Genomic DNA, 91,910 nt, shown 5'->3' on the forward strand with positions numbered 1-91,910 from the left:
CCGGTGTCCGGGACGAAGAGGCCGGCCCCGGACCGTCGTACCGCCTCGCCCCCCTCCACCTCGTCGACGCGAGCACCCGGGGCGCCCGGACCCTCGCCGCCCGGTGCGCCGATGTGGCCCTGGTCCGCGCCGCGACCCCGGCGGGGGCCGCCGCCGTACGCGAGGAACTGCGGGTCCGGGCGGCGAAGTCGGGGCGGGAGCCCGGCGCGCTGCGGGTCCTGGCGAGCCTGCGGATCGACCTCGGCGGCGGGGAGTGCGCGGCCGAGCCCGGCCATGGCGGGGGCGGCCCCCGGCCCACCGAGCAGGGCCCGCTGTACCGGGGCGGCCCGGTCGATCTCGCGGAACTGCTCGCCGCCTGGCACGCCGAGGGCGCCGCCGACGGCTTCCACCTGGTCCCCGTCGAACCCCGCCGCGACCTGGAACGGCTGGTCAACGGCACGGTGGCGTTACTCCAGCACCGCGGCCTGTTCCGCACCTTCTATCCGGGCGGCACCCTGCGCGAGCACCTGGGCCTGGCCCGCCCCGCTCCGCACCCGCCGAGGCCGAAGAAGACACCGCAGACAAAGACGCAGACAACGAAGACGCAGACAAAGACGCAGACAAAGAGATGGAACAGCATGGCAATCGACGCGTTCGACGCATGGAAGCAGTGGCGGGAGAAGCGGGAGGAGTCGGTCACCGCGCCCTATGGACCGCTCGCGCTGACCGGCACCCACTGGATCGAGGACCGGCCGGAGGGGCGACTTCCGGACATTCCAGGGATTTGGCTGACGGATGGTGAAGGCATTGTGCTGACGGCCGCCGAGGGCGACGGACTCCAGGTGGACCGCCGACCCTTCGCCGGGGAGATCCGGCTGACCACCGACACCGGTCCGGAGGCCGCCGCCCGTGTCTCGCTCGGCGAGAAACGACTGGTCGTCCTGGTGCGTGAGGGCAGCTGGGGAGTGCGGGTCTACGACCCCGGCGCCGAGGCCCGCCGGGCCTTCCGGGGCATCGCGGCCACCGAGTACGACCCCGGCTGGTCGGTGCCGGGCCGCTTCACACCGTACGACGCCCGGCGCGTCCTGCGGCTCGGCAACGCGGACGGCAGGACCCGCGGGTTCGCCCTCGCCGGTGAAGTCGCCTTCACCCTGGCCGGCCGGGAGCGGACGCTGGCCGTGGCGCGGCAGGGCGAGGGCCCGCTGTGGGCGGTGTTCGCCGACGCCACCAGCGGCGACACCAGTTTCCGGTTCCGCTTCCTCTATCCGGAGGCGCCGGACGCGCAGGGCCGTACGACCGTCGACTTCAACCGCGCCCAGCTGCCGCCCTGCGCCTTCGCCGATCACTTCCTCTGCCCCTTCCCGCCGCCCGGGAACACGCTGGACACGGCGGTGGAGGCGGGGGAGCGGGCGCTGAGCTGACACCAACGGGAGTTAAAGCGACGGCCGTTGGGCAAAGGAGGGCTAAAGTCCGACGGCCGAAAGGCACCCTTGTGCGTACCGGGCGGTCGGCCGAATACTCCCCTCAGCGCTTGTCAGGGACATGCATAACCGCAATCCGGTCCTGACCCTGACTGCGCCTCACCGGGCCCCGACCCCACGCGGGCCCCCGACTCCCCTTGGAGGGAACGAAAAGTGAGGATCAAGCGCACCACTGCCCCGACCGGCCCGGCGAGACGGACCCGGCTGATCGCCGTGGCCGCGGGCTTCCTGGCCGCCGCGGCGTTCGCCGCCCCCACGGCGAACGCCAGCGACGCCCACACCTTCAGCGCCGCACAGCTCACCCAGGCGAGCGACTCGGTGATGAAGGCGGACATCCCCGGCACCGCCTGGGCCGTCGACGCCAAGAACAACCATGTCGTCGTCACCGTAGACGACACGGTCTCCCCGGCGGAGATCGCCAAGATCAGGAAGCAGGCCGGCGCCGACGCGGGCGCGCTGACCATCAAGCACACGGCCGGCACGTTCAGCAAGCTGATCAGTGGTGGCGACGCCATCTACGGCGGCCAGTACCGGTGTTCGCTCGGCTTCAACGTGCACAGCGGCAGCACGTACTACTTCCTGACCGCCGGGCACTGCGGCCAGGTCGCCTCCACCTGGTACAGCAACTCCGGGCACACCACCACGCTGGGCACCAATGTGGGCTACAGCTTCCCGGGCAATGACTTCGCCCTGGTCAAGTACACCAACTCCGCGATCGCGCACCCGAGCGCGGTCGGCAGCCAGACCATCTCCAGCGCGGCCACCCCGAGCGTGGGCGCGACCGTCTACCGGCGCGGCTCCACCACCGGTACGCACAGCGGCAAGGTCACCGCGCTCAACGCCACCGTCAACTACGGCAGCGACGGCATCGTCTCCGGCCTGATCCAGACCACGGTCTGCGCCGAGGGCGGCGACAGCGGCGGCCCGCTGTACAACGGGTCCGTCGCCTACGGTCTGACCTCCGGCGGCAGCGGCGACTGCACCTCCGGCGGTACGACCTTCTTCCAGCCGGTGACCGAGGCGCTGAGCTACTACGGCGTCACGCTCCCCTGACCGGCCCCGGCTTCGGCCCGAGCTGATGTGAGCCCCCGCACATATGCGCCTGTGCGGGGGCTTCCTCATGTCCGGCTTGTGAAGGAAGGGCGACGACGGCGAAGGAAACAAGCCATGCGTCGTCGTCACGTTCCGATGAGGGCCACTCGCCCGTCGTGTTTGCGCCCCGAAATTTCCTCGGTGGTGACGGTGGGTCATCTGTGAACGGGCGTACGAGGTCCGTTCCTCGGTGCGTCCGGAACTCGGCCTTGTGGGTTCCCTGTGGGTTTCGGAAGAGTGGGCGCCCGTCAACCAGCCTTCCGGTCGTCGGGTCCCCACAACCCGGCGGTCGTCCCCCCACAGGAGGACATGAGTTGAAGCACCGACGCATACCCAGGCGCCGGCTCGTGATGGCCGGCGCGGGTGTCGCCGCGCTGGCCGCAGCGGGTGTCACCTTGCAGAATGCGAACGCCAGTGAGCCCGCGAAGCCCGCGGTCCAGACCCGGCCGCTGTCCGCTCCGGCGGCCGCGACGCTGGCCTCCGACCTGACCGCGCACCTCGGTTCGAGCACGGCGGGCAGCTACTACGACGCCAAGGCCAGGAGCCTCGTCGTGAACGTGCTCGACAAGGCCGCCGCGAAGGCGGTCGAGGCCAAGGGCGCCAAGGCCAGAATCGTCACCCGCACCCTCGCCCAACTCGACGGCGCCCGTACGACGCTGAAGAAGGACGCGACCATCCCGGGCACGTCCTGGTCCATCGACCCGGTGTCGAACAAGGTCGTCGTCACGGCCGACAAGTCCGTCACCGGCGCCCGGTGGGACAAGCTGAGCAAGGTGGTCGACGGGCTCGGCGGCACGGCCGAACTCAAGCGTTTCCAGGGCGAGTACAAGCCCTTCATCGCCGGCGGCGACGCCATCAACGGCTCCGGCGGCCGCTGCTCGCTCGGCTTCAACGTGGTCAAGGACGGGCAGCCGTACTTCCTGACCGCCGGGCACTGCACCGCGGACATCTCCAGCTGGTCGGACGCGGACGGCCAGGAGATCGGGCAGAACGCGGAGTCCCACTTCCCGGGCACCGACTTCGGCCTGGTCAAGTACACCTCGGACGCCGCCCATCCGAGCGAGGTCGACCTCTACGACGGCTCGACCCAGAAGATCACCGGCGCCGCCGAGGCCACGGTGGGCATGAAGGTCACGCGCAGCGGGTCCACCACCCATGTGCACGACGGCACGGTCACCGGTCTGAACGCCACCGTGAACTACCAGGAGGGCTCGGTCAGCGGGCTGATCCAGACCGATGTCTGCGCCGAGCCCGGCGACAGCGGCGGCTCGCTGTTCTCCGGTGACAAGGCGATCGGCCTGACCTCCGGCGGCAGCGGCGACTGCACCTCCGGCGGGGAGACCTTCTTCCAGCCGGTCACCGCGGCCCTCTCCGCCACGGGCACCACCATCGGCTGACCGAAGCACCGCATGACGTCCCGCCCCGGATCCCCGGGGCGGGACGTCATGTTTTAGGCCACCACTCACTCCCGCCCGCCCTCGGGTGAAGAATCACTCATCTGTTCGAACAGGCTCGCCGACCAGCGCCGACGAAGCTAGAGTATTCGAAGTATTCGAACGAGCGTACGATGAACGTATCGGGCGTATGGCTGAAAAGGGGTGGAGTGAGGGAGGTGCGGCATGGCGGGCTTCGCCCATCTGCATGTCGCGTCCGGCTACTCCGCCCGCTATGGCGCCGCGCACCCGGAACAGCTGGCGCGCCGCGCGGCCGAGCGGGGCATGGCGGCGCTCGCGCTGACCGACCGGGACACGGTCACCGGCGCTGTTCGATTCGCACAGGCGTGTGCGAAGGAGGGGGTGTGGCCGGTCTTCGGCGTCGATCTCGCGGTGCAGGCCCTCGCCCCGCCGCCCCCCGCCCTGCGTCGCCGCACCCCGGCGCGCGGCGGCGCCCATGTGATCGAGCCGCCGCTGCGGGTCGTCCTGCTCGCCCGGAACCGGGAGGGCTGGGCGCGGCTGTGCCGGATCACCTCGGCCGCCCACGCGGACGCGCTCGGCGGCCGGGCGCCGGTGGTGCCGTGGTCGGCGCTGCGGGAGCACGGCGGCCCCGGGCTGCTGGCCCTGCTCGGCCCCCTCTCGGAGCCGGCGCGGGCGCTGTCGGTGGGCCGGGAGGATGTCGCGGTACGGCTGCTGGCGCCGTGGCGGGAGGTCTTCGGGCGGGAGGTCCGGCTGGAGGCCGTCGCGCAGAAACGTTCCGGCACGGGTCCCGGCTCCCTTCGCCTCGCCGCTCGCACCCTGGCGCTGGCCGACCGCACCGGTACGACCGCCGTCCTCACCAACGCCGTCCGCTACGCCGACCCCGCCCAGCACCGCCTCGCCGATGTCCTGGACGCCGCCCGGCTGCTGCGGCCGATCGACCGGCGCCGCCTGGACAGCGGGCAGCGCTGGCTCAAGGACGAGCGGGCGATGACGGTCCTCGCGCGCATGATCGCCGAGTGCGCCGGAGCCGATGAGCGGCGGGCCCGCCGACTGCTCGCGGACACCGCGGCCACGGCCGCCGAATGCGCCCTCGACCCCCGCGCCGACCTGGGCCTTGGCACCCCGCACTTCCCCGAGCCCGCGCTCTTCGGCGCCGACCCCGGGGCGGACGGCGCCGCCCGGCTGCTGCGCCGCCGCTGCGCGGAGGGCCTGGCCCGCCGGGGCCTCGACCGCGACCCGGTGGCCCTCGCCCGGCTCGACGAGGAACTCGCCGTGATCTCCCGGCTGCGCTACGACTCGTACTTCCTCGCCGTCGGCCAGGTCGTCGCCGACATCCGGGCCAAGGGCATCCGGGTCGCGGCCCGCGGCTCCGGCGCCGGCTCGCTGGTCTGCCACGCGCTGGGCATCGCCACCGCCAACCCGCTCGAACACCGACTGCTGTTCGAACGGTTCCTCAGCGCCCGCCGTGCCTCGCTGCCCGACATCGACATCGACGTGGAGTCCGCGCGGCGCCTGGAGTGCTACGACACAATCTTCGAGCGGTTCGGCAAGGAACGGGTCGCGGTCACCGCGATGCCCGAGACCTACCGGGCGCGCCGGGCCCTGCGCGACACCGGCCTCGCCCTCGGCATCGCGCCCGCGGAGGTCGACCGGATCGCCAAGAGCTTCCCGCACCTGCGCGCCTCGGACATCACCGGCGCCCTCGCGGAACTTCCCGAGCTGCGTCAACTGGCCGCCGAGGCCGGCCGGTTCGGGCCGCTGTGGGAGCTGGCCGAGGGGCTCGACTCGCTGGTCCACGGCATGGCCATGCACCCCTGCGGCGTGGTCATCAGCGACGCGACCCTGCTGGACCGGCTGCCGGTGCAGCCCACCCCGCAGGGCGACTACCCGATGGCCATGGCCGCGAAGGAGGAGATCGAGGCGCTCGGCAACATCAAACTCGACGTCCTGGGCGTGCGGATGCAGTCCGCGATGGCCCATGCCGTCGCGGAGCTCGAACGGACCACCGGCGACCGCATCGACCTGGACGACCCCGAACAGGTGCCGCTGGACGACGTGTTCGCGTTCAAGCTCCTCCAGGAGAGCCAGACCCTCGGCCTGTTCCAGCTGGAGTCGCCCGGCCAGCAGGACCTGCTGTCCCGGCTCCAGCCGCGCAACCAGCAGGACGTCATCGCCGACATCAGCCTCTTCCGCCCAGGGCCGGTCGCGGGCGGCATGCCCGAGCGGTACATCGCCGCCCGCCACGGCGGCACCCCGCGGTACGCCCACCCGGACCTGGAGCCGGTGCTCGCCGACACCTACGGCGTGACCATCTGGCACGAGCAGATCATCGAGACGCTGGTGGTGCTGACCGGCTGCGACCCGGCCTTCGCGGAGATCACCCGGCGGGCGCTCGGCGACAAGGAGCGGCTGCCCGAGATCAGGGACTGGTTCCAGGGGCGGGCCCGTGCGCGCGGCTACGGCACGGCGGTACGGGAGGAGGTCTGGCGGACGATCGAGGCCTTCGGGGCGTACGGCTTCTGCCGGGCGCACGCGGTCGCCTTCGCCGTACCGGCCCTACAGAGCGCCTGGCTCAAGGCGCACCATCCGGCCTTCCTGCTGGCCGGGCTGCTCGAACACGACCCCGGGATGTGGCCCAAGCGGGTGCTGGTCGCCGACGCGCGCCGGCGCGGGGTGCCGGTGCTGCCCGTCGACGTCAACCGGTCCGCGACCCGGCACACCGTGGAGAAGACCGACGGGGACCGATGGGGGGTGCGCCTCGCGCTGTCCGCCGTGCACGGCATCGGCGCGCAGGAGTGCGCGCGGATCGAGGCGGGGCAGCCCTACGGATCGCTGTCCGACTTCTGGCAGCGGGCCCGGCCCAGCCGCCCGGTCGCCGAACGCCTCGCGGAGATCGGGGCGTTGGGCGCCCTGCACGACGGCCGGCTCACCCGGCGCGATCTGCTGCTCCAGCTGGCCGAACTGCACCGGGCCGCCCGCAACCGGTCCGCGGGCACCGGTCAACTGCCCCTGATCGCGGGGGTCGTCGGCGGGTCCGAGCCGAGCGGGCTGCCGGAGATGACCGGACGCGAGGCGCTCGGCGCCGAGTTGAACACCCTCGGCATCGATGTCTCCAAGCACCTGATGGAGCACCACCACCGGCTGCTGCGCGAGATCGGCGCGACCGACGCGGCCCGGCTGGCCGGGCTGCGCGCCGGGCAGCAGGTCCTCGTCGCCGGTGTACGAGCCTCCACCCAGACCCCGCCGATCGCGAGCGGCAAGCGGATCATCTTCGTCACCCTGGAGGACGGCTCCGGCCTGGTCGACCTGGCCTTCTTCGAGGACTCCCACCCGGCCTGCGCCTACACCGTCTTCCATAGCGGGCTGCTGCTGGTGCGCGGCACGGTGCAGGTGCGCGGCACCCGTCGTACCGTCGTCGGCTCGATGGCCTGGGACCTGGACGAGATCGCCGCGGCCCGCCGGGACAACGGTCCCGAGGCCGCGCTCGCCCTGCTCGGCCGGAGCCGTCCGCATCCGACCCCCGCCCAGCCGCGGCGCACCCTGGCCAACGGCACCACCGGTGCCCGGCTGCACCCGTACGCCGACCTGCTGCCCGCGGGCAGCCGCTCGGCCGACCTCAAGAAATTCGGTTACACCAGTCCGGGGAGCGCGGGATGAGCATCCGTCAGCGGCACATCGCCCAGCTGTATCTGCACGGCTCGCTGAACGAGGAGCAGTACGGTCATGTAATCGAACTGGTGTCCGGTATCACGCCTCATGTGCAGGAGATGCCGCCCGACGCCGTGCAACTGGACCTGACCTCGGCGCTGCGGTACTTCGGCCTGTCCCCCTATGACGTGGTCCAGATGACGATGATGCGCCTGAAGGCCCTCTACGGCATCGACGGCAGCGCCGGGCTCGCGGGCAACCGGATGCTCGCGGCGATGGCGGCCGACGTGTCCGCGCCGGGGGAGACCACCTGGGTGCCCGCCGAGCGGGCCGCCGAGTGGCTGCGCCCCCGGCCGGTCACCGCGCTGCCGGGGATCGGCCGCGGCACGGCGGCGACGCTCGGCCGGTACGGACTGCACCACATCGGCCAGCTCGCCGACCTCTCCCCGGCCACCCTGCAACGCCTGCTCGGCACGGGCACCGCCCGGCTGCTGGCCGAACGCGCCCGCGGCCACGACCCGCGCCCGGTCCTGCCCCGGGAGGCGGCGGACCGGCTGACCGCCGACCTGGTGCTGGAGCGGGACTGCCTCGATCCGGCGGAGCAGCACCGGGCCGTCCTCGGGCTCGCCGACCGGATCGGCCGACTCCTGCGCGCGGAGCGGCGGGTGGCGGGCCGGGCGACCCTCACCGTGCGCTACGCCGACCGCAGCTCCAGCACCCGGGCGCGCACCCTGCCGGAGGCCACCGACCACTCGCCCGCCCTCGCCGCGGCGGCCCTCGGCCTGCTGTCCTCCCTCGGTCTGCAACGGGCCCGGGTGCGCGCCTTCACGCTCCGCGCCGACCGTCTCCGCCCGGCCGCCGACGCCTTCCACCAGCTCTCCCTGGACCCCGCCGACACCCGGGCCCGCGCCGCCGAGGCCGCCGCCGACCGTGCCCGCCGGCGCTTCGGACCGGACGCGGTACGGCCCGCGGCGACGGCGCGTACCCCTCGTAACCCCCACAGCGGTGGGGTCAGTTGGCCCATGGCGGGGTGAGCAGGCTGCCGTCCGCCAGCTTGGCCGTGAGCCCGACGGAGGTGGTGACCCAGGAGATCGCCGTGTGCCCGGTCGGGTTCTCCACGCCCAGGGTGGACCCGGCGTTGACGATCACCGTGTCGCCCGCGCCCACCCGCTCGGTGCGGCCGTCGAGGGTGATCAGCAGTTCCCCGACGAGCAGATGGAAGATCTCCTCGCGGCTGACGGTGTGCGCCGGGGCCCGGGTGCCGGCCGGGATCTCCCCGCGCCAGGCGCACAGCTCCTCGCTGCCGGTGAGCGGGGCGGCGTACGAGATGAAGCGGGCACCGTGGATCTCGTGGGTCACGGCCTCGGACGAGCGGACGACGGGCATGGCTGGGTTCTCCGTTCGGAACAGGGGCAACTGGTCAAGCAGATTGACTATATGGTCAGGCTGCTTGACCAATGCGTCAAGGGTGTTTCAATGCCCCCGTGCAGAACTCCGAAGCCATGGCCCTGTCCGCCACCCTGCTCGCCGCGGCGGGCGATCTCACCCAGCGCATCCATGAGGGGGTCGTGGCGCGCGGCTTCGCCGATCTGCGGCCCGCGCACGGATTCGCCTTCGCGCGGCTCGCGCCGGACGGTGCCACCGTCACCGAACTCGCCGCGCACCTCGGGGTGACCAAGCAGGCGGCGAGCCAGCTGGTGGACGAGGTGGTGCGCAGGGGGTACGCCGAGCGGCGGCCGCATCCGGGGGACGCGCGGGCGCGGTTGATCGTGCTGACCGAGCGCGGACGGGCCTGCACCCGGGCCGCGGAGGCGGCGGCGGCCGAGGTGGTCGGCGGCTGGCGCGAACTGCTGGGCGAGGCGGAAGTGCGGGCCCTGTGGGGGAGTCTGGCGAAGATCGCGCCCCATGGGCCGGTGCGGCCCGTGTGGTGACGGTACGTCAGGCGGATGGTTGAGACGGGAAGTTTTACTTGCGCGTAACTTCCCCCGGAGGCTACCCGCCCGTAACTTGACGAATGAACAGCATCCCGTGATCCGGATCACAGGGCCAGTCCGCCGTATCCCCCTTGAGCCGCGAGGAGATCACCCGATGCTGCCCTGGAAGCGAGTGCTCAGACCCCTCACCGCGCTGCTGCTGTCCGCCGCCGCGGTCGCCCTGCCCGCCACGGCCGCGCACGCCGACACCGCCACCCACAGCGGCTGGAACGACTACTCCTGCAAGCCGTCCGCCGCGCACCCCCGCCCCGTCGTGCTGGTCCACGGCACCCTCGGCAACTCGGTCGACAACTGGCTCGGCCTCGCCCCCTATCTGGAGGCCCGCGGGTACTGCGTCTTCTCCCTGGACTACGGCCAGCTCCCCGGCGTCCCCGTCTTCTACGGGCTCGGCCCCATCGACCAGTCGGCCGCGCAGCTCGCCTCCTTCGTGGACCAGGTGCGCTCCGCCACCGGCGCCGCCAAGGTCGACCTGGTCGGGCACTCCCAGGGCGGCATGATGCCCCGCTACTACCTGAAGTTCCTCGGCGGCGCGGCCAAGGTCAACGCGCTCGTCGGCATCGCCCCCGACAACCACGGCGCCACCATCAGCGGCCTGACCAACCTGCTGCCGTACTTCCCCGGCGCCACCGACCTGGTCAAGGCCACCACCCCCGGCCTCGCCGACCAGATACCCGGCTCCGCCTTCCTCACCAAGCTCAACGCGGGCGGCGACACCGTGCCCGGGGTGCACTACACGGTCATCGCGACCCAGTACGACGAGGTGGCCACCCCCTGGCGCAGCCAGTACCTCAGCGGCTCCGACGTGCACAACGTCCTGCTCCAGGACCTGTGCCCGCTGGACCTCTCCGAGCATGTGCTGGCCGGCCTGAGCGACCGCATCGTCTTCCACGAGGTCGCCAACTCCCTCGACCCGGCGCACGCCAGCACCACCACCTGCGCCTCCGTCCTCAGCTGACGGCCGGGCGCGGGGTCAGCCCTCGGGCCACCAGGTGCGCGCGATGTCCTCGCGCACCTCGGGGCGTCCCGCCGGACGTTCCTCCGCCTTCTCGCGGATCCGGCGGACGTCCGTCCTCTTCAGCGGCTTCCGCACGGTCGTACGGCGCATGGCTGCCTCCTTCGGTGCCCACCGGGCTCCGCGCGGGGCGGAGGCGGGCGCTTGAGGGGAGAGTTCCCTATTCGTTCGGGGCTGTCAGTGGCGTGTGTCACTCTCCGGTCATGACCGATGAGTGTGAGCACAGCGATACGACCGCCCAGCCGCCGGACTGGGACGCGCAGGCCGCCGGCTTCGACGATGTGCCGGACCACGGCCTGCGCGACCCCGCCGTGCGGGCCGCCTGGGCGGCCAGACTCCGTTCCTGGCTGCCCGGGCAACCCGCCGATGTCCTCGACCTCGGCTGCGGCACCGGCAGCCTGTCGCTGCTCGCCGTCGAGCAGGGGCACCGGGTGACGGCCGTCGATCTGTCCCCGGCCATGACCGAGCGGGCCCGCGCCAAGCTCGCCGGGCACCCGGCCGAGGTGCTGTGCGGACCGGCCGAGACCCCGCCGGTGGGGGAGCGCCGCTTCGACGTGGTCCTCGTACGCCATGTGCTGTGGATGCTGCCGGACCAGGACCGGGTGCTGCGGCACTGGCGGGATCTGCTGCGCCCCGGCGGCCGGTTCGTGCTCGTCGAGGGAGTCTGGGGCGAGCTGCACCCGGTCGGCATAGCCGCGGACCGGCTCACCGCGCTGCTGGAGCCGCTGACGGCCGGGGCGCGTGTGGAGCGGCTGTCCGGTGACGCCGTGCTGTGGGGGAAGGAGGTGAGGGACGAGCGGTACGCGGTGGTGGCGGGCGTCTGAGCGCGGCTCAGGCCAGCAGGTCGCCGAAGCCGTCCGCGCGGGCGAGCCGTTCCAGCTCGTCGAGGGCGGCCACGGCGGCCGCGGCCGCCCCCGGGTCCCGCTCGGCCAGGCCGCTCGCGGCGAACTCGTCCTCGTCCAGCCGGCGTACGTCCCCGCCGTCGGCCGAGCGCCACAGGTCCAGGTCGAGGTCCTCCACCACCAGTTCCGCGCCGGTGCGGACCGCGGGCCGGGTGATGTCGCAGTACCAGCCCTTGACGCGGCCGTCCGCGGCGCGGACCTCCTTCACCGCGTACCACCGGTCGCGCCAGTAGTACTCGGTGAACACATCGCCCGGCTCGAAGCGCACGAACCCGAAGTCACGGGTGCCGTCGCCCGCCCAGGGCGCCCGGACCACGACCCGGGTGCCGTCGTCCCCGAGCAGCCCGGCCGGGTAACGGATCTTCGTACGGCCGCCCTTGACCAGGCTGACGGTCAGATCGGCCGTCGGCTCAGCCGAGTTCGCGGACATGGCGGACCTCCGTCGCACAGATCTCGTAGCCGAGCCACTTGTTGATCGCGATCATCGGATCATTGCCCGCGTCATTGCCCGTGAACGCGTCGGTGACGCCGGCGGCGCGGGCCCGGTGCAGGGAGTGCAGCTTGGCGAGCTTGGCCAGACCGCGGCCGCGGTGGACGCGGACGGTGCCGGTCATCGCGGTGGAGTACCGGCCGTCGGCGTCGGTGTAGGCGACGGTGAAGGCGACCGGGCGGCCGTCGACGCACGCGGCCATGATCAGCTCGCGGTTCAGCAGCGGGTGGTTCCAGGTGCTGGACAGCCAGTCGTCGTAGCCGCGGGACTCGACGTCGAGGTCGCCCGGCTCGTCCTGAAGGGTCTCCGCGTCCAGCTCGAACAGCGGGCGCGGGTCGTCGGCGAACTCGGCGGCCGCGCGCAGCTCGACGCCCGCCGGGGTGGGCGGGAGCGGCGGCAGTTCGCCGCCGGCCAGGTCAAGGCGGAGGAAGTGCGCGGACCGGCCGGCCCGGTAGCCGTGCCGCTCGGCGAAGGCGCGGTTGGCCGGTTCGTCCAGGATCCAGCTGAACACCTTGGTCGCGTCCAGCGAGGCGAGGTACTCCTCGGCCGTGCGCAGCAGCAGCGTGCCCGCGCCGCGGCCCGCCCGGTCCGGCCGGACGTAGATGTTCAGCAGGCCCTGGCCCGGCTCGGTGCTGTCGTACGCCAGCAGGACCTGGGCGGTGCCGACGATCTCGCCGTCCTCCTCCGCGACGAGCGGGCGGTAGCGGGCGTCGGGATGGGTGTGCAGCGTGTTGTGCCGGACCGAGTCCGAGGTGAACAGGATGTACGGCAGGGCGAGCCGGCGCACCCGGGCGAAGCCCTCGGTGTCGGCCGGAACGCCGGGGCGCACATCGCGGACGATCAAAGTCATGTGGAGGGACCGTACGGGGAGTTGTCCGGGGGGTGCCTCTCATTTTCCCGCGGGTGCGTCAGAATCGGGCTGTGAGCCTGAAGATCCGCATCGATGACAGCGCGCCCCCCTACGAGCAGGTGCGGGCGCAGATTTCCGAGCAGGCACGGTCCGGGGTGCTGCCCGTGGGGTACCGGCTGCCGACCGTGCGGGGGCTGGCCGAGTCCCTGGGGCTCGCGGTGAACACGGTGGCCAAGGCGTACCGGGCGCTGGAGGGCGACGGGGTGATCGAGACGCGTGGGCGCCTCGGCACGTATGTGGCCGCCGCCGGCTCGGCCGCGCAGCGCGAGGCGTCCCTGGCCGCGCAGGCGTACGCCGACCGGGCGCGGCGGCTGGGGCTGGGGGAGGAGGAGGCGCTGTCCGCGGTGCGGGACGCCCTGCGGGCGGCTTACGGGGGGTAGACGGCGGGTGGACGGGGGGTGGACGGGGGCGCGTCAGTGCCGTCCCGCCGGTTGCGGGAACCTCGTCACCGTAAGGCCCGCCCTCCTCGCCGCCCTCCCGAAGGTCACCGCGTCCGTCACCGCCGCGCCGCCCGGGTCGTTGTTGAAGTAGGCGTGGACGGTCTCGCCGTCGGGGAAGGCCGTGGCGACGCGGTCCACCCAGGTCTCCAGGGCGCGCCGGCCGTAGTGCGGCCAGGGCTGGGCGCGGCCCTGGTGGAAGCGGACATAGCCCCAGTCGGTGGTGCGCCACAGCGGGGTGACCGGGCGGGACAGGACGTCGGCCCAGCACAGGGCCGCGCCGCGGGAGACGAGGACCTCGCGCACCTCGGGCGTCCACCAGGAGTCGTGCCGGGGCTCCACCGCGACCCTCGTACCGGCCCGGAAGCAGGCCAGGCAGGCGTCCAGCAGGGCCGGGTCGGCGCGCAGCGTGGGCGGGAGCTGGAGCAGCACCGGTCCGAGCCGGTCGCGCAGGCCCGCCGCGTGGGCCAGCAGCCGGTGCACCGGCTCGGCGGGGTCCTTCAGCCGCCTGATGTGGGTCAGATAGCGGCTGGCCTTGACCGCGACCACGAAATCCGGCGGCACCCGGGAGCGCCAGGCGGCGAAATTGTCGTACGACGGCAGCCGGTAGAACGCGTTGTTGATCTCCACCGTGGCGAACAGCCGGGTGTACTCCTCCAGCCACAGCCGCGCCGGGACCCCGGCCGGATAGACGCGGTCCCGCCAGTCCTTGTACTGCCACCCGGAGGTGCCGACCAACAGGGTCACGTCTTCATGAAAGCACTACAGGTACAGCCCCGCGTCCGCGCCGTTGCGCGCCCCCGGTACCGAGGTCGGCGTGGTGCCCCGGCGCAGCGCGTACAGCTCGGCCAGGGTGGCGCCCTCGCGGCCGACGCCCTCCTCCGTGCCGAGCCAGTGCACCGACTCCTCGTGGGTGAGCGGGCCCACCTCGATACGGGCCAGACAGCGGCCGGGGCGGACCACGGCGGGGTGCAGGCGCTCCAGGTCCTCGTTCGTGGTGACGCCCACCAGGACATTGCGGCCCTGGCCGAGCAGTCCGTCGGTGAGGTTCAGCAGCCGGGACAGCGCCTGGCCCGCGGTGTGCCGGGCCTCGCCGCGGATCAGCTCGTCGCAGTCCTCCAGGAGCAGCAGCCGCCAGCGGCCCTTGCCCGCGCCGTCCTCCTCGCCGATCGCGATGTCCATCAGATAGCCGACGTCGGAGAAGAGCCGCTCGGGATCGAGGACGCAGTCCACCTGGCACCAGTCCCGCCAGGAACGGGCCAGGGTGCGCAGCGCCGAGGTCTTGCCGGTGCCCGGCGGGCCGTGCAGCAGCAGGAGGCGGCCCGCGATGTCCTCCGGGGTGGTCTTCATCAGCCGGTCCATCGCCTCGGCGACCGGCGCGGTGTAGTTGGCGCGCACCTCCGACCAGGTGCCGGCCGAGATCTGCCGGGTGGTGCGGTGCGGGCCGCGGCGCGGGGACACGTACCAGAACCCCATCGTCACGTTCTCCGGCTGGGGTTCGGGCTCGTCGGCCGCGCCGTCCGTCGCCTTGTCGAGGATCTCCTGGGCCAGTTCGGCGCTGGTCGCGGTCACGGTGACATCCGCGCCCCGGCTCCAGCGGGAGACCAGCAGGGTCCAGCCGTCGCCCTCGGCGAGGGTGGCGCTGCGGTCGTCGTCCCGGGCGACCCGGAGCACCCGGGCGCCCTCGGGCAGCAGGGTCGCGCCGGAGCGCACGCGGTCGATGTTCACCGCGTGCGAGTACGGCTGCTCGCCCGTCGCGAAACGGCCGAGGAACAGCGCGTCGACGACGTCGGACGGCGAGTCGGAATCGTCGACGTGGAGCCGGATCGGCAGAGCGTCGTGCGGGTTCGCAGGCATGCCGCCATGATCCGCCACCGATGCCCTCCGTGCACGACATTTCCACCGCTTGTCCCGGGTGTCCCGGGGTTGTTCGAGATCTGCCCAAGCCCCGGACCGCGCCGATACTGTTGCCCTCGATGGCACGTCATGGGTGGGTATCGGTTGACCGGCGATGGCGGCTCGGCGCCCTGCTCGGGGGGATCGCGGCGGCGCTCGCCCTGCTGGTGAGCCTGACCGGCGGACTGCCCGGGGGACTGACCGGCGGGCTGCCCGGCACCTCGGCCGCGCCGCGCGGCACCGCGAAGCCGTACGTCGGCTGGGGCTTCACCCACACCCAGTTCAGCGCTGACGAGGGCGCGCCCGCCGCCACCGCCCGGGTGCGGGGGCTCCTCAAGGCGGACGGCGGGGTGGCGCAGGACCAGGCGATCATGGGCTGGGGCGCGGACAATCCCGAACCGTCCCCGGGGCATTACGACTTCACCGCCCTGGACCGCCGGATCGCCTTCGTCCGCGCCTCCGGCGGCACCCCGGTGATCACCCTGTGCTGCGCCCCCGACTGGATGAAGGGCGGCAAGTCCGGGGCGAACCACACCGATTGGAGCCGGTCGGCGCTGGAGACCGCGCCCACCCCCGCCCACTACCAGGACTTCGCCGACCTCGCCGCGACCGTGGCCCGGCGCTATCCGGACGTGCGGCACTTCGTCGTCTGGAACGAGTTCAAGGGCTTCTGGGACGAGGCCGCGGGCCGCTGGGACTACGAGGGGTACACCGATCTGTACAACCGTGTGTACCGCGCCCTGAAGAAGACCGGCGAGGACGTCATGGTCGGCGGGCCCTATCTGCCGATGGACAGCGTCGCCCCGACCGACCCCGAGGCCTCCCCCCAACTGCGGGGCGAGTGGGGCGCGATGGACCAGCGGGTGCTCGACGCCTTCACCTACTGGAACGCGCACAAGACGGGTGCCGACTTCACCGTCGTCGACGGCGCCAGTTACCCCAACGGCGGCGATCCGCGGCCCGACGAGTTCACCGCCACGGAGAAACTGACCGCCGTCAGCGCCTGGGTACGGCGGCAGACCCATGACCTTCCCCTGTGGTGGGCCGAGTACTACGTGGAGCCCGGCGACGGCGACGCCGGCTGGTCCGAGCCGCACCGGGTCGCCGTCCAGGCCACCGGCATGATCGCCCTGGTCAGGGGCGGCGCCGATTCCGGCTTCTACTGGAACCCGGAGAAGCGCACCGGCACCGCCTGCCCCGGCTGCCTGTGGACCCCCACCGACCGCGCCGACGGAGGGCGGCCGCTGCCCATGTACGGCCTGCTGTCCCGGTTCGCCGCCGCCTTCCCGCCGGGCACCCGTCGGCGCACGGTTTCCGTCGACCCGGCCACCGCGCCCGACCTGCGCGTCCTCGCGAGCGACCGCACCGTCCTCGTCGTCAACACCCGCGACCACGCGATCGGTACGCGGGTGGACGGCGACCGGCTCACGCTGCGGCCGTACGAGGTGAAGTGGCTCGGCCGCTGACCCTCACTTCAGGGTCAGGAACCGCTGCACCAGCACCGCCAGCACCACCGCCAGCAGCGGCAGGGAGAACCAGAGACTGCCCTGGAGCCACCGCACTCGGCGCACCCCCGGCCGCACCGCCACCCGCACCACCTCGCGCGCCGCCAGCAGCAGCATCAGGACGACGGCGGCCAGCGCCCCGACCACCGACCAGGGCGTCCAGGTCACCCGGGGCCCGATCGGCCCGGGGCGCGGCTCGGGCACGGCGCCCGGGGGCCGCGCGCGCAGGGCGTACACCGAGACATCGTCATTGACCAGGACCTTCGTCAGCTCCGGCCGGGCGTCCAGGCTCCGGGTGAGCCGGGAACCCCAGGCCGCCGGATAGCCCGAGTCCAGCCGCAAATATGTCACCTGGCTCTCGTTCACCATGAGATACGACTGCGGCCCCGCGTCCTTGAGCGCCTCGACCAGCCCGGACACCCGGGCGGGGTCGGTCGGCGCGAGCGTCGGGACGTAGTCGACCCGCTCCATGTCCTTGGCGCCCCACGGCAGCGACGGCGTCACATCGTTCACCGGGTCATCGCTCAGCCACAACAGCCGTACGGTCGGCCGGTCATGGGCGTACACCCAGTTCATCGCCGCGACCTCGCCGGGCCGGGTGCGCTCGAAGGGCTCGTTGCCCCACCGGGCCACCAGGAAGCCGCCCATCAGCAGCAGCCCGGCGAGCAGCGCGGCCCCGAGGGCGAGGACCGGCCGCCGCGAACCCGTGGGACGGGGAAAGAGGGCGAGGGCGCCGAGCAGGGCCGCGCCCGGCACCGCGAACATGAAGACGCGCAGCGCCATCTCACCGCCGTACGACTGCATGCCGAAGCCCAGGAACGGCACGAAGGCGAGGACCGGCAGGGACCGTTCGCGGTACCGGTGCAGACGCCGGCGCCACCATCCCCCGCACGCCAGGGCCAGTACGGCGGCGGCCAGCAGTACCCGGGTGTACAGGACCAGCTTGTGGGTCGGATCGCCGCCCTGGATACGGCCGGAGACGGAGGTGGAGACATTGCCGCCGATCCCGCCGATGCCGCCGAAGAGATCGTCGAAGTGCCCGGACCAGTACGGCTCCGCCATGAAGCCGAGCCAGCAGGCGACGAGCACCGCGCACAGCAGGGGCAGTCCGCGCAGCTCGCAGCGGCGCAGCAGGACGAGGGCCGTAAGGACGCCCAGCATCACGAACGGGGTCAGCTGGTGCGCGGGCACGGTCGCGGCGTACAGGCCCAGCAACAGCAGCAGGAGCACGGTCCGCCCGCGCCGGTCGAGCGGCGGAGGTTCCGCCTCGCCCGGGCGCAGCCGTGCCGTCAGCGCCCGGGGCGGGCGGAACCAGACCAGCAGGATCGCTGTGAAGAGCAGATACAGCAGGAAGGTGAAGCCCTGCGGGGAGAAGTAGTCCTGGCCGACCCAGCCGCACAGCACGAACAGCCAGACGCCGGTCCACTTCGCCCGCCAGTCCGCGCGCATCGACCGGACCAGCAGCAACATCGGTGCCAGATAGGCGAGTTGGATCGCCGTCGGCCACCAGCGGATGACCTCGGTGAAGTCGGTGACCCCGCAGGCCCGGCCGGCGAACGCGGCCACCGCGAAGAAACCGGGCCAGCTCCAGCGGGCGTCCAGGTCCGGGACGGCGGAGCCGGTGCGGTCGATGTAGTCCAGGAAGCCCAGATGCTGCCAGGCCGTCGCGAACCGCGGCTCGGTCTCGATCACGGCCGGCAGCGCGTGCAGCGACACGACCGTGACGAGCAGCGTCACCAGCAACAGGGCCCGGTGCTCCCGGCGTTGCCACAGCAGCCCGGCGAACACCACGACCAGCAGCGCCGCGCCGAGGAGCGTGGGCCACGGCAGCACCGAGACCAGGCCCAGGCCGCCCATCCGGTCCAGATCACCCTCCCCGAGACGCAGGGCGGGGAGCCAGTAGAGGAGGAGGGCGGCGACCAGGAGGGGGACGAGGAGGAGAGGGGAGCGCAGGTGGCGGGCGGGGGGAGCGGGGTCCGGTGAGGAGCCCGGCGCGGGCCCCGGCTCCGGCTCCGGCTCCGGCTCCGCAGGGGGTACGGCCTCCTCGGCGGCCCGCGCGCGTGCCCACGCCGGCACCCGGCGTCGTACCGGCTCCTCCTCCCGCAGCCCCAGATCGGCCAGATCCCCGTCCGGCGCCACCGCGTCCGGCACGCCCCCGGCCCCCCGCGCGGACCCGGACACCGGTCCCGCCCGCACCGTCCGCCACAACCGCGGCGCGGCGATCGAGACGATCACGGTCAGGCTGGAGATCTCGGCGACCCCCGCGCCCGTGAGCCCCATCCGGGGCAGGAGCAGCAGGGTGAGCCCGAGGACCAGGACGCACAACAGGCCCTGCAGCCAGGCGAGTCCGGCGGTGCGGCTCTGGGCGCGCAGGACGGCGAAGTAGGTCTCCATGACGACCCGGAGCAGGGTGCCGACGGCGAACAGGCGCAGCAGCCCGGTCGCCGCGTCCGCGTAGCCCGCGCCGAAGACGCCGAGGATCCAGGGCGCGCCGAGGAACAACGCGGCGCTGATCGGCAGCATGATCCGGGCCATGCGCCACAGCGCCGCGCGGGCGTTGGCGGCCAGCCGCTCCGGGTCGTGCGAGCCCTCGACGGTGAGGGACGCGCCCATGTTGACGGCGAGCAGATTGCAGGTGCCGCCGATGGTGGTGGTGATGTAGAAGTACGCGTTCTCCGCGGAGCTGACCTGCGCGGCGATGATCACCGGCACCAGATAGACCACGGCGAGCGAGAACAGGGAGCCGGTGTAGTCCCCGGCCAGGAACCGCCCGACCTCCCGCGCGGCCGGCGGCCCCGGCCGCCCGGCGGTCGCCGCGACATGGCGGGGCACCAGACGCCGGAACACCAGCCAGCCCAGCGGCACCACGGAGGTGGCGATCGCGGCCACCCAGGACACGAAGACACCGGTGGCAGGCACGGCCACGGCGAACGCGGCGAGCAGCACCAGCTTCACCGCCGAGAACACCGTGTTGCCCACCGGCACCCAGGGCGCGCTGCGCAGCCCGGTCAGCACCCCGTCCTGGAGGGTGAGCAGGTTCCAGGCGACCACGGCCGTAACGAAGCCGAGGCCGGGGAGCAGACCGTGCAGAAAGCGGTACGACGGCCCCCAGGCGTCCAGCGTGCCCAGGAAGACCCCGGCGGCCAGCGCGACGATCAGTGAACTGCCCGCGTACGTACGGAAGATGAAGCGTCCGGTGCGCTTCCCGGACACCGGGATGAACCGGGCCAGCGCGCCGGTCAGGGTCACCGCGGTGAGCCCGGCGAGCAGCTTCATCGCGGCGATGGCGGCCGAGCCCCGGCCGACCGCGGCATCGGAGTAGTAGTGCGCCGCGGCCAGCCAGAAGCCGAGGCCCAGCACGGCGGAGATCCCGGTGTTGAGCATCAGCGCGTACGCGTTGCGCAGCAGCGGACCCCCGCCCGGGGCGCGGGCGGCGCCGGGCGCCTTCGCCGCCTTTGGGCCGGGCGCGGTGGTCGTGTCAGTCACCGGCCCGACCGGCCTTCCGGAGCGCCGGGCCGATCCGCCGCGCCCCGCGCACCAGCGCGTACCCCCGGGTGAGGGCCCGGTCCCGGGCGAACGCACGGCCGATGCCCTGGCCCCGCAGCAGCCGCGTGAACTCCTCGGCGTCCGTACGGCGGCGCACCGTGACCCGGCGCAGCGCGTACGGCCCCTGGGCGCGGCGGGCGAGCCCGTTGCCGACGGCGAGGGCCTGCGCGTACCCGGCCGCGCGCACCGCCCGGCGCACCCGGCGGCTGGAGTAGCCGTAGGGATACGCGAACGACAGTGGCCGCGCCCCGAGTTCACCGGTGAGGATCTCCGTGCACCGGACCAGCTCCGCTTCCAGCGCCGTCTCGTCCAGCTGGTCCAGCTGCGGATGGGTGTGGCTGTGCCCGCCGATCTCCACGCCGGAGGCGGCGAGCCGGCGCACCTGGTGCCAGTCGAGCATGGTGTCGAGGCCGCCCCCGGTGTCGTACGCGCCCCGCAGCCAGCCGGTGGAGACGAACAGGGTGGCCGGGAAGCCGTGCCGGGCGAGCAGCGGCAGGGCGTGCCGGTGCACGCCCTCGTAGCCGTCGTCGAAGGTGATCAGGACCGGGCGCGCGGGCAGCGGCCGGCCGCCGCGCCAGTGCGCCGCCAGCTCGGCGGCGGTGACGGGTGTGCTGCCCGACTCCCCGATGAGGGACAGCTGTTCGGCGAAGGCGTCCGGTGTGACGGACAGGGTCCGGGTGGCGGCGCTGGGCGCGGTGGCGACCGAGTGGTACATGAGGACGGGCACCGGCTGGTCACTCATGCGGGCCCCCGGTCCGTTCGCCGGTCCCGGCGGTGGCGTACGACCCCCGCCGCGCCCGCAGGCTCCCCACCGCGAACCCGCCCGCGGCCGTGAGCACCCCGGCGACGATGGCACCCGCGCGGCCCGCCCCGCCCGGCCGGCCGAGCAGGGCGTCACGCAGTCCCCGGGCGACCCCGGCGGGCAACACCCGCGTGGTGTAACGGCGTTCGGACTCCAGCCCCTTGGCCGCGCCGACGCTGCGGGCCACCAGCGCCTTGGACAGGCCCTCGGCGTAGGCGCGGGTGCGGAAGTAGGCGAAGTTCTCCCGGGCCCGTGGCACCCGGTGGTGGATCACCGCACGGTCGTCGATGAGCAGCACACCGTCGGGGCGGGCGCGGGTGAGGCGGATGCACAGCTCCGTCTCCTCGCAGCCGAGCGGGCGGTGGCCGCCGTCGCGCCCGATGCCGGTGGCGAAGCCGCCCGCCGCCTCGAAGGCCGTACGCCGGAACGAGGCGTTGCCGCCCAGCACATTGCGCACCCGCACCCGGCCCGGCGGCAGGCCCCGGTAGGTGCAGCCCACCACCCAGTCGAACTCCTCCGGGAACCAGGCGGGCCGCCTCCCGGACGCCCACACCGGCTCGGTGCGCCCGCCGACCGCCAGCACCCGGGGGTCGGCGTACGCCTCGGCGAAGCGGCGCAGCCAGTCCCGTTCGGCCAGTGCGTCGTCGTCCAGGAAGGCGATCACCTCGCCGCGGGCGGCGGCGATGCCGGTGTTGCGGCCCGAGGACAGGCCCCGCGGGCCGGAGTTGGGCAGCACCCGCACGTCCTCGGCCGTCCGGTACGCGTGCTCCAGCCGCTGACCGAGGGCCGGGTTGTGGTCCACGACCAGGAGGGTCTCCAGGGCCGGGTACGACTGCGCGCGCACCGAGGAGACCGCCGCGCGGATGTCCTCCCAGCGGTCCTCGGTGTAGGCGCAGATCACGACGGAGATGCCGGGATCGCTCAAGACGCCTCTCCCCGCCGGGCCTTGAGCAGCGGGGACTGCCGCACCCGGCGGCGCAGCGCCCGCCGGTTGGAGCGCTCGCGCAGGATCACCCGCAGCACCCGCAGCCCGTCGCGCACCGCCCGCAGATTGCTGGTGCCGTGGATGCGCAGATACTCGTGGCTCGGGATCTCCTGCACTCTCAGGCCCGCCTTGACCACTCTGATGTTCATCAGCGTCTCGACCTCGAAGCCGGTGCAGTCGAGGTCGATCTTGTCGAGGCAGTGCCGCCAGAACGCGTTGTAGCCGTAGCACAGATCGGTGTAGCGGGCGCCGAACTTGCGGTTGACGACGGTGCACAGCGCCCAGTTGCCGAGCTTGCGCACGAAGGTCATGTCGTCGGTGCCGCCGCCGTTGGCGAAGCGGGAGCCCTTGGCGAAGTCGGCGCCGGAGACCAGCGCGGAGACGTAGGCGATGATCTCCCCGCCGTCCGCCGAGCCGTCCGCGTCGACCATCACGATGATGTCGCCGGTGCACGCCTCGAACCCGGTGATCAGGGCGTCGCCCTTGCCCCGGCCGCGCTGCGGGACAACCTTGAGGCGCGGCCACAGGGACCGGGCCACCTCGACGGTGCCGTCGGTGGAGTTGCCGTCCACGAGGACGACCTCGTGGACCCAGTCGGGAAGGCTCTTGAAGACGTAGGGCAGGTTCTTCGCCTCGTTCATGGCGGGGATCACGACGCTCACCGGTGGAGTGATCGCCAGGTGCGAGGAGATGGGCCGGTAGTGCGTGACGAGCAGCGGTTCGCGGCCCGGACTCGGCGGGCGCAGCGCTGAACTCATGGTTGGTTCCCTCTCGTCCGGTGGGCCGCCCGCCCCTGGGCGGCCCGGCTTAGGGTCCGGTTCGAAAGGGGGGTTCTCCTCCAGGGCACGGCGAGCGGAACTCCGTACCCGTGGACGAGCTTGGCAAAGCTGTCCGGGCCGCCGGACGGGCATGGCGGCCGGTCGCGCGGCCCGGCCCGGTCACCGCTCGCGGTCACCGAGCACGGCACCCCCCTACCGCGCTCCGCACCGGCCCCCATGGCGCCCGGCCCTCCCCAGGGACCGTGCACCGGCGAACCGCTGCGGTTGAGCTGTATGACGGTATTGACGGTTGAGCCCGAAAGGCAAGACCTGGACGGTGCCTCACCTTTCCCATGATTGGTCCGTTGCGTAACAGTGACTCACCTTGCTCAGTCTTGTGTGCTTTTACCGTGAATTCGATCCCGGAGGAGCACAAGGAGCAGCAGGGCCGGGCTCAGTACGGCGACGGCGGCCACCCCGCCCCGGACGGACCAGTGGTGCGCCGCGAGCATCACCTGGGCCACCAGCATGTCGACGACCACCGCACCCGCGAGTGCGCACAGGGCGCGGGCGAAGGGGTCGAGACCGCGCAGGGCGGCGGCGAGCGAGGCGGCCGGCGCGAGCAACAGGAAGAGCAGGGTGCACGGGCCGCGCAGCGCGGAGTTCGAACCGCTGAGGGCGAGCAGCGCGCCGGCCGTCGAGACGGCGGTCGCGGCGCCCGCGAGCAACGGCGACAGGTCCCTGTTGATCCGTAAGGTGCGCATTGGCGACTTTGCCCCCCGGAGCGCCGGATGCCGGGCTTTAATGTCGCGCAGGCCCGAGGGGGGCGTCAAGGGCGCCCTCCCCCCGAAAAACCCACTGGAGCAGGCATCTGAGGCCCGGTCAACATAGTTGACATGTACGCGCAATACATAAGCAGTAAATATTTGAAGACGGTCTTATTGAGAGTCAAAAATTCTTGGCATGAACACTTCCGGTCAACGCGCGTAGTTGCTACTTAAGTTGCCGCAGACTTCCTGCTCACCTGGGAGATACACCATGAGACGTTCCCGGCTTGTCGGATTCGTTGCTCCACTCCTCCTTGCTCTCGGCCTCGGCTTCACGCAGGCGGCGTCGGCGCAGGCGGCATCCAACAGCGGTGGCTATGTGGCGCTGGGCGACTCCTACGCCTCCGGCGTCGGCGCCGGCAGCTACATCAGCTCCAGCGGCGACTGCGACCGCAGCACCAACTCCGCGGCCTACCTGTGGAACGCCGCGCACAAGCCGGCCTCCTTCGCCTTCAACGCCTGCTCGGGCGCCACGACGGACGATGTGATGGCCAACCAGCTCGGCTCGCTCAACTCCTCCACCTCGCTGGTGTCCATCAGCATCGGCGGCAACGACGCCGGGTTCGCGGACGTCATGCAGACGTGCGTGCTGAACTCCGACAGCACCTGTCTGTCCGCCATCGCCAGCGCGAAGTCCTACATCACCAACACGCTGCCCGGAAAGCTCGACACCGTCTACAACGCGATCCACTCCAAGGCGCCCAACGCCCGTGTGGTCGTGGTCGGTTACCCGCGCTTCTACCTGCTCGGCCAGGTCTGCCTGGGGCTGTCCGACACGAAGCGGTCGGCCATAAACGGTGCCGCCGACACCCTGGACAGCACCATCCAGTCCCGTGTCTCCGCCCACGGCTTCGCCTTCGGTGACGTCCGCAGCGCCTTCTCCAGCCACGAGATCTGCTCCAGCAGCTCCTGGCTCCACAGCCTCAATGTGCTGGACCTCACCGAGTCGTACCACCCCACCGCCGACGGTCAGTCCGGCGGCTACCTGCCGGCCCTCACCAACGCGGCCGGCTGACCCGAACGGGTGAGCATTCCACGGCGCACCACTGGGCCCGCCCGTCAGGGTGAACTCACCGACCGGCCCGCGGCGTCGACGTAACACCTGGTACCTCCCGGGTGAGCCCGCCGTGTGCACCCGGCGGGATCGCCCACCGCGGCGGCGGGGACTCTGGCCGATGGGGCCTCCGCCGACCGGACGGCCGGGCGCGTGAGATGGACCACGTTCCCGGCCGCCTCCGCATCGCCTCCTCCGCCCGCGCCGCGACCGGTGCGGGCGGTCGCGGTCGCGGCGCCGGAGCGACCGTCGCCGGGCCGCCGCCGGGACCCGTCGTCACCCTGGGGCTCCGCGGGGGCGGCGCGCCCTTGATCACGAGGGGGCCGGCGCCCGATGGGCGTCACGCGCCGTGACGGCCGCCCCGGACCGGCGCACCGGCACGAGCCGTCGGCCAGCCCATTGTCCAACTCGCCCTGAAACCGGTCGGATTCGGAGAGTAGTCGGCTTGGGATGGTCAACCGCCTTACGGGGAAGGTGAATCCTGAAGGCGCGATACACGAGTGCCCCGGTGGGGAGATAGGGTTACTCTGCCCGGGGCCGGGTGGACTCGTACGGGTGGGGAGTGACATGGAACAGATAACAGTGCGCAGCAGGGCCAGGGTCCCTGCGATCACCTGCGGGAGCAGCGCGACCAGCTCGCGCCTCGACCGGCATCTGGCGGTGCTGGGCGGTCCCGCCATACCGCAGCAGAAGACCATCGAGGCGACCTCGCTGATGCGGGAGCTGACGGCCCGGGACACCCGGCGCACGCACAGCGACCGGGGCGCGCGGGTCCGCCGGGTCTCCCTCTTCGCGCCCCTGCGCCGACTGCGTCGTTCGCTGTTCGGCGGCCACTAGTCCGGTCCTCGACCGGCCACTGATCCGGCCCCGATCCGGCCACTGATCCCCTTGAGCGCCCCTCCGGCGCTCACTGGGCGAACTACGGTCCTGGACCCGTCCAGGGCCCGCGCTCAGGCCGCCACACCGTCCCGGCGCAGCGCTGCGATCTCGTCGTCCGTCATTCCCACGGCACGCAGCAGCGCCCCGGTGTGCTGTCCGAGCGCGGGCACATCGCCCATCCGCGCCTCGCCCCCGCCCGGCAGCGTGAGCGGCGGCAGCAGTGCCCGCAACGGCCCCACCGGCGAACCCACCTGACGCCATCGGTCCCGGGCCGCCAGTTGCGGATGCTCCGCCAGCTCGCGCGGATCCCGCAGCCGGGCGCAGGCGAGCCCCGCCCGCTCCAGCCGCGCCAGCGCCTCGTCGGTCTCCAGCGCGCCGAGCGCCCCGGCCACCGCCGCGTCCGTCTCCGCCCGGTGCGCGACCCGCGCCGCGTTCGTCGCGAACACCGGGTCCGTCCCCAACTCCGGTCGTTCCAGGATCTGTTCGGCAAGGCGCCGCCACTCCCGGTCGTTCTGCACCGACAGAAGCACCTGGCCGCCGTCCGCCGTCGGATAGGCGTCGTAGGGCGCGATGACGGGATGCGCGAGGCCGGTGCGCGCCGGGGGCTCGCCGTCGTGCATCGTGTGGTGCAGCGGATGCCCCATCCACTCCGCGAGCGAGTCCAGCAGCGACACCTCCACCGGGCCGCCGCGCCCGGTGACGCCCCGGCGCACCAGCGCCGCCAGCACCCCCGAGAAGGCGTACATGGCCGCCGCGATGTCCGCCGCCGGGATCCCCGCCTTCACCGGCCGCTCCGGCGTCCCGGTGACCGACACCAGTCCCGTCTCGCACTGCACCAGCATGTCGTAGGCCCGCTTGCCCGCGTACGGGCCATGGGGGCCGTACCCCGAGATGTCCACCGCGATCAGCCGCGGATGGGCCGCGCACAGGGTGGCCGCGTCCAGGCCGAGCCGGGCCGCGGCCCCGTGCGCCAGGTTCTGCACGAACACGTCCGCGTCCGCGACCAGCCGCCGTACGACCTCCCGGCCGCGCGGGTCCTTCAGGTCCAGGGCGAGGGACTCCTTGCCGCGGTTGCACCACACGAAGTGCGAGGCGAGCCCGCCCGCCGCGGTGTCGTAGCCCCGCGCGAAGTCACCCCCGTCCACCCGCTCCACCTTGATGACCCGGGCCCCCAGATCGGCGAGCTGTCGGGTCGCGAAGGGCGCCGCCACGGCCTGTTCGACGGCGACGACGGTGACGCCCTCCAGGGGGAGCGGTTGGGGTGCCGAGTGATGTGCCGGGGGATGATCCGCGAGGTGCTCCATGGGGTGGATGATCTCCCCCTCGGGCGGGTCTGTCAGTACCGCGTATGTCACTCGCCGCGGCGGTACCGGCGCACCGCGAGCGGCAGGAACACCGCGATCAGGGCGAGGCTCCAGGCGAGCGACCCGGCGACCGGATGGGCCACCGGCCAGGCGGCGCCGCGCGGCACGGGCGCGTTGCCGAACAGCTCCCGCAGGGCGGTGGTCACCGCGCTGATCGGGTTCCACTCGGCGATCGTCCGCAGCCAGCCGGGCAGATTGCCGGTCGGGATGTAGGCGTTCGACAGCAGCGGCAGCACGAAGGAGGAGGCGCCGAGCTGCCCGGCCGCGTCCTCGCTGCGGGTGAGCAGGCCCAGCTGGATGCCGACGCAGGTGCAGGCGAACCGGAAGAGCAGCAACAGCCCCACCGCGCCCATGACGTCGGGCACCGACCCCTCGATCCGCCAGCCCACCGCGAGCCCCACCAGCAGCAGCGGCACCGTGCCGACGGCGGTGACCACGAGGTCCGCGACGGCCTGTCCCAGGGGTACGGCGGCCCGGCTCACCGGCAGCGCCCGGAACCGGTCCATGACGCCCCGGTGGGTGTCCGCGGCGGCCTGGAACATCCCGGTCATCAGCCCGCCCGCCGCGGTCGCGACCAGCAGCCCCGGCACCAGGAAGGCGCGGTACTCCCGGCCGGGCATCGCCAGCGCGCTGCCGAAGACATAGCCGAAGAACAGGAGCATGTTGACCGGCATCAGCTGGGTCAGGACCGCCAGGCCCGGACTGTTGCGCACCCGGCGCAACTGCCGCCCCGTCATGGCGAGTCCGTCGTACGCCAGCGCGCTCATGCGGCCTGCTCCTTCATGGGGTCGGCGAGGGGGCCGGCTTCGGTCCGGGACGTGGCCGCGGTTCCGGTGAGCCGCAGGAAGACGTCGTCCAGGGTCGGCGGGCGCAGGCTCGCGTCCAGCAACGGGACGCCCGCCGCGTCGAGTTCGCGCACCAGGCGGGGCAGGGTCAGCGTCGGGTCGGTGGTGAGGACGCCGACGGCGGCGCGCTCGCGGTCGAGGACCGGTGCGCGGCCGGTGAGCCGGTCGAGCACGGCGGCCGCCGCGCCGAGCGCGTCCGGGTGGGTGACCACGGCCTCGGCGTACGACCCGATGAGCGCCTTGAGTTCGGCGGGTGAGCCGCTGTGGGCGATCCGGCCCCGGTCCATCAGGGCGATGTCGTCGGCGAGTTGGTCGGCCTCCTCCAGATACTGCGTGGTCAGCAGTACGGTCGTACCGTCCGCGGTGAGATCCTGTACCGCCTGCCAGATGCAGCCGCGGGCCGCCGGGTCGAGGCCGGTGGTCGGCTCGTCCAGGAACAGCACCTCCGGGCGGCGCACGAGGCTCGCGGCGAGGTCGAGGCGGCGCCGCATGCCGCCCGAGTAGGTGGCGGCCCTGCGGCCTGCGGCCTCCGTGAGACCGAAGCGCTCCAGCAGTTCGTCGGCGCGCGCGGCCGGGTTCTGGACCCGGTGCAGCCGGGCGAACAGCCGCAGGTTCTCGCGGCCGGTCAGATCGCCGTCGACGGAGGCGTACTGCCCGGTGACCGAGATCAGGTTCCGGACGGCGGCGGCCTCCCGGACCAGATCGTGCCCGGCGATCCGCGCGGAGCCGGCGTCCGGCCGCAGCAGCGTGGTCAACAGGCGTACGGCGGTGGTCTTTCCGGCGCCGTTGGGTCCCAGCAGTCCGCAGACCGTGCCCCGGGCCACCGCCAGATCGAGCCCGCGCAGGGCGGGGACCGCGCCGAAGCGCTTCTCCAGACCTTCACTAAGTACAGCGTACGTAGTTGGCATGGGTCGACCATAGCGCACTACGTACGGCGTACGTAACTAGGATGGTGGGCGAGGTGATGACATGGCAGTCCGAGGGGCCGTACCCGAGGTGATCTGGGCGCGCCCCGAGCGCACCGGACGGGGGCCGAGACCGGCGTACACCCGTGACGACATCGCGGCCGCCGCCGTGCGGATCGCCGACGCGCGCGGGCTCGACGCGGTGTCGATGCGGCAGGTCGCGGCGGAGCTGGGGTGCGGGACGATGTCGCTGTACAACTACGTGCCGCGCAAGGAGGACCTGTACGAGCTGATGATGGACGCGGTCGGCGCGGAGCACGCGCTGTGGCCGCCGAGCGGCAACTGGCGGGCGGATCTGACGCGGGTGGCGCACGAGTCGCGCGCGCTGATGCACCGGCATCCGTGGATGCCGCGCCTCATGTCACCGGCCTACGGATTCAGCCCGCACACCCTGCGCTATCTGGAGCACTGCCTGGCCTGCCTGGACCCGCTGGCGGCCCGCTACGGCGAGAAGCTCGAACTCATCGCCATGCTCAACGGCGTGGTGACGACGTACGTGCGCAATGAGCTGGACACCGCCGAGCGGGTACGGGCGCTGCCGTGGTCGCAGGACGAGGAGAACGCGGTGCGCGGCGCGTATCTGGCACGGCAGGTGGCGTCCGGGGAGTACCCGAGGATGGCGGCGGCGTTCGCGGAGGACCCGGGTCCGATCGACCTGGAGGCCGTCTTCGAGCGGGCGCTGCGGAGGATCCTCGACGCGTACGCCTGACCCCGTCCGTCACAGCAGCGCGAACTGGCCCTCCGGGCCCTCCTCGGGGTGGTCCAGGACGGAGGCGGGGAGGCGGGCGGAGTGCGGGGGCGGGAGGACGGCGGAGTGGCGCAGGTCCGTCGCCGTGATCGTCGAGGGGATCGTCAAGTCGGCCTTCAGCGCGCGCACTTCGGCCAGGAGCGCCAGCACCGTGATCAGCTCCAGCAGTTCCGAGGTCCAGGTCTGGAGCCAGGTGGTGGGGCGGATCGCCTCCAGCGTGCCGGGGGCGCCGGGTGCCGTGCGGGAGGCGAACCAGGACTCCAGGACCCGGACCCCGTTCAGCTCGTACTCCCAGGCCGCGGCGGGGACGGGGGAGACCCGGCCCTCGTCCAGGTGCAGTGCCTCCTCCTCGGCGTCGTACCGGAGGACGGCCGGGCGGGGCGGCAGCGGGGCGCGGACGTAGGGGCGGCGGCCACCGGGGAGCTTGGGGCGGTCGCCGTCGCGGCGCAGCAGCCAGAGCAGCCGGCGGCCCGACGCCACGCCGGACGACCAGAGTTCCGCGTCGTCGGTCAGCGGGACCGTGCGGTCGGGGCGGGCCGCGGCCAGGAACCAGGCCGCCAGATCGAGCGGGGTGACCTCGACGCCCAGACGGGCCGTGAGATGGTCCAGGAGACCGGGCGCCAGATTGGGGTCCGCGGCGGCCGGGCGGCGGTACAGGGGCCGGATCCGTCCGCTGCGCAGGGTCGGCAGCAGCCCTGTGGCCAGCAGCGGGTGGTGCTCGTCGGGCGTCTCCACCAGGAAGACCTGCCGTTCGTCCGCCACCCGCCACAGCTCCGGGCGGGCCGCGTCGAGCAGCCGGTGGTCCGGGATCAGCCACTGCTCGTCGAAGGGCGCCGCCAGCACCCGTACCGGCTCCGCGCACGGCCCCTCGGCGCGCGCCAGGCGCTCGGTGCCGCACCTCCGGCCCGGCAGCTGGCCCACGGCCGAGTGCAGGGTGCGGGCCCTGCTCGGCTCGAACAGGGCCTCGCGGTCCGGGAGTTCCGCCTTCAGCAGGGCGTCCCAGCGGGCTCTCAGACAGGCCGGATCGGGGGCCGTCGGCCAGGCGCGGCCCGGCCGCGGCGGTGCGACGGACCACGGCATGAGGTCCGCCAGCAGCGGAGCGTCGTCGTCGTACGGCACGCTGGGCATCGTACGGGCCGAGGGCGCCCGGCGGGTCAGGTGGCGTCCAAGGTCACCGTGAAGGAGAAGCGGTCGCCCCGGTAGTGGATCACCGCCACGTCCAGCACCCGGCCCTCGGTGTCATAGGTGATGCCGGTGTAGTGCAGGATCGGGCTGAGCAGCGGGACCTGGAGGAGGCGGGCGGTCTCCGGGTCGGCGAGCCGGGCCTCCACCGTGTCCGTGATCCGGCTGATGTCCGCCTTGACGACGTCCCGCAGCACCTTCGTCATCGGCCAGCGGACCAGATCGTCCACATCGATCCGCTCGGCCAGTTCGGGGCGTACGTGGTTGACGGCGTGGTTGGTCGGCTCGCCGGTCTTCTCGTCGAAGCGCAGCCTGTGGTACGTCGCCACCTCGGTCAGCCCCGGGAAGCAGTCCGTCAGCCCGCCCGGCACCGGCGCGGGCCCGTGCGCCAGCAACTCCGTGCGCATCCCGGACTGCTGGGCCACGATCGCGTCCACCGAGCCCAGCAGCCGCACCGGGGCGCCGCGCCGCGCATCGGGCTCGATGAACGTGCCGCGCCGCCGGTGCCGGCTGATCAGCCCCTCGTCCTCCAGTTCCTTCAGCGCCTGCCGCATGGTCAGCACGCTCACCCCGTAGTGCTCCGCCAGGCGCTCCTCGGTGGGCAGGCGCAGTGGGTCCGCGGGCGAGCGGCCCAGTATCGAGGCGCGCAGCGACTGCGACACCTGGTACCAGAGCGGCAGCTTGCGGTTCAGGACGATCGAGTCAGGGGCGAATGAGGTCACGCTGATATCCGTACCGGTCGGGAACAACGGGCGCAACAGAGGTGTCAGATACGGAAGTTGCGCGTCAGGCCCTGCCAGACGTCGTCGTACGCCCGCTGGAGATGGCCGGCGTCGGCCGCGTCCGGGGTGAGCGTCAGCGGCCAGCGGGTCTCGAACATGAAGGCGAGGCCGTCGTCGATCTTCTGCGGCTTCAGCTCGGCCGCGCTCGCCCTGTCGAACGTCTCCCGGTCCGGGCCGTGCGCCGACATCATGTTGTGCAGCGAGCCGCCGCCCGGCACGAAGCCCTCCGCCTTCGCGTCGTAGGCGCCCTCGATCAGGCCCATGTACTCGCTCATCACGTTCCGGTGGAAGTACGGCGGCCGGAAGGTGTCCTCGCCCACCAGCCAGCGCGGCGCGAAGACCACGAAGTCGACACCGGCCAGGCCCGGGGTGTCCGAGGGCGAGGTCAGGACGGTGAAGATGGAGGGGTCGGGGTGGTCGTAGGAGATCGAGCCGAGCACATTGAAGCGGCGCAGGTCGTAGACGTACGGCACATGGTTGCCGTGCCAGGCGACCACGTCGAGCGGCGAGTGGTCGTACACGGCGGTCCAGAGGTTGCCGCAGAACTTGTTGACCACCTCCACCGGGCCCTCGGTGTCCTCGTACGCGGCGACCGGCGCACGGAAGTCCCGTGCGTTGGCGAGGCCGTTGGCGCCGATCGGGCCGAGGTCGGGCAGCCGGAACGGCGCCCCGTAGTTCTCGCACACATAGCCGCGGGCCGACGCGTCGAGCAGCTCCACCCGGAACCGCACCCCGCGCGGGATCAGCGCCATGTGCGCGGGCTCCACATGCAGCCGCCCGAACTCGGTGTGCAGCAGCAGCCCGCCGCGCTCCGGGACGATCAGCAGCTCGCCGTCCGCGTCCGAGAAGACGCGCTCCATCGAGGCGTTGGCGTGGTACAGGTGTACGGCCATGCCCGCCCGCTGGGTCGCGTCGCCGTTGCCGCCGAGCGTCCACAGGCCCGCGAGGAAGTCGGTGCCCGCGGCCGGTTCGGGCAGCGGGTTCCAGCGCAGCCGGTTCGGGTCGGGCACGGCCTCGGTGAAGGGTGCCGTACGGATCGAGCCGTTGGCCGTCCGGGTGAACCGCGGATGCGCGGCCGACGGACGGATCCGGTACAGCCACGAGCGGCGGTTGTGCGCCCGCGGCTCGGTGAAGGCCGCGCCGCTGAGCTGCTCCGCGTAGAGGCCGAGCGGCGCGCGCTGCGGCGCGTTGCGGCCCTCGGGCAGGGCGCCCGGCACCGCCTCCGAGGCATGCTCATTGCCGAACCCGGTCAGATACGACAGTCCCTCGGCCCTCTTGCGCGCGTCCCCGCTCATGGTCGCCCCCACGCTCCTCTGCGCTTGTCGACTGCGTCCATTCATTCCTATGGGACACCGTAGGAATCAGCGGGGCTCGGCGCAAGAGGGCGGGGCCTCCTCCCTCCGGGGTAGGTCAGGAACCCGACTTCAGGCGGATTCCCGCGCCCGCCCCCGTGTTCTACGCTCCCGGGCATGTCGTGGACGAAGTCGTGGACGAGGTCGTGGACGAAGGAGACCCGGGGACGCCTGGCCGTGCTCGCGGTGTGCCTTCTGCTGCCCCTCGGCGCGGCCGGCTGCGGCACCGCGCACGGCGGCACGGGCACCGCTCCGGGCGGGGCCCCGGGCACGGGCACGGCCGGCGCGGACTCGCCCTCGCCCGTCGGCAAGGTCCTCGACGACACCGACGACAGCGGCCGCCATCTGCGCGAGGTCGGCGGCAAGGACGCCCCCGCGGTCGGCGTCGAGATCACCCCGGACTCCGCCGACGGCTGGGACGTGCGGCTGACCTTCCGCCACTTCCGGGTCTCCACGCCCGGCGCGCGCCCGACCGCGGTCACCGGACGCGGGCCCGCCTGCCTCTTCGTGGACGGCCGCCGCATCGCCCGGCTGTACGCGCCCCGGTACCGGCTGCCCGGCCGGCTCCTCCCGCACGGCACCCACCATGTCACCGCCCGCCTGTACGCCGACGACGGCACGGTGTGGGCCGTACACGGCAAGCCGGTGCAGAGCACCGCCGACATAACGGTGTCGGACACCCGGCCGCCGGGGCCCACGCCCGCGAGCGCCGACCACCCGGCAAACGGCTGAGGGGTTCGCGCACGCGTCTTTCGTACCCTGGGACCAGGTTCACCGGACCCCGGCGGAAAGGCATCATGAAGCCCGTGCCCCACGCGACCTCGCTCCGCCGCGCCCCCGTCCAGCGGCGCAGCGCCGAACGGCTGACCAGGATCCTCGACGCCTGCGCCGAACTCCTCGACGAGGTGGGCTACGACGAACTGAGCACCCGGGCCGTCGCGGTGCGCGCCGGTGTGCCCATCGGCTCGGTCTACCGCTTCTTCGGCAACAAACGGCAGATGGCCGACGCCCTCGCGCAGCGCAACCTGGAGCTGTACATCGAGCATGTCATCGGGCGTCTGGAGCGGGCGGCGGAAGGGGACTGGCGGGCCGCGATGGACGCCGTCCTGGACGAGTACCTGGCGATGAAGCGCACCGCGCCCGGCTTCTCCCTGGTCGACTTCGGCAACCAGATCCCGGTCGGCGCCCGCCAGGCGGAGCCCAACAGCCGGGTCGCCGACCGGCTCTCCGAACTGCTCGCCGGCTATATCGGCCGCACCCCCGACGAGGAGCTGCGGCGGGCCTTCCTGGTCGCCGTGGAGAGCGCGGACACCCTGGTCCAACTGGCCTTCCGGCTCGATCCGGAGGGCGACGAGGCGATCATCCGCGAGACCCGGGAACTGCTGCGTGCCTACCTGGGACGCCTCCTGGACTGACCGGCCGGCCACGGGGGCTGCCCGACATGCCAACCGGTCGGTAGGCTCCCGGTGTGCCCGCGCTCCCGCGCCGCCGACCCCTCCGGGAGGACCCGTGCCCCGCACCGCCCCGCGTGTCTGCCCGCTGTGCGAGGCCACCTGCGGACTGACCCTCACCATCGAGGGCACCCGGGTCACCGGCGCCCGCGGCGATGCCGAGGACGTCTTCAGCAAGGGCTTCCTCTGCCCCAAGGGCGCCGCCTTCGGAGCCCTCGACGCCGACCCCGACCGGCTGCGCACCCCGCTGGTGCGGGACAACGGGCGGCTGCGCGAGGCGAGTTGGGAGGAGGCGTTCGACGCGGTCGCGGCCGGGCTGCGCCCCGTGGTGGAGCGGTACGGCCCGGACGCCGTCGGTGTGGTCCTCGGCAACCCCAACGCGCACACCATGGCCGGGGCCCTCTACCCGCCGCTGCTGCTCGGCGCCCTGCGCACCCGGAGCCTGTTCACCGCGTCCACGGTCGACCAGATGCCCAAGCACGTCGCCGCCGGACTGCTGTTCGGCGACGCCCACGCCATCGCCGTACCGGATCTGGACCGCACCGACCATCTGCTGCTCATCGGCGCCAACCCCCTTGATTCGAACGGCAGTCTGTGCACCGCCCCCGACTTCCCGGGCCGCCTCAAGGCGCTCAAGGCGCGCGGCGGACGGCTGACCGTGGTCGACCCGCGCCGCACCCGCACCGCCCGGCTCGCCGACCGGCATGTGGCGATACGGCCCGGCGCCGACGCCCTGCTGCTCGCCGCGATGGCCCGGACGCTGTTCGCGGAGGACCTGGTCGACCTCGCCGGCCTCGCCCCGCATGTCGAGGGCGTCGCCGAACTCCGCGCGGCGCTCGCCGACTTCACCCCCGAGTCCGTCGCCCCCGCCTGCGATGTCGAGGCGGACGTCATCCGCGCCCTCGCCCGGGAACTCGCCGCCGCCCCGACCGCCGCCGTCTACGCCCGCATCGGCAGCTGCACCGTCCCGCACGGCACCCTCGCCAGCTGGCTGGTCGACGTCCTGAACATCCTCACCGGCAATCTGGACCGCCCCGGCGGCGCCCTGTTCCCGCTGGCCGCCACCGCCAGGGCCCCCCGCCCGGCGGGCCCCGGCCACGGCTTCGAGCTGGGCCGCTGGCACTCGCGGGTACGGCGACTCCCGGAAACCAAGGGCGAGTTGCCGCTCGCCGCGCTCGCCGAGGAGATCGACACCGCGACCGAGGAGGGCGAGCCGATCCGGGCACTGATCGTCGTGGCCGCCAACCCGGTGCTCTCCGCGCCCGACGGCGACCGCCTGGACAAGGCCCTCGGCTCCCTCGACTTCATGGTGAGCGTCGACCCGTACCTCAACGAGACCTCGCGCCACGCCCAGGTCGTGCTGCCCCCGCCGCCGCCCTCCCAGAGCCCGCACCACGACTTCGTGTTCAACACCTTCGCCGTGCGCAACCAGGTCCGCTACCACCGCCCCGCGCTCTTGCTGGAGCCCGGCCGGATGGCCGAGAGCGAGATCCTCGCCCGGCTCACCCTCGCGGCCACCGGCAGGCACGGCGCCGACCCCGGCGCCGTGGACGCCCTGGCCGTCGAGCAGGCCCTGGCCAGGGCCGTACGGGACCCCGACTCGGCGGTGCACGGCCGCGATCCGGGCGAACTGGCCGGACAGCTCACCGGCGAGTCCGGCCCCGAGCGCCGGCTCGACCTGATGCTGCGCCTCGGCCCCTACGGCGACGGCTTCGGCGCCAGGGCGGACGGCCTGACCCTGGCCGCGCTGCTCGCCCACCCGCACGGCATCGACCTCGGCCCGCTGCGCTCGCGCCTGCCCGGCCCCCTCAAGACCCGCAGCGGCAAAGTGGAGTTGCTGCCGCCGCCGCTCGCCGCCGATCTGCCCCGGCTGCGCGCCGCCCGCGACGAACGCCCCGCCGGGCTCGTCCTCGTCGGCCGCCGCCATCTGCGCTCCAACAACAGCTGGCTGCACAACCTGCCCGCCCTCACCGGCGGCTCCAACCGCTGCACCCTGCAACTGCACCCGAAGGACGCGGACCGGCTCGGTGTCCTGGACGGTGCGCGGGTGCGGGTCAAGGGCGCCGGGGGAGAGGTGGTGGCCCCGGCCGAGGTCACCGACGCGGTACGCCCCGGCGTGGTCAGCCTGCCGCACGGCTGGGGCCACGGCCGCCCCGGCACCCGGCTCGGCCACGCCGCCACCACGCCGGGCGTCAACGTCAACCAACTCCTCGACGGGAGCCTGCTCGACCCGCTGTCGGGCAACGCGGTCCTCAACGGCATTCCCGTGGAGCTGGCCGCGGTGCTCCCTAGTGAGCCGAGTTAGTCATATTGTCATATTGCTCCGCCAGGGGGATATCTGACGGCGCGCCGGGCCGCGATGCCGCCGGGTGTCGTGCGCATTGGGCAGAGTCCAGACGAGATCGATTTGTATGAAAATCGTCTGACTCGGAGGAAATGCGCATGCCCACCCGGACATTCCCACGCACCGCCGGTACCCGCGCCGGCGCCACCGTCGTCCTGACCGCTCTCGCCGCGGCGGGTGCGTCGTGGGTGGCGGCACCGACCGCCATGGCCCAAGGGGAGAACGGCGACATCAGAGTCCACCGGGTCGGCACGCCCTTCGGCGTCTCGAAGGACGACCCCACGGTCTGCCGGTTCTACCTGGACGCCGTCAACTTCGACATCCTGCCCGTCATCGCCTACACCATCACCCCGCAGCCCCCGCTGCCCACCTCCGCCACCGTCACCGGCACCATCCAGCTCGCCGGGGGCGCCGGGCACACCGACCCGCTGGGGCTCGCGGACGGCCAGTACCGGGTCACCTGGACCGTGGCCGGGGCCCTCAAGGAGAAGGTCTTCCGGGTCAACTGCCGGGAGAACGGCAACCAGGGCGCGCCCGGCCAGATCGACGACCACCAGCAGGAGCACAACGACACCAGCTGGGGCCAGAGCGGCGACCACAGCGGCCCGCAGGGCGGGGTGCACGCCGGTGGCGGCGGCCTCGTCGACACCGCGGCCGCGTACTCCCCGGTGGGCGCCGCCGCGGCGGTGGGCCTGATCGCGGTCGGCGGGGCCGCGTACGTCCGGCGCAACCGCCGTCGCCCCCATGGCGCCGCGTAGGCGCCGACGCAGGCCCTGGTACCGGACCCGCGCCTTTCGCCTCGCCAGGACGGCCGCCCTCACGGCCGTCCTGGTGACGCTCGTCAACCGGTGCGGGGACGACGGCCCGCCGGACCACACGGAGACCGTCGCCGCCGGGGCGGGCGCGGGCTCGGTCCGCCCGCTGCCCCGGTCCCGGCCCACCTCCCTGCGCATCCCCTCCCTCGGCATCGACGCCCGGATCGTCGGCGTACGGCTCGGCAGGGACCGGCAGCTGGAGACGCCACCGTTCGACCGGCCCAAGGCCGCCGGCTGGTACGAGGGCGGCGCCACCCCCGGCGAGGCGGGCACCGCGATCGCCGTCGGCCACCGCGACACCCCCTCCGGGCCCGCGGTGTTCGCCGCGCTCCCGATGGTCAAGCCCGGCAAGGCGATCGAGGCGCGGCGCGCGGACGGCCGTACCGCCGTCTACACCGTGGACCGGGTGCAGGTCTTCGACAAGTCCGGCTTCCCCGACAAGGAGGTGTACGGCCGCGCCCGCCGCCCGGAGCTGCGCGTGCTCACCTGCGGGGGCCTGTACAGCAGGCGCACCGGGTACAGCAGCAATGTGGTGGTCTTCGCCCATCTCACCGCGACCAGGTGAGTCAGCTCGGCGAGAGCGTCTGGCGCCGGAAAACTATCGCCGCTAGTTTGTGGGGCGGACGACGCGCATCCGCCGGGAGGAAGCAGCATGAAGGCACACGACGGTCTGTACATCGACGGCGGCTGGCGCCCCGCCGCTCGCCCGGACGATGTGATCGAGGTCGTGAACCCGGCCGACGAGCAGGTCATCGCCCGGGTCCCGGCCGCCGGCCCGGACGACGTGGACGCCGCCGTGCGCGCGGCCCGCGCCGCCCTGCCCGGCTGGGCGGCCACCCCGCCCGCCGAGCGCGCGGCCCGGCTGACCGCGCTGCGGGACGCGCTGGCGGCCCGCAAGGACGAGATCGCCGAGACGGTCACCGCCGAACTCGGCTCCCCGCCCGCCTTCTCGGAGGCCGTGCACGCGGGCCTGCCCATCGCGGTCGCCGGCAGCTACGCCGAACTCGCCGCGAGCCGCCCCTTCGAGGAGAAGGTCGGCAACTCCACCGTCCTGCACGAGCCGGTCGGCGTGGTCGGCGCGATCACCCCCTGGAACTACCCGCTGCACCAGATCGTCGCCAAGGCCGCCCCGGCGCTCGCCGCCGGCTGCACGGTCGTCCTCAAGCCCGCCGAGGACACCCCGCTCACCGCCCAGCTGTTCGCCGAGGCGGTGCACGAGGCGGGCGTCCCGGCGGGCGTGTTCAACCTCGTCACCGGGCTCGGACCGGTCGCCGGGCAGGCGCTGGCCGAGCACCCGGACGTGGACCTCGTCTCCTTCACCGGCTCCACCGCGGTCGGCCGCCGCATCGGCGCGCTGGCCGGCGGGGCCGTGAAGCGGGTCGCCCTCGAACTCGGCGGCAAGTCCGCCAATGTGATCCTGCCGAGCGCCGACCTCGCCAAGGCGGTCCATGTCGGCGTCGCCAATGTGATGTCCAACTCCGGGCAGACGTGCAGCGCCTGGACCCGGATGCTGGTCCACCGCGACCGGTACGAGGAGGCCGTCGAACTGGCCGCGGCCGCCGCCGCCAAGTACGGCGACCGCATCGGGCCACTGGTCAACGCCAAGCAGCAGGCTCGGGTGCGCGGTTACATCGAGAAGGGTGTCGCGGAGGGCGCCCGCCTGGTCGCGGGCGGCCCCGAAGCGCCGCGCGAGCAGGGCTACTTCGTCAGCCCGACCGTCTTCGCCGATGTCACACCGGGGATGACCATCGCCCAGGAGGAGATCTTCGGCCCGGTCCTGTCGATCCTCGCCTACGACGACGAGGACGACGCCCTGCGCATCGCCAACGGCACGGTGTACGGCCTGGCCGGCGCGGTCTGGGCCGGCGACGAGGAGGAGGCGGTGGCCTTCGCCCGGCGCATGGACACCGGGCAGGTCGACATCAACGGCGGCCGCTTCAACCCGCGCGCGCCGTTCGGCGGCTACAAGCAGTCCGGGGTCGGCCGGGAACTCGGCGGCCACGGCCTCGACGAGTACCTCCAGACCAAGTCCTTCCAGTTCTAGAGGGAGTCCGCCCACCATGGCCGTACGAGCCGCCGTCCTTCCCGCCGTCGGCGCACCCCTGGAGATAACCGGCATCGAGCTGCCCGACCCGGGTCCCGGACAGGTCCGGGTCCGGCTCGCGGCGGCCGGGGTGTGCCACTCCGATCTCTCCCTGTCCGACGGCACCATGAGCGTGCCGGTGCCCGCGGTGCTCGGCCATGAGGGCGCGGGCACGGTCGTCGCCGTCGGCCCGGACGTCACCCATGTCGCGCCCGGGGCACCCGTCGTCCTCAACTGGGCGCCCGCGTGCGGCACCTGCCACGCCTGCTCGCTCGGCGAGGTCTGGCTGTGCGCCAACGCGCTCGACGGCGCGGCCGCCGTGTACGCCCACACCGCCGGCGGCACCCCGCTGCATCCCGGTCTGAACGTCGCCGCGTTCGCCGAGGAGACCGTCGTCGCCGCGTCCTGCGTGCTGCCGCTGCCGCCCGGGGTGCCGCTCGCGGACGCCGCGCTCCTCGGCTGCGCCGTGCTCACCGGGTACGGCGCGATCCACCACAGCGCCCGGGTACGGCCCGGGGAGAGCGTCGCGGTGTTCGGCGCGGGCGGGGTCGGCCTCGCCGCGCTCCAGTCGGCCCGGATCGCGGGCGCGTCCCGGATCGTCGCCGTCGACGTCTCGCCCGCGAAGGAGGACCTGGCGCGCGGCGCCGGCGCCACGGACTTCCTCCTCGCCTCCACGACCACGCCCCGCGAGATCCGCGCCCTCACCGGCAAGCAGGGCGTGGACGTCGCCGTCGAGTGCGCGGGCCGCGCGGTCAGCATCCGCGCGGCCTGGGAGTCCACCCGGCGGGGCGGCCGTACGACGGTCGTCGGCATCGGCGGCAAGGATCAGCAGGTCACCTTCAACGCCCTCGAACTCTTCCACTGGGGCCGCACCCTGTCCGGCTGCGTCTACGGCAACAGCGACCCCTCCCAGGACCTGCCGCTGCTGGCCGAACACGTCCGCGCCGGCCGTCTGGACCTGTCCGCCCTGGTGACGGAGCGGATCGGCCTGGCGGACATCCCGGCCGCCTTCGACAACATGAAGGCGGGGAAGGGCGGACGGGCGCTGGTGGTGTTCTGAGGGGGCGCGGGGAACCGCGCGAGGAACCACGACGCACCCGCGCCCGGCAATTCACCGACGCCCCCGCCCCCTCGCCGGCGATCAGCCCAGGGCACCTGGAGCGATGCCGAGCAGCGAGCACAACACCCGCTCCCCCTCCCGCGTCACCCGGACCGCCCGCCCGCTCCCGATCCGCTCGCACCACCCCGCGGCCAACGCGTGCCGGCAGAGCGCCGCCCCCGCCACACCGGCCAGGTGCGGGCGGCGCTCGGTCCAGTCCAGGCACCCGCGGGCCAGCGGACGGCGGCCGGTCGGCGTCAGGGAGATCCCCGTCGTCGCGAACCACTCCACCCCCGCGTCCGTCAGCGCGAACCCCGTGTCCTGACGCAACAGCCCCCGCGCGGTCAACGCGTCCGTGAGCGCGATCCCGAGCCGCCCCGCGAGATGGTCGTAGCACGTACGCCCCCGCGCCATCGCCGCCCCCGCGCTCGCCGCGCGCAGGGAACGCACCGCCCCCCGCCCGGCCGCCGGAGGCACCCGCGCCGCGAGATCCTCCACCAGCGTCGCCACCCGCGCGTCGGCCAGCCGCACATACCGGTGCCGCCCCTGGCGTTCCTGCGCGAGCAGCCCGCCCGCCACCAGCTTGCCCAGATGCTCGCTCACCGTGGACGCGGCCACCCCGGCGTGCCGCGCCAGCTCGCCCGCCGTCCAGGCCCGCCCGTCCAGCAGGGCCAGCAGACAGGTGGCCCGGGTCTCGTCCGCGATCAGCCCGGCCAGCGCGGCGAGCCCCGCGGCCTGAGGGTCCTCGATCCTGGTCATGCCTCCCAGCATGCGCCCGGAACACTTCGGCCGGCGCCGAAGTGTCGGCACCGGGCCGCCTAGGACTCCTGCCGTACCCGCTCGTACTGCTGCGCCAGCCCGTCCAGCAGCGCGCTCAGCCCGGCCTCGAAGGCCCGCTCGTCGATCTTCTCCTGCTGCTCCGCGAGGAGATGGGCCTGTCCGAGATGCGGATAGTCGGCCGGGTCGTACGCGCTCGCGTCGTCCACGAAGCCGCCCGCGAAGGAGCCGAGCGCGGAGCCCATGATGAAGTACCGCATCAGCGCCCCGATGGACGTGGCCTGCGCCGGTGGCCAGCCCGCGTCGACCATCGCGCCGTACGCCGCGTCCGCCACCCGCAGCGCGGCCGGCCGGCGCCCGGGGCCGCGCGCGAGCACGGGGACGATGTTGGGATGGGCGCGCAGCGCGGTCCGGTAGGAGACGGCCCAGTCGTGCAGCGCGGTCCGCCAGGCCCGGCCGTCCTCGAACATCGACAGATCGACCAGCGCGCTCACCGAGTCCGCGACCGCCTCCAGGATCTCGTCCTTGGTGCGGAAGTGGTTGTACAGCGAGGGCCCGCTCACCCCCAGCTCCGCGGCGAGCCGACGGGTGGAGACGGCCGCCAGGCCCTCCCGGTCCACGAGTTCGCGGGCCGTCCGGACGATCCGGTCGGTGCTGAGCAGGGGCTTGCGCGGTCGGGCCATGGCGCACATAGTAGGGCTGCGTCCTTAAACTAGCAGTGCTAATTTAAATGGGAGAGGTGATCCCGTGGTGAACCTGGGGCTGAGCGAGGAGCAGGCGGCCGTACGGCGGCTCGCGCGGGACTTCGTGACCCGTGAGATCGCCCCGCACGTGATCGCCTGGGACCGGGCCGAGGAGGTCGACCGGGGCATCGTGAAGAAGCTCGGCGAGATCGGCTTCCTCGGACTGACGGTCCCGGAGGAGTACGGCGGCAGTGGCGGCGACCACCTCTCGTACTGCCTGGTCACCGAGGAGCTGGGCCGCGGGGACTCCTCGGTGCGCGGCATCGTGTCCGTCTCCCTCGGCCTCGTCGCCAAGACGATCGCCGCCTGGGGGAGCGAGGAGCAGAAGCGGCGCTGGCTGCCGGGGCTGACCGCGGGCGAGTACGTCGGCTGCTTCGGCCTCACCGAGCCGGGCACCGGCTCCGACGCGGGCAACCTCACCACCCGCGCGGTACGCGACGGCGACGAGTACGTCGTCAACGGCAGCAAGATGTTCATCACCAACGGCACCTGGGCGGACGTCGTCCTGCTCTTCGCCCGCTCCACCGACGCCCCCGGCCACAAGGGCGTGAGCGCCTTCCTGGTGCCCACCGACACGCCCGGCCTGAGCCGCCGCCCGATCCACGGCAAGCTCGGCCTGCGCGGCCAGGCCACCGCCGAACTCGTCCTTCAGGACGTGCGGGTGCCCGCCGCCGCGCTGCTGGGCGAGGAGGGCAAGGGCTTCTCGGTCGCCATGTCCGCGCTCGCCAAGGGCCGGATGTCGGTGGCGGCGGGCTGCGTCGGGATAGCCCAGGCCGCCCTGGACGCGGCCGTCGCCTACGCGGGGGAGCGCGAGCAGTTCGGCAAGCCGATCGCCCGCCACCAGCTGGTGCAGGAACTGATCAGCGACATCGCGGTCGACGTGGACGCGGCCCGGCTGCTGACCTGGCGGGTCGCCGATCTGATCGACCGGGGCGAGCCGTTCGCCGTCGAGTCCTCCAAGGCCAAGCTGTTCGCCTCCGAGGCCGCGGTCCGCGCCGCCAACAACGCGCTCCAGGTCTTCGGCGGCTATGGCTACATCGACGAGTACCCGGTCGGCAAACTCCTGCGCGACGCCCGCGTGATGACCCTCTACGAGGGCACCAGCCAGATCCAGAAGCTGCTCATCGGCCGTTCCCTGACCGGGGTTTCGGCGTTCTGAGTACCGTCTGAGTAGCCGAGCGGATGTGGCGCGGGCCGTGCGCGCCGATCCTCTTCCTCATGAGTGACACATCGGTCAAGCAGCAGAGCACGGCCGCCTTCTACGGCCAGGCCGTCGCGTCCTTCGCCATCGCCATGGTGGCCACGTCCGTCGGCATCTTCCGGCTGGACACCGACGCATGGGTGCGCGCGTTCCTCGCGATCGCCGTCCTGTACCTCGTCACCTCCGCCTTCACCCTCGCCAAGGTGATCCGGGACCGCCAGGAGGCCGGACAGATCGTCAGCCGGGTCGACCAGGCCCGCTTGGACAAGCTCCTCGCCGAGCACGACCCCTTCGCCGAGAAGCTCTGACCTTCCGCACGGCCTTCGGGCTGCTGCGCTAAGCGCTCGCTCACCGTCGGCGGTATGGTGGTGCTCCTGTCACCGAGAGGGGCGTAAGAGCGATGAGTACGGCGGCGGAGACGACCGGCGGCGAGACGGAGCCGTGGGAGGAGGTTACCCCTGACGCGGCCCGGCGGCTGCTGGTGGCCGCCGTGGAGGCCTTCGCCGAGCGCGGCTACCACGCGACGACCACCCGGGACATCGCGGGCCGCGCCGGGATGAGCCCGGCCGCGCTCTACATCCACTACAAGACCAAGGAAGAGCTGCTCCACCGGATCAGCCGCATCGGTCACGACAAGGCCCTGGACATCCTGCGCACGGCCGCCCGCCGCGAGGGCTCCGCGAAGGAGCGGCTCGCCGACGCGGTCAGCTCCTTCGTCCGCTGGCACGCCGGGCGGCGCACCACCGCGCGGGTCGTGCAGTACGAGCTCGACGCCCTCGGCCCCGGGGCCCGCGCCGAGATCCTCGGGCTGCGCCGGCAGGTCGACGCCGAGGTGCGCGGGATCATCGAGGACGGCGTCGCCGCGGGCGAGTTCGAGGTGCCGGACGTCCAGGGCACCACGCTCGCCGTGCTGTCGCTGTGCATCGACGTGGCCCGCTGGTTCAACATCGACGGGCCACGTACGCCGGAGGCGGTCGGCGAGCTGTACGCCGAGCTGGTGCTGCGGATGGTCGGGGCGAAGTAGCCCCGCCCCGCGGCGAGGTCGGGGTTCTACAGGTAGTAGCGGGACACCGACTCCGCGACGCACACCGGCTTGTCGCCGCCCTCGCGCTCCACGGTGAAGGCGACGGCGACCTGCACGCCGCCCGTGACGTCCTCGACGCCGGTGATCGTCGCGGTGGCGCGCAGCCGGGAGCCGACGGGGACGGGGGCGGGGAAGCGGACCTTGTTGGTGCCGTAGTTGACGCCCATCTTCACGCCGTCGACCCGCATCAGCTGGGGGCCGAAGAGCGGCAGCAGGGACAGGGTGAGATAGCCGTGCGCGATGGTCGTCCCGAACGGCCCCGCGGCGGCCTTCTCCGGGTCCACATGGATCCACTGGTGGTCCCCGGTGGCCTCGGCGAAGAGATCGATCCGCTTCTGGTCGACCTCCAGCCAGTCGGTGTGGCCCAGCTGCTCGCCCACGGCCGCCTTCAGCTCGGCGGGGGAGGTGAAGATCCTCGGTTCTGCCATGTTCCCGGCCTCTCGATCGTATGCCTAAGCAACTGCTTAGCATGGTTGGGTGCGACGCCGATGTCAACGGACAGGCCCTAGGCTCTGAGGGGTGCCGCAGATTCCCGAGAAGATCCATGAGCTGACCGTCGGCCAGCTGGCCGCGCGCAGCGGTGCCGCCGTGTCCGCGCTGCACTTCTACGAGGCCAAGGGCCTGATCACCAGCCGCCGCACCGGGGGCAACCAGCGCCGGTTCAGCCGGGACACGCTGCGCCGGGTGGCGTTCATCCGCGCGGCGCAGCGGGTCGGCATCCCCCTCGCCACGATCCGCTCCGCGCTGGCCGAGCTGCCGGAGGAGCGCACCCCGACGCGGGAGGACTGGGCGCGGCTCTCGCAGGCGTGGCGCTCGGAGCTGGACGAGCGGATCACGCAGCTCAACCGGCTGCGCGACCACCTGACCGACTGCATCGGCTGTGGCTGTCTGTCGCTGGACACCTGTGTGCTGTCCAACCCGGACGACAAGTTCGGGGAGCGGCGGGCGGGGTCGCGGCTGATGGCGGAGGGCCGCTGAGCCCGGGGCCCGGCGGCCCGGCCCCGGCCCCGGTCACTCGTACTCCGTGCCGCCCTTGCGGGTCAGATACGCCGGACTCACCGCCTTCGCGATCGCGCGGCCGCCGGTCACCGCGCTGTACCGCTCGCCGGCCGGCCGTATCACCACGCCCTCGCGCAGATGCAGCTCGCGTCCCGAGACCGTCTCCCGGCCGCTCGCGACCGAGAGCACCCGGTCGATGTCGTACGGCCCCGCGTACAGCCGCGGCACCACCGGCAGTCCGCCGTCCAGTACGGCGGTGTCCAGCCAGCGCACGGTGCCCCCGATCTCCGCCGAGACGTCGAACACCGCGTACCCGAGGGTCTCGCGGCGGCCGTCCGCGCCGTACGTCAGGTCCTGCACGCCCGCGCCGTACACCTCGCCGAAGACGCCGATCCGCCGGGCCCCGAGCCGTTCGGCGAGGCGGGCGGCGGCCTCGGGGACGCCGTGGGCGTGCACGGCGCGCCAGTACAGGTTGCGGGGGTCCTCCTTGAGCGCGAGCGACCTGGCGCCGAAGCCCTTGGAGGAGACGTACACCCGCCCCTCGCCGGCGACATACGTCAGCAGGCAGGCCGAGCCGTGCAGCTTCTCGGTGAGCACCACCGGCTCGCCGGGCGTGAAGATGTCCGGGTGGCGCTGGATGTTCTCGATGTCGACCCAGGGCAGCAGCTCGGGCGCCGGCTCCACCTCGCCGTTCATGGTGGGCGGGATCGGCGGCACCCATTTGGTGATGCCGAGCCGCTCCGCGAAGTCCGTGCCCCGGGCGGCCGCGGCGGCGAGGTCGACGCCGTCGAGCGCCTTCGGCCGGCACACGAGGCCCTGGGACAGCTCGCCGCGCAGCCGTACCGCCCTGACCCGGTTGGCCGCCGACCCCGCGAGCCGCCCGGTCAGCCCCAGCTCCTCGATCAACTCGACCGGCAGCACGGCCTGTTCGGGAATGTACAGCGCCACCTCCCCGCTGCGGAACGCCCCCTTGGCCACCACGGCCCGGTACAGCCCCACCTGTGCCAGCTCCAGCGCGTCGGCGTTCGGGTGCGCATGGACGGTCAGCACCTCGGCGGTCACCCGCAATGTGGACATGGAGATCCCCCGTTCCTCACGGCTTCGACTCCCGCCACTGTCGCGGACACCAAACCCGTGGAACGAGCCGATTTCCGCCTGCTACCGTCCCGTCGGTCTATGACGAGTGCCGGGCCGATGCGTACTGGATGAGGCCCTCCGTCACCAACCGGGCGTTGGACGCGGCCCGTTCGCCGTCCGGCAGCAGCAGGGTGTCCTCCAGGCCGATCCGGGTCGCGAGGCCGAGGCGGGCGGCGAGGCGGAGGACGGACCAGGTGCCGCCCTCCTCGCCGTGCAGGAGACGGGGGCGGCCGTGCGCCTCGCCCAGGGCGGCCAGCAGAGCGCGGGCCGAGTCCTCCGCCGTGGCCGGGTCCGGCTCCATGACCTCGGCCAGGACGCGCAGGACCCGGGGGCCGAGGGTGGAGGCGGTGAAACGGGCCGCGCCGTCCGTGCCGGACCAGATGCCCGCCTCGACGGCCACACCCCGCTCCAGCAGCAGGGCGGCCAGCTCCTCCGCGCCCGGTTCGTGCCAGTTGACCGAGGCGAAGTCGGGCAGGAGGGGCCAGGAGCGCACCCGGGCGAGACGGGCGGCGGGGTCGGGTTCGGCCCAGGCGCCGGTGGTCACCCCGATCGGCACCGGAACCCGCTCGCGCAGCGCCTCCAGGACCGGGGTGAGGACGCGGGGGGAGAGGCTGTCGTGCCCGCACGGGCACTTGGGGTGGACATGGATCTCCGTGGCCCCGGCCGCGACGGCGTCCGCGGCGGAGCGCGCCAGGTCCTTCGGTGACATCGGGACGGCCGCGCCGTGCTCGGCGGTACGGCTTCCGTTCAGACATGCCTGCACCATGCTTCGATGGTGCCAGTCGCCGCCGGTGAAGTCAGCGGAGCGAGATCGGTGGAGCATGGGGGCGCGGCATCCCCTGCGCGGCCCCCGGACATTCCCCTGCCGAGATCCTCGCCGGCTCGGTCAGGCCGGCATCAGGAGGCGCCCCCGCCTGGCGTACGCCAGCGCCTGCGGGGAGAGCACCGGGCGCGGGACGAGTATCCCGCAGTCGCCGCACACGGGTCCCGAGGACGGTTCGTGGTCGAGGCCGTACTTCCATACGAGCCGGTCGGCGCCGCAGACCGGGCAGCTCGCCCCCGGCTCCCGCTCCAGTGCGTCGATCAGCCTGCGCAGCACCTCGGCCAGCGGATCGGAAGGGTGCACCCGCGGGTCGTCGCACCAGGCGACCCCGAAGCCGCCCCAGGTCAGCCGGTGCCAGTCGTCCACACTGCCCGGCCGGCGCAGCCCGTCGTGCTTCTCGCGGCGGCGGCGCTCGGTGAACTCGCTCTCGTAGCCGAGCCAGACGGAGCGGGCCTCCTCCAGCTCCTCCAGTGCGGCCACGAGCCGCGCCGGGTCGGGGGAGCGGTCCTCGGGACCGAACCCGGCCCGCGCGCACAGATGGTCCCATGTCGCCCGATGCCCGTAAGGGGCGAACTTCTCAAGGCACTTGCGCAGCGAATAGCGCCGCAGTGCCAGATCGCAGTCCGGATCGCGTACCTGTCTCGCCAGACTCCGGAAACCGGCCATCGCCCTGCACCTCCGTCACACCTGCACCTGTTCCGCGGCCACTTCGGCGTCGTCGTACGGACGTCGCCTGATAGACGTATCGACAGGCGCTTCGGCTCCATCTCTTCTCGCGCTTGTTCTGCTCGGCCTTCCCGCAAACCCAAAAACGTGACGCATGTTCATCTTCAACTTCGGGGATACCGGCGGTAACGTTCGCGCACCCCAGTCGCTAGGAGCTGCCATGCCACGGCGCACCCCACGGACCGCCCTTGACAGAGTGAGAACGTTCCGCCGACTCCCCGGGTTCCTGAAGACGGCGTCGGTATGCGTTCTGATAGCCGGACTTGTCTCCCCCATTACCCAGAGCGCCGCGAGCGCGGCCACTTCCGCGTCCCCCGCGGCCGCCGCGAACGACTACTGCGGCGGCCAGTGTTCGGACATCCTGCCGCCCGGCGAGAACGGCAACGCCACCCTCGCGCAGATCCTCCTCAACCAGGCCTTCGGCACCCAGCCCGGGCACGCCGAGGACCAGCTCGGCCCGTACGCCAACCTGGCCACGGGCTACAAGGGCCTGAGCGACACGACCATCAACAACTTCTTCAACGACGCCTCGTTCGGCGTCCCGTCCGACCAGGTCGCCTCGACCGAGAAGCCGAACGGGCGCAGCGATGTGACGATCGTGCGCGACAAGAAGACCGGCGTCCCTCACATCACCGGCACCACCCGCTACGGCACCGAGTTCGGCGCCGGGTACGCCGCGGCCGAGGACCGGCTCTGGCTGATGGACGTCTTCCGGCACGTCGGCCGGGGCCAGCTGACCTCCTTCGCGGGCGGCGCCGCCGCCAACCAGGGCCTGGAGCAGGAGTTCTACCGCAACGCGCCCTACACCGAGGCCGACCTCCAGGCGCAGATCGACCGCGCCGTGGCGAACAACGGCGCCCGCGGCCAGCAGGCCCTCTCCGACGCCGACGCCTACCTGGACGGCATCAACTCCTACATCGACGCCTCCGACAGCGGCCGTTACTTCCCCGGCGAGTACGACCTGACCGGCCACAAGGACGCGATCACCAACGCCGGCACCATCGACCACTTCAAGATCACCGACCTGGTGGCGCTGGCCTCCGTCATCGGCTCCCTGTTCGGCTCCGGCGGCGGGGGAGAGGTGAACAACGCCCTCTCCCTGATGGCCGCGCAGGACAAGTACGGCGTCGAGCAGGGCACCAAGGTCTGGGAGTCCTTCCGCGAGCGCAACGACCCCGAGGCCGTCCTCACCGTCCACGGCGGCCAGAGCTTCCCGTACGGCGCCAAGCCCGCCACCGCCCAGGGGCAGGCGATGCCCGACGCCGGCTCGGTGACCCAGGAGCCGCTGGTCTACGACCGCACCGGCAGCGCGGCCTCCACCGCCGCCAAGAGCGCCTCCACCACGGCCGCGAAGACGGACCTCAGCTCCGCCCACCGGGGGATGTCCAACGCCCTGGTGGTGAGCGGCAAATACACCGCGAGCGGCCATCCGATCGCCGTCTTCGGACCGCAGACCGGCTACTTCGCGCCGCAGCTGCTCATGCTCCAGGAGATCCAGGGCCCGGGCATCAGCGCCCGCGGCGCCTCCTTCGCGGGCCTGAGCATGTACGTCGAACTCGGCCGCGGCCAGGACTACTCCTGGAGCGCGACCACCTCCGGCCAGGACATCATCGACACCTACGCCGTCGAGCTGTGCCAGGACGACTACCACTACCTGTACCACGGCACCTGCACCGCCATGGACAAGGTCGAGCAGAAGAACTCCTGGTCGCCCACGCTGGCCGACGGCACCGCCGCCGGGTCGTACACCATGCGGGTCTGGCGCACCAAGTACGGTCCGGTGGAGTACCGGGCGACCGTCGGCGGCAAGAAGGTCGCCTACACCAGCCTGCGCTCCTCGTATCTGCACGAGGTCGACTCGATCATCGGCTTCCAGATGCTGAACGACCCCGGCTACATCAAGGGCCCCCAGGACTTCCAGAGCGCGGCGCAGCACATCAACTACACCTTCAACTGGTTCTACGCCGACTCCCAGCACACCGCCTACTACAACAGCGGCGACAACCCGGTCCGCGCGGACGGCGTCGACGCCGAGTTCCCGGTGTGGGCGCAGCCCGCCTACGAGTGGAAGAACTGGAACCCGGACACCAACACGGCCGACTACACCGCGCCCTCCGCCCACCCCAACTCCATCGACCAGGACTACTACGTCTCCTGGAACAACAAGCAGGCCAAGGACTACACCACGGCCTCCTGGGGCGACGGCTCCGTGCACCGCGCCAATCTGCTGGACGACCGGGTGAAGAAGCTGGTCGCGGCCGGCGGGGTGACCCGCGCCCAGCTGGTGCAGGCCATGGCGTCCGCGAGCGTCAGCGATCTGCGCGCCGAGGACGTGCTGCCCGAGCTGCTCCAGGTGATCAACTCCTCGCCGGTGACCGACTCCGCGGCCGCCGACGCGGTGAACAAGCTCCAGGCATGGGTGACCGCGGGCGCCCAGCGCACCGAGACCAGCGCCGGCTCCAAGACGTACGCCGACGCCGACGCGATCCGCATCCTGGACGCCTGGTGGCCGCTGCTGGTCAAGGCCGAGTTCCAGCCCGGCCTCGGCAGCGACCTGTACAACGCGCTCACCAGCAACCTGGCCATCGACGAGGCCCCGTCCGCCGGACACGGACCGACCGGCTCGCACGCCGGAAGCTCCTTCCAGTACGGCTGGTGGAGCTATGTCGACAAGGACATCCGCTCGGTGCTCGGGCAGAACGTGCAGGGCCCCCTCGCCGCGAAGTACTGCGGCAACGGGGACCTGGGCGCCTGCCGGGACACCCTGATCAGCACCCTCAAGCAGGCCGCCGGGATGACCGCCGCCCAGGTCTACCCGGGCGACTCGGTCTGCTCCGCCGGTGACCAGTGGTGCGCCGACTCGATCGTCCAGCGCACGCTGGGCGGCATCAAGCACGGCAACATCAGCTGGCAGAACCGGCCGACCTTCCAGCAGGTCGTGGAGTACACCTCGCACCGGTGACCTCGGGACCGAGCGAGCGGTGACTGGCGGTGGGTCAGGCGATCCGGCCCGCCGCCAGCACCACCCGGGCCAGTTCGGGGTGCAGGATGTCGCTGTGCGCCCCGGCCGGCGGACCGCCCCGGCGGACCACCGCCGCCGCGTCCACGTTCACACACCCCGACGCGGGCAGCCGGCCCGCCAGGGCGCCGGCCAGATCCAATTGGGCCGTGCCCGGCACCGCCTGCACCCCGTCATGGCCCAGCGCGCCCCACCGGGGACCCAGCACGGCCGCGATCTCGTTGCCCAGACAGGACCGGTCGTCCCCCGCGAGCCGCGAGGCCAGCGGATAGAAGGTGCCGAGCGCCGCGTCGAAGTGCGAGTGGCAGCACACCAGCGGACCGTCGATCCGCCGCTGCTGATCCTTGAGCGCCCCCGACTTGTGCGGGTCCTCGGGCAGCCGGTCCGCGAACACATAGTGCGAGAAGGCCCCTTCGAGCAGCGTCAGGGACTTCACCGGGCGCGCCTGACCGGGCAGCCCGCGCAGCGCGAACGCCACCAGGCGCCCGCCGAAGCTGTGGCCCACCAGATGCACCCGCACCCCCGGCGCCTTCGCCGCCAACTTCCCCAGCAGCGGCCCGAGTCCGTGCTCGCCGATGGTCCCGGCCCGCCCCTTCATCTGGTAGTACGCCGCCTGCCGCAGCAGCTCCTTCGCGCCCTCCCAGGGATTGGGCAGGCTGAACCCCTCGGTGCCGCCCGGTGCCGCGACCGCGGCCAGCGCACCGGCGAACTCGGCGCAGGCGGTGGCGGGTTCCTCGGTGAACACGGCCGGCTCGCCGTCCTCGTCGGTATCGGCCGCGGTGCTCCCCGCCCCGTCCAGCAGCAGCCGCACCAGCCGCCCGAACTCCGTCAACCCCGCGTCCCCGTCCGGCCGTTCGCCGAGCAGCCGGGCCACCTGGTCGATGACGTCCGCCCGGTCCGGGAAGGCGACGAGCAGCCCGCGCCGGGTGTCCTGGTCCAGCGCCGGTCCGGGCGCCGCCTCCGTCGCCACCACCGACTTCGGGAAGTCGGGGATCGGTTCGTCGCTGAACCGCATCGACGGCCAGACCACCCCGACGTACCCGAGGTGCGCCTTGGGGGCGAGTCCCGGGAACGGGGCGAAGAAGCGGCGGTACAGGGCGGTCGCCGCCGACCGGTCCTCGTTCCAGCCGTGTGCGAAGACGACCAGGTCACGGATGCCGTGTTCCGTGACCTGGGCCAGCAGGTGATCGCGTTCGGGCGGGTCGACGTCCCCGCCGGTGTCGAAGGTCAGCTCCCAGTAGGGAGACACGCTCATCCCGGAATCCGCCATGCCAGGCTCCCTCGCCCCGCGGAGAACGACACGTTACCCGGTGTAATTGTCCCGCGACGCAGTGGAGTTGAAACCGGTTCGCCTCACGTGTACAGCAGGTATTCCTTTCGGACCCGCCGGAACGCGGCCAACTCCTGCCGCCAGGCGCCCGTCACCTCGTCGGTGTCCGCGCCCGCGTCGATCATCGTGCGCACCCGGTCCGAACCGGTGAGCTTGTCGATCCAGTCGTCCGAGCGCCAGGCGAAGCCGTCCCAGACCTTGCGCGCGGTCACCAGCAGGGCGATCCCGGTGCGCACCGGGTCGTAGGCCGCCCGGTCCGTCACATGGATCTGCACCCCGCCGGCCGTCTTCCCCTCGAACTTGGAGAACGTGGGCGCGAAGTACGCCTCCCGGAACCGCACCCCGGGCAGCCCCAGCGCGTTCGCGGCCGCCGCCCAGCGGCCGTCGATGCCCTCGGCGCCGAGGAGTTCGAACGGCCGGGTGGTGCCGCGGCCCTCGGAGAGGTTCGTGCCCTCGAACATGCAGGTGCCGGAGTACACCAACGCCGTGTCCGGGGTGGGCATGTTGGGGCTCGGCGGCACCCAGGGCAGCGCCGAGGCGTCGTAGAAGTCCGTGCGCCGCCAGCCCGTCATCAGCACGGTCTCCAGGGGGCCGGACCCGCCGAGGAACTCCTTGTCGAACAGCCGGGCCAGCTCCGCGACGGTCATGCCGTGCGCCTGCGCGATCGGCTGCCGGCCGACGAACGTGGCGAACTCCTTGTGCAGCACCGGACCTTGAGCCTCACGGCCGGTGACCGGGTTCGGGCGGTCGAGCACGACGAACCGCTTCCCCGCCGTCCGGGCGGCCTCCATGCAGTCGTACAGCGTCCAGATGTACGTGTAGAAGCGGGCGCCGACGTCCTGGATGTCGAAGACGATCGTGTCGACGCCGGAGGCGGTGAAGACGTCGGCCAGCGGCTGACCGCTCTTGAGGTACGTGTCGTAGACCGGCAGGCCCGTCTCCGGATCGTCGTAGCGGCCCTCGGAACCCCCGGCCTGCGCGGTACCGCGGAAGCCGTGTTCCGGGCCGAAGACCGCCGTCAGCCTGACGCGGCTGTCCTCGTGCATGACGTCCACGATGTGCCGGGCGTCGCGGGTGATGCCGGTGGGGTTGGTGACGATGCCGGCCTTCTGGCCGTGGAGGAGCCGGTAGCCGTCGGCCGCGAGCCGCTCGAAGCCGGTGCGGAAGGACGCGCGGTGCCGAGGGGACACGGCCGCGCCGGGGGGCACGGCCTCCCCGGGGGACGCGGCGGGGACGGCGGCCAGGGTGGCCGTGGCCAGGAGGTTTCTTCGGGACAGCTGCATGGGACCTCCGTTGGTGCGGAAGGTGCGGGCCTCTAGAGGTTGGTGCGATGACCCTTCCTTCACACATACCGACCGGTTAGTCTGGCCGCGCTGAGCCGAGTCGCGTCGTGTCGAAGGAGACCGATGGTGGAAGCCATGCAGGATGCGGGAGTCGTCGTCACCGGGGCCGGTGGGGGGATCGGGGCCGCGCTGGCCCGGAGGTTCGCCGGGGCCGGGGCCCGGGTCGTGGTGAACGACCTGGACGGGCGAAAGGCGAAGGCGGTGGCCGAGGAGATCGGCGGGACCGCCGTGCCCGGGGACGCCTCCGCGATCGTCGAGGAGGCCCGGGACGCGCTCGGCGGGACCATCGACGTGTACTGCGCCAACGCCGGGGTCGGCTTCTCCGACGGCGACATCGCCGGGCCGCTGGACGAGCGGTCCTGGGCACTGGCCTGGGACGTCAATGTGATGGCCCATGTCCGCGCGGCCCACGCCCTGCTGCCGCACTGGCTGGAGCGGGGCAGCGGCCGGTTCGTCACCACCGTGTCCGCCGCCGGGCTGCTCACCATGGTCGGCGCCCCCTCCTACAGCGTCACCAAGCACGGCGCCTACGCGTTCGCCGAGTGGCTGTCCCTGACGTACCGCCACCGCGGTCTGAAGGTGCACGCGATCTGCCCGGAGGGCGTGCGCACCGACATGCTCGCGGCCACCGGCACCGCGGGCGAGGTGGTGCTGGTGCCGACCGCGATCGAGCCGCAGGACGTGGCCGACGCGCTCTTCAAGGGCATCGAGGAGGACCGCTTCCTGATCCTGCCGCACCCGGAGACCGGCGCCCGCTACCAGGTGCGCGCGGCCGACCCCGAGCGCTGGCTGGCCGGCATGAACCACCTCCAGCAGAAGGTGGAGGAGGTCTCGTGAGCGACTCCCCGTACGCGGCCAAGCCCTGGCTGGCCCTGCTGAACGAGGCCCAGCGGGTCCCCGTCGCCCCGGCCGACTCGCTGGTGCACGCCCTGCGCGCCGCCGCCGCGAAGGCGCCCGAGCGCACCTTCCTCGCCTACTTCGACGCCCGCCTGAGCTACCGCGAGGTGGACGAGCTCAGCGACTCGATCGCCGCGCGTCTCGCCGCGCGCGGACTGGAGCGCGGCGACCGGGTGGCCGTACTCCTGCAGAACTCCCCGCACTTCGTGCTGGCCGTGCTCGGCGCCTGGAAGGCGGGCGCGACCGTGGTGCCGGTCAACCCGATGTACAAGTCGGCCGAGGTCGGCCATGTGCTGCGGGACGCCGAGGTGGCCGCGCTGATCTGCTCCGAGCGGGCGTGGGAGTCGTACCTGCGGCGGACGGCGGCCGACTCGCCGGTGCGGATCGTGCTCACCGGGTGCGAGCTGGACTTCCAGACCCGCGACGACCAGCGGGTGCTGGCCTTCGAGCGGCTGCCGGGAGCCCCCGACGCCGAGGACCTGGTGGCCGTGGCCCGGCAGGGCGGGCGGGTGCCCGAGGGGCGGGACCCGGGACCCGGCGACATCGCGCTGATCAGCTACACCTCAGGGACCAGCGGCACCCCCAAGGGCGCCACCAACACCCACGGCAACATCATGTACACCGTGGAACGCCAGCGCACCGGGCTCCCGCTGCCCGAGGGGCCGGTCTACTTCGCGCTCGCGCCGCTGTTCCACATCACCGGCATGGTCTGCCAGTTCGGCGCCTGTCTGAACAGCGCCGGCACCTTGGTCCTCGCCTACCGGTTCGAACCGGGTGTGGTCCTGGAGGCGTTCGCCGAGCACCGCCCGGTGTTCACGGTCGGCCCCGCCACCGCCTTCATGGCGCTCGGCGCCCACCCCGGGGCGGGTCCGGAGCACTTCTCCTCCTTCGTGCACCTCGCCTCCGGCGGGGCCCCGCTGCCGCCCGCGCTGGTGGAGGGCTTCCGGGCGCGGTTCGGGGCGTACATCCGCAACGGATACGGGCTCACCGAGTGCACCGCGCCCTGCGCCTCCGTGCCCTCCGGTCTGGAGGCGCCGGTCGACCCGGTCTCCGGGACGCTCGCGGTCGGCCTGCCGGGACCGGACACGCTGGTGCGGATCGTGGACGAGAGCGGCGCGGACGTGCCGTTCGGCGAGCAGGGCGAGATCGTGGTGCGCGGGCCCCAGGTGATCCCCGGCTACTGGCGCCGCCCGGACGCCACCGCCGAGACCTTCCCCGGGGGCGAGCTGCACACCGGCGACATCGGGTTCATGGACCCGCAGGGCTGGCTCTACGTCGTGGACCGCAAGAAGGACATGATCAACGCGTCCGGGTTCAAGGTGTGGCCGCGCGAGGTCGAGGACGTCCTGTACGCCCATCCGGCGGTGCGCGAGGCGGCCGTCGTCGGCATCCCGGACGGCTATCGCGGGGAGACCGTCAAGGCGTACATCAGCCTTCGTCCTGGCGCCGCGGCGGACCCGGATGAACTCGCGGTGTACTGCAAGGAGAGACTGGCCGCCTACAAATATCCGCGCCAGGTGGAGATCCTGCCCGAGTTGCCCAAGACGTCGAGTGGGAAGATCCTCCGGCGGGAGCTTCGCTCCCGCGGCGACGGCGAACGCCGAAACTAGCGACACTCAGAACGAGCGACATCACGGAAGGCAGGTGGCGGCAGTGCCCAGGACGACGGACGGCGACGGAGCACCTGTTCCGCAGCGGCTGCTGGCCGCCGCCACCCGGCTCTTCGCCGAGCAGGGCTACGACCGGACCTCGGTGCAGGAGATCGTGGAGGCGGCCGGCGTCACCAAGGGGGCGCTGTACCACTACTTCGGCTCCAAGGACGATCTGCTGCACGAGGTGTACGCGCGCATGCTCCGCGTCCAGCAGGAGCGGCTCGACCACTTCGCCGACATGGACGCGCCCGTGGAGACCCGGCTGCGGGAAGCGGCGGCGGACGTCGTGGTGTCGACCATCGAGAACCTGGACGACGCCTCGATCTTCTTCCGCTCCATGCACCAGCTGAGCCCGGAGAAGCACAAGCAGGTACGGGCCGAACGGCGCCGCTACCACGAACGGTTCCGCGCGCTCATCGAGGAGGGCCAGAAGTCCGGCGTCTTCTCCACCGCCACCCCGGCCGACCTGGTGGTGGACTACCACTTCGGTTCCGTCCACCATCTGTCCACCTGGTACCGCCCGGACGGACCGCTGAGCCCCCAGCAGGTCGCCGACCACCTCGCGGACCTGCTGCTGCGCGCGCTGCGCCCCTGAACGCCGGTGACCCGCGCCCGTGAGCGCAGGCAAGGGGCGGCCTCCTTCGCGGGCCGCCCCTCACCCGTGTCCGCCTACAGGTACTTCTTCAGCTCCCGCCGCGCCAGCGACCGCTGGTGCACCTCGTCCGGGCCGTCGGCCAGCATCAGGGTGCGGGCGGCGGCGTAGACCTCGGCCAGCGGGAAGTCCTGGCTCACCCCGCCCGCGCCGTGCAGCTGGATCGCCCGGTCCAGGATGTCGACCACCGCGCGCGGGGTGGCGATCTTGATGGCCTGGATCTCGGTGTGCGCGCCCCGGTTGCCGACGGTGTCCATCAGCCAGGCCGTCTTCAGCACCAGCAGCCGCAGCTGCTCGACCGTCACCCGGGCGTCGGCGATCCAGTTCTGCACCACGCCCTGCTGGGCCAGCGGCTTGCCGAACGCCGTACGCGAGACCGCGCGCCGGCACATCAGCTCGATCGCCCGCTCGGCCATGCCGATCAGCCGCATGCAGTGGTGGATCCGGCCGGGGCCGAGCCGGGCCTGCGCGATGGCGAAGCCGCCGCCCTCCTCGCCGATCAGATGGGACACCGGCACCCGCACCCGGTCGAAGACCACCTCGGCGTGTCCGCCGTGCGAGTGGTCCTCGTAGCCGAACACCCGCATGGCCCGCCGGACGGTCACCCCGGGCGTGTCGCGCGGGACCAGGACCATGGACTGCTGGCGGCGGATGTCCGCGCCGTCCGGGTCCGTCTTGCCCATCACGATGAAGATCCGGCAGTCCGGGCTCATCGCCCCGGAGATGTACCACTTGCGGCCGGTGATGACGTATTCGTCGCCGTCCCGCTCGATCAGGGTGGTGATGTTGGTGGCGTCCGAGGAGGCTACCTCCGGCTCGGTCATCGCGAACGCGGACCGGATCTCACCGGCGAGCAGCGGCTCCAGCCACTGCTTCTTCTGCGCCTCGTCGCCGAACTGCGCCAGCACCTCCATGTTCCCGGTGTCGGGCGCCGCGCAGTTGGTCGCGGTGGGCGCCAGGTGCGGGGAGCGGCCGGTGATCTCGGCGAGCGGCGCGTACTGGAGGTTCGTCAGGCCCGCGCCGTACTCCGTGTCGGGCAGGAACAGGTTCCACAGGCCCTGCCTGCGGGCCTCCGCCTTCAGCTCCTCCACCACCGCCGGGGTGTCCCACGGCGAGGCGAGCGCGGCCCGCTGCTCCTCGGCGACCGGCTCGGCCGGGTAGACGTACTCGTCCATGAAGGCGAGCAGCTTGGCCCGCATCTCCTCGGTACGCGCGTCGAACGCGAAGTCCATGACGGTCAGCCTTCCTGAAGGGTGGTCAGTCCGTGGTCGATGAAGACGGGCACCAGCTCGCCGATCCGGTCGAAGCCGCGCCCGACCGTCTGGCCCAGCGTGAAGCGGTAGTGGATGCCCTCCAGGATCACGGCGAGCTTGAAGAACGCGAACGCCTCGTACCAGGGGACGGCCGAGACGTCCCGCCCGGAGCGCGCCGCGTACCGCTCGATCAGCTCCTCGGGCGCGGGGTGCCCCGGTGCCTCGGCGGTGGTGGAGACGGGGGAGTTCGGCAGGTCCAGGGAGCGGCTGTACATCACCAGCAGACCGAGGTCGGTCAGCGGGTCGCCGAGCGTGGACATCTCCCAGTCGAGGATCGCCGTGATCCGGTCGTCCGCCCCGATCAGCACATTGTCCAGCCGGTAGTCGCCGTGCACGACGGTGGCGGCGGGCGAGCCGGGGAGCCCCCGGCCCAGTGCGGCGTGGAGTTCGTCGATGCCGGGCAGCTCGCGGTTGCGGGAGGCGTCCAGCTGCTTGCCCCAGCGGCGCAGCTGCCGGTCCAGATAGCCCTCCGGGCGGCCGAAGTCGCCGAGGCCCACCTCGGCGGGGTCCACCGCGTGCAGCTCGACCAGCGTGTCCACCAGGGACAGCACCGCGCCCCGCACCCGCTGCTCGCCGAGCGGGGCGAGCTGTGCGGAGGTGCGGTACGGCGTGCCCGCGACGAACTCCATCATGTAGAACGGCGCGCCGAGCACCTCCTCGTCCTCGCACAGCAGCACCGGCGCGGGGACCGGTACGGAGGTGGGGTGCAGGGCGCTGATCACCCGGTGCTCGCGCTTCATGTCGTGCGCGGTGGCGAGGACATGGCCGAGCGGCGGGCGGCGCACCACCCACTTCGAGGTGCCGTCGGAGAGCGCGTAGGTGAGGTTCGACCGGCCGCCCTCGATCAGCCGCCCGGTGAGCGGCCCCCGCACCAGCCCAGGGCGCTCCCGCTCCAGCAGGGCGCGCAGCCGGTCCAGGTCCAGTCCGGGCGGGTGGTCGGCGCTCATGTGTCACTCCTGTGAACGGTCGGATAGCAGGACTCGACTCATGATGCCGACCGGTCGGTATGTCGTCCAGTGTGTGCGGCGAACAGGACGGGAAACGTGACGGGGACCACCGGGTTCCGGGTGCGCGGGAGGCTCAGCTCTGGGCGTTCCCGGTGTTCCCGGCGCGGAACCGCGCGAGCCGCTCGTACGCGGCCAGCCCGTCCGGCACCCACTCCCACTCGCCGAGGCGCGCCTCGACCTCCTCCTCGGAGAGGAAGGCGTGCCACTGCACCTCCTCCACCTGCGGGTTCACTGGCAGCTCGCAGCGCACCTCGTACACCGCCGACCACCAGGTCTTCCCGGCGCCGTCGTCGTAGAGGAACGTGAAGAGATGCGTCGGCCGGGGCAGCCCGGACACGCCGAGCTCCTCCTCGGCCTCCCGCAGCGCCGCCTCGTCATAGGACTCGCCCGCGCCCACGACCCCGCCGACGAACGGGTCGTACAGGGCGGGGAAGACCAGCTTGGTCGCCGTACGCCGGTGCACGAAGAGCCGGCCGGCCGCGTCCCGGGCCTGGATGAAGACACAGCGGTGGCGCAGCCCGCGCCGGTACACCTCACCGCGCGGCAACTGCCCGACGACGCGGTCGTGTTCGTCGACGACGTCGAGGATCTCGTCAGCAGGATTCATGCCCTCATCCAAGCACGGGGGCGCGCGCCGCGGTGGAAGGCTTCAACGGCGCTGGAGTTCGTGGGCCGGGGGCTCCGACTCCGTGGTGCCGCAGGGCATCGCCGGGTGCATCCCGAGCAGCACGATGCCCCCGACCACGCCCGCGAGCCCGGCCGCCTCCCAGGCCAGCGCCCCGGTGTCGGTGCGCAGCCGGTCGCCGAGGAAGCCCACCCCGCACAGGATTCCGGCGAGCGGCTCGGCGGCGGTGAGCGCGGGCAGCGACATCCGCAGCGGCGCCGTCTCGAACGCGCTCTGCACCAGCACGAGACCGGTCACCCCGCACACGAACACGCCGTACGGCTGCCAGCTGGTGAGCAGATCCGCGAAGCCGCCGTCGGAGAAGAGGGTGCCGCTCACCCGGGTCAGCGCGTCCTGCACCCCGTAGAGCAGCCCGGCGGCCAGGGCCAGCAGTACGGCGGTCCAGTTCAGCCGGGAGCGCTTGGCGTATGTCGTCAGGGCCAGGGCCACGCCCACCACCACGCCGATGATCAGCCAGTGCCGCAGCGGATCCGCGATGGCGTTGCCCGCCCGCGGCTCACCCGCCGTGATGAACGCGCTCACCCCGCCCGCGAGCAGCAGCAGCCCCGCCCAACCCTGCCGTCCCAGCGGCTGTTTGGTCTGGTACCGGGAGAGCGCGAGCGCGAACAGCAGATTGGTCGCGAGCAGCGGCTCCACCAGCGAGATCTCACCCTTGCCGAGCGCCACCGCGCCCAGCACCATGCCGGCCACCATCAGCCCGAGCCCGCCCAGCCAGCGCGGCACCCGCATCAGGTCGAGCAGCAGCCGCAGCGACAGGAAGTCGCTCAGCGGCGCCCGTTGCGCGGCGTTCTGCTGGAGCACGAAGCCGAGGCCCAGACAGCAGGCCGCGCTCACGGCGAGGAGGAGAACCAGAACGGACACGCTGCGTACCTCGATCATCCGGCCGGACCACGGACGCGTAGTGGCCGACTGTAGCGCCCCCGGGACGGCATTGCCCCGGAAGAACCCGGAAAGGGGCGGTTGACCCGCCATGGTCGGCGCCGGGGGCGCGGGGCGCCATGGCGTACGCCACACATCCCGGCACGACGGGGCGCGCGACGGCATGGCATACGCCACAGCGCCGCACCGCACCCCGGTCCCGGGCCGGTTCCGGCCCGGCCTCACGGTCGGTCACGTATCCGCGCCTATACCCCAATTTCCCTGCTACGAACGGTAGTTGAACCCATTAACATCAGCGTTCCGCTTGACGCAAACCTTGGCCTGCGGGTTTGCTGTGTGTGATCGGCCGATGGCAGCCCGAGAAACAGGAAGTCCTGCGGTGTCACCACTCCCGCCTCTGCTCGACGTGCGCCGGGCCCGCACGGCCCCCTCCGGCGCCACCGCCCCGGACCTCCCCGGCGGTTACGACGACGCCCTGGACGACGCCGAACTGCGCACCGCCCGCGCCGCGTTGGTCCAGGGCCGCCGCCAGGCCGCCCGCTCCCTGCTGCTGCACACCGGCGACGACTGGGACCGCAGGGGCCACCGGCTGACCGCGCTCGCCCGCGAGCCGTACGCCGCCGCCTGGGCCTGGGACTGGCTCCAGGCCGAACCCGGCTCCCCGGACGCCGCCGCCCTGCTCGCGCTCGCCCGCGTCCAGCGCGCCCTGCGCGGCCGGGAGAACCCCGAGCGGGCCCGCGAGGCGTGCGAGCGGGCCGCCGCGCTCGCCCCCGCCGACCCCACCCCCTGGCTCGGGCTGCTCCGGCTCGCCCGGATCGTCGGGCCCGAGCGGGAGGTCTTCGACGTGTTCGCCGAGGTGCGCCGCCGCCACCCCGAGCACCACCACGCCCACCACCTCCTCGTCGCCCGCCTCGCCGAACGGCCTTCGGGCGGGCGGTACGAGTCCCACGAGGTGTACGACCTCGCCGAGCTGGCCGCCGCCGAGGCCCCCGCCGACTCCCCGCTGGCCGTGCTGCCGGTCGTCGCCCTCGCCGAGCGCTACCGGGTGCTCGCCGCCACCGGCCTCGCCCCGGCCGACCCCACCGCCTCGGCGCACTGGTCCGGGCCGCGCGCCCGCCGGATCCTGCGGGCCGGCTTCGACTGGTGGCTGGAGTGGGAGCAGGACGAGCACCCCCGCCGCCACATCGATCTCAACCACCTGGCGTTCGCGCTGTCCTGCGCGGGCCGCCCGGCCGAGGCCGCCGTCCTCTTCCGGCGCATCGGCGCCCACGCCACCCGGGCCCCCTGGAGCTACCCGCACCGCGACCCGCGCGCCGCCTTCCGCACGGCCCGCGCCCAGGCCTCGGCATTCCTCGCGCATCCCTGAGGCATTCCTCGCGCACCCCTGAATTCCTTACGAATCCCTGACCGGGGCCCCGATTCCCTGGCCACCCCGCAGGCCCGGTGTTCGAATGAGGAGGTGAACCCCGAACCCCCCGAGGAACGGGACGGCACCCCCGTCGGCCGCCGCGTCTTCCTCGGCACCCTCGGCCTGGGCGCCCTCGGCGTGCTCGCCGCGCCCACCCTGCAACGCGCCCTGGAGGGCCTCGCCGGCAAGGACCCGACGGGCCTGACCGGGCTGCTGCCCAACGGCGGCGGCTTCCGCTACTACTCGGTCGCTGCCTCCGTCCCCGACAAGAACGCCACGGACTACCGCCTGACCGTCGGCGGCCTGGTCGACCGCCCCCGCGCCTACACCCTCGCCGAGCTGCGCGCCCTCCCGCAGACCCGGCTGGTCAAGGACGTCCAGTGCGTCACCGGCTGGCGGGTCCCCGGCACCCCCTTCGAGGGCGTACGCCTCGCCGACCTCCTCGACGCGGCCGGGGTCCGCCGCGGCGCCAAGGCGATCCGCTTCACCTGCTTCGACGGCACCTACACCGAGAGCCTCACCCTCGACCAGGCCCGCCGCCCGGACGTCCTGGTCGCCCTGCGCATGCAGAACAAGGACATCGGCCACGACCACGGCGGCCCCGTCCGCCTCTATGTCGCCCCCATGTACTTCTACAAGTCCGCCAAGTGGCTCTCCGGCATCACCGTCACCGACCGCGTCGAGCCGGGCTACTGGGAGAACCTGGGCTACGACGTCGACGCCTGGGTCGGCCGTTCGAACGGACGCACCGATGAGCCTACGAGCTGACACCCCGGCCCGCCCCGCCGCCCGGATCCGCCGCTTCTCCCGGGCCGAACGCTGGGTGCACCGGACCACGGCCGCGCTGATGGGCGTGTGCGTGGCGACCGCGGCCGTCCTCTATATCCCCCAGCTCGCCGTCCTGGTCGGCCGCCGCGCCCTGGTGGTCCGCGTCCACGAGTGCGCCGGGCTCGCGCTGCCCGTCCCCGTCCTGCTGGGCCTGGCCTCCCGCGCCTTCCGCGCCGATCTGCGCTTCCTCAACCGGTTCGGCCCGCACGACAGGGTCTGGCTGCGGGCCGCCCTGCGCCGCGACCGGCGCCGACAGGCGCGCCCGGCGGGCAAGTTCAACGCCGGGCAGAAGATCTACGCCGCCTGGATCGCCGGGGCGACCCTGGTCATGCTCGGCACCGGCCTGCTGATGTGGTTCACCCATCTCGCCCCGCTGGTCTGGCGCACCTCCGCCACCTTCGTCCACGACTGGCTCGCCCTCACCATCGCGGTCGTCCTGGCCGGTCATATCGGCATGGCGCTGGGCGACCCGGAGTCGCGGGAGGGGCTGCGCACGGGCACGGTCAGCCAGGAATGGGCGAAACGGCAGCACCCGCTGTGGCGAACGCGCCCGCGCCCCTGAACGGGTTCCGGTACGACGACGGAGGCCCGCCCCCCCTTTTTCGAGGGGCGGGCCTCCGCCGTCGTACCGCCGTCGCTACACCACCAGTGACAGCACCAGCACCAGCGCGCCGCCGACCACCGACAGGATCGTCTCCATGATCGACCAGGTCTTGACGGTCTGGCCGACGGTGAGCCCGAAGTACTCCTTGACCAGCCAGAACCCGGCGTCGTTGACGAAGCTGAAGAAGAGCGAGCCGGCGCCGATCGCCAGGACCAGCAGCGCGGTGTGCGTGGTCGACATGTCGGCCGCGAGCGGGGCGACCAGACCGGCCGCCGAGACCGTCGCCACCGTCGCCGAGCCGGTCGCGAGCCGGATCACCACGGCGATCAGCCAGGCCAGCAGCACCGCCGGGATCGACCAGCTCTTGGAGACGTCCAGGATCATCTGGCCGACACCGCAGTCGATCAGCGTCTGCTTGAAGCCGCCGCCCGCGCCCACGATCAGCAGGATGCCGGCGATGGGCATCAGGCCCTTCTCCACCGTGGCCTGGAGCCGCTCCTTGCTGAACCCGGCGGGCCGGCCCAGCGTGAAGAAGCCGACGATCACCGCGGCGAGCAGGGCGATCAGCGGGGCGCCGATGACATCGAAGGCACGCTGCGTGGTGTTCGCCGGGTCGTCGATGACGATGTCCACCAGCGCCTTGAGCAGCATCAGCGCCACCGGCAGCAGGATGGTGACGAGCGTCGCGGCGAAGCTCGGACGGCGGGTCAGCTCCTGCGAGGGCCGCTGCGGCAGCATCCGCTCGGGCGCCGGTACGTCCACCCAGCGGGCCGCGACCTTCGAGAACAGCGGGCCGCCGACGATCACCGTCGGGATGGCGACCAGGATGCCGAACGCCAGCGTCACACCCAGGTTGGCGTGCAGCGCGGAGATCGCGACCAGCGGGCCGGGGTGCGGCGGGATCAGACCGTGCATCACGGACAGACCGGCCAGCGCCGGGATACCGATGCGCATCAGGGAGTAGTTGCCGCGCTTGGCGACCATCAGCACGACCGGGATCAGCAGCACGATGCCGACCTCGAAGAAGATCGGCAGCCCGATCACGGAGGCGATGAGCACCATCGCCCACGGCATCGCCCGGCCGCCGGCCCTGGCCAGGATCGTGTCCACGATCTGGTCCGCGCCCCCGGAGTCGGCGAGCAGTTTGCCGAGCGTGGCGCCCAGTGCGATCAGCACACCGACGCTCGCGACCGTGGCGCCGAGCCCGGTGGTGAAACTGGTGAGCACCTTGTCGAGGGGCGCGCCGGCCGCCGCGCCGAGCGCCAGCGACCCGATGGTCAGCGCCAGAAAGGCATGCAGCTTGAACTTGGTGATGAGCAGGACGATCACCGCGATGCCCACCAGGACGGCGATGCCCAGCTGGGCGTGTCCTGCGGTGGAGATCGGCGGAGGGGCGTCCGCTGCCAGCATCTCGACGCTGAGTCTGGTCACGGGGGTTCCTTGCGGTTACGGGGAGTTGGGGAACGCTACTGCTGCGCGGATGCGGTGGACAGCCCGTCCAGTGCCAGTACGGCGCGTTCGGCGATCTCCTCGGGGCCACCGGCGACGTCCACGGCGACGCCCGCCTCGTCCGGCCCGAGGGGCTCCAGCGTGGCGAACTGCGAGTCCAGCAGCGCCGTCGGCATGAAGTGGCCCTGCCGGTGCGCCATCCGGTCCTCGATCAGCTTCCGGTCGCCCGTCAGATGCACGAACACGACCCCGGGCGCCACCGCCCGCAGCCGGTCGCGGTACGCGCGCTTCAGCGCCGAACTGCTGACCACCCCGCCGAGCCCCGCCCGCCCGTGCGCCCAGTGGCCGATGGCGTCCAGCCAGGGCAGGCGGTCGCTGTCGTCCAGCGGTATACCGGCCGTCATCTTGTCGATGTTGGCCTTGGGGTGGAAGTCGTCGCCCTCGGCGTACGGGACGCCCAGCCGCGCGGCGAGCAGGGGACCGATCGTGGTCTTGCCCGTCCCCGCGACGCCCATCACGACGACGACCTGGGGGGTTCGCATGTACTGCCTCGCTGTCTTCCTCGACATCCGACGCCACGGCGGCGTCGCCACACTGAAACCTATTAGGTACGACGAATTCAAGAGTCTGTGATGTATAAGTCTGACTTTTTGTTTCCGTGACCTACGCCGTACGCTGAGTGCATGAGCACACCGGGCCGGGGGCTGCACGGCCGCGTACTGGACAGCCTCGGCCCCGCGATCACCGCGGGCGAGTACCCGCCGGGCAGCATCCTGCGCACCGACGAACTCGCTCAGCACTTCGAGGTGTCACGCTCCGTGATGCGCGAGGCGGTGCGGGTCCTCGAATCGATGCACCTGGTCGAGTCCCGCCGCCGCGTGGGCGTCACCGTCCGCCCCAAGAGCGAGTGGAACGTCTACGACCCGCAGGTCATCCGCTGGCGGCTGGCCGGCGCCGACCGCCCACACCAGCTGCGCTCGCTCACCGTGCTGCGCTCCGCGATCGAACCGGCCGCGGCCGGACTCGCGGCCCGGCACGCCACCGCCGAGCAGTGCGCCGAACTCACCGAGTGCGCGCTCGGCATGGTCGCCCACTCACGCGGCCACCGGCTCGCGGAGTACCTGTTCCACGACGTCGCCTTCCACCGGGTCATCCTCACCGCCTCCGGCAACGAGATGTTCGCCCGCCTCGGCGATGTCGTGGCCGAGGTGCTGACCGGCCGCACCCAGCACGAGGTCATGTTCGAGGACCCCGACCCGGCGGCCGTCACCCTGCACGTCCGGGTCGCCGAGGCGGTGCGCGCCCGGGACGCCGTCCGCGCCGAGGAACTCACCCGGCAGATCACCGTGGGCGCCCTCCAGGAACTGGACATCCTGGCGCCCTGACCGAGGCGCGGCAGCCGGGAATCGTCGGACGGGCCCTACTCCAGGAAGTCCCCGTCCACGTACACCCACGCCCCGTCCACCCGCTCGAACCGGCTGCGCTCACACAGCGAGCCGCCCCGGTAGGAGGCGCGGAAGGTCACCGTCCCGGTGGTGTGGAAGGCGGACCCGTCGGCGGCGTCGAGGATCTCCAGACCGGTCCACCGCATCCGCGGATCGAGGTCGAGCCGCTCCGGCCGGGTCCGTGGATGCCAGGTGCGCAGCAGATACCCCGCGTCCCCCTTGACGAAGGCGCAGTACCGCGAGCGCATCAGCAGCTCGGCGGTCGGCGCGCCCGCCGCGCCCGAGTGGAAACGGCCGCAGCAGGCGTCGTAGGACTGCGGCAGTCCGCAGGGGCAGGTACGCGTGGTCATGCGCCCCATTGTGCCGGGACGGGACGGGCGCACCGGGCCCGGGGCAGGGGAGGCGTCCGCCGCCGGCCGGGTGCACAGTGGAGAACGGGCGGACCCGCAGCGGACGTACGGCCCGACGCGCCCGGGGCCCGCTCCGCGAGGAGGAGGGACGGACGATGACCCGACCCGTGAGCAGCCATCACCCGCCGGCCGTCAAGGAGTGGCGGCTGAACCTGTATCTGTCCGAGCACGACCCGGACACCACGGCCCGGATCGTCCTGGACACCGGGGACAACGTCCTGGAGAGCCACGCCGAGGCCCGCCGCAACCCGTACGACCGCGACATGCCCGAGATCGGCGACGAACTCGCCGCCGGACGCGCCCTGATCGCCATGGGCCGGCTGCTGGTACGCGCGGCCAACGGCGACATGCGGGCGCTGGGCGCGATCGACACGGAGAGCAGCCCCGCACCGCTCTGGCTGCCCCGGGAGTGAGGTGCCCGCCGTGCGGTTCGCCGACCGGCCGGAGGCGGGGCGCAGACTCGGCGCCCGCCTGGAAGCGCTGCGGGGCCCGGACGTGGTGGTGCTCGGACTGCCGCGCGGGGGAGTACCGGTGGCCGCCGAGGTCGCCGACGCCCTGGACGCCCCGCTGGACGTCTGCCTCGTGCGCAAACTCGGGGTGCCGTACCAGCCCGAACTGGCGATGGGCGCGATCGGCGAGGACGGCGTACGGGTGCTCAACGCGGACGTGCTGCGCGGCACCGGCGTCCGCGACGACGAACTCGCCCGGGTCGAGGAGCGCGAGCGCCGGGTGCTCGCCGAACGCGCCGAACGCTACCGGGGCGAGTGCCCCTCCGTCCCGCTCACCGGCCGCACCGCCGTGGTCGTCGACGACGGGGTGGCCACCGGCTCCACCGCCCGGGTCGCCTGCCGGGTCGCCCGCGCCCGCGGCGCCGCCCGCATCGTGCTCGCGGCCCCCGTCGCCCCCCGCGACGTCGCCCGCCGCCTCGGCGGCGACGCCGACGACGTCGTCTGCCTGGAGACACCCTGGGACTTCGCCGCCGTCGGACAGTTCTACGACGACTTCACCCAGACCGAGGACGCGGAGGTCACGGCGTGTCTGCGCCAGGCACGGCGACGGCGCCCGAACCCCGGACCGAGCGGCCACGACGCCGAACGGGACGTGACCGTACCCACCGGTGCCGCACGGGAGGTGACCGTGCCCGCCGGTGCCGTACGGCTGGGCGGCGGCCTGACCGTGCCCGAGGGCGCCACCGGCGTCATCGCCTTCGCGCACGGCAGCGGCAGCAGCCGGCACAGCCCCCGCAACCGGCACGTCGCCGAGGGCCTGCACCGCGCCGGGCTCGGCACCCTGCTGTTCGACCTGCTCACCGACGCGGAGGCCCGGGACCGCGACAACGTGTTCGACATCCCGCTGCTGGCCGCCCGGCTGCTCGCCGCCACCCACTGGCTGCGCGCGGAGCCCACGACCTCCGGCCTCGCCCTCGGCTACTTCGGCGCCAGCACCGGCGCGGCCGCCGCCCTGTGGGCCGCGCCCGAGGGGCACCCCGCCGCCGTCGTCTCCCGGGGCGGCCGCCCCGACCTCGCCGGACCCCGGCTCCCCGAGGTCACCGCGCCCACCCTGCTGATCGTCGGTGGCGCCGACCCACTCGTCCTCGACCTCAACCGGGACGCGCGGTCCCGGCTGCGCTGCGAGAACCGGCTGGAGACCGTCCCCGGCGCCACCCACCTCTTCGAGGAACCCGGCACGTTGGAGAGAGTGACCGAACTGGCCCGCGACTGGTTCACGGACCACCTGGCACCCGCGCACGTGTAGGCCCGACCGCCGCCCCGCGTCGTGGTGCCCGCGTGAAGCTCAGCGCCCGCCCTTGCGCAGAAACCGCCGCAGCCGGGTCAGCGGCCAGGTGTTGATCACCTCGTCCGGGGTCAGCCAGCCGCGCTGGGCGGTGCCGATGCCGTACCGCAGCTGCGCCAGCTGCGGCACCGAGTGCGCATCGGTGTTCACCGCGAACCGCACCCCGTGCGTCCGTGCCCGCAGGATGTCCTCGTCCCCGAGGTCCAGCCGGTCCGGCTGCGCGTTGACCTCCAGCGCGGTCCCGGAGCGCGCGCAGGCCGCGAACACCTCGTCCCAGTCCGCGTCCACCCCGGCCCGGCGGCCGATCAGCCGGGTGGTGGGATGCCCGAGGATGTTCACGTACGGGTTCTCCACCGCCCGCACCAGCCGCCGGGTCATCGCCTTGCGGCCGAGGTCGAAGTGCGAGTGCAGCGAGGCCACGCACAGATCGAAACCGGCCAGGAACTCGTCCGGCCAGTCGAGCCCGCCGTCCGGCCCGATGTTCAGCTCGGTGCCGTGCAGCAGCCGCATCCGATGATGCGTCCCGTCCAGCTCCCGCAGCCGCTCCCGCTGGGCGAGGATCTTCTCGTCCGTCATCCGCTGCATGGACAGATCCGGCGCGTGATCGGTCACCGCGTAGTACGCGTACCCGCGCTTCGCCGCCGCCTCCACCATGACGTCCAGGGACGCCAGACCGTCGGTGAGATCCGTGTGCGTGTGCAGATCACCGCGGACGTCCCGCTCGGTCACCACCTCGGGCAGCTCCCCGCGCAGCGCCGCCTCGATCTCCCCGCGGTCCTCCCGCAGCGTCGGCACGATCCACGGCAGCCCGAGCCGCGCGTACACCTCCTCCTCGGTGCGCGAGGCCAGCGACTCCCCGCTCTCCGTGTCGAACACGCCGTACTCCGACAGCTTCAGCCCCTCGCGCACGGCGATCGTCCGGGTGCGGATGTTGTGCGCCTTGGACCCGGTGAAGTACTGGAGTCCCGCGCCCCACGACTCCGGCGGCAGCACCCGCAGATCCACCTGGAGCCCCTTGCCGGTGCGCACCGACGTCTTCTTGGTGCCCCGCGCGATCACCTCGGCGGTGCCCGGCAGCTCGCACAGCGCCGCCATGAACGGCCCCGACTTCCGCGCCGCCACCAGGATGTCCAGATCCCCGACGGTCTCCCGCATCCGCCGCAGCGACCCCGCGTACGCGCACCTCCGGCACCCGGTCACCTCTTCCAGCGCGCCGACGATCCCCTCGGCGGTGTCCAGCGCGAGCGCCAACGGCACCCGCGCCCCGGCCCCCCCGCAGCAGCTCGATCCCGTGCCGGATGTTGTCCTGCGTCTTCTCCCCGAACCCCTTGAGATCGGCCAGCCGGTCCGCCTCGATCGCCGCGGCCAGCTCGCTCACCGAGGAGATGTGCAGATCCTCGTACAGCCGCAGCGCCTTCTTCGGCCCGAGCGTCGGGATGGTGATCAACTCCCGCACCCCGGCGGGAATCCTGGCCCGCCGCTCCTCGACGGCCGCCATCTTCCCGGTCCGCAGAAACTCGATCACCTTCTCGGCGATCGACCGCCCCACATTCGGGATCTCCCGCAGCCCCTCCTCGTCGAGCTTCGAGACATCCGCCGGATACCCCCCGACGGCCCGCGCCGCCTTCTCGTAGGCACGCGCCTTGAACGCGTCACCTCCGGTGATCGCGATGAGATCCGCGTACTCCCGCAGAACCGCCTCGACCTCGCCATTGACCCGGGCCACACATCGAGTCTAGGAACCCGGCCGCATCCGGGCATGCGAAAGGCCCCCGCAGAGCAGGGGCCTTCACTGGTGTCCGAGGGGGGACTTGAACCCCCACGCCCGATAAAGGGCACTAGCACCTCAAGCTAGCGCGTCTGCCATTCCGCCACCCGGACAAGGTGTCTGTCGTGCGCGGTTTTCCCTCGGCGGGGTTTCCCTCGCGGCGACAGAGGAAACATTACCAGGCTTTCGGGGGGTGACTGATCACCCCCCGGCCTGGGGCGGGCGGGCGTGAACGGCGTGTGACGGGCCGGGACCGGTCTTGGGCCGAGGGCGGGCGCGGAGAGAGGATGAGGGGGACCCACCAGCAGGGAAGCGGGAGGAAGCAGCGTGAGCGAGAAGGACACGGCCCAGGGCGTCACCGGTGAGGACGAGGTCGTGGACCTCTGCCGCGATCTGATCCGGTTCGACACCAGCAACTACGGCGACCACTCCGGGCCCGGCGAGCGCCAGGCCGCCGAGTGGGTCGCCGAGAAGCTCGCGGAGGTCGGCCTGGAGCCGGAGATCTACGAGTCCCACCCCGGCCGCGCCTCCACCGTGGCCCGCATCGCGGGGGAGGACCCCTCCCGGCCCGCCCTGCTGATCCACGGCCACCTGGACGTCGTACCGGCCAACGCCGACGACTGGACCCACCACCCCTTCTCCGGCGAGATCGCCGACGGGTGCGTATGGGGGCGCGGGGCGGTCGACATGAAGGACATGGACGCCATGACCCTCGCGGTGGTGCGCGACCGGCTGCGCAGCGGGCGGCGGCCCCCCCGCGACATCGTCGTCGCCTTCCTCGCCGACGAGGAGGCGGGCGGCACCTTCGGCGCCCGCCACCTGGTCGACCACCACCCCGAGCTGTTCGAGGGCGTCACCGAGGCGATCAGCGAGGTCGGCGGCTTCTCCTTCACGGTGAACGAGCACCGGCGGCTCTATCTGATCCAGACGGCCGAGAAGGGCATGCACTGGATGAAGCTCACCGTGGCCGGCACCGCCGGGCACGGCTCCATGATCCACCGCGACAACGCCATCACCGAGCTGTCCGAGGCGGTCGCCCGGGTCGGCCGGCACAAGTTCCCGGTGCGGGTCACCAAGACCACCCGGGCCTTCCTCGACGAGCTGGGCGACGCGCTCGGCACCGAGCTGGACCCCGAGGACATGGAGGCGACCATCGCCAAGCTCGGCGGCATCGCCAAACTGATCGGCGCGACCCTGAGCAACACCGCCAACCCGACCCAGCTGAACGCCGGTTACAAGGTCAACGTCATCCCCGGCGAGGCCACCGCGCACCTCGACGGCCGCTTCCTGCCCGGCTACGAGGAGGAGTTCCTCGGCGACCTCGACCGGCTGCTCGGCCCGCATGTGCGCCGCGAGGACGTGCACGCGGACAAGGCCGTCGAGACCAGCTTCGACGGGGCGCTGGTCGAGGCCATGCAGTCCGCGCTGCTCGCCGAGGACCCCATCGCCAAGGCGGTCCCGTACATGCTCTCCGGCGGCACCGACGCCAAGTCCTTCGACGACCTCGGCATCCGCGGCTTCGGCTTCGCCCCGCTGAAGCTGCCGCCGGAGCTGGACTTCGCCGGCATGTTCCACGGCGTGGACGAGCGGGTGCCGGTGGACGGCCTCCAGTTCGGCGTGCGGGTGCTCGACCGGTTCATCGACGCGTCCTGAGCTGCCGCCGGGGCGTTCGAACCGGGCCGCCTCGGCTTCGGGCGCGCGTTCGAGATCGACTGAGAAGGGTGAATGCGACCATAAGCTCGTAGCTCCATTACTCCCTCCTCGTTACAGGTGATGCGACCCCGCACCTTGGGGCCGCTTTGCCAACGAGGAGGAACAATGATCAAGAAGGTCGTCGCTGCCGCGGCTGCCACCGGTGGGCTGGTTCTCGCGGGCGCGGGCCTGGCCGTCGCCGACTCCGGTGCCCAGGGTGCCGCCCTGCACTCCCCGGGTGTCGTCTCCGGCAACGTCATCCAGGTGCCCGTGCACGTTCCGGTGAACGTGTGCGGCGACACGATCAACGTGATCGGGCTCCTGAACCCCGCCTTCGGCAACACCTGCGTCAACAGCTGACACCGGTTCCCCGGAGGGGCTTTCCACCCCGAGGGGCGTCTTCTTTCAGCCGTCGGCCTCGGAGCGCGCGCCATGCGCTCCGAGGCCGACCGGCCTTTTCCAGACAGTGAAGGCAAGCGAAGGCAGGGGGGTACGCAGCAATGCGACAAGGAACCCGTAAGGGTCTGATGACCATGGCGGCGGCGACCGGGGTACTCGCCGCCGCGACCGGTATGGCACACGCGGACGCGGGCGCGTCCGGCGCCGCCACCGGCTCACCCGGCGTGCTGTCCGGCAACACCGTGCAGGTGCCGGTGCATGTGCCGGTGAACGTCTGCGGCAACACCGTCAATGTCGTCGGGCTCCTCAACCCGGCGATGGGCAACGCCTGCGCCAACCCCGGCGGCGGCCACGGAGGTCAGGGCCACGGCGGCGCCGGCGGTCCAGGGGGAGCGAGCGCCGGCGGACACACCTCCGGCTCGCCGGGCGTGGGATCGGGCAACACCGTCCAGGTGCCGATCGACGTCCCGGTGAACGCGTGCGGCAACAGCGTCGACGTCATCGGCGTGGGCAACCCCGCCCTGGGCAACGACTGCTCCAACGGCGGCGGTACGCACGGCCTTCCGCCGGGCGGCGGCCACACCACCCCGCCGAGCCACCCCGGTCACCCGGGCCACCCTGGCCACCCCGGTCACCCGAGTCACCCTGGCCACCCGAGCCACCCGACTCAGCCGGGCACGCCCACCACTCCGGGCAAGCCGACCACCCCGGGCACTCCGCACCAGCCGGGCACCCCGGCGACCCCGCCCGCCCACCAGGTGCATGTGCCGCAGGCGCCCTCGGCGTCCCTGACCACGGGGCAGCTCGCGCACACCGGCAGTGATCTGCCGCTGGGCCTCGCGCTGCCGGCCGGCGCGGGCGCGCTGATCGCGGGCGCCGTGCTCTACCGCAAGGCACGGGCCAGGGCCTGAACCGGCGGACGGTCATGCCATGACGCGCGGCGAAAACGCGCCGTGACGGGCGGTGAAGATGCCGTGACGGGTGGCGCATGAGGAGCGGGTCCGGCCTTGTCGGCGGGCCCGCTCCGCCGCTTGCGTGCCCCCGTCGCCCTCAGCGGTCCCGCCTCACCAGGTGGCCCGCAGCTGGCGGATGATCCGCCGCCGCAGCCGCACCTTGCGGCTGCCGTCGCGCAGCAGGCTCAGGCGGTCCAACTCCCAGTGTCCGTACTCGGCATGGTCCGTCAGCAGACGTGTGGTCTCCTTGCGGGACACCCCGCGAGGCACATACACGTCGACAAATTCGTATTCCGGCATCGCATCTATTGTGCGGGCTGGTGCCCGGTACGGATAGCGTCTGCACTATGTCTGATGCTGCGCAGCCCACCGCTGCCGAGGTACGCGCCGCCGCCGAGGCGATCAAGAACGCGCTCGACCGTCACCTGGCGGCGGTCGAACGCAGGTCAGGAGACGACGACCCGGCCGTTTTCGAGGCGTTCAACCAGCTGGCCGCGGCCGCCGAGGTGTACGACGAGCTGCTCTACGACCGCTACGACGAGGTCACCCCCTTCGAGATCCCCGGCGCCGACGAGACGCTGCCGCCGTACGCGGGCCCCGAGGAACCCCATGCGATCAGCGTGCTGATCCGCCGCGACTACACCGTGGCGGAGCCCCAGCGGCTGCTGGCCCAGGCCGAGCGGGTCGAGGCCGCGGAGGACTTCGAGGACCTCGCCGGGCTGGACGAGGACGCCGCAGGCACCGTTCCCGGCGCGCTCGGCCTGCTCTTCGGCGAGTTCGAACCGGACGAGATCGCCTCCCGGCACAAGGAGTTCGGCCTGGAGGAGGGCGACTCCACGCTCTGGGTCACCGCGGCCGACGAGGCCCCGGAGGCCGGGGAGTGGCTGGAGGCCCCCTTCGAGCACTTCGATCCACAGGCGGTGGTCTGCCGCTTCGACGTCAGCGCGGTGTTCGACGACGAGGACGACGAACACGACGAACACGACGACACCGACCCGGACGCCGAGGACGACGACCTGGAGTTCGTGGACGACGAGGACCTGGACGAGGCCCACGACGAGCACGACGGCGAGGCCGACGGCGCGGGCGTCCGGGGCGCCGGCAGGTGACCTCGGCGGCGGTGCCGTGACGGCGCGAAGCCGGTACGGCACCGCCGCACAGCGCCGTCCCGGGTGATCCCATCCCGACGGCGCCGGGGCGCCTCAGTCCGTCGGGGACTGCGGGCGCAGCAGCGTCGCCAGCCGGGTCGTACGGGGCTTCGCCGGGATCTCCGCGACCGCCCGCGGCAGCGCACCCTCCGCGCCGTGGACCACCGAGAGATGCCGCTCACCCCGGCCGAACGCCGTGTACACCCACGGCCTGCTCAGCGCCTGCGCGGCATCGCCGGGCAGCACCACGACCGCCGCGGGCCAGCGCCCGCCCACCGCCTGATGCGCGGTCAGCGCCCATCCGTGCCGCACCCACGCCTCGACCCGCTCTCGCGGTACGACCACGGGGGCGCCCGCGCAGGACAGATGCAGCCCCTCCGCGTCGGCCTTCACCACCGTGCCCGGCAGAGTGCGGCCCGGGGCGGGGGAGTAGGCGATCCGGTCGCCGGGGTCGAAGCCGCCGAACCGGCCGGGGCCGGGGTTGAGGCGTTCCTTCAGAGCGGAGTTGAGGGCCCGGGTACCGGCCGCGCCGCCATGACCCGGCGTGATCACCACGACCTCCTCGACGGGCACCCCGAAGGCCCTCGGCACCGAGTCCGCGACCAGTTGCACGGTGCGGTGCACGGCCTCGCCCGCGTCCCGCACCGGCACGATCACGACCTCCTTGCCGGGCGCCTCGACCTGGTTCAGCTCGCCGATGCCGATCCCGGAGACCAGCTCCCCGATCGGGCCGGGGTCGGGCAGCCGGGAGGCGATCTGGGGGCAGGCGCGGGCCGCGAGCAGATCGGCGAAGACCCGCCCGGGACCGGCCGACCACAGCAGCGCCGGATCGCCGCCGAGCACCAGCCGCGCCCCGTCGGGCAGCGACTCCACCAGCATCGCCGCGCTCTCCACGTCCAGTTGGGGCGCGTCCGGCACGATCAGCAGATCCAGCTCCAGCGTTCCGTCCCCGTCCCGGCCGGGTCCCTCGGTACCGGCCAGCAGCCCGGCGACCGTGCCCACGTCCGCTCCTCGCGTCGGCGGCAGCGCGGCGAGCCGGTCGCGGCCGTCGGCGGTGTGGCACACGGCGAGGGCCCGCAGGCCCGCGTCCCGGGCGGCACCGAGCAGGGCCGCCGGTTCGGCGCGGGAGGCGTCGCCGCCGGTGTGCAGGACCAGACCGTGCCCGGCGACCGCGCGGGCCAGCTCGGCGGCGCCGCCCGACAGCGCCGCGACGACCGGCGCCCAGGTCTCCTCGGCGTCCTGGGACGGGGAGTTGATCAGCCGGGCCAGGCCGTCGGCGAGGCTCTCCTCGGCCATGGCGTACCGCTCCAGGGCGATGAGCACCCGCACCGGGCGCTCCTCCTCCCCGTCGTCGTCCGCCGGCTGCGCGGCCGGGGCGCCCGCCTCCTCCAGGGGGTCCTCGAACACCAGCGCCTCACCCTCGGCCAGGGTGCTCTGCACGGCCTCGTCCGGGTCCGGCACCCCCCGCTGGGCCAGCGCCGCGGTGAGCGCGGGTGCCTCCAGGGCGGTGTGTCCGGCGAGGGCCGCCTGCTCCAGCAGCCAGACCGTCACCGCCCGCCCCCGCCGCTCGTCCCGCGGACCGCACTCGGCACCGAGCAGCGCCCGGGCGAAACCGTCCGCCTGCTCGGGCCGTACCCCGGGGACCCGCAGCAACTGCCAGGGGTCCGCCCGCAGCAGTTCCCCGGCACCCTCGCCGAGCGCCACGGCCGCCTGCTGTCCCAGCGCCTCCGGCGCGCCGCCCTCCGCGAGGACCCGCCGTACGGCATCCACCGTCCGCGACGAGGGCCCGCCCGGCGCGGGAGCGGGGGCGGGCGTGGGCCGCTCCTGCCGCACCGGCTCCGGCTCGGGTGCCGGACGGACCGGGGCGGCCGCGGCGGTCGCGGGGCCCGGCTCGGGCGCGGGCCGCGAGGGCGCGGCGAACACCGTGGACGCCGGTTTCCCGCCCGCCTCCACCGCTCGCACCGCGGCCAGCAGATCGGCCGCCTTGCCGCTCAGCTTGGCGCCGCTCTCGACGGGTCCGTCGCGCTCCGCCTTGCGCCGCTCGATCCGTTCCCGCTCCAGCCGCTGCGCGGCCAACTCGGCCGCCGCCTCGGACAACTCCGGCTTCCCGGCACCATCGGCCGCCGACTCCGCCGACTCCGACCCCTCGGCCGACTCCGCAGTCTCCTCGTCCGCGCCGCCGCCCTCCGCCTCCAAGACCACGGACGCCTCGGACACTTCGGGAGCCCCGGATACTTCGGACGTCTCGTCCGCACCGTCATCGCCGTCCGCCGCGAGCCCACCCCCGTCCGCCTCGTCCGGCGTTCCCGGCGCTCCTGGAGTCCCCGGCGCTCCCTGCGCCTCCGGCATCTCCGGCGTCCCCGGCCCCGTTTCCTCCGTGGTCTCCGGTTCCGTGCTCACAGCGTGCTCCAGTCGTGATCGGGATAGCGGTGCAAGGGCGCCGACACATCGTCCAGCGCCCGGCAGATCTCGTCAGGAAGACTAAGCGCCTCCACTGACAATGCCGCCGTGAGCTGCTGCGCGGTGCGCGCGCCGACGATCGGGGCGGTGACCCCTGGGCGGTCGCGGACCCAGGCGAGCGCCACCTGGAGCGGGGTGACCGCGAGCCCGTCGGCGGCCGTCGTCACCGCGTCCACGATGCGCGTCGCGGTGTCGTCCAGATACGGCTCCACGAACGGCGCCAGATGCTCGGAGGCGCCGCGCGAGTCCGCGGGCGTGCCGTGCCGGTACTTTCCGGTCAGCACGCCCCGGCCGAGCGGGGAGGAGGGCAGCAGGCCCACGCCCAGGTCCAGCGCGGCGGGCAGCACCTCGCGCTCCACGCCCCGCTGGAGCAGCGAGTACTCCATCTGCGTGCTGGCCAGCCGGGTGCGGGTGCCCGGCGCCGCGAGCTGCCAGGTGGCGGCCTTGGCGAGCTGCCAGCCGCAGAAGTTGGACACCCCCGCGTACCGGGCCCGGCCGCTGGCCACCGCTATGTCGAGGGCCTGGAGCGTCTCCTCCAGCGGGGTCCCGGTGTCGTACGCGTGGATGTGCCACAGGTCCACATGGTCCGTGCCCAGGCGAACCAGCGAGGCGTCCAGCGCGGCCAGCAGATGGCCGCGGGAGCCGTCGAAGCGGCGCCCGGGGTCGGGGACGCTGCCCGCCTTCGTGGAGATCACCAGGTCACGGCGCGGCACGAGCCGTTCCATCAGCCGCCCGAGCAGATACTCCGCCTCCCCGCCGCCGTACACGTCCGCGGTGTCGACGAGGGTGCCGCCGGCCTCCCAGAACGCCTTGAGCATGTCCGCGGCGTCATGCTCCTCGGTGTCCCGGCCCCAGGTGAGGGTGCCGAGTCCGATCCGGGACACGCGCAGGCCGGTACGGCCGAGATGCCTCTGCTCCATGACCGCGAGATTACTGGCCGGAACGAGTGGGGCGGGATGCCTGTGGACAACTCGCGCGGGCCCGCACGGGGCGCCGCCCGCGCCCCCGCGCTAAGGTCTGCGCCACAGGGACGTTACTCATGGGTAAGGGGATTCGGCCATGCAACTCGGACTCAACCTCGGCTACTGGGGTGCGGGAATGGACGGGGACAATCTGGCCGTGGCCCAGGAGGCCGACCGGCTGGGCTACGCCGTGTGCTGGGCCGCCGAGGCGTACGGCTCCGACGCGGCCACCGTGCTCAGCTGGGTCGCCGCCCAGACCGAGCGCATCGACGTCGGCTCGGCCATCTTCCAGATCCCGGCCCGCCAGCCCGCGATGACCGCGATGACGGCGGCCACCCTGGACACCCTCTCCGGCGGCCGCTTCCGGCTCGGCCTCGGCGTCTCCGGGCCCCAGGTCTCCGAGGGCTGGTACGGCGTCAGGTTCGACAAGCCGCTGGCCCGCACCCGCGAGTACGTGGAGATCGTCCGCAAGGCGATGACCCGTGAGCGGCTGTCGTACGAGGGCGAGCACTGGACGCTGCCGCTGCCGGACGGTCCCGGCAAGCCGCTCAAGTTGACCGTGCACCCGCAGCGCGAGCACATCCCGCTGTACATCGCCGCGATCGGCCCGAAGAACCTGGAGCAGACCGGCGAGATCGCCGACGGCGCCCTGCTGATCTTCCCCGCGGCCGAGCACCTGGAGGAGACCACCCTCACGCATCTGCGCGCGGGCCGGGAGAAGGCGGGCAAGACCCTCGACGGGTTCGACGTGTGCCCGACCCTGCCGCTGGCCGTCGGTGACGACAAGGACGTGGCCGCGCTCGCCGACACCTTCCGCCCCTACACCGCGCTGTACGTCGGCGGCATGGGCAGCGCCAAGCAGAACTTCTACAACAAGCTCGCGCAGCGCATGGGGTACGAGCGGGAGGCCGCCGAGATCCAGGAGAAGTACCTGTCCGGGGACAAGCAGGGCGCGGCCGCCGCGATCCCGCAGGACCTCATCGACAAGACCACGCTGCTGGGCTCCGTCGACCGCATCGCCGACCGGATGAAGGCCTATGCCGAGGCCGGGGTCACCACCCTCAGCCTCGCGCCCGCCGGGTTCACCCTTCAGGAACGGCTCGCCTCCCTGCGCGCCGGCACCGAGGCCCTGGAGCGCGCCGGACTCGCCTGAACAAGGTGGCTTCTACGGCCGTGGTGGGGGCTCGGGGGTCTTCCCCGCCACGGCCGTCACCGGGAACAACGCGCCCGGCGACGAGCGGTTACGACTCCCGGGCCCCCTTCTTCCGAGGTTTTCCGGAGGGCCCCTCGCGGCCGGCGCGGCTCACAGCCACTCGCGCCGCTTGAACAGCCGGTACAGGAGCACCTCCAGCAGCGCCATCACCAGGATCACCGCCGGGTACGACCACAGCCAGTGCAGCTCGGGCATGTGGTCGAAGTTCATGCCGTAGATCCCGGCGATCATCGTGGGCACCGCGGCCATCGCCGCCCAGGCGGAGATCTTCCGCATGTCGTCGTTCTGCCGCACGCTCGTCTGCGCCAGATGCGCCGACAGCACGTCCGAAACCAGCCGGTCCAGGCCCTCCACCGACTCGTTGACACGGGCCAGATGGTCGCCGACGTCGCGGAAGAACGGCCGCGCCTCCTCGTGCACGAACGGCACCCCGCCGCCCGAGCCGAGCGGCCCCGTCCCCGCCAGCCGGCTCAGCGGCACCGTCAGCGGCCCGGTCGCCCGGCGGAACTCCACGATCTGCCGCTTGAAGCCGTAGATCCGCGAGGCGGTGTTGCGCGCGCCGCCCCCTTCGGGCCGGAACACCTCCGCCTCCACCTCCTCCAGATCCGTCTGGAGCTCGGTGGCCACCTCCAGGTACCGGTCCACGATGGCGTCGGCGATCGCGTACAGCACCGAGGTGGGCCCCTTGTGGAGCATCTCCGGCTCCTCCTCGAGCCGGTGCCGCACCGCCGCGAGCGGCGAGGCCTCGCCGTGCCGCACCGTCACCACGAAGCAGTCCCCGACGAAGACCATGATCTCGCCCGCCGAGACCGTGTCGCTCGCCGGTTCGTACGCGACCGGTTTCAGCACCACGAACAGCGAATCCTCGTACACCTCGAGTTTGGGCCGCTGATGAGCCTTGAGAGCGTCCTCCACCGCCAGCGGGTGCAGCCCGAACTCCTGGGTCACCAGGTCGAACTCCCGCTCGGACGGCTCGTACAGCCCGATCCACACGAACCCACCCGCCGCCCGCGCCTCGGCGAGCGCGTCGGACAGGTCCTCCGGACCCTCGGTCCGCTGTCCGTGCCGGTAGATGGCACAGTCGACGATCACGGAGCGCATTCTCCCTTCACGAGCTCAACGGCGCATCGTCCGATGCGCCTACCCTGGTCCGCATGCCCACGCTGATCCTCGTAAGGCACGGACGTTCCACCGCCAACACCTCCGGCGTGCTCGCCGGCTGGACCCCGGGGGTCTCCCTGGACGAGCGCGGCACCGCCCAGGCCGCCGCCCTGCCCGCCCGGCTCGCCGCCCTGCCGCTGGCCGAGATCGTCACCAGCCCGCTCCAGCGCTGCCAGGAGACCCTGGCCCCGCTCCTCGCGGCCCGGCCCGGTCTCAGCCCCCACACCGACGACCGGATCGGGGAGTGCCACTACGGCGACTGGTCCGGCCGCAAGCTCGCCGAACTCAAGGACGAGCCGCTGATGGACGTCGTCCAGGCCCACCCCTCCGCCGCCGCCTTCCCCGGCGGGGAGTCCATGCGCGCCATGCAGACCCGCGCCGCCGAGGCCGTCCGCGAGTGGAACGCGCGCGTCGAGCGCGACCACGGCGCCGACGCCACCTACCTGATGTGCTCCCACGGTGACATCATCAAGTCCCTGGTCGCCGAGGCCCTCGGCCTCCACCTCGACCTCTTCCAACGGATCTCCGTGGAACCGTGTTCCGTCACCGCGATCCGCTACACCCGGCTGCGTCCCTTCCTCGTCCGCCTCGGCGACACCGGCGATCTCGCCTCGCTCGCCCCGCGCGAGGAGCACCCCGACGGCGACGCACCGGTCGGTGGCGGTGCGGGCGCACCGTGATCGTCGCCCGCAGTAGGGTGAAGCGATCCGCGCCGTCGCGTATCCGCAGCGGCCCGCACACGCACCGCCGAAACTCTCGACCCAATGGAGACAGGACGTGTCCCGTCAGGTGTTCCTCTACGATCCGCCGGACCGCTTCGTGGCCGGCACGGTCGGACTGCCCGGACGCCGTACGTTCTTCCTCCAGGCCATGGCGGGTCCCCGGGTGACCAGCGTGGTCCTGGAGAAGACCCAGGTCGCCGCGCTCGCCGAGCGCATGGACGAACTCCTGGACGAGGTGGTGCGCCGCAGCGGCGGCAGCGCCCCCGTCCCGGCCATGGCGCCCAGTGAGATCTCCGACACCGCCCCGCTGGAGAGCCCCGTGGAGGAGGAGTTCCGGGTCGGCACCATGGCCCTGGCCTGGGACGCCGAGGAACAGCGCATGGTCGTGGAGGCGCAGGCCCTGGTGGAGCTGGACGCCGACACCGAGGAGGACCTCGCCGAGGCCGAGGAACGGCTGCTCCAGGACGAGGAGAACGGACCCCCGATGCTGCGGGTCCGGCTGAGCGGCGCGCAGGCCCGTGCCTTCGCCAAACGCGCCCTCGACGTCGTCAACGCCGGGCGGCCGCCGTGCCCGCTGTGCAGCCTCCCGCTCGATCCGGAAGGACACGTATGCCCGCGCCAGAACGGATACCGCCGCGGGGCGTGACCGCCGCCGACCCGGGCGCCGCCGAACTGCTCGCCCGCGGTGAGCTGACCGTGCGCGGCCGCATCCGCGACGCCTCGAACGCCGCCCTGTTCTGCACCGTCGCCCACGACGGCCGGGAAGCCGACTGCGTCTACAAGCCGGTGGCGGGGGAGCGCCCCCTGTGGGACTTCCCCGACGGCACCCTCGCCGCCCGGGAGGTCGCCGCCTACGAGGTCTCCGAGGCCACCGGCTGGGGTCTCGTCCCGCCCACCGTGCTGCGCGACGGCCCCTACGGCGAGGGCATGTGCCAGCTGTGGATCGAGGTCTCCCCGGAGCCCGAACTCCTCGCCCTGGTCGACGGCGAGGAACCCGAGCCCGGCTGGAAGGCCATCGGCTTCGCCGAGGTCGGCGAGGGCCGCACCGCGCTGCTCGTGCACGCAGACGACGAGCGGCTGCGCCGGCTCGCCGTCCTGGACGCCGTGATCAACAACGCCGACCGCAAGGGCGGCCATCTGTTGCCCACCGCCGACGGCCGGCTCTACGGCATCGACCACGGTGTGACCTTCAACGCCGAGGACAAGCTGCGCACCCTGCTGTGGGGCTGGGCCGGTGAACCCCTCACCGCCGAGGCCGTCGGAGTCCTCAAGCGGCTCCGTGACGCCCTGGACGGCGATCTGGGCGAGCGCCTCGCCCCGCTGATCACCGCAGCGGAACTGGACGCCACCCGCGCCCGGGTCGCCGCCCTCCTCGCCTGCGGGCTGCACCCGGAACCCGGCGGGGACTGGCCGGCGATCCCCTGGCCGCCCGTGTGAGCACGGCTCGTGTGAGCACAGTGCGACCGAAGATACAAGAGCGCACAACCGGCCATCCGACTCGATCCCGGTCGTGTACGCCACGCGCGGCCGGTTAGGCTCATGTACATGCATGCCTGGCCCGCTTCCGAGGTCCCCGCCCTGCCTGGTCAGGGCCGCGACCTGAGGATCCACAACACCGCGACCGGCGGCCTGGTCACCCTCCAGCCCGGTCCCGTCGCCCGTATCTACGTCTGCGGCATCACCCCGTACGACGCGACCCACATGGGTCATGCGGCGACCTACAACGCGTTCGACCTCGTCCAGCGCGTGTGGCTCGACACCAAGCGGCAGGTCCACTACGTCCAGAACGTCACCGACGTCGACGACCCGCTCCTTGAGCGCGCGGAGCGCGACGGCGTCGACTGGGTCGCCCTCGCCGAGAAGGAGACCTCCCTCTTCCGCGAGGACATGACCGCCCTGCGGATGCTCCCGCCCCAGCACTACATAGGCGCCGTCGAGGCCATACCCGGCATCGTCCCGCTCGTGGAGCGGCTGCGCGATCTCGGCGCGGCCTACGAGCTGGAAGGCGACATCTACTTCTCCGTCGAGTCCGACCCGCACTTCGGCTCGGTCTCGCACCTCGACGCGGCCGCCATGCGGCTGCTGTCCGCCGAGCGCGGCGGCGACCCGGACCGCCCGGGCAAGAAGAACCCGGTCGACCCGATGCTGTGGATGGCGGCCCGCGAGGGCGAGCCCAGCTGGGACGGCGCCTCCCTCGGCCCCGGCCGGCCCGGCTGGCACATCGAGTGCGTGGCCATCGCCCTCGACCACCTCGGCATGGGCTTCGACGTCCAGGGCGGCGGCTCCGACCTCGCCTTCCCGCACCATGAGATGGGCGCCTCGCACGCCCAGGTGCTCACCGGCGAGTTCCCGATGGCCAAGGCCTATGTACACGCCGGCATGGTCGCCCTGGACGGCGAGAAGATGTCCAAGTCCAAGGGCAACCTGGTCTTCGTCTCCCAGGTGCGGCGCGACGGCGTCGACCCGGCCGCGGTCCGCCTGGCCCTGCTGGCCCACCACTACCGGGCCGACTGGGAGTGGACCGACCAGGTCCTCCAGGACGCCGTCGACCGCCTCGACCGCTGGCGCGCCGCGGTCTCCCGCCCCGACGGCCCCTGCGCCGACGCCCTGGTCGAGGAGATCCGCGACGCCCTGTCGAACGACCTGGACGCCCCCACGGCGCTTGCCGCGGTGGACCGCTGGGCGGCCCGGCAGAACTCCGAGGGCGGCCCGGACACGGGCGCCCCGGGCCTGGTGACGAGGGCCGTGGACGCCCTCCTGGGCGTCGCCCTGTAAACACCGCTGACCCCGCGCCCCAAAGGGGCGCGGGGCCGTATCGATGTGCGGCTCCGCCGCGTGGGCGCGAGAAACCACGACGACGCGGCAGCCCCCCGACGACCTCGGGCGGCACCCCGTAGCGCATCGGCGACACGAAGAAGGGGCGGCCCCCAACCCGGGACCGCCCCTCCGCCGTACCTCAGTCCTCCGACCCGTCACCCTCGTCATCGCCGGCCGAACCGCCGGAGGCATCCGCATCGGGCTTCGAGGGGCGCGCCTTGCCGCCCGGGGTGTCCCGGCGCCGCAGATACCGCTCGAACTCCCGCGCGATCGCCTCTCCGGACGCCTCCGGCAGCTCCGCGGTGTCCCGGGCCTCCTCCAGCGTCTGGACGTACTCCGCGACCTCGCTGTCCTCCGCGGCCAGCTGGTCCACGCCCACCTGCCAGGCCCGCGCGTCCTCCGGCAGCTCGCCCTGCGGGATCCGCAGGTCCAGCAGATCCTCAAGACGGTTGAGCAGCGCCAGCGTGGCCTTCGGGTTGGGCGGCTGGGAGACGTAGTGCGGCACCGCCGCCCACAGCGACACCGCCGGCACCCCGGCATGCGTGCACGCCTCCTGGAGGACCCCGACGATGCCCGTCGGACCCTCGTACTTGGTCTCCTCCAGATCCATCCGCTGCGCCAGATCCGTGTCCGAGGTGACCCCGCTGACCGGCACCGGACGGGTGTGCGGGGTGTCCCCGAGCAGCGCGCCCATGACGACCACCAGCTCCACGCCCAGCTCGTGCGCGAAGCCCAGCAGCTCGTTGCAGAACGAGCGCCAGCGCATCGACGGCTCGATGCCCCGGACCAGCACCAGATCACGCGGCTTGGCGCCGCCGACACGGACCACCGAGAGCCGGGTCGTCGGCCAGGTGATCTTGCGTACCCCGTCCTCCATGAACACCGTCGGCCGGTTCACCTGGAAGTCGTAGTAGTCCTCGGCGTCCAGCGCCGCGAACACCTCGCCCTTGAACTCGCGTTCCAGATGCGCGACCGCCGTGGAGGCGGCGTCACCGGCATCGTTCCAGCCCTCGAACGCGGCCACCATGACTGGGTCGATCAGCTCGGGAACCCCCTCCAGCTCGATCACCCAGTGCCTCCTTCCGACGTGCCCTTGCTTGACTCACCAACCTTACGGCGTCCGGCAAGGGCGTCCGCAGTCCCCTTGTAGGGGCAGTGAACGGATCACTGCCCCGCGCTCCCCGCTCGAACACCCCTCGCGCCCCTGATAAAGCCCGGACCCGGAACCCGGATCCGAGGCCCGCGCGGAAGGGCGCGCGGAAGGGGCGGCCCGTGCGTACGGCGCCGCCCCTTCCCCGATGTCGTCTCCGACCGGGACTACTTCTCGTCGAGCAGACCCTGGACCTTCGCCCGGACCTCGTCCGTGGCCAGGCCGCGGATCGTCAGCGTGGTGCGGCGGCGCAGCACGTCGTCCGCCGTCTCGGCCCACTCGTGGTCCCGGGCCCATACGACCTGCGCCCAGATCTCCGGCGCGTCCGGGTGCACCCGCTGCGCCAGCGCCGGGTTCTCGTTCGCCATCCGGGCGATGTCGAAGGCCAGCGAGCCGTAGTGGGTGGCCAGGTGCTTGGCGGTGTCGGCGGCCATCCGCGGGCCGGGCGCCGGACCGTCCACCAGCAGCCGGTGCGCGACCGCGCGCGGGTTGGCGACACCGGGCAGCGGCAGCTTCTTCGGCAGCGAGGAGATCGGCTCGAAGTCGTCGCCCAGCGGGTGGCCCGGCAGCGCCTCCAGCTTCTTCATGATCGTACGACCGATGTGGCGGAACGTGGTCCACTTGCCGCCCGCGACGGACAGCATGCCGCCCTTGCCTTCGGTCACCACCGTCTCGCGCTTGGCCTTCGCGGTGTCACCGGGACCGCCGGGCAGCACCCGCAGACCGGCGAACGCGTACGTGATCAGGTCCTTCTTCAGCTGCTGGTCCCGGACGGAGAACGCCGCCTCGTCCAGGATCTGCGCTATGTCCTTGTCATTGACGGAAACATCCGCCGGGTCGCCCTCGTACTCCTCGTCGGTGGTGCCGAGCAGCAGCATGTCCTCCCACGGGAGGGCGAAGGTGATCCGGTACTTGTCGATCGGGGTCGCCAGCGCGGCCTTCCACGGCGAGGTCCGCTTCAGGACCAGGTGCGCGCCCTTGGACAGCCGGATGGACGGCGCCGCGTTCGGGTCCTCCAGCTTGCGCAGGTGGTCGACCCAGGGACCGGTCGCGTTCAGCACCAGACGGGCGTCGACACCGAACTCGTCACCGGAGGTACGGTCCTTCAGCTCGGCGCCCGTCACCCGGCCCCGGGTGAAGCGCAGGCCGGTGACCTCGGCGTGGTTCAGGACGACCGCGCCCGCCTCGACGGCCGCGCGGACCGTCATCAGCGCCATGCGCGCGTCGTTCATCTGGTCGTCGCCGTACACGGCCACGGCCTTGAGGTTCTCGGTACGCAGCTCGGGCACGTCCTGCGCCGCCTTGGCGGGGGAGAGCAGGTGGCCGACGCCGTCGCCGAACGCGGACAGCGCCGAGTAGGCGAAGACGCCCGCGCCGAGCTTCGCCGCGCCGTGCGGCCCACCCTTGTACACGGGGAGGTAGAAGGTCAGCGGGTTCGCCAGGTGGGGAGCCACCTGACGGGACACCGCACGGCGCTCGAAGTGGTTCTCCGCCACCAGCTTCACCGCGCCGGTCTGCAGGTAGCGCAGACCGCCGTGGAGCAGCTTGGAAGAGGCGGAGGACGTGGCACCGGCGAAGTCGCCGGCATCGACCAGCGCCACCCTGAGCCCGGACTGCGCGGCGTGCCAGGCGGTGGAGATGCCCAGGATGCCGCCGCCGATCACAAGAAGGTCGTACGACGCCTTGGAGAGCTGCTCCCTGGTCTCGGCGCGACTCGGGTTGGAGCCGGAGGCCGGGCGCGTTCCCAGGGCAGGCACGGACTGCAGGGTGGACTGACTGGTCATGTGGGGTACTTACTCCTCGTCAGAGCGGTCTGCGCGGAAAGAGGCAGCTCAGCTCTCGTCCTCGATCCAGCCCATGGTCCGGTCGACGGCCTTGAGCCAGTTCTTGTACTCACGGTCGCGGGTCTCCGCGTCCATCTGGGGGGTCCATTCGGCGGCCCGGCGCCAGTTGGCGCGCAGCTCGTCGGTGCTGGACCAGAAGCCGACGGCGAGGCCGGCGGCGTAGGCGGCGCCGAGGCAGGTGGTCTCGGCGACCATCGGGCGCACCACGGGCGCGTCCAGGACGTCGGCGAGCGTCTGCATCAGCAGGTTGTTGGAGGTCATGCCGCCGTCGACCTTCAGGGCCACCAGCTCGTCGCCGGAGTCCTTCACCATGGCGTCGGCGATCTCCCGGGTCTGCCAGGCGGTGGCCTCCAGGACGGCGCGCGCGAGGTGCGCCTTGGTGACGTACCGGGTCAGACCGGCGATCACACCGCGGGCGTCGGAACGCCAGTGCGGGGCGAACAGGCCGGAGAAGGCCGGCACGAAGTAGGCGCCGCCGTTGTCCTCGACGGAGAGCGCGAGCGTCTCGATCTCGGCGGCGGTGGAGATCAGGCCCATCTGGTCGCGCATCCACTGCACCAGCGAACCGGTGACGGCGATCGAGCCCTCCAGGGCGTAGACCGTGGGCTGCTCGCCGATCTTGTAGCCGACGGTGGTCAGCAGACCGGCGTACGAGTTGATGATCTTGTCGCCGGTGTTCATCACCATGAAGGTGCCGGTGCCGTAGGTCGACTTGGTCTCGCCCTCGGAGAAACAGGTCTGGCCGAACAGGGCCGCCTGCTGGTCGCCGAGCGCGGAGGCGACCGGGATGCCGCCCAGCAGGTCGCCGAGCTTGCCGCCGGTGACCTCGCCGTAGACCTCGGCGGAGGAGCGGATCTCGGGCAGGATGTTCAGCGGCACACCGATCGACTCGGCGATCTTCTCGTCCCACTGCATCGTGTGCAGGTTCATGAGCATGGTGCGCGAGGCGTTGGTGACGTCGGTGACGTGCCGCCCGCCGTTGACACCGCCGGTCAGGTTCCAGATGACCCAGGTGTCCATGGTGCCGAAGAGGATGTCCCCGGCGGCGGCGCGCTCCTTGAGGCCCTCGACGTTGTCGAGCAGCCAGCGGGCCTTGGGGCCGGCGAAGTAGGAGGCCAGCGGCAGGCCGGTCTCGCGGCGGAAGCGGTCCTGGCCGACGTTGCGGCCCAGCTCCCGGCACAGGCCGTCGGTGCGGGTGTCCTGCCAGACGATGGCGTTGTGGACGGGCTCACCGGTGTTCTTGTCCCACAGCACGGTGGTCTCGCGCTGGTTGGTGATGCCGATGGCCTTGATGTCGTCGCGGGTGATGCCGGCCTTCTCGACGGCTCCGGCGACGACCTCCTGGACGTTGGTCCAGATCTCGTTGGCGTTGTGCTCGACCCAGCCCGGCTTCGGGAAGATCTGCTCGTGCTCCTTCTGGTCGACGGAGACGATACGGCCGTCCCGGTCGAAGATGATGCAGCGCGAGGAGGTGGTGCCCTGGTCGATCGCCGCGATGAAGGGGCCTGCGGTGTGGGCGTCGGTCACTGTGTGCTCCTGAAAGGTCCGTGGTTGAGGGGCTGAACGTACGGCGCGTGCGCGAATCCCCTGTGGGGGGTTTCGTCAGAAGGCGACGTTGTAGATACCCGCCGCGATGGCGGCGCCGATCAGCGGGCCGACCACCGGGATCCAGGCGTAGCTCCAGTCGGAGCCGCCCTTGTTGGGCAGCGGCAGCAGGGCGTGCACGATGCGCGGGCCGAGGTCACGGGCCGGGTTGATCGCGTAGCCCGTCGGGCCGCCGAGGGACAGGCCGATGGCCACCACCACGAAGGCGGTGATCAGACCGCCGAGCGCGCCGAGGCCGTCGCCGTTGTTGTTCAGGCCCTGCGTGAGGACCGCGAGGATCAGCACGATGGTGCCGATGATCTCCGTGACGAGGTTCTGCACCACGTTCCGGATCTCCGGGCCGGTGGAGAAGATGCCGAGCACCGGGCCGGCGCCCTGCTCCTGGGCCTCGACCGCCTTGGCCGACGTGGCCTGGGCACCCGGACCGCCGACGATCTCCTTGTCGGTGAGGTGCGCGTGGAACTGCCCGTAGTAGGCGAGCCACACCAGGACCGCACCGATCATGGCGCCGAGCAGCTGGCCGCCGAGGTAGTACGGAACGCTGCTCCAGTCGCTGTTCTTGATGGCCAGGGCGACGGTGACGGCCGGGTTCAGATGGGCGCCGGAGAGCGGCGCGGAGATGTAGACGGCCGTCATGACCGCGAAGCCCCACCCGAAGGCGATGGCCACCCAGCCGGCGTTCCGTGCCTTGGAGGCCTTCAGCGTGACGGCGGCGCAGACACCGCCGCCGAGCAGGATGAGTATGGCGGTACCGAGGGTCTCGCCGATGAAGATGTCGGAGCTGGACACCCGCGACTCCTTTGTCCTTCGTCCAGGGGGAAGCGAACCCCGGTCCCACCGGGGGTTCTGGTGCCCTCGGGGATGAGAGCGATGCCGGCCCTTGGCGTTGTCACACTCTAACGCGTATTACCGATAGGTGTTCGACAATGCCGACCGATGGACGGGAGTCTCGCTTCGGTGTTACGCGTGCGTCAAGAGTTCTCTTATCGAAAACCGGATCGTTATTGATCGTCGTCGGCTATCACTCTTCGCCACGCTATGCAGTTTTAGCCCCGGTTCGTCCACTTCAGGGTAGGCCGAGAGCCGGAACGCCGCCCGGCGTCCCGGTCATACCCACAACAGAGCGTGATCCCTCAGGGACCCTCAGAACCGCCCGGCGCCCAGGTCCCTGGAGACCGCACGGGCGCAGTCGCGCACCGCGGCGATCAGCTCGGGCCGCAGCTCGCCGTCCCGGCACAGCCGCTCCACCGCACCCGTGATGCCGACGGCACCCACGGGCATCCGGCGCCGGTCGTGGACGGGCGCGGCGATCGACGCCACACCCTCCCACGTCTCCTCCACATCGGCCGCGTAGCCCCGCGCGCGCGTGAGGTCGAGGATCTGCTCGAACTCCTCCGCGCCGCACACCGTGCGGTCCGTGAACGCCTTGCGCTCGGCCTCCAGCGCCTCGCTGTGCGCCACCGGGTCGTACGCCGACAGCACCTTGCCCAGCGCCGTGCAGTGCAGGGGCTGCATGGCCCCGATCTCCAGCACCTGCCGGCTGTCGTCGGGCCGGAAGACGTGGTGCACGATCAGTACGCCCTGCTGGTGCAGCACCCCCAGGTGCACGCTCTCCCCGCTGGAGCGGGCCAGATCGTCCGTCCACACCAGGGCGCGCGCCCGCAGCTCGTGGACGTCCAGATAGGTGGTGCCCAGGCGCAGCAGCTCCGCGCCCAGCTGATAGCGGCCCGAGGCGTCGTCCTGCTCCACGAAGCCCTCCTGCTGGAGGGTGCGCAGGATGCCGTGTGCGGTGCCTTTGGCGAGGCCGAGCGAGGAGGCGATGTCCGACAGCCCGAGCCGTCGCTCGCCGCCCGCGAGCAGCCGCAGCATCGCGGCCGCGCGTTCGAGCGACTGGATGTTCCGTGCCATCGCCGTCCTGCCTCCGTCCCCTTCGACTGCCGAAACACATCTATGGGCGAAGCGCCGCCGACTTCCTGCGCTTCGCTACCACCGTTCGGCAATGTCGAACACTACCGGTCCATGTCGACCTCCCGCTAATGGTCGGTCGACACCTGTTACATCACATGTGGCCCGCATGTGGCGCCGGGGCCATCCGCGTCCGTCTCGTGGACGCCTGTGCCCATCCAAGCCCACTCCCGGTTAGTCTGACGCCGTGCGGCCCTCCCGCCTGCCGTGGGGGCACCGCATAGCCGACAGCCGTCGCACCTTCAGGGAGCCCTTACATGGCCTCGTTGCCAACGTCCCCTATCGCCGACAGCCGGACCCGTGCGTCCGCGCTCCGAGAGGCGCTCGCCACCCGCGTGGTGGTCGCCGACGGAGCCATGGGCACCATGCTCCAGGCCCAGGACCCGACCCTGGACGACTTCCAGCAGCTAGAGGGCTGCAACGAGATCCTCAATCTCACCCGCCCCGACATCGTCCGCTCGGTCCATGAGGCCTACTTCGCCGTCGGCGTGGACTGCGTCGAGACCAACACCTTCGGCGCCAACCACTCCGCCCTCGGCGAGTACGACATCTCCGACCGCGTCCACGAACTCTCCGAGTCCGGCGCCCGCGTCGCCCGCGAGACCGCCGACGCGTTCACCGCCCGCGACGGCCGCCCCCGCTGGGTCCTGGGCTCCATGGGCCCCGGCACCAAGCTGCCCACCCTCGGCCACGCGCCCTACCCGACGCTCCGTGACGCCTACCAGGCGAACGCCGAGGGCCTGATCGAGGGCGGCGCCGACGCGCTGCTCGTGGAGACCACCCAGGACCTCCTCCAGACCAAGGCTTCGGTCATCGGCGCCCGCAGCGCCCTGGCCGCCCTCGGCCTGGACCTCCCGGTGATCGTCTCGGTCACCGTCGAGACCACCGGCACCATGCTCCTCGGTTCCGAGATCGGCGCGGCCCTCACCGCGCTCGAACCGCTCGGCATCGACATGATCGGCCTGAACTGCGCCACCGGCCCGGCCGAGATGAGCGAACACCTGCGCTACCTCGCCCGCAACGCGCGCATCCCGCTGTCCTGCATGCCCAACGCCGGCCTGCCCGTCCTCGGCAAGGACGGCGCCCACTACCCGCTGACCGCCCCCGAGCTGGCGGACGCGCAGGAGACGTTCGTCCGTGAGTACGGCCTCTCGCTGGTCGGTGGCTGCTGCGGTACGACCCCCGAGCACCTGCGCCAGGTGGT

General features: G+C 72.6%; 85 protein-coding genes, 1 tRNA gene and 1 pseudogene. 44 read left to right on the forward strand and 43 right to left on the reverse strand.

What is annotated here, in order from left to right:
- Positions 1 to 617 precede the first annotated feature (617 nt).
- The 5 genes from AB0N90_RS32350 (at position 618) to AB0N90_RS32370 (ending at position 8,649) form a co-directional block, all read left to right on the forward strand.
- Positions 618 to 1,400 carry a DUF1684 domain-containing protein gene (locus tag AB0N90_RS32350; RefSeq protein ID WP_365202659.1) on the forward strand — a complete coding sequence of 261 codons (783 nt, stop codon included), beginning with the start codon at positions 618 to 620 and terminating at the stop codon, positions 1,398 to 1,400.
- 213 nt (positions 1,401 to 1,613) lie between these two features.
- The gene (locus AB0N90_RS32355) at positions 1,614 to 2,513 is read left to right on the forward strand and encodes a S1 family peptidase (RefSeq protein WP_365202558.1); all 900 of its coding nucleotides are present in this window, start codon (positions 1,614 to 1,616) and stop codon (positions 2,511 to 2,513) included.
- A gap of 353 nt (positions 2,514 to 2,866) precedes the next feature.
- On the forward strand, positions 2,867 to 3,949 hold the full coding sequence (locus AB0N90_RS32360; RefSeq protein WP_365202559.1) for a S1 family peptidase: 1,083 nt from the start codon (positions 2,867 to 2,869) through the stop codon (positions 3,947 to 3,949).
- 222 nt (positions 3,950 to 4,171) lie between these two features.
- Positions 4,172 to 7,624, forward strand: a complete 3,453-nt coding sequence (gene dnaE, locus AB0N90_RS32365; RefSeq protein ID WP_365202560.1) for a DNA polymerase III subunit alpha — start codon at positions 4,172 to 4,174, stop codon at positions 7,622 to 7,624.
- Entirely contained in the window at positions 7,621 to 8,649 is a 1,029-nt protein-coding gene (locus AB0N90_RS32370; RefSeq protein WP_365202561.1) for an ImpB/MucB/SamB family protein, read from the forward strand. The genes dnaE and AB0N90_RS32370 overlap by 4 nt, the downstream gene beginning before the upstream one ends.
- On the opposite strand, the gene AB0N90_RS32375 is transcribed toward AB0N90_RS32370, so the two are convergent.
- Entirely contained in the window at positions 8,627 to 9,001 is a 375-nt protein-coding gene (locus tag AB0N90_RS32375) for a cupin domain-containing protein (RefSeq protein WP_365202563.1), read from the reverse strand. The two genes, AB0N90_RS32370 and AB0N90_RS32375, sit on opposite strands and share 23 nt — an antisense overlap.
- A 98-nt stretch (positions 9,002 to 9,099) precedes the next feature.
- On the opposite strand from AB0N90_RS32375, the gene AB0N90_RS32380 reads away from it, so the two are divergent.
- A complete protein-coding gene (locus AB0N90_RS32380; RefSeq protein WP_365202565.1) occupies positions 9,100 to 9,546 on the forward strand; it encodes a MarR family winged helix-turn-helix transcriptional regulator in 447 nt (148 codons plus the stop codon).
- Positions 9,547 to 9,703: 157 nt separating this feature from the next.
- The gene (locus tag AB0N90_RS32385) at positions 9,704 to 10,564 is read left to right on the forward strand and encodes an alpha/beta fold hydrolase (RefSeq protein WP_361681358.1); all 861 of its coding nucleotides are present in this window, start codon (positions 9,704 to 9,706) and stop codon (positions 10,562 to 10,564) included.
- Between the two features lie 15 nt (positions 10,565 to 10,579).
- Here AB0N90_RS32385 and AB0N90_RS32390 read toward each other — a convergent pair whose 3' ends face one another.
- Positions 10,580 to 10,714, reverse strand: coding sequence for a hypothetical protein (locus tag AB0N90_RS32390; RefSeq protein WP_361681355.1), 135 nt, complete (start codon positions 10,712 to 10,714; stop codon positions 10,580 to 10,582).
- Positions 10,715 to 10,824: 110 nt separating this feature from the next.
- On the opposite strand from AB0N90_RS32390, the gene AB0N90_RS32395 reads away from it, so the two are divergent.
- Complete coding sequence (locus tag AB0N90_RS32395; protein ID WP_365202567.1) at positions 10,825 to 11,445, forward strand: class I SAM-dependent methyltransferase; 621 nt, start codon at positions 10,825 to 10,827, stop codon at positions 11,443 to 11,445.
- Positions 11,446 to 11,452: 7 nt separating this feature from the next.
- Here AB0N90_RS32395 and AB0N90_RS32400 read toward each other — a convergent pair whose 3' ends face one another.
- Together AB0N90_RS32400 and AB0N90_RS32405 are read right to left on the reverse strand one after the other, a co-directional pair.
- Positions 11,453 to 11,953, reverse strand: coding sequence for a DUF402 domain-containing protein (locus tag AB0N90_RS32400; RefSeq protein WP_365202568.1), 501 nt, complete (start codon positions 11,951 to 11,953; stop codon positions 11,453 to 11,455).
- A complete protein-coding gene (locus tag AB0N90_RS32405; RefSeq protein ID WP_365202570.1) occupies positions 11,934 to 12,863 on the reverse strand; it encodes a GNAT family N-acetyltransferase in 930 nt (309 codons plus the stop codon). Before AB0N90_RS32405 ends, AB0N90_RS32400 begins: the two co-directional genes overlap by 20 nt.
- A 71-nt stretch (positions 12,864 to 12,934) precedes the next feature.
- Here AB0N90_RS32405 and AB0N90_RS32410 point away from each other — a divergent pair, with 71 nt between their 5' ends.
- Complete coding sequence (locus tag AB0N90_RS32410; RefSeq protein ID WP_365202572.1) at positions 12,935 to 13,303, forward strand: GntR family transcriptional regulator; 369 nt, start codon at positions 12,935 to 12,937, stop codon at positions 13,301 to 13,303.
- 33 nt (positions 13,304 to 13,336) lie between these two features.
- Here the strand turns inward: AB0N90_RS32410 and AB0N90_RS32415 are convergent, their stop codons facing one another.
- Together AB0N90_RS32415 and AB0N90_RS32420 are read right to left on the reverse strand one after the other, a co-directional pair.
- A complete protein-coding gene (locus AB0N90_RS32415) occupies positions 13,337 to 14,107 on the reverse strand; it encodes a DUF72 domain-containing protein (protein WP_365202573.1) in 771 nt (256 codons plus the stop codon).
- A gap of 15 nt (positions 14,108 to 14,122) precedes the next feature.
- On the reverse strand, positions 14,123 to 15,217 hold the full coding sequence (locus AB0N90_RS32420) for a DUF5925 domain-containing protein (RefSeq protein ID WP_086808147.1): 1,095 nt from the start codon (positions 15,215 to 15,217) through the stop codon (positions 14,123 to 14,125).
- Between the two features lie 119 nt (positions 15,218 to 15,336).
- Between AB0N90_RS32420 and AB0N90_RS32425 the strand changes: the two genes are divergently transcribed.
- Positions 15,337 to 16,722, forward strand: coding sequence for a xylan 1,4-beta-xylosidase (locus AB0N90_RS32425; RefSeq protein WP_365202575.1), 1,386 nt, complete (start codon positions 15,337 to 15,339; stop codon positions 16,720 to 16,722).
- Positions 16,723 to 16,725: 3 nt separating this feature from the next.
- Here AB0N90_RS32425 and AB0N90_RS32430 read toward each other — a convergent pair whose 3' ends face one another.
- From AB0N90_RS32430 to AB0N90_RS32450, 5 genes are all read right to left on the reverse strand, one after another.
- Positions 16,726 to 20,247 (reverse strand): lipopolysaccharide biosynthesis protein, encoded by a 3,522-nt coding sequence (locus AB0N90_RS32430; protein WP_365202576.1) that lies wholly within the window; start codon positions 20,245 to 20,247, stop codon positions 16,726 to 16,728.
- Positions 20,240 to 21,049, reverse strand: a complete 810-nt coding sequence (locus AB0N90_RS32435) for a polysaccharide deacetylase family protein (protein ID WP_365202578.1) — start codon at positions 21,047 to 21,049, stop codon at positions 20,240 to 20,242. The genes AB0N90_RS32430 and AB0N90_RS32435 overlap by 8 nt, the downstream gene beginning before the upstream one ends.
- Positions 21,042 to 22,034 carry a glycosyltransferase family 2 protein gene (locus AB0N90_RS32440; protein ID WP_365202580.1) on the reverse strand — a complete coding sequence of 331 codons (993 nt, stop codon included), beginning with the start codon at positions 22,032 to 22,034 and terminating at the stop codon, positions 21,042 to 21,044. Before AB0N90_RS32440 ends, AB0N90_RS32435 begins: the two co-directional genes overlap by 8 nt.
- Complete coding sequence (locus tag AB0N90_RS32445) at positions 22,031 to 22,852, reverse strand: glycosyltransferase family 2 protein (RefSeq protein WP_365202581.1); 822 nt, start codon at positions 22,850 to 22,852, stop codon at positions 22,031 to 22,033. Before AB0N90_RS32445 ends, AB0N90_RS32440 begins: the two co-directional genes overlap by 4 nt.
- Before the next feature lie 389 nt (positions 22,853 to 23,241).
- A complete protein-coding gene (locus AB0N90_RS32450) occupies positions 23,242 to 23,616 on the reverse strand; it encodes a hypothetical protein (protein WP_365202582.1) in 375 nt (124 codons plus the stop codon).
- Between the two features lie 274 nt (positions 23,617 to 23,890).
- Here AB0N90_RS32450 and AB0N90_RS32455 point away from each other — a divergent pair, with 274 nt between their 5' ends.
- Positions 23,891 to 24,694, forward strand: coding sequence for an SGNH/GDSL hydrolase family protein (locus AB0N90_RS32455; RefSeq protein WP_365202584.1), 804 nt, complete (start codon positions 23,891 to 23,893; stop codon positions 24,692 to 24,694).
- 606 nt (positions 24,695 to 25,300) lie between these two features.
- Positions 25,301 to 25,570 carry a hypothetical protein gene (locus tag AB0N90_RS32460; RefSeq protein WP_361681321.1) on the forward strand — a complete coding sequence of 90 codons (270 nt, stop codon included), beginning with the start codon at positions 25,301 to 25,303 and terminating at the stop codon, positions 25,568 to 25,570.
- Positions 25,571 to 25,683: 113 nt separating this feature from the next.
- On the opposite strand, the gene AB0N90_RS32465 is transcribed toward AB0N90_RS32460, so the two are convergent.
- From AB0N90_RS32465 to AB0N90_RS32475, 3 genes are read right to left on the reverse strand one after another with little or no spacing between them, the layout of a single operon-like run.
- Entirely contained in the window at positions 25,684 to 26,916 is a 1,233-nt protein-coding gene (locus AB0N90_RS32465; RefSeq protein WP_365202585.1) for a CaiB/BaiF CoA-transferase family protein, read from the reverse strand.
- 47 nt (positions 26,917 to 26,963) lie between these two features.
- Positions 26,964 to 27,743, reverse strand: a complete 780-nt coding sequence (locus AB0N90_RS32470) for an ABC transporter permease (RefSeq protein WP_365202586.1) — start codon at positions 27,741 to 27,743, stop codon at positions 26,964 to 26,966.
- Entirely contained in the window at positions 27,740 to 28,729 is a 990-nt protein-coding gene (locus AB0N90_RS32475) for an ATP-binding cassette domain-containing protein (RefSeq protein WP_365202587.1), read from the reverse strand. Before AB0N90_RS32475 ends, AB0N90_RS32470 begins: the two co-directional genes overlap by 4 nt.
- Before the next feature lie 61 nt (positions 28,730 to 28,790).
- On the opposite strand from AB0N90_RS32475, the gene AB0N90_RS32480 reads away from it, so the two are divergent.
- Positions 28,791 to 29,495, forward strand: coding sequence for a TetR/AcrR family transcriptional regulator C-terminal domain-containing protein (locus AB0N90_RS32480; RefSeq protein WP_361681309.1), 705 nt, complete (start codon positions 28,791 to 28,793; stop codon positions 29,493 to 29,495).
- Between the two features lie 9 nt (positions 29,496 to 29,504).
- On the opposite strand, the gene AB0N90_RS32485 is transcribed toward AB0N90_RS32480, so the two are convergent.
- Genes AB0N90_RS32485 through hmgA form a run of 3 tightly spaced genes read right to left on the reverse strand, consistent with a single transcriptional unit; the run spans position 29,505 to position 32,793 of the window.
- Positions 29,505 to 30,662 (reverse strand): type ISP restriction/modification enzyme, encoded by a 1,158-nt coding sequence (locus tag AB0N90_RS32485; RefSeq protein ID WP_365202589.1) that lies wholly within the window; start codon positions 30,660 to 30,662, stop codon positions 29,505 to 29,507.
- Between the two features lie 26 nt (positions 30,663 to 30,688).
- Positions 30,689 to 31,438, reverse strand: a complete 750-nt coding sequence (locus AB0N90_RS32490; RefSeq protein WP_361681303.1) for a GntR family transcriptional regulator — start codon at positions 31,436 to 31,438, stop codon at positions 30,689 to 30,691.
- Positions 31,439 to 31,482: 44 nt separating this feature from the next.
- On the reverse strand, positions 31,483 to 32,793 hold the full coding sequence (gene hmgA / locus AB0N90_RS32495) for a homogentisate 1,2-dioxygenase (protein ID WP_365202591.1): 1,311 nt from the start codon (positions 32,791 to 32,793) through the stop codon (positions 31,483 to 31,485).
- 174 nt (positions 32,794 to 32,967) lie between these two features.
- Here hmgA and AB0N90_RS32500 point away from each other — a divergent pair, with 174 nt between their 5' ends.
- The 7 genes from AB0N90_RS32500 to AB0N90_RS32530 all read left to right on the forward strand — a co-directional run bounded on the left by AB0N90_RS32500 (position 32,968) and on the right by AB0N90_RS32530 (position 40,603).
- On the forward strand, positions 32,968 to 33,582 hold the full coding sequence (locus AB0N90_RS32500; protein WP_365202592.1) for a hypothetical protein: 615 nt from the start codon (positions 32,968 to 32,970) through the stop codon (positions 33,580 to 33,582).
- A gap of 65 nt (positions 33,583 to 33,647) precedes the next feature.
- Positions 33,648 to 34,265 (forward strand): TetR/AcrR family transcriptional regulator, encoded by a 618-nt coding sequence (locus AB0N90_RS32505; protein ID WP_361681295.1) that lies wholly within the window; start codon positions 33,648 to 33,650, stop codon positions 34,263 to 34,265.
- Between the two features lie 94 nt (positions 34,266 to 34,359).
- Positions 34,360 to 36,606 (forward strand): molybdopterin oxidoreductase family protein, encoded by a 2,247-nt coding sequence (locus AB0N90_RS32510; RefSeq protein ID WP_365202594.1) that lies wholly within the window; start codon positions 34,360 to 34,362, stop codon positions 36,604 to 36,606.
- Between the two features lie 137 nt (positions 36,607 to 36,743).
- A complete protein-coding gene (locus AB0N90_RS32515) occupies positions 36,744 to 37,403 on the forward strand; it encodes a hypothetical protein (RefSeq protein ID WP_365202595.1) in 660 nt (219 codons plus the stop codon).
- Positions 37,390 to 38,025, forward strand: coding sequence for a class F sortase (locus AB0N90_RS32520; protein ID WP_361681286.1), 636 nt, complete (start codon positions 37,390 to 37,392; stop codon positions 38,023 to 38,025). The genes AB0N90_RS32515 and AB0N90_RS32520 overlap by 14 nt, the downstream gene beginning before the upstream one ends.
- Positions 38,026 to 38,112: 87 nt before the next feature.
- Entirely contained in the window at positions 38,113 to 39,504 is a 1,392-nt protein-coding gene (locus AB0N90_RS32525) for an aldehyde dehydrogenase family protein (protein WP_365202597.1), read from the forward strand.
- A 16-nt stretch (positions 39,505 to 39,520) separates the two neighbouring features.
- The gene (locus tag AB0N90_RS32530; protein WP_365202599.1) at positions 39,521 to 40,603 is read left to right on the forward strand and encodes a Zn-dependent alcohol dehydrogenase; all 1,083 of its coding nucleotides are present in this window, start codon (positions 39,521 to 39,523) and stop codon (positions 40,601 to 40,603) included.
- A gap of 81 nt (positions 40,604 to 40,684) precedes the next feature.
- On the opposite strand, the gene AB0N90_RS32535 is transcribed toward AB0N90_RS32530, so the two are convergent.
- Both AB0N90_RS32535 and AB0N90_RS32540 read right to left on the reverse strand, forming a co-directional pair.
- Positions 40,685 to 41,401, reverse strand: a complete 717-nt coding sequence (locus AB0N90_RS32535; protein ID WP_365202600.1) for a winged helix-turn-helix domain-containing protein — start codon at positions 41,399 to 41,401, stop codon at positions 40,685 to 40,687.
- A 59-nt stretch (positions 41,402 to 41,460) separates the two neighbouring features.
- Positions 41,461 to 42,102 (reverse strand): TetR/AcrR family transcriptional regulator, encoded by a 642-nt coding sequence (locus AB0N90_RS32540; protein WP_365202602.1) that lies wholly within the window; start codon positions 42,100 to 42,102, stop codon positions 41,461 to 41,463.
- Positions 42,103 to 42,169: 67 nt separating this feature from the next.
- On the opposite strand from AB0N90_RS32540, the gene AB0N90_RS32545 reads away from it, so the two are divergent.
- From AB0N90_RS32545 to AB0N90_RS32555, 3 genes are all read left to right on the forward strand, one after another.
- Positions 42,170 to 43,321, forward strand: coding sequence for an acyl-CoA dehydrogenase family protein (locus AB0N90_RS32545; protein WP_365202660.1), 1,152 nt, complete (start codon positions 42,170 to 42,172; stop codon positions 43,319 to 43,321).
- Between the two features lie 59 nt (positions 43,322 to 43,380).
- Entirely contained in the window at positions 43,381 to 43,671 is a 291-nt protein-coding gene (locus AB0N90_RS32550; protein WP_085568434.1) for a YiaA/YiaB family inner membrane protein, read from the forward strand.
- 92 nt (positions 43,672 to 43,763) lie between these two features.
- Entirely contained in the window at positions 43,764 to 44,387 is a 624-nt protein-coding gene (locus tag AB0N90_RS32555; protein ID WP_365202604.1) for a TetR/AcrR family transcriptional regulator, read from the forward strand.
- Positions 44,388 to 44,413: 26 nt separating this feature from the next.
- Here AB0N90_RS32555 and AB0N90_RS32560 read toward each other — a convergent pair whose 3' ends face one another.
- Complete coding sequence (locus AB0N90_RS32560; protein WP_037658329.1) at positions 44,414 to 44,875, reverse strand: MaoC family dehydratase; 462 nt, start codon at positions 44,873 to 44,875, stop codon at positions 44,414 to 44,416.
- A 91-nt stretch (positions 44,876 to 44,966) separates the two neighbouring features.
- On the opposite strand from AB0N90_RS32560, the gene soxR reads away from it, so the two are divergent.
- On the forward strand, positions 44,967 to 45,425 hold the full coding sequence (gene soxR, locus AB0N90_RS32565) for a redox-sensitive transcriptional activator SoxR (RefSeq protein ID WP_365202606.1): 459 nt from the start codon (positions 44,967 to 44,969) through the stop codon (positions 45,423 to 45,425).
- A 33-nt stretch (positions 45,426 to 45,458) separates the two neighbouring features.
- Here the strand turns inward: soxR and AB0N90_RS32570 are convergent, their stop codons facing one another.
- The 3 genes from AB0N90_RS32570 to AB0N90_RS32580 all read right to left on the reverse strand — a co-directional run bounded on the left by AB0N90_RS32570 (position 45,459) and on the right by AB0N90_RS32580 (position 48,072).
- Positions 45,459 to 46,523, reverse strand: a complete 1,065-nt coding sequence (locus AB0N90_RS32570; RefSeq protein WP_365202608.1) for an RNA ligase (ATP) — start codon at positions 46,521 to 46,523, stop codon at positions 45,459 to 45,461.
- Positions 46,524 to 46,620: 97 nt separating this feature from the next.
- A complete protein-coding gene (locus AB0N90_RS32575; protein ID WP_365202610.1) occupies positions 46,621 to 47,349 on the reverse strand; it encodes a 3-keto-5-aminohexanoate cleavage protein in 729 nt (242 codons plus the stop codon).
- 120 nt (positions 47,350 to 47,469) lie between these two features.
- Complete coding sequence (locus AB0N90_RS32580) at positions 47,470 to 48,072, reverse strand: hypothetical protein (RefSeq protein WP_361681256.1); 603 nt, start codon at positions 48,070 to 48,072, stop codon at positions 47,470 to 47,472.
- A gap of 220 nt (positions 48,073 to 48,292) precedes the next feature.
- On the opposite strand from AB0N90_RS32580, the gene AB0N90_RS32585 reads away from it, so the two are divergent.
- Positions 48,293 to 51,094 (forward strand): penicillin acylase family protein, encoded by a 2,802-nt coding sequence (locus tag AB0N90_RS32585; protein WP_365202612.1) that lies wholly within the window; start codon positions 48,293 to 48,295, stop codon positions 51,092 to 51,094.
- Positions 51,095 to 51,128: 34 nt separating this feature from the next.
- Here the strand turns inward: AB0N90_RS32585 and AB0N90_RS32590 are convergent, their stop codons facing one another.
- Complete coding sequence (locus AB0N90_RS32590) at positions 51,129 to 52,421, reverse strand: serine-threonine protein kinase (protein ID WP_365202613.1); 1,293 nt, start codon at positions 52,419 to 52,421, stop codon at positions 51,129 to 51,131.
- An 83-nt stretch (positions 52,422 to 52,504) separates the two neighbouring features.
- Positions 52,505 to 53,764 carry a DUF1343 domain-containing protein gene (locus AB0N90_RS32595; protein ID WP_365202615.1) on the reverse strand — a complete coding sequence of 420 codons (1,260 nt, stop codon included), beginning with the start codon at positions 53,762 to 53,764 and terminating at the stop codon, positions 52,505 to 52,507.
- 123 nt (positions 53,765 to 53,887) lie between these two features.
- Here AB0N90_RS32595 and AB0N90_RS32600 point away from each other — a divergent pair, with 123 nt between their 5' ends.
- The 3 genes from AB0N90_RS32600 to AB0N90_RS32610 are packed head-to-tail and all read left to right on the forward strand — an operon-like array spanning position 53,888 to position 56,968.
- The gene (locus tag AB0N90_RS32600) at positions 53,888 to 54,661 is read left to right on the forward strand and encodes an SDR family oxidoreductase (protein WP_093680972.1); all 774 of its coding nucleotides are present in this window, start codon (positions 53,888 to 53,890) and stop codon (positions 54,659 to 54,661) included.
- Entirely contained in the window at positions 54,658 to 56,331 is a 1,674-nt protein-coding gene (locus AB0N90_RS32605; protein ID WP_365202617.1) for an AMP-binding protein, read from the forward strand. The genes AB0N90_RS32600 and AB0N90_RS32605 overlap by 4 nt, the downstream gene beginning before the upstream one ends.
- Before the next feature lie 43 nt (positions 56,332 to 56,374).
- Entirely contained in the window at positions 56,375 to 56,968 is a 594-nt protein-coding gene (locus AB0N90_RS32610; RefSeq protein ID WP_361681239.1) for a TetR/AcrR family transcriptional regulator, read from the forward strand.
- Positions 56,969 to 57,042: 74 nt separating this feature from the next.
- Here the strand turns inward: AB0N90_RS32610 and AB0N90_RS32615 are convergent, their stop codons facing one another.
- From AB0N90_RS32615 to AB0N90_RS32630, 4 genes are all read right to left on the reverse strand, one after another.
- The gene (locus AB0N90_RS32615) at positions 57,043 to 58,257 is read right to left on the reverse strand and encodes an acyl-CoA dehydrogenase family protein (protein WP_365202619.1); all 1,215 of its coding nucleotides are present in this window, start codon (positions 58,255 to 58,257) and stop codon (positions 57,043 to 57,045) included.
- Between the two features lie 5 nt (positions 58,258 to 58,262).
- Entirely contained in the window at positions 58,263 to 59,285 is a 1,023-nt protein-coding gene (locus AB0N90_RS32620; protein WP_365202621.1) for a phosphotransferase family protein, read from the reverse strand.
- 133 nt (positions 59,286 to 59,418) lie between these two features.
- Complete coding sequence (locus AB0N90_RS32625; RefSeq protein ID WP_365202623.1) at positions 59,419 to 59,952, reverse strand: NUDIX domain-containing protein; 534 nt, start codon at positions 59,950 to 59,952, stop codon at positions 59,419 to 59,421.
- A gap of 42 nt (positions 59,953 to 59,994) precedes the next feature.
- Positions 59,995 to 60,891: a DMT family transporter gene (locus AB0N90_RS32630; RefSeq protein ID WP_365202625.1), complete on the reverse strand. Its 897-nt coding sequence runs from the start codon at positions 60,889 to 60,891 to the stop codon at positions 59,995 to 59,997.
- Positions 60,892 to 61,288: 397 nt separating this feature from the next.
- On the opposite strand from AB0N90_RS32630, the gene AB0N90_RS32635 reads away from it, so the two are divergent.
- From AB0N90_RS32635 to AB0N90_RS32645, 3 genes are all read left to right on the forward strand, one after another.
- Positions 61,289 to 62,275 carry a hypothetical protein gene (locus AB0N90_RS32635; protein WP_365202626.1) on the forward strand — a complete coding sequence of 329 codons (987 nt, stop codon included), beginning with the start codon at positions 61,289 to 61,291 and terminating at the stop codon, positions 62,273 to 62,275.
- Between the two features lie 93 nt (positions 62,276 to 62,368).
- Positions 62,369 to 63,085: a molybdopterin-dependent oxidoreductase gene (locus AB0N90_RS32640; RefSeq protein WP_365202627.1), complete on the forward strand. Its 717-nt coding sequence runs from the start codon at positions 62,369 to 62,371 to the stop codon at positions 63,083 to 63,085.
- Positions 63,069 to 63,707: a cytochrome b/b6 domain-containing protein gene (locus AB0N90_RS32645; protein ID WP_365202629.1), complete on the forward strand. Its 639-nt coding sequence runs from the start codon at positions 63,069 to 63,071 to the stop codon at positions 63,705 to 63,707. The genes AB0N90_RS32640 and AB0N90_RS32645 overlap by 17 nt, the downstream gene beginning before the upstream one ends.
- 75 nt (positions 63,708 to 63,782) lie before the next feature.
- Here the strand turns inward: AB0N90_RS32645 and AB0N90_RS32650 are convergent, their stop codons facing one another.
- Together AB0N90_RS32650 and AB0N90_RS32655 are read right to left on the reverse strand one after the other, a co-directional pair.
- On the reverse strand, positions 63,783 to 65,180 hold the full coding sequence (locus AB0N90_RS32650) for a gluconate:H+ symporter (RefSeq protein WP_128789354.1): 1,398 nt from the start codon (positions 65,178 to 65,180) through the stop codon (positions 63,783 to 63,785).
- 35 nt (positions 65,181 to 65,215) lie between these two features.
- Positions 65,216 to 65,740, reverse strand: coding sequence for a gluconokinase (locus AB0N90_RS32655; protein ID WP_361681215.1), 525 nt, complete (start codon positions 65,738 to 65,740; stop codon positions 65,216 to 65,218).
- 141 nt (positions 65,741 to 65,881) lie between these two features.
- Between AB0N90_RS32655 and AB0N90_RS32660 the strand changes: the two genes are divergently transcribed.
- Positions 65,882 to 66,583 carry an FCD domain-containing protein gene (locus AB0N90_RS32660; RefSeq protein WP_037661936.1) on the forward strand — a complete coding sequence of 234 codons (702 nt, stop codon included), beginning with the start codon at positions 65,882 to 65,884 and terminating at the stop codon, positions 66,581 to 66,583.
- A 35-nt stretch (positions 66,584 to 66,618) separates the two neighbouring features.
- Here AB0N90_RS32660 and AB0N90_RS32665 read toward each other — a convergent pair whose 3' ends face one another.
- On the reverse strand, positions 66,619 to 67,002 hold the full coding sequence (locus AB0N90_RS32665) for a YchJ family metal-binding protein (RefSeq protein ID WP_365202631.1): 384 nt from the start codon (positions 67,000 to 67,002) through the stop codon (positions 66,619 to 66,621).
- A gap of 146 nt (positions 67,003 to 67,148) precedes the next feature.
- Between AB0N90_RS32665 and AB0N90_RS32670 the strand changes: the two genes are divergently transcribed.
- Both AB0N90_RS32670 and AB0N90_RS32675 read left to right on the forward strand, forming a co-directional pair.
- Positions 67,149 to 67,466: a dsRBD fold-containing protein gene (locus tag AB0N90_RS32670; protein WP_365202633.1), complete on the forward strand. Its 318-nt coding sequence runs from the start codon at positions 67,149 to 67,151 to the stop codon at positions 67,464 to 67,466.
- A 10-nt stretch (positions 67,467 to 67,476) separates the two neighbouring features.
- Positions 67,477 to 68,808, forward strand: coding sequence for a phosphoribosyltransferase family protein (locus tag AB0N90_RS32675; protein ID WP_365202635.1), 1,332 nt, complete (start codon positions 67,477 to 67,479; stop codon positions 68,806 to 68,808).
- Between the two features lie 39 nt (positions 68,809 to 68,847).
- On the opposite strand, the pseudogene polX reads toward AB0N90_RS32675, so the two are convergent.
- Together polX and AB0N90_RS32685 are read right to left on the reverse strand one after the other, a co-directional pair.
- Positions 68,848 to 70,573 (reverse strand): annotated as a pseudogene (polX, locus tag AB0N90_RS32680) (DNA polymerase/3'-5' exonuclease PolX).
- A gap of 67 nt (positions 70,574 to 70,640) precedes the next feature.
- Positions 70,641 to 70,728: transfer RNA gene (locus tag AB0N90_RS32685), tRNA-Leu, on the reverse strand.
- A 214-nt stretch (positions 70,729 to 70,942) separates the two neighbouring features.
- Between AB0N90_RS32685 and AB0N90_RS32690 the strand changes: the two genes are divergently transcribed.
- The 3 genes from AB0N90_RS32690 to AB0N90_RS32700 all read left to right on the forward strand — a co-directional run bounded on the left by AB0N90_RS32690 (position 70,943) and on the right by AB0N90_RS32700 (position 73,617).
- Entirely contained in the window at positions 70,943 to 72,268 is a 1,326-nt protein-coding gene (locus AB0N90_RS32690; protein ID WP_361681199.1) for a M20/M25/M40 family metallo-hydrolase, read from the forward strand.
- Between the two features lie 165 nt (positions 72,269 to 72,433).
- Entirely contained in the window at positions 72,434 to 72,667 is a 234-nt protein-coding gene (gene chpH, locus AB0N90_RS32695) for a chaplin ChpH (protein WP_085563988.1), read from the forward strand.
- Positions 72,668 to 72,807: 140 nt separating this feature from the next.
- Entirely contained in the window at positions 72,808 to 73,617 is an 810-nt protein-coding gene (locus tag AB0N90_RS32700) for a chaplin (protein ID WP_365202637.1), read from the forward strand.
- Between the two features lie 153 nt (positions 73,618 to 73,770).
- Here AB0N90_RS32700 and AB0N90_RS32705 read toward each other — a convergent pair whose 3' ends face one another.
- Positions 73,771 to 73,959, reverse strand: a complete 189-nt coding sequence (locus tag AB0N90_RS32705) for a DUF5703 family protein (protein ID WP_037661951.1) — start codon at positions 73,957 to 73,959, stop codon at positions 73,771 to 73,773.
- A gap of 47 nt (positions 73,960 to 74,006) precedes the next feature.
- Between AB0N90_RS32705 and AB0N90_RS32710 the strand changes: the two genes are divergently transcribed.
- On the forward strand, positions 74,007 to 74,768 hold the full coding sequence (locus tag AB0N90_RS32710; RefSeq protein ID WP_365202639.1) for a hypothetical protein: 762 nt from the start codon (positions 74,007 to 74,009) through the stop codon (positions 74,766 to 74,768).
- 93 nt (positions 74,769 to 74,861) lie between these two features.
- On the opposite strand, the gene AB0N90_RS32715 is transcribed toward AB0N90_RS32710, so the two are convergent.
- Entirely contained in the window at positions 74,862 to 77,207 is a 2,346-nt protein-coding gene (locus AB0N90_RS32715) for an ATP-dependent RecD-like DNA helicase (RefSeq protein WP_365202640.1), read from the reverse strand.
- Complete coding sequence (locus tag AB0N90_RS32720) at positions 77,204 to 78,187, reverse strand: aldo/keto reductase (protein WP_182775264.1); 984 nt, start codon at positions 78,185 to 78,187, stop codon at positions 77,204 to 77,206. The genes AB0N90_RS32715 and AB0N90_RS32720 overlap by 4 nt, the downstream gene beginning before the upstream one ends.
- Before the next feature lie 139 nt (positions 78,188 to 78,326).
- On the opposite strand from AB0N90_RS32720, the gene AB0N90_RS32725 reads away from it, so the two are divergent.
- On the forward strand, positions 78,327 to 79,382 hold the full coding sequence (locus tag AB0N90_RS32725; RefSeq protein ID WP_365202642.1) for an LLM class F420-dependent oxidoreductase: 1,056 nt from the start codon (positions 78,327 to 78,329) through the stop codon (positions 79,380 to 79,382).
- 150 nt (positions 79,383 to 79,532) lie between these two features.
- Here the strand turns inward: AB0N90_RS32725 and corA are convergent, their stop codons facing one another.
- On the reverse strand, positions 79,533 to 80,534 hold the full coding sequence (gene corA / locus AB0N90_RS32730) for a magnesium/cobalt transporter CorA (RefSeq protein WP_361681184.1): 1,002 nt from the start codon (positions 80,532 to 80,534) through the stop codon (positions 79,533 to 79,535).
- A 62-nt stretch (positions 80,535 to 80,596) separates the two neighbouring features.
- Between corA and AB0N90_RS32735 the strand changes: the two genes are divergently transcribed.
- The 4 genes from AB0N90_RS32735 (at position 80,597) to mshC (ending at position 84,100) form a co-directional block, all read left to right on the forward strand.
- Positions 80,597 to 81,283: a histidine phosphatase family protein gene (locus AB0N90_RS32735; protein ID WP_085563982.1), complete on the forward strand. Its 687-nt coding sequence runs from the start codon at positions 80,597 to 80,599 to the stop codon at positions 81,281 to 81,283.
- Positions 81,284 to 81,380: 97 nt separating this feature from the next.
- A complete protein-coding gene (locus tag AB0N90_RS32740) occupies positions 81,381 to 81,971 on the forward strand; it encodes a DUF3090 domain-containing protein (protein ID WP_361681179.1) in 591 nt (196 codons plus the stop codon).
- The gene (locus AB0N90_RS32745; protein WP_361681176.1) at positions 81,935 to 82,762 is read left to right on the forward strand and encodes an SCO1664 family protein; all 828 of its coding nucleotides are present in this window, start codon (positions 81,935 to 81,937) and stop codon (positions 82,760 to 82,762) included. The genes AB0N90_RS32740 and AB0N90_RS32745 overlap by 37 nt, the downstream gene beginning before the upstream one ends.
- A gap of 108 nt (positions 82,763 to 82,870) precedes the next feature.
- Positions 82,871 to 84,100, forward strand: a complete 1,230-nt coding sequence (gene mshC, locus AB0N90_RS32750) for a cysteine--1-D-myo-inosityl 2-amino-2-deoxy-alpha-D-glucopyranoside ligase (protein ID WP_365202643.1) — start codon at positions 82,871 to 82,873, stop codon at positions 84,098 to 84,100.
- A 181-nt stretch (positions 84,101 to 84,281) separates the two neighbouring features.
- On the opposite strand, the gene AB0N90_RS32755 is transcribed toward mshC, so the two are convergent.
- The 5 genes from AB0N90_RS32755 to AB0N90_RS32775 all read right to left on the reverse strand — a co-directional run bounded on the left by AB0N90_RS32755 (position 84,282) and on the right by AB0N90_RS32775 (position 90,649).
- Positions 84,282 to 85,211, reverse strand: a complete 930-nt coding sequence (locus tag AB0N90_RS32755) for a PAC2 family protein (protein WP_274506682.1) — start codon at positions 85,209 to 85,211, stop codon at positions 84,282 to 84,284.
- Between the two features lie 248 nt (positions 85,212 to 85,459).
- On the reverse strand, positions 85,460 to 87,076 hold the full coding sequence (locus AB0N90_RS32760; protein WP_365202645.1) for a glycerol-3-phosphate dehydrogenase/oxidase: 1,617 nt from the start codon (positions 87,074 to 87,076) through the stop codon (positions 85,460 to 85,462).
- A gap of 48 nt (positions 87,077 to 87,124) precedes the next feature.
- Positions 87,125 to 88,663, reverse strand: a complete 1,539-nt coding sequence (glpK, locus tag AB0N90_RS32765; RefSeq protein ID WP_361681166.1) for a glycerol kinase GlpK — start codon at positions 88,661 to 88,663, stop codon at positions 87,125 to 87,127.
- 75 nt (positions 88,664 to 88,738) lie between these two features.
- Positions 88,739 to 89,530 carry an MIP/aquaporin family protein gene (locus AB0N90_RS32770; protein ID WP_365202647.1) on the reverse strand — a complete coding sequence of 264 codons (792 nt, stop codon included), beginning with the start codon at positions 89,528 to 89,530 and terminating at the stop codon, positions 88,739 to 88,741.
- A gap of 354 nt (positions 89,531 to 89,884) precedes the next feature.
- Entirely contained in the window at positions 89,885 to 90,649 is a 765-nt protein-coding gene (locus AB0N90_RS32775) for an IclR family transcriptional regulator (RefSeq protein ID WP_361681163.1), read from the reverse strand.
- 314 nt (positions 90,650 to 90,963) lie between these two features.
- On the opposite strand from AB0N90_RS32775, the gene AB0N90_RS32780 reads away from it, so the two are divergent.
- Positions 90,964 to 91,910 (forward strand): homocysteine S-methyltransferase family protein (locus tag AB0N90_RS32780; RefSeq protein ID WP_365202649.1); only part of this gene is annotated, 947 nt, incomplete at its 3' end.

Origin of the sequence: Streptomyces sp. NPDC093018 (genome assembly GCF_040684035.1) — a bacterium.
GTDB classification, from domain to species: Bacteria; Actinomycetota; Actinomycetes; order Streptomycetales; family Streptomycetaceae; genus Streptomyces; species Streptomyces murinus.

Coding starts and splice junctions, on each gene's coding strand:
- AB0N90_RS32465 (WP_365202585.1), bottom strand. CDS start 26,916: ATGGAGCACCTCGCGGATCATCCCCCGGCACATCACTCGGCACCCCAA.
- AB0N90_RS32400 (WP_365202568.1), bottom strand. CDS start 11,953: ATGTCCGCGAACTCGGCTGAGCCGACGGCCGATCTGACCGTCAGCCTG.
- AB0N90_RS32460 (WP_361681321.1), top strand. CDS start 25,301: ATGGAACAGATAACAGTGCGCAGCAGGGCCAGGGTCCCTGCGATCACC.
- AB0N90_RS32390 (WP_361681355.1), bottom strand. CDS start 10,714: ATGCGCCGTACGACCGTGCGGAAGCCGCTGAAGAGGACGGACGTCCGC.
- mshC (WP_365202643.1), top strand. CDS start 82,871: ATGCATGCCTGGCCCGCTTCCGAGGTCCCCGCCCTGCCTGGTCAGGGC.
- AB0N90_RS32370 (WP_365202561.1), top strand. CDS start 7,621: ATGAGCATCCGTCAGCGGCACATCGCCCAGCTGTATCTGCACGGCTCG.
- AB0N90_RS32595 (WP_365202615.1), bottom strand. CDS start 53,764: ATGCAGCTGTCCCGAAGAAACCTCCTGGCCACGGCCACCCTGGCCGCC.
- AB0N90_RS32515 (WP_365202595.1), top strand. CDS start 36,744: ATGCCCACCCGGACATTCCCACGCACCGCCGGTACCCGCGCCGGCGCC.
- AB0N90_RS32705 (WP_037661951.1), bottom strand. CDS start 73,959: ATGCCGGAATACGAATTTGTCGACGTGTATGTGCCTCGCGGGGTGTCC.
- AB0N90_RS32350 (WP_365202659.1), top strand. CDS start 618: ATGGCAATCGACGCGTTCGACGCATGGAAGCAGTGGCGGGAGAAGCGG.
- AB0N90_RS32425 (WP_365202575.1), top strand. CDS start 15,337: ATGGCACGTCATGGGTGGGTATCGGTTGACCGGCGATGGCGGCTCGGC.
- AB0N90_RS32600 (WP_093680972.1), top strand. CDS start 53,888: ATGGTGGAAGCCATGCAGGATGCGGGAGTCGTCGTCACCGGGGCCGGT.
- AB0N90_RS32395 (WP_365202567.1), top strand. CDS start 10,825: ATGACCGATGAGTGTGAGCACAGCGATACGACCGCCCAGCCGCCGGAC.
- dnaE (WP_365202560.1), top strand. CDS start 4,172: ATGGCGGGCTTCGCCCATCTGCATGTCGCGTCCGGCTACTCCGCCCGC.
- AB0N90_RS32375 (WP_365202563.1), bottom strand. CDS start 9,001: ATGCCCGTCGTCCGCTCGTCCGAGGCCGTGACCCACGAGATCCACGGT.
- AB0N90_RS32720 (WP_182775264.1), bottom strand. CDS start 78,187: ATGGAGCAGAGGCATCTCGGCCGTACCGGCCTGCGCGTGTCCCGGATC.
- AB0N90_RS32590 (WP_365202613.1), bottom strand. CDS start 52,421: ATGGCGGATTCCGGGATGAGCGTGTCTCCCTACTGGGAGCTGACCTTC.
- AB0N90_RS32420 (WP_086808147.1), bottom strand. CDS start 15,217: ATGCCTGCGAACCCGCACGACGCTCTGCCGATCCGGCTCCACGTCGAC.
- AB0N90_RS32505 (WP_361681295.1), top strand. CDS start 33,648: ATGAAGCCCGTGCCCCACGCGACCTCGCTCCGCCGCGCCCCCGTCCAG.
- AB0N90_RS32450 (WP_365202582.1), bottom strand. CDS start 23,616: ATGCGCACCTTACGGATCAACAGGGACCTGTCGCCGTTGCTCGCGGGC.
- AB0N90_RS32555 (WP_365202604.1), top strand. CDS start 43,764: ATGAGTACGGCGGCGGAGACGACCGGCGGCGAGACGGAGCCGTGGGAG.
- AB0N90_RS32760 (WP_365202645.1), bottom strand. CDS start 87,076: ATGACCAGTCAGTCCACCCTGCAGTCCGTGCCTGCCCTGGGAACGCGC.
- AB0N90_RS32735 (WP_085563982.1), top strand. CDS start 80,597: ATGCCCACGCTGATCCTCGTAAGGCACGGACGTTCCACCGCCAACACC.
- AB0N90_RS32700 (WP_365202637.1), top strand. CDS start 72,808: ATGCGACAAGGAACCCGTAAGGGTCTGATGACCATGGCGGCGGCGACC.
- AB0N90_RS32580 (WP_361681256.1), bottom strand. CDS start 48,072: ATGGCCGGTTTCCGGAGTCTGGCGAGACAGGTACGCGATCCGGACTGC.
- AB0N90_RS32620 (WP_365202621.1), bottom strand. CDS start 59,285: ATGAGCGCCGACCACCCGCCCGGACTGGACCTGGACCGGCTGCGCGCC.
- AB0N90_RS32455 (WP_365202584.1), top strand. CDS start 23,891: ATGAGACGTTCCCGGCTTGTCGGATTCGTTGCTCCACTCCTCCTTGCT.
- AB0N90_RS32655 (WP_361681215.1), bottom strand. CDS start 65,740: ATGCGAACCCCCCAGGTCGTCGTCGTGATGGGCGTCGCGGGGACGGGC.
- hmgA (WP_365202591.1), bottom strand. CDS start 32,793: ATGAGCGGGGACGCGCGCAAGAGGGCCGAGGGACTGTCGTATCTGACC.
- AB0N90_RS32645 (WP_365202629.1), top strand. CDS start 63,069: ATGAGCCTACGAGCTGACACCCCGGCCCGCCCCGCCGCCCGGATCCGC.
- AB0N90_RS32725 (WP_365202642.1), top strand. CDS start 78,327: ATGCAACTCGGACTCAACCTCGGCTACTGGGGTGCGGGAATGGACGGG.
- AB0N90_RS32445 (WP_365202581.1), bottom strand. CDS start 22,852: ATGAGTTCAGCGCTGCGCCCGCCGAGTCCGGGCCGCGAACCGCTGCTC.
- AB0N90_RS32575 (WP_365202610.1), bottom strand. CDS start 47,349: ATGGTGCAGGCATGTCTGAACGGAAGCCGTACCGCCGAGCACGGCGCG.
- AB0N90_RS32560 (WP_037658329.1), bottom strand. CDS start 44,875: ATGGCAGAACCGAGGATCTTCACCTCCCCCGCCGAGCTGAAGGCGGCC.
- AB0N90_RS32470 (WP_365202586.1), bottom strand. CDS start 27,743: ATGAGCGCGCTGGCGTACGACGGACTCGCCATGACGGGGCGGCAGTTG.
- AB0N90_RS32615 (WP_365202619.1), bottom strand. CDS start 58,257: ATGGACTTCGCGTTCGACGCGCGTACCGAGGAGATGCGGGCCAAGCTG.
- AB0N90_RS32660 (WP_037661936.1), top strand. CDS start 65,882: ATGAGCACACCGGGCCGGGGGCTGCACGGCCGCGTACTGGACAGCCTC.
- AB0N90_RS32535 (WP_365202600.1), bottom strand. CDS start 41,401: ATGACCAGGATCGAGGACCCTCAGGCCGCGGGGCTCGCCGCGCTGGCC.
- AB0N90_RS32385 (WP_361681358.1), top strand. CDS start 9,704: ATGCTGCCCTGGAAGCGAGTGCTCAGACCCCTCACCGCGCTGCTGCTG.
- AB0N90_RS32775 (WP_361681163.1), bottom strand. CDS start 90,649: ATGGCACGGAACATCCAGTCGCTCGAACGCGCGGCCGCGATGCTGCGG.
- AB0N90_RS32710 (WP_365202639.1), top strand. CDS start 74,007: ATGTCTGATGCTGCGCAGCCCACCGCTGCCGAGGTACGCGCCGCCGCC.
- AB0N90_RS32585 (WP_365202612.1), top strand. CDS start 48,293: ATGCCACGGCGCACCCCACGGACCGCCCTTGACAGAGTGAGAACGTTC.
- AB0N90_RS32665 (WP_365202631.1), bottom strand. CDS start 67,002: ATGGGGCGCATGACCACGCGTACCTGCCCCTGCGGACTGCCGCAGTCC.
- AB0N90_RS32550 (WP_085568434.1), top strand. CDS start 43,381: ATGAGTGACACATCGGTCAAGCAGCAGAGCACGGCCGCCTTCTACGGC.
- AB0N90_RS32485 (WP_365202589.1), bottom strand. CDS start 30,662: ATGCCCAGCGTGCCGTACGACGACGACGCTCCGCTGCTGGCGGACCTC.
- AB0N90_RS32670 (WP_365202633.1), top strand. CDS start 67,149: ATGACCCGACCCGTGAGCAGCCATCACCCGCCGGCCGTCAAGGAGTGG.
- AB0N90_RS32435 (WP_365202578.1), bottom strand. CDS start 21,049: ATGAGTGACCAGCCGGTGCCCGTCCTCATGTACCACTCGGTCGCCACC.
- AB0N90_RS32525 (WP_365202597.1), top strand. CDS start 38,113: ATGAAGGCACACGACGGTCTGTACATCGACGGCGGCTGGCGCCCCGCC.
- AB0N90_RS32405 (WP_365202570.1), bottom strand. CDS start 12,863: ATGACTTTGATCGTCCGCGATGTGCGCCCCGGCGTTCCGGCCGACACC.
- AB0N90_RS32500 (WP_365202592.1), top strand. CDS start 32,968: ATGTCGTGGACGAAGTCGTGGACGAGGTCGTGGACGAAGGAGACCCGG.
- AB0N90_RS32480 (WP_361681309.1), top strand. CDS start 28,791: ATGGCAGTCCGAGGGGCCGTACCCGAGGTGATCTGGGCGCGCCCCGAG.
- AB0N90_RS32520 (WP_361681286.1), top strand. CDS start 37,390: ATGGCGCCGCGTAGGCGCCGACGCAGGCCCTGGTACCGGACCCGCGCC.
- AB0N90_RS32530 (WP_365202599.1), top strand. CDS start 39,521: ATGGCCGTACGAGCCGCCGTCCTTCCCGCCGTCGGCGCACCCCTGGAG.
- AB0N90_RS32745 (WP_361681176.1), top strand. CDS start 81,935: ATGCCCGCGCCAGAACGGATACCGCCGCGGGGCGTGACCGCCGCCGAC.
- AB0N90_RS32540 (WP_365202602.1), bottom strand. CDS start 42,102: ATGGCCCGACCGCGCAAGCCCCTGCTCAGCACCGACCGGATCGTCCGG.
- AB0N90_RS32475 (WP_365202587.1), bottom strand. CDS start 28,729: ATGCCAACTACGTACGCTGTACTTAGTGAAGGTCTGGAGAAGCGCTTC.
- AB0N90_RS32570 (WP_365202608.1), bottom strand. CDS start 46,523: ATGTCCACATTGCGGGTGACCGCCGAGGTGCTGACCGTCCATGCGCAC.
- AB0N90_RS32625 (WP_365202623.1), bottom strand. CDS start 59,952: ATGAATCCTGCTGACGAGATCCTCGACGTCGTCGACGAACACGACCGC.
- chpH (WP_085563988.1), top strand. CDS start 72,434: ATGATCAAGAAGGTCGTCGCTGCCGCGGCTGCCACCGGTGGGCTGGTT.